This window comes from Acinetobacter sp. YH16031 (assembly GCF_013417335.1).
Taxonomy (GTDB): domain Bacteria; phylum Pseudomonadota; class Gammaproteobacteria; order Pseudomonadales; family Moraxellaceae; genus Acinetobacter.
In genome coordinates, this window is sequence record NZ_VPED01000010.1 from 1 (window position 1) to 105,994 (window position 105,994).

At 44.2% G+C, this 105,994-nt stretch carries 93 protein-coding genes, 4 tRNA genes, 1 pseudogene and 1 riboswitch; of the genes and pseudogenes, 62 read left to right on the forward strand and 36 right to left on the reverse strand.

Features of this window, described 5'->3' with window-relative positions:
• The first annotated feature begins 351 nt into the window (after positions 1-351).
• Positions 352-663: a hypothetical protein gene (locus tag FTV31_RS06465; protein ID WP_180013759.1), complete on the forward strand. Its 312-nt coding sequence runs from the start codon at positions 352-354 to the stop codon at positions 661-663.
• 143 nt (positions 664-806) lie between these two features.
• On the opposite strand, the gene FTV31_RS06470 is transcribed toward FTV31_RS06465, so the two are convergent.
• Positions 807-1,001 carry a DUF3565 domain-containing protein gene (locus FTV31_RS06470; RefSeq protein ID WP_180013761.1) on the reverse strand — a complete coding sequence of 65 codons (195 nt, stop codon included), beginning with the start codon at positions 999-1,001 and terminating at the stop codon, positions 807-809.
• Between the two features lie 130 nt (positions 1,002-1,131).
• Between FTV31_RS06470 and gshB the strand changes: the two genes are divergently transcribed.
• A complete protein-coding gene (gshB, locus tag FTV31_RS06475) occupies positions 1,132-2,079 on the forward strand; it encodes a glutathione synthase (RefSeq protein WP_180013763.1) in 948 nt (315 codons plus the stop codon).
• Positions 2,080-2,119: 40 nt separating this feature from the next.
• On the opposite strand, the gene FTV31_RS06480 is transcribed toward gshB, so the two are convergent.
• The gene (locus FTV31_RS06480; protein WP_180013765.1) at positions 2,120-3,322 is read right to left on the reverse strand and encodes a CynX/NimT family MFS transporter; all 1,203 of its coding nucleotides are present in this window, start codon (positions 3,320-3,322) and stop codon (positions 2,120-2,122) included.
• A gap of 410 nt (positions 3,323-3,732) precedes the next feature.
• On the opposite strand from FTV31_RS06480, the gene murG reads away from it, so the two are divergent.
• From murG to lpxC, 7 genes are all read left to right on the forward strand, one after another.
• A complete protein-coding gene (gene murG / locus FTV31_RS06485) occupies positions 3,733-4,830 on the forward strand; it encodes an undecaprenyldiphospho-muramoylpentapeptide beta-N-acetylglucosaminyltransferase (protein WP_180013767.1) in 1,098 nt (365 codons plus the stop codon).
• 12 nt (positions 4,831-4,842) lie between these two features.
• Positions 4,843-6,291, forward strand: a complete 1,449-nt coding sequence (gene murC / locus FTV31_RS06490; protein ID WP_005232692.1) for a UDP-N-acetylmuramate--L-alanine ligase — start codon at positions 4,843-4,845, stop codon at positions 6,289-6,291.
• A 53-nt stretch (positions 6,292-6,344) separates the two neighbouring features.
• Positions 6,345-7,274, forward strand: coding sequence for a D-alanine--D-alanine ligase (locus FTV31_RS06495; protein ID WP_180013769.1), 930 nt, complete (start codon positions 6,345-6,347; stop codon positions 7,272-7,274).
• 3 nt (positions 7,275-7,277) lie between these two features.
• Positions 7,278-8,132 carry a cell division protein FtsQ/DivIB gene (locus FTV31_RS06500; RefSeq protein WP_159123789.1) on the forward strand — a complete coding sequence of 285 codons (855 nt, stop codon included), beginning with the start codon at positions 7,278-7,280 and terminating at the stop codon, positions 8,130-8,132.
• Positions 8,133-8,203: 71 nt separating this feature from the next.
• Entirely contained in the window at positions 8,204-9,466 is a 1,263-nt protein-coding gene (gene ftsA, locus FTV31_RS06505; RefSeq protein ID WP_180013771.1) for a cell division protein FtsA, read from the forward strand.
• A 159-nt stretch (positions 9,467-9,625) separates the two neighbouring features.
• The gene (ftsZ, locus tag FTV31_RS06510) at positions 9,626-10,813 is read left to right on the forward strand and encodes a cell division protein FtsZ (RefSeq protein ID WP_180013773.1); all 1,188 of its coding nucleotides are present in this window, start codon (positions 9,626-9,628) and stop codon (positions 10,811-10,813) included.
• A gap of 126 nt (positions 10,814-10,939) precedes the next feature.
• On the forward strand, positions 10,940-11,842 hold the full coding sequence (gene lpxC, locus FTV31_RS06515) for a UDP-3-O-acyl-N-acetylglucosamine deacetylase (protein ID WP_180013775.1): 903 nt from the start codon (positions 10,940-10,942) through the stop codon (positions 11,840-11,842).
• Positions 11,843-11,942: 100 nt separating this feature from the next.
• On the opposite strand, the gene FTV31_RS06520 is transcribed toward lpxC, so the two are convergent.
• Positions 11,943-12,383, reverse strand: coding sequence for a DciA family protein (locus tag FTV31_RS06520; RefSeq protein WP_180013777.1), 441 nt, complete (start codon positions 12,381-12,383; stop codon positions 11,943-11,945).
• A 110-nt stretch (positions 12,384-12,493) separates the two neighbouring features.
• Between FTV31_RS06520 and FTV31_RS06525 the strand changes: the two genes are divergently transcribed.
• The 10 genes from FTV31_RS06525 to recJ all read left to right on the forward strand — a co-directional run bounded on the left by FTV31_RS06525 (position 12,494) and on the right by recJ (position 26,152).
• Positions 12,494-13,183, forward strand: a complete 690-nt coding sequence (locus FTV31_RS06525) for a M23 family metallopeptidase (protein WP_034170247.1) — start codon at positions 12,494-12,496, stop codon at positions 13,181-13,183.
• A 350-nt stretch (positions 13,184-13,533) separates the two neighbouring features.
• A complete protein-coding gene (gene aceE / locus FTV31_RS06530; RefSeq protein WP_125279167.1) occupies positions 13,534-16,236 on the forward strand; it encodes a pyruvate dehydrogenase (acetyl-transferring), homodimeric type in 2,703 nt (900 codons plus the stop codon).
• A gap of 2 nt (positions 16,237-16,238) precedes the next feature.
• Positions 16,239-18,266, forward strand: a complete 2,028-nt coding sequence (locus tag FTV31_RS06535) for a 2-oxo acid dehydrogenase subunit E2 (protein WP_180013779.1) — start codon at positions 16,239-16,241, stop codon at positions 18,264-18,266.
• 88 nt (positions 18,267-18,354) lie between these two features.
• A riboswitch (yybP-ykoY riboswitch) is annotated at positions 18,355-18,495 on the forward strand.
• A 72-nt stretch (positions 18,496-18,567) separates the two neighbouring features.
• Positions 18,568-19,143: a TMEM165/GDT1 family protein gene (locus FTV31_RS06540; RefSeq protein WP_159123792.1), complete on the forward strand. Its 576-nt coding sequence runs from the start codon at positions 18,568-18,570 to the stop codon at positions 19,141-19,143.
• A 186-nt stretch (positions 19,144-19,329) separates the two neighbouring features.
• Positions 19,330-20,127 carry an MBL fold metallo-hydrolase gene (locus FTV31_RS06545; RefSeq protein ID WP_159123793.1) on the forward strand — a complete coding sequence of 266 codons (798 nt, stop codon included), beginning with the start codon at positions 19,330-19,332 and terminating at the stop codon, positions 20,125-20,127.
• A gap of 98 nt (positions 20,128-20,225) precedes the next feature.
• Complete coding sequence (locus tag FTV31_RS06550; protein ID WP_082188697.1) at positions 20,226-20,591, forward strand: YkgJ family cysteine cluster protein; 366 nt, start codon at positions 20,226-20,228, stop codon at positions 20,589-20,591.
• Between the two features lie 262 nt (positions 20,592-20,853).
• Positions 20,854-22,320 carry an IMP dehydrogenase gene (guaB, locus tag FTV31_RS06555; RefSeq protein ID WP_034170242.1) on the forward strand — a complete coding sequence of 489 codons (1,467 nt, stop codon included), beginning with the start codon at positions 20,854-20,856 and terminating at the stop codon, positions 22,318-22,320.
• A gap of 122 nt (positions 22,321-22,442) precedes the next feature.
• The gene (glmM, locus tag FTV31_RS06560; RefSeq protein WP_034703592.1) at positions 22,443-23,774 is read left to right on the forward strand and encodes a phosphoglucosamine mutase; all 1,332 of its coding nucleotides are present in this window, start codon (positions 22,443-22,445) and stop codon (positions 23,772-23,774) included.
• A gap of 15 nt (positions 23,775-23,789) precedes the next feature.
• Positions 23,790-24,446, forward strand: coding sequence for a pyridoxamine 5'-phosphate oxidase (pdxH, locus tag FTV31_RS06565; protein WP_180011091.1), 657 nt, complete (start codon positions 23,790-23,792; stop codon positions 24,444-24,446).
• Positions 24,447-24,448: 2 nt separating this feature from the next.
• The gene (gene recJ, locus FTV31_RS06570; RefSeq protein WP_180013781.1) at positions 24,449-26,152 is read left to right on the forward strand and encodes a single-stranded-DNA-specific exonuclease RecJ; all 1,704 of its coding nucleotides are present in this window, start codon (positions 24,449-24,451) and stop codon (positions 26,150-26,152) included.
• A 59-nt stretch (positions 26,153-26,211) separates the two neighbouring features.
• On the opposite strand, the gene FTV31_RS06575 is transcribed toward recJ, so the two are convergent.
• Positions 26,212-27,012, reverse strand: coding sequence for a putative porin (locus FTV31_RS06575; RefSeq protein ID WP_180013783.1), 801 nt, complete (start codon positions 27,010-27,012; stop codon positions 26,212-26,214).
• A gap of 172 nt (positions 27,013-27,184) precedes the next feature.
• Positions 27,185-27,970: a putative porin gene (locus FTV31_RS06580; protein ID WP_180013785.1), complete on the reverse strand. Its 786-nt coding sequence runs from the start codon at positions 27,968-27,970 to the stop codon at positions 27,185-27,187.
• Positions 27,971-28,473: 503 nt separating this feature from the next.
• On the opposite strand from FTV31_RS06580, the gene prfB reads away from it, so the two are divergent.
• The 5 genes from prfB to FTV31_RS06605 all read left to right on the forward strand — a co-directional run bounded on the left by prfB (position 28,474) and on the right by FTV31_RS06605 (position 33,468).
• Positions 28,474-29,569 (forward strand): peptide chain release factor 2 gene (gene prfB, locus FTV31_RS06585; protein WP_104426741.1). Its coding sequence is split into 2 segments (ribosomal slippage): positions 28,474-28,545 and positions 28,547-29,569, totalling 1,095 coding nucleotides; the frame shifts between segments, so codons are not numbered across the junction.
• 146 nt (positions 29,570-29,715) lie between these two features.
• The gene (locus FTV31_RS06590) at positions 29,716-30,015 is read left to right on the forward strand and encodes a helix-turn-helix transcriptional regulator (protein WP_121979733.1); all 300 of its coding nucleotides are present in this window, start codon (positions 29,716-29,718) and stop codon (positions 30,013-30,015) included.
• A 15-nt stretch (positions 30,016-30,030) separates the two neighbouring features.
• Entirely contained in the window at positions 30,031-31,116 is a 1,086-nt protein-coding gene (locus tag FTV31_RS06595; protein WP_180013787.1) for an alkene reductase, read from the forward strand.
• Positions 31,117-31,197: 81 nt separating this feature from the next.
• Positions 31,198-32,478, forward strand: coding sequence for a 3-deoxy-D-manno-octulosonic acid transferase (locus FTV31_RS06600; protein ID WP_180013872.1), 1,281 nt, complete (start codon positions 31,198-31,200; stop codon positions 32,476-32,478).
• A 276-nt stretch (positions 32,479-32,754) separates the two neighbouring features.
• Entirely contained in the window at positions 32,755-33,468 is a 714-nt protein-coding gene (locus FTV31_RS06605; protein ID WP_180013789.1) for a 16S rRNA (uracil(1498)-N(3))-methyltransferase, read from the forward strand.
• Here the strand turns inward: FTV31_RS06605 and FTV31_RS06610 are convergent.
• Entirely contained in the window at positions 33,442-34,422 is a 981-nt protein-coding gene (locus FTV31_RS06610) for a mechanosensitive ion channel family protein (protein ID WP_159123798.1), read from the reverse strand. The two genes, FTV31_RS06605 and FTV31_RS06610, sit on opposite strands and share 27 nt — an antisense overlap.
• Positions 34,423-34,529: 107 nt before the next feature.
• On the reverse strand, positions 34,530-35,105 hold the full coding sequence (locus FTV31_RS06615; protein WP_180013791.1) for a DUF805 domain-containing protein: 576 nt from the start codon (positions 35,103-35,105) through the stop codon (positions 34,530-34,532).
• 261 nt (positions 35,106-35,366) lie between these two features.
• On the opposite strand from FTV31_RS06615, the gene acs reads away from it, so the two are divergent.
• Both acs and FTV31_RS06625 read left to right on the forward strand, forming a co-directional pair.
• On the forward strand, positions 35,367-37,313 hold the full coding sequence (gene acs, locus FTV31_RS06620; protein WP_180013792.1) for an acetate--CoA ligase: 1,947 nt from the start codon (positions 35,367-35,369) through the stop codon (positions 37,311-37,313).
• A 130-nt stretch (positions 37,314-37,443) separates the two neighbouring features.
• The gene (locus tag FTV31_RS06625; protein WP_180013794.1) at positions 37,444-38,625 is read left to right on the forward strand and encodes an acyl-CoA dehydrogenase family protein; all 1,182 of its coding nucleotides are present in this window, start codon (positions 37,444-37,446) and stop codon (positions 38,623-38,625) included.
• Between the two features lie 270 nt (positions 38,626-38,895).
• Here FTV31_RS06625 and FTV31_RS06630 read toward each other — a convergent pair whose 3' ends face one another.
• The 4 genes from FTV31_RS06630 to msuE form a co-directional block, all read right to left on the reverse strand.
• Positions 38,896-40,305 (reverse strand): deoxyribodipyrimidine photo-lyase, encoded by a 1,410-nt coding sequence (locus tag FTV31_RS06630; RefSeq protein ID WP_180013797.1) that lies wholly within the window; start codon positions 40,303-40,305, stop codon positions 38,896-38,898.
• A gap of 126 nt (positions 40,306-40,431) precedes the next feature.
• On the reverse strand, positions 40,432-41,046 hold the full coding sequence (locus tag FTV31_RS06635) for a riboflavin synthase subunit alpha (protein ID WP_180013799.1): 615 nt from the start codon (positions 41,044-41,046) through the stop codon (positions 40,432-40,434).
• Positions 41,047-41,198: 152 nt separating this feature from the next.
• Entirely contained in the window at positions 41,199-42,314 is a 1,116-nt protein-coding gene (gene sfnG / locus FTV31_RS06640; RefSeq protein ID WP_180013801.1) for a dimethylsulfone monooxygenase SfnG, read from the reverse strand.
• A gap of 28 nt (positions 42,315-42,342) precedes the next feature.
• Positions 42,343-43,077 carry an FMN reductase gene (gene msuE / locus FTV31_RS06645; protein WP_180013803.1) on the reverse strand — a complete coding sequence of 245 codons (735 nt, stop codon included), beginning with the start codon at positions 43,075-43,077 and terminating at the stop codon, positions 42,343-42,345.
• Between the two features lie 373 nt (positions 43,078-43,450).
• Here msuE and FTV31_RS06650 point away from each other — a divergent pair, with 373 nt between their 5' ends.
• Positions 43,451-44,101 (forward strand): response regulator transcription factor, encoded by a 651-nt coding sequence (locus tag FTV31_RS06650; protein WP_180013805.1) that lies wholly within the window; start codon positions 43,451-43,453, stop codon positions 44,099-44,101.
• 67 nt (positions 44,102-44,168) lie between these two features.
• Here FTV31_RS06650 and FTV31_RS06655 read toward each other — a convergent pair whose 3' ends face one another.
• Both FTV31_RS06655 and FTV31_RS06660 read right to left on the reverse strand, forming a co-directional pair.
• Positions 44,169-44,936, reverse strand: a complete 768-nt coding sequence (locus tag FTV31_RS06655) for a hypothetical protein (RefSeq protein ID WP_159123806.1) — start codon at positions 44,934-44,936, stop codon at positions 44,169-44,171.
• A gap of 417 nt (positions 44,937-45,353) precedes the next feature.
• Positions 45,354-48,845 carry a PAS domain-containing hybrid sensor histidine kinase/response regulator gene (locus tag FTV31_RS06660; RefSeq protein ID WP_159123807.1) on the reverse strand — a complete coding sequence of 1,164 codons (3,492 nt, stop codon included), beginning with the start codon at positions 48,843-48,845 and terminating at the stop codon, positions 45,354-45,356.
• 182 nt (positions 48,846-49,027) lie between these two features.
• Here FTV31_RS06660 and FTV31_RS06665 point away from each other — a divergent pair, with 182 nt between their 5' ends.
• From FTV31_RS06665 to FTV31_RS06680, 4 genes are all read left to right on the forward strand, one after another.
• Positions 49,028-49,360, forward strand: coding sequence for a DUF485 domain-containing protein (locus FTV31_RS06665; RefSeq protein WP_004781535.1), 333 nt, complete (start codon positions 49,028-49,030; stop codon positions 49,358-49,360).
• 1 nt (position 49,361) lies between these two features.
• Positions 49,362-51,077, forward strand: coding sequence for a cation acetate symporter (locus tag FTV31_RS06670; RefSeq protein ID WP_180013807.1), 1,716 nt, complete (start codon positions 49,362-49,364; stop codon positions 51,075-51,077).
• A gap of 236 nt (positions 51,078-51,313) precedes the next feature.
• Positions 51,314-52,030 carry an ion channel gene (locus FTV31_RS06675; RefSeq protein ID WP_180013809.1) on the forward strand — a complete coding sequence of 239 codons (717 nt, stop codon included), beginning with the start codon at positions 51,314-51,316 and terminating at the stop codon, positions 52,028-52,030.
• A 178-nt stretch (positions 52,031-52,208) separates the two neighbouring features.
• Positions 52,209-54,173 carry a choline BCCT transporter BetT gene (locus tag FTV31_RS06680; RefSeq protein ID WP_180013811.1) on the forward strand — a complete coding sequence of 655 codons (1,965 nt, stop codon included), beginning with the start codon at positions 52,209-52,211 and terminating at the stop codon, positions 54,171-54,173.
• Positions 54,174-54,236: 63 nt separating this feature from the next.
• Here the strand turns inward: FTV31_RS06680 and omp33-36 are convergent, their stop codons facing one another.
• On the reverse strand, positions 54,237-55,133 hold the full coding sequence (omp33-36, locus tag FTV31_RS06685; RefSeq protein ID WP_180013813.1) for a porin Omp33-36: 897 nt from the start codon (positions 55,131-55,133) through the stop codon (positions 54,237-54,239).
• A 1,140-nt stretch (positions 55,134-56,273) separates the two neighbouring features.
• On the opposite strand from omp33-36, the pseudogene FTV31_RS06690 reads away from it, so the two are divergent.
• Positions 56,274-57,983: pseudogene (locus FTV31_RS06690) on the forward strand (GGDEF domain-containing protein).
• A 126-nt stretch (positions 57,984-58,109) separates the two neighbouring features.
• Positions 58,110-58,577, forward strand: a complete 468-nt coding sequence (locus FTV31_RS06695; protein ID WP_180013815.1) for an HIT family protein — start codon at positions 58,110-58,112, stop codon at positions 58,575-58,577.
• 74 nt (positions 58,578-58,651) lie between these two features.
• On the opposite strand, the gene uvrA is transcribed toward FTV31_RS06695, so the two are convergent.
• Together uvrA and tenA are read right to left on the reverse strand one after the other, a co-directional pair.
• A complete protein-coding gene (uvrA, locus tag FTV31_RS06700; protein WP_180013817.1) occupies positions 58,652-61,483 on the reverse strand; it encodes an excinuclease ABC subunit UvrA in 2,832 nt (943 codons plus the stop codon).
• 293 nt (positions 61,484-61,776) lie between these two features.
• Positions 61,777-62,448 (reverse strand): thiaminase II, encoded by a 672-nt coding sequence (gene tenA / locus FTV31_RS06705; RefSeq protein WP_180013819.1) that lies wholly within the window; start codon positions 62,446-62,448, stop codon positions 61,777-61,779.
• 222 nt (positions 62,449-62,670) lie between these two features.
• On the opposite strand from tenA, the gene FTV31_RS06710 reads away from it, so the two are divergent.
• The 3 genes from FTV31_RS06710 (at position 62,671) to ssb (ending at position 65,917) form a co-directional block, all read left to right on the forward strand.
• Entirely contained in the window at positions 62,671-63,762 is a 1,092-nt protein-coding gene (locus tag FTV31_RS06710) for a DUF475 domain-containing protein (RefSeq protein ID WP_180013821.1), read from the forward strand.
• A 154-nt stretch (positions 63,763-63,916) separates the two neighbouring features.
• Complete coding sequence (locus tag FTV31_RS06715) at positions 63,917-65,281, forward strand: MFS transporter (protein WP_034170221.1); 1,365 nt, start codon at positions 63,917-63,919, stop codon at positions 65,279-65,281.
• 51 nt (positions 65,282-65,332) lie between these two features.
• Entirely contained in the window at positions 65,333-65,917 is a 585-nt protein-coding gene (ssb, locus tag FTV31_RS06720) for a single-stranded DNA-binding protein (protein ID WP_004781559.1), read from the forward strand.
• A 70-nt stretch (positions 65,918-65,987) separates the two neighbouring features.
• Here ssb and FTV31_RS06725 read toward each other — a convergent pair whose 3' ends face one another.
• Positions 65,988-66,452: a hotdog fold domain-containing protein gene (locus FTV31_RS06725; protein ID WP_180013823.1), complete on the reverse strand. Its 465-nt coding sequence runs from the start codon at positions 66,450-66,452 to the stop codon at positions 65,988-65,990.
• A 138-nt stretch (positions 66,453-66,590) separates the two neighbouring features.
• On the opposite strand from FTV31_RS06725, the gene FTV31_RS06730 reads away from it, so the two are divergent.
• A complete protein-coding gene (locus FTV31_RS06730; protein WP_180013825.1) occupies positions 66,591-67,235 on the forward strand; it encodes a TetR/AcrR family transcriptional regulator in 645 nt (214 codons plus the stop codon).
• A 151-nt stretch (positions 67,236-67,386) separates the two neighbouring features.
• Complete coding sequence (ahpC, locus tag FTV31_RS06735) at positions 67,387-67,950, forward strand: alkyl hydroperoxide reductase subunit C (protein ID WP_005232609.1); 564 nt, start codon at positions 67,387-67,389, stop codon at positions 67,948-67,950.
• A gap of 83 nt (positions 67,951-68,033) precedes the next feature.
• On the opposite strand, the gene FTV31_RS06740 is transcribed toward ahpC, so the two are convergent.
• Entirely contained in the window at positions 68,034-68,957 is a 924-nt protein-coding gene (locus FTV31_RS06740; RefSeq protein ID WP_180013827.1) for a LysR substrate-binding domain-containing protein, read from the reverse strand.
• A gap of 140 nt (positions 68,958-69,097) precedes the next feature.
• Positions 69,098-69,724, reverse strand: a complete 627-nt coding sequence (ycaC, locus tag FTV31_RS06745; protein WP_180002495.1) for an isochorismate family cysteine hydrolase YcaC — start codon at positions 69,722-69,724, stop codon at positions 69,098-69,100.
• Between the two features lie 299 nt (positions 69,725-70,023).
• Between ycaC and FTV31_RS06750 the strand changes: the two genes are divergently transcribed.
• The 3 genes from FTV31_RS06750 to FTV31_RS06760 all read left to right on the forward strand — a co-directional run bounded on the left by FTV31_RS06750 (position 70,024) and on the right by FTV31_RS06760 (position 73,466).
• Positions 70,024-70,902, forward strand: coding sequence for a pirin family protein (locus FTV31_RS06750; protein WP_180013829.1), 879 nt, complete (start codon positions 70,024-70,026; stop codon positions 70,900-70,902).
• Positions 70,903-71,315: 413 nt separating this feature from the next.
• Positions 71,316-72,623 carry an FAD-dependent oxidoreductase gene (locus tag FTV31_RS06755; protein WP_125279600.1) on the forward strand — a complete coding sequence of 436 codons (1,308 nt, stop codon included), beginning with the start codon at positions 71,316-71,318 and terminating at the stop codon, positions 72,621-72,623.
• 3 nt (positions 72,624-72,626) lie between these two features.
• On the forward strand, positions 72,627-73,466 hold the full coding sequence (locus FTV31_RS06760) for a cyclopropane-fatty-acyl-phospholipid synthase family protein (RefSeq protein WP_180013831.1): 840 nt from the start codon (positions 72,627-72,629) through the stop codon (positions 73,464-73,466).
• An 81-nt stretch (positions 73,467-73,547) separates the two neighbouring features.
• On the opposite strand, the gene FTV31_RS06765 is transcribed toward FTV31_RS06760, so the two are convergent.
• The 4 genes from FTV31_RS06765 to FTV31_RS06780 all read right to left on the reverse strand — a co-directional run bounded on the left by FTV31_RS06765 (position 73,548) and on the right by FTV31_RS06780 (position 74,991).
• A tRNA-Thr gene (locus FTV31_RS06765) sits at positions 73,548-73,623 on the reverse strand.
• 205 nt (positions 73,624-73,828) lie between these two features.
• Complete coding sequence (locus FTV31_RS06770; RefSeq protein WP_004781576.1) at positions 73,829-74,056, reverse strand: hypothetical protein; 228 nt, start codon at positions 74,054-74,056, stop codon at positions 73,829-73,831.
• Positions 74,057-74,494: 438 nt separating this feature from the next.
• Positions 74,495-74,695, reverse strand: a complete 201-nt coding sequence (locus FTV31_RS06775; RefSeq protein WP_004781578.1) for a hypothetical protein — start codon at positions 74,693-74,695, stop codon at positions 74,495-74,497.
• 205 nt (positions 74,696-74,900) lie between these two features.
• Positions 74,901-74,991 (reverse strand) — tRNA-Ser (locus FTV31_RS06780).
• A gap of 121 nt (positions 74,992-75,112) precedes the next feature.
• Here FTV31_RS06780 and FTV31_RS06785 point away from each other — a divergent pair.
• Positions 75,113-76,993: a potassium transporter Kup gene (locus tag FTV31_RS06785; protein WP_180013833.1), complete on the forward strand. Its 1,881-nt coding sequence runs from the start codon at positions 75,113-75,115 to the stop codon at positions 76,991-76,993.
• 67 nt (positions 76,994-77,060) lie between these two features.
• Here the strand turns inward: FTV31_RS06785 and FTV31_RS06790 are convergent, their stop codons facing one another.
• Positions 77,061-77,603, reverse strand: a complete 543-nt coding sequence (locus FTV31_RS06790; protein ID WP_180013835.1) for a hypothetical protein — start codon at positions 77,601-77,603, stop codon at positions 77,061-77,063.
• A 266-nt stretch (positions 77,604-77,869) separates the two neighbouring features.
• On the opposite strand from FTV31_RS06790, the gene FTV31_RS06795 reads away from it, so the two are divergent.
• Positions 77,870-78,967, forward strand: a complete 1,098-nt coding sequence (locus FTV31_RS06795) for a DNA/RNA non-specific endonuclease (protein ID WP_034170211.1) — start codon at positions 77,870-77,872, stop codon at positions 78,965-78,967.
• A gap of 85 nt (positions 78,968-79,052) precedes the next feature.
• A complete protein-coding gene (locus FTV31_RS06800) occupies positions 79,053-79,298 on the forward strand; it encodes a hypothetical protein (RefSeq protein WP_004781584.1) in 246 nt (81 codons plus the stop codon).
• A gap of 74 nt (positions 79,299-79,372) precedes the next feature.
• On the opposite strand, the gene FTV31_RS06805 is transcribed toward FTV31_RS06800, so the two are convergent.
• Entirely contained in the window at positions 79,373-80,443 is a 1,071-nt protein-coding gene (locus FTV31_RS06805; protein ID WP_180013837.1) for an AraC family transcriptional regulator, read from the reverse strand.
• Positions 80,444-80,551: 108 nt separating this feature from the next.
• On the opposite strand from FTV31_RS06805, the gene FTV31_RS06810 reads away from it, so the two are divergent.
• A complete protein-coding gene (locus FTV31_RS06810) occupies positions 80,552-81,145 on the forward strand; it encodes a hypothetical protein (RefSeq protein WP_180013840.1) in 594 nt (197 codons plus the stop codon).
• Positions 81,146-81,483: 338 nt separating this feature from the next.
• On the opposite strand, the gene hisF is transcribed toward FTV31_RS06810, so the two are convergent.
• The gene (gene hisF, locus FTV31_RS06815) at positions 81,484-82,242 is read right to left on the reverse strand and encodes an imidazole glycerol phosphate synthase subunit HisF (protein WP_004781588.1); all 759 of its coding nucleotides are present in this window, start codon (positions 82,240-82,242) and stop codon (positions 81,484-81,486) included.
• A 113-nt stretch (positions 82,243-82,355) separates the two neighbouring features.
• Here hisF and FTV31_RS06820 point away from each other — a divergent pair, with 113 nt between their 5' ends.
• The 3 genes from FTV31_RS06820 to FTV31_RS06830 are packed head-to-tail and all read left to right on the forward strand — an operon-like array spanning position 82,356 to position 84,372.
• Entirely contained in the window at positions 82,356-83,303 is a 948-nt protein-coding gene (locus FTV31_RS06820) for a homoserine kinase (protein ID WP_180013842.1), read from the forward strand.
• 26 nt (positions 83,304-83,329) lie between these two features.
• On the forward strand, positions 83,330-83,956 hold the full coding sequence (locus tag FTV31_RS06825; RefSeq protein WP_180013844.1) for a DUF1294 domain-containing protein: 627 nt from the start codon (positions 83,330-83,332) through the stop codon (positions 83,954-83,956).
• 20 nt (positions 83,957-83,976) lie between these two features.
• Positions 83,977-84,372, forward strand: a complete 396-nt coding sequence (locus FTV31_RS06830) for a hypothetical protein (RefSeq protein ID WP_004781593.1) — start codon at positions 83,977-83,979, stop codon at positions 84,370-84,372.
• Positions 84,373-84,433: 61 nt separating this feature from the next.
• Here the strand turns inward: FTV31_RS06830 and FTV31_RS06835 are convergent, their stop codons facing one another.
• From FTV31_RS06835 to hisB, 5 genes are all read right to left on the reverse strand, one after another.
• The gene (locus FTV31_RS06835) at positions 84,434-85,363 is read right to left on the reverse strand and encodes a DMT family transporter (protein ID WP_180013846.1); all 930 of its coding nucleotides are present in this window, start codon (positions 85,361-85,363) and stop codon (positions 84,434-84,436) included.
• Positions 85,364-85,431: 68 nt separating this feature from the next.
• Complete coding sequence (gene hisA / locus FTV31_RS06840; RefSeq protein WP_005232592.1) at positions 85,432-86,166, reverse strand: 1-(5-phosphoribosyl)-5-[(5-phosphoribosylamino)methylideneamino]imidazole-4-carboxamide isomerase; 735 nt, start codon at positions 86,164-86,166, stop codon at positions 85,432-85,434.
• 222 nt (positions 86,167-86,388) lie between these two features.
• Positions 86,389-87,069, reverse strand: a complete 681-nt coding sequence (locus tag FTV31_RS06845; RefSeq protein ID WP_373686978.1) for a 3'-5' exonuclease — start codon at positions 87,067-87,069, stop codon at positions 86,389-86,391.
• Positions 87,070-87,203: 134 nt separating this feature from the next.
• Positions 87,204-87,821, reverse strand: coding sequence for an imidazole glycerol phosphate synthase subunit HisH (gene hisH, locus FTV31_RS06850; RefSeq protein WP_180013848.1), 618 nt, complete (start codon positions 87,819-87,821; stop codon positions 87,204-87,206).
• The gene (gene hisB, locus FTV31_RS06855) at positions 87,821-88,414 is read right to left on the reverse strand and encodes an imidazoleglycerol-phosphate dehydratase HisB (protein WP_005232589.1); all 594 of its coding nucleotides are present in this window, start codon (positions 88,412-88,414) and stop codon (positions 87,821-87,823) included. The genes hisH and hisB overlap by 1 nt, the downstream gene beginning before the upstream one ends.
• 96 nt (positions 88,415-88,510) lie before the next feature.
• Between hisB and FTV31_RS06860 the strand changes: the two genes are divergently transcribed.
• The 7 genes from FTV31_RS06860 to tehB all read left to right on the forward strand — a co-directional run bounded on the left by FTV31_RS06860 (position 88,511) and on the right by tehB (position 92,870).
• Positions 88,511-88,888 carry a GNAT family N-acetyltransferase gene (locus FTV31_RS06860; RefSeq protein WP_004781604.1) on the forward strand — a complete coding sequence of 126 codons (378 nt, stop codon included), beginning with the start codon at positions 88,511-88,513 and terminating at the stop codon, positions 88,886-88,888.
• A 192-nt stretch (positions 88,889-89,080) separates the two neighbouring features.
• Positions 89,081-89,156: transfer RNA gene (locus FTV31_RS06865), tRNA-Phe, on the forward strand.
• 136 nt (positions 89,157-89,292) lie between these two features.
• Positions 89,293-89,368: transfer RNA gene (locus FTV31_RS06870), tRNA-Phe, on the forward strand.
• 204 nt (positions 89,369-89,572) lie between these two features.
• Positions 89,573-90,094, forward strand: a complete 522-nt coding sequence (locus FTV31_RS06875; RefSeq protein ID WP_180013850.1) for a hypothetical protein — start codon at positions 89,573-89,575, stop codon at positions 90,092-90,094.
• A gap of 228 nt (positions 90,095-90,322) precedes the next feature.
• Positions 90,323-90,823 carry a hypothetical protein gene (locus tag FTV31_RS06880; RefSeq protein ID WP_180013852.1) on the forward strand — a complete coding sequence of 167 codons (501 nt, stop codon included), beginning with the start codon at positions 90,323-90,325 and terminating at the stop codon, positions 90,821-90,823.
• Positions 90,824-91,064: 241 nt separating this feature from the next.
• A complete protein-coding gene (locus tag FTV31_RS06885) occupies positions 91,065-91,814 on the forward strand; it encodes a hypothetical protein (RefSeq protein WP_180013854.1) in 750 nt (249 codons plus the stop codon).
• A 189-nt stretch (positions 91,815-92,003) separates the two neighbouring features.
• Positions 92,004-92,870 (forward strand): SAM-dependent methyltransferase TehB, encoded by an 867-nt coding sequence (gene tehB / locus FTV31_RS06890; RefSeq protein ID WP_180013856.1) that lies wholly within the window; start codon positions 92,004-92,006, stop codon positions 92,868-92,870.
• A gap of 100 nt (positions 92,871-92,970) precedes the next feature.
• Here tehB and FTV31_RS06895 read toward each other — a convergent pair whose 3' ends face one another.
• Positions 92,971-93,477, reverse strand: a complete 507-nt coding sequence (locus tag FTV31_RS06895) for a hypothetical protein (protein ID WP_180013858.1) — start codon at positions 93,475-93,477, stop codon at positions 92,971-92,973.
• A gap of 174 nt (positions 93,478-93,651) precedes the next feature.
• On the opposite strand from FTV31_RS06895, the gene FTV31_RS06900 reads away from it, so the two are divergent.
• Both FTV31_RS06900 and FTV31_RS06905 read left to right on the forward strand, forming a co-directional pair.
• Positions 93,652-94,116: a hypothetical protein gene (locus tag FTV31_RS06900; protein WP_180013860.1), complete on the forward strand. Its 465-nt coding sequence runs from the start codon at positions 93,652-93,654 to the stop codon at positions 94,114-94,116.
• Complete coding sequence (locus FTV31_RS06905; protein WP_180013862.1) at positions 94,107-94,442, forward strand: hypothetical protein; 336 nt, start codon at positions 94,107-94,109, stop codon at positions 94,440-94,442. Before FTV31_RS06900 ends, FTV31_RS06905 begins: the two co-directional genes overlap by 10 nt.
• A gap of 19 nt (positions 94,443-94,461) precedes the next feature.
• Here FTV31_RS06905 and FTV31_RS06910 read toward each other — a convergent pair whose 3' ends face one another.
• From FTV31_RS06910 to fadB, 3 genes are all read right to left on the reverse strand, one after another.
• On the reverse strand, positions 94,462-94,965 hold the full coding sequence (locus FTV31_RS06910; protein WP_180013864.1) for a hypothetical protein: 504 nt from the start codon (positions 94,963-94,965) through the stop codon (positions 94,462-94,464).
• Positions 94,966-95,102: 137 nt separating this feature from the next.
• Positions 95,103-96,275, reverse strand: a complete 1,173-nt coding sequence (gene fadA, locus FTV31_RS06915) for an acetyl-CoA C-acyltransferase FadA (protein WP_180013866.1) — start codon at positions 96,273-96,275, stop codon at positions 95,103-95,105.
• A 12-nt stretch (positions 96,276-96,287) separates the two neighbouring features.
• Positions 96,288-98,438 carry a fatty acid oxidation complex subunit alpha FadB gene (gene fadB / locus FTV31_RS06920; protein WP_159123725.1) on the reverse strand — a complete coding sequence of 717 codons (2,151 nt, stop codon included), beginning with the start codon at positions 98,436-98,438 and terminating at the stop codon, positions 96,288-96,290.
• A 489-nt stretch (positions 98,439-98,927) separates the two neighbouring features.
• Here fadB and lpxO point away from each other — a divergent pair, with 489 nt between their 5' ends.
• On the forward strand, positions 98,928-99,845 hold the full coding sequence (gene lpxO, locus FTV31_RS06925) for a lipid A hydroxylase LpxO (RefSeq protein WP_166136817.1): 918 nt from the start codon (positions 98,928-98,930) through the stop codon (positions 99,843-99,845).
• 108 nt (positions 99,846-99,953) lie between these two features.
• Positions 99,954-100,370, forward strand: coding sequence for a PH domain-containing protein (locus FTV31_RS06930; RefSeq protein WP_180013873.1), 417 nt, complete (start codon positions 99,954-99,956; stop codon positions 100,368-100,370).
• Here the strand turns inward: FTV31_RS06930 and FTV31_RS06935 are convergent.
• Positions 100,367-101,431: an AAA family ATPase gene (locus FTV31_RS06935; RefSeq protein WP_180013868.1), complete on the reverse strand. Its 1,065-nt coding sequence runs from the start codon at positions 101,429-101,431 to the stop codon at positions 100,367-100,369. The two genes, FTV31_RS06930 and FTV31_RS06935, sit on opposite strands and share 4 nt — an antisense overlap.
• Before the next feature lie 224 nt (positions 101,432-101,655).
• On the opposite strand from FTV31_RS06935, the gene uvrC reads away from it, so the two are divergent.
• The 3 genes from uvrC to pgsA all read left to right on the forward strand — a co-directional run bounded on the left by uvrC (position 101,656) and on the right by pgsA (position 105,063).
• A complete protein-coding gene (uvrC, locus tag FTV31_RS06940; RefSeq protein WP_166136811.1) occupies positions 101,656-103,455 on the forward strand; it encodes an excinuclease ABC subunit UvrC in 1,800 nt (599 codons plus the stop codon).
• A gap of 118 nt (positions 103,456-103,573) precedes the next feature.
• Entirely contained in the window at positions 103,574-104,368 is a 795-nt protein-coding gene (locus FTV31_RS06945; RefSeq protein WP_180013870.1) for a thioesterase family protein, read from the forward strand.
• A 107-nt stretch (positions 104,369-104,475) separates the two neighbouring features.
• Positions 104,476-105,063, forward strand: coding sequence for a CDP-diacylglycerol--glycerol-3-phosphate 3-phosphatidyltransferase (gene pgsA, locus FTV31_RS06950; RefSeq protein ID WP_004781631.1), 588 nt, complete (start codon positions 104,476-104,478; stop codon positions 105,061-105,063).
• Positions 105,064-105,994: the final 931 nt, after the last annotated feature.

The window sequence follows — 105,994 nt, forward strand, 5'->3', positions numbered from 1 at the left end:
CGGATGCATATATTGCAGAAATTACTCAACGCTTGAATCATCGTCCAAGAAAAAGACTCGGCTTTAAAAGTCCGAGTCAGGTATTATGGCAACAACATGGTGTTGCACTTCAAATGCTAATCTAAGTATTTAAATCTTGATCAAAATTCTTCTATTAAAAAAGAATAATACTTTTAAAAGAAACTCATCAGAGAATGAATTAAACCCCATAAAGTCCCTTTACAAATAAAATGAATAAGGTAGTTATGGTCATTGTTTACAAATTGTAATCCACCTATATTAAAATAAACATTAAGTAATTAATTATAAGAATTTCATAATTTTAATTAATTTAAAATAAGAGTACTAGGAATGGACTACTGGAACAGTGTTTTATTTGTATCGATTATAATGGTGGTAGGTTTAGCCATTATTGTCATGCTGGTAGGCTGCAAGATGTGGAAAAACCTGGTGGTGACTTTATTGATCTCTACAACAATCGGCTTTCTGATTATATGTACCATTAACTTTATCTTTGGTGAAAATCTACATTTACCTTGGATTCCCGATCAGAGCTGGCATCATAAAATCACCTTGGAAATTGCCCTGATGAGCTTACTGATTGGTGGGGTGAGTACCTTTATTATTATGCTGGGAACCATGATTTCGAAAAATAATCGTTAAATCATAAAATTAGATGCATTTACTTGAAAAAGTATACATTTATAAGCAAGGTATTATTATTTTTTATTCAGGTTTTTAATTAATTTTCTAAACGAGATAAAATACCCAAGGTGAGTATATATACTGATTTGATTTAGAAGATATTAATCCTCGTGTATTTCACATTTTTTGCAGTCCAATAAGACGCCCAGTTTTTCTTTGCGGCCTTGTTCAGTCATGACCCAGGGACGGTTTTGCCAAGGTGGATCATGCCGTACATGCTGACCATGACCACAGGCCAGCTCAGCAACCCAATGATTTTCTTCATCCAGATGGAAGCCGACAATTGCTTGCAGCATAATAAATGCTCGTGTTGATTAAAGTATTTAAGCATTTATACAAAATTAGTCATGCAAAATCACCATAAACAAAAGAAACTGCACAGGCTATACTCCTTGCTAATGTATTTTTAAGAAAGAGCACAGAGACATGCGCGTACTTGTTGTGATGGATCCCATCGAAAATGTAAACCTGAAAAAAGATTCAACCATGGCCATGTTATGGGCAGCTGCACGCCGTGGACATGAACTGGGGTATGCATTACAGCAAGATTTATATATCGATCAAGGGAAGGCTTTTGGTCTGATCTCGCCTTTGCAGGTATTTGAAGACTATAATCATTACTACGAACTGGGCGAAAAGAAAAAAGAATCGATTGCAGCTTATGATGTGGTGCTGATGCGTAAAGATCCGCCATTCGACATGAACTTTGTCTATACCACTTATATTCTGGAACAGGCAGAACGTGAAGGGGCATGGATTATCAACAAACCGCAAAGCCTGCGTGACTGCAATGAAAAGCTGTTTGCTACTCAGTTCCCGTATTTGCAAGTTCCGACTTTGGTAACGTCGCAACAAAGCCTGATCCGTGAATTTTTAAAAGAACATGTCGATGTCATTGTAAAACCATTGGATGGCATGGGCGGCACCGGAATTTTCCGTCTCTATCAGGATGGTATCAATATTGGCTCAACCATTGAAATTCTGACCAACAATGGTAACCAGCCGATTATGGCACAGCGTTATATTCCTGAAATTGTAGAAGGGGATAAGCGTATCCTGATGATCAATGGCGAACCCGTGCCGTATTGTCTGGCCCGTATTCCGCAAAATGGTGAGGTGCGCGGCAATCTGGCAGCGGGTGGTTTAGGCCAAGCGCGTCCATTAACTGAGAATGATAGAGCCATTGCAGCGCAAGTGGGTCCTTATCTCAGAGAAAAAGGCTTGGTATTTGTTGGTCTGGATGTGATTGGCAATTATGTCACTGAAATTAACGTCACCAGTCCAACCTGTATTCGTGAAATTGATACCCAGTTTGGTACCTCCATTGCAGATGATCTGTTTGATGTACTGGAAGCCGGTCTGGATCAAGCCTAAGCTTTCAATAATAAAAAAGAGCCTCATCTGAGGCTCTTTTTTATTGGGCATAACGCCTGAATAAAAGCAGGGTCATTAAGATTCCTAATACGGAGAGGCTGGCGGTAACTGCCGCGATATAAGCCCAATTCTGTGTGGTCGAAACCAGTGCCGCGCTCAAAGGCGGCACAAAAAATTGAGCACAGGCTGAAAGCTGTAAAACCAGACCCACACTGGCTGCTGCGGCATTGGCACGCGGGGCATGCTGCAAAGTAATGGCAAAAACGGTGGTCGGGATGAGTCCGCCAATCAGTGAAAACAGTACAGCACTTATAAACTGCAAGTCGAACATGAGCCATGAGCTAAATGCAAAAGCCAGAAAGCTGCTGCACAGCATGGCTATAAATCCGGTGCTGAATAGCGTCTTAGGTTTCCAGCCACGTTCTAACAACATACCTGCACCAAAAGTGCCGCCTAGATTGGCAAGCACCACGATTGAAACCAGAACGCCTGCAACTTTTAAATCAATACCGTGTTCGACGTACCTGCTGGGCAGGAACCCGGTCACGGTAATCCACTGACTGGTATAACAGGCAAAAATAATAGCTAAACACAGAATGGGTGGATGGGTGAGGGTGACTTTGACAATCTGCCAGAATGAAGTATTTGATGGTGTTGAATGAGTAGTTGTGTTGGGTGTAAATGTGGCTGAATCTATTTGTAGGTACCGTTTAATGATGCCTGCAATGACCAAGCATAGACTGCCAAGAATGGCCCAAATATTTTGCCAGTTCAGGTATTCGAGTAAAACAGGAATACTAAAAACAGCCAGACTGACACCCACGCCCATATAGGAACTCCAAAGTCCCATTTTAAAATTCAGTGTTTCAGGCCGGCTGATCCGTTTTAAAATTGCAGGCGCGCACAAGGAAATAGTTAAAAATCCGATACCTTCGGTAAAGCGGAAGAAATATAAGGCTGTGGCATGCTGAATCCAGAGGCCAGCGATACTGCTCAATCCTAAAATGATTAACGCCAGAATCAGGCAGCGCTTTAAACCCACTTTTTCTGAAAAAGCACCAATACAAAGGGCAAACAGCATCCCGGCCCCTTGCACTAAAGATAGCGAAAACCCGGCTTGCGTAAAACTTAGACCTAAATTCTGTTGCAGAATGGGAATAACAGCAGACAGTTTACCGACATGCATGGCCGCCAGATAACCGGCTAAAATAATCCATAAGTCACGAATTGATATTTTTGACATCTATAATGCTTGAGTCCATTTAAGGAATATGCAGATCAATTTGAAAAAAATTATATAGATATAGGGATAACATAAAATTTTATTCAGATTTATATGATTTAGGCATAAGTTAATAGGATGAATTAAATGGAAAAATAGCCAGTAATTAGTGAAAAATGTATAGATCTGGGGAATGACTATAAAAAGATTAAATGAAAAATATTTAAAAATTATGCTTATATTTCACTTAAGTCTAAGGAAAAATGCAGACCTTATAATAAAACTAGTTTAAACTTCAAATTAGTATGAAAAAAACAATGAAACGCTTGTTGAAATAAGGTAAATAAACTTTCAAGGGCAAGCGTTTGTGATTACAATTGATGACTTAAATTAGACCTCCTGTTTCATTTTTTAAATTGAAGAATTAGACCGTGACCGACGCTCAGCAAAAACAGCCTAAACATGTCATGATGATGGCCGCAGGTACGGGTGGACATGTGTTTCCAGCGTTAGCCGTTGCAAAAGATTTACAACAACAAGGAATTGAAGTGTCCTGGTTGGCAACGCCAGCGGGCATGGAAAACCGATTATTAAAAAACCATAATATTCCAATTTATCAAATCGATATTCAAGGTGTGCGTGGCAATGGTTTTGTGCGTAAAGCCTTGGCACCATTTAAAATTTTAAAAGCTACTCTTAGTGCCATGAAGCATATGAAACAGCTCAAAGTCGAAGCTGTTGCAGGCTTTGGCGGTTATGTGGCAGGACCGGGTGGTCTGGCAGCGCGGATCCTGGGTATTCCTGTGATTATTCACGAACAGAATGCAGTTGCGGGTTTTACCAATACCCAATTGTCACGGGTCGCTAAAACGGTATGTCAGGCTTTTCCTGATACTTTCCCGGCACAAGATAAAGTAGTAACCACCGGTAATCCGGTACGTAAAGAAATTACAGAAATTTTAAATCCGTCCTGGCGTTATCAGGAGCGGGAAAAAGCTGGCCAGCCGCTACGAATTCTGATTGTTGGTGGTTCACTTGGGGCTCAGGCCTTAAATGAACGTGTACCGGAAGCCTTGAAACAGTTGAATGTGCCCTTAAATGTCTATCATCAGTGTGGTCAAAATCATGCTGAAGCAACGCGCGCACGTTATGCAGACAAACCCGCCTCCTTGCAAGTTGAAGTTCAGCCGTTTATTGAAGATATGGCCCAAGCTTATAGCGACGCCGATCTGGTCATTTGCCGTGCCGGTGCACTGACGGTTACTGAAATTGCAACTGCCGGTGTAGCCGCGATTTTTGTACCGCTACCAAGTGCGGTTGATGACCACCAGACTGCGAATGCCAAATTCCTGGCCAATCAGCAGGCAGCCAAAATCTGCCCGCAGGCTACTTTGACGCCAGACAGTTTAAAAACCTTATTAGAGCCGATGCTTGACCGTCAGGTATTGATGGAAATGGCGGTAAAAGCACGCCGTCAGGCTCAACCCGATGCGACCCAGCATGTGGTCCGTTTAATTCAAGAATTGTAATCCGAGTAAATTATGTCTCCAGTAACCCCAGCAGACCAAGCAAAGAAATTAATTAAAGTCCCGGAAATGCGCCGGATCAAGCATATCCATTTTGTGGGGATTGGTGGTGCAGGGATGTGCGGGATTGCTGAAGTACTGAAAAACCAGGGGTATAAAGTTTCTGGTTCAGACATCAAGGCCTCTAAAACTACGGCTCAATTAGAAGAAAATGGTATCAAGGTCTATATCGGCCATGCAGCCAGCAATATTAAAGGTGCCAATGTTATCGTGGTATCTACCGCGATTGATAAAGAAAACCCGGAAATCAAGGCAGCCCTTGAGACCCGTACACCTGTAGTCCGCCGTGCAGAAATGCTGGGAGAGCTGATGCGTTACCGTCATGGGATCGCGGTTGCAGGCACTCATGGTAAAACTACAACTACCAGCCTGATCACCTGTATGCTGGCAGAAGAAAATCTGGATCCAACTTATGTGATCGGCGGTTTGCTGAACCGTACTGGTGTGAATGCCGCTTTGGGTGCGAGCCGTTATATCGTGGCAGAAGCCGATGAATCAGATGCGTCATTCCTGTATCTAGAACCAATGGCTGCCGTGGTGACCAATATTGATGCTGACCATATGGATACCTATGGTGGTAGCTTCGATGTCTTGAAAGACACCTTTATCCAATTCCTGCAAAAACTACCATTCTATGGTTTAGCAGTGGTGTGTGGTGACGATGCCAATATCCGGGAAATCATGCCGCGTATTGGTCGCCCATTACTGACTTATGGTTTTAATGAAGACAATGACATTCGTGCTGTCGATGTTGTACAGGAAGGTATGCGCAGCCACTTTACCGTACTGCGTAAAGATCGTGAGCCGCTACGCGTGACTGTGAATCAGCCGGGTCTGCACAATGTGCTCAACGCCCTGGCTGCGATTGGGATTGCAACGGATGAAGGTGTATCTGATGCGGCTATTTGCCGTGCACTGGAAGGCTTTAGTGGCGTGGGTCGTCGCTTCCAGGTACAAGGTCAATTCGAACTTGAAGGCGGTGATGTGAAACTGGTCGATGACTATGGCCACCATCCAAAAGAAGTAGAAGCCACTATTAAAGCGGCTCGTGCCAGCCATCCAGATCGCCGTCTGGTGATGATGTTCCAGCCGCACCGTTTTAGCCGCACCCGTGACTGTTTTGATGACTTCGTAGAAGTGCTTTCACAAGTCGATCAACTGCTCTTACTTGAAGTGTATCCGGCAGGGGAAAAGCCAATTGTAGGTGCAGATAGTCGCGCATTGGCACGTAGTATCCGTTTACGTGGGGAAGTTGAACCAATCCTAATTGATCCGGTCGAGGGGAACCTGAGCCAGGTGATGAAAAAGGTATTGCAAGCAAATGACTTGTTATTAACCCAAGGCGCAGGTAATGTTGGAGCAATCTCAATCGAACTTGCTCAAAATCATTTATATGTAAAGTAAAATAGTCATGTTATGACTGATTGAACAGATTCAAAAAGTTTAAGGATATAAACGTGTCAAATGCTTCAAAATTCGGAAAAGTTGCCGTATTGCTGGGTGGTAAATCTGCAGAGCGTGAGGTTTCGCTAGATAGTGGAACCGCCGTACTTGAGGCATTAGTGCGTTCTGGGGTCAATGCAGAAGCGTTTGATCCACAAGAGCGTAGTGTTACCGAGCTAGTAAATTATGATCGTGCGTTTGTGGTATTGCATGGTCGTGGCGGTGAAGACGGCCAGATTCAGGGTGCGCTGGAATGGTTGAATATTCCATATACCGGTACAGGCGTACAGGGTTCTGCCATTGGTATGGATAAAGTCAAAACCAAACAGGTTTGGCAGGGTTCAGAATTACCTACTGCGCCATACCGGATTGTGACCAAAAACTCGAATGCGCAAGAAATTGTATCTACTCTAGATTTGCCGCTGATCATTAAGCCTGTACACGAAGGTTCGAGTATTGGCATGAGTAAAGTTGAAAAAGTAGAAGACTTTGCCGATGCGATTGCCAAAGCCACTGAACATGATGCCGTGGTTATGGCAGAGAAATGGATCACAGGCCGTGAATTTACCATTGTAATTCTGAATGGTCAGGCCCTACCTGTCATTCGTCTGCAACCGCCAGAAGATGTGGCTTTCTATGACTATGAAGCTAAATATCAGCGTAATGATGTGGAATATGGCATTCCATGTGGCTTAAGCGAGTCTGAAGAGAAAGAATTGCAAGCCTTGGCTCTACGTGCCTTCCAGGCGGTGGGTGCAAGTGGCTGGGGCCGTATTGATGCAATGCAGGATGAACAGGGTAAGTTCTGGTTACTGGAAGTGAATACTGTTCCAGGTATGACCAGTCATTCTCTGGTACCAAAAGCGGCAGCAGCCGTCGGCTATAGTTTTGATGCGCTCTGTGTAGCGATTCTGGAACAAACATTAAACGGTGCGGCACACTAAGTTATGGCTCAACTCCCAGCAACCATGCGCCGTAAACGTGCTGCGATTACCTCAATTCACGACAAGCCGCCGACACGCAAAGAGAAACTAACCAACCTGGGTGGTTGGGCCTTGTTGTGTGTCGCGCTGGTGGTGCTGGCTTTTGGGATTTTTGGCCTGTATAAGGTGATGACTGATGCTCAGGTAGCAGAGCTGAAAGTGGCAGGAACGCGTACAGCAGCTGAAGAGCGTCAGGTCATGCAGTACGTTTCACCGATTGTGACTGAAAACTATTTCACTTCGGACCTGGAATCGATTCGTGACCGCGCACTGGAATTGTCCTGGGTGGACCGTGTCGTAGTGTCTCGTGCCTGGCCAGACAAGATTCATGTCCGGGTGATGCCGCATCATGCTATTGCACGATGGGGTACAGGACGACTGCTAAGTGATAGTGGCATTATTTTCACTGAAGTCAGTCCTAAAGATTATTCAGCTTTACCGTTGCTGCATGGACCCTCTACTCATGCAAATACCATGATGCGACGTTATAATGAAATCAACCAGTTATTTTTACCACAAGGTATTCGTTTAAAAGAATTATATTTAACTGAACGAATGACGTGGTTTATGCAGTTTGATTCAGGTTTGCGTGTGATTGTCGATAAAGACCAGACCATGAGCAAGTTGCAACGTTTGAGTCATCTGTCCTATAGCGAACTAAAACCGGTATGGTCAAAAATTTCAGCGATTGACCTGCGTTATCGTAATGGATTGGCGATTCAATGGAAAAATTCAATTCCGCCTAAAATTGTAAATGGTCAATTTATTGTAACCATTAATGACACGGGCGTTGAGAATAATGTAACAGTAAAGCCATAATGACCGGCTTTAAAAACTAGAGGCCTTATAAAGCCATAAATCTAACAAACACGTAATGGTAGTAGTTAATAATGAGTGAAGCTGTTCCCTCGGTTGTGGCGATTGACATTGGGACACACAAAGTTTCAGTTTTGATTGGTAAGGTACACGCGCCAGACAATATCCAAGTGATTGGGATGGCGACCGCTCGTAACCGAGGCATGAATAAAGGAAAAATTGTCAGTCTCGATAAAGTCATTACCGCCATTAAAAACGCCGTACAAGAAGCGGAAGATATGGCTGAATGTCGTGTGCATTCTGCGTGGATTTCGATCCCGAGTGCTGAATTAAAAAGCTTTTATGCCTCGGGTCGTACCACCATTGATAATAGTGAACATTCAATTACGACCAGTGAAGTGGTACGGGCACTTGAGCTGGCCAAAGCCAGTCATGTCACCTCAGATCATTATCTGGTCAGTGCGGTACCATTGGGCTTCGAGCTGGATGATGCACCTGAGTGGGTACTCAACCCGATCCGTATGTCGGCACATAGCATGACCGGGCATTATCACTTGATGATGTTACCAATCAGCACCATGCAGAATATTGACCGCGCTTTAAAAGGGGCCAATATCGGTGTGGAGAAAATGGTGGTGTCCTGTCTGGCTACCGCTGAAGCCAGCCTGCTCAAAGATGAAAAAGAATATGGCGTGTGTCTGGTGGATATCGGTGCGGGAACCACCAATGTTGCTGTTTATCTGGATGGACGTTTGGCGTTAACCCATACCATTCAGCGTGGCGGTGAACATGTGACCCGTGATATTGCAGCAGTTTTACAGACCACGACAGAAGAAGCAGAACGTCTGAAATTGCTCTATGGCTGTGTTGACCTAAAAGTGGTTAAACCAGAGCATATGATTCAGTTCCAGGGCATTGATGGACCACAAACCATCAGCCGGATTGAACTGACTGAAATTATCATGGCGCGTTATGAAGAAATCATGGGTCTGGTGCGTGATGAACTGGTAAACCACGGTGCAATGCAAGGCCTGTATCATGGTGTGGTACTAACCGGTGATGCCAGTCAGATTGAAGGTATGGTCAGCTTTGTACGCCGTACCTTGGGTATATCTGCACATCTGGGCAATCCGCCGGTACAGGTCTATGCGGATGAACAGCACCAAGCAGCTTTACGTCGTTCCCAGTACGCAACAGTGGCTGGTTTGCTGATGTTTAGCCAGAGTGATACCCAGGAAACCCTCGTTGAAACTGAAGACGGGGACAAGTTATCAGTGACACAGCGCATTAAACGGGCATGGTCAGGTTTTAACGAAACGTTAAAAGCGATCTTTTAAGCGATTTTTATTGTGAATATTGTTGGGAAGTTGTAGTTAATCGGGCTTGTACTTGACAAGTGCCTGCTTGAGCAGCATTCTTAAAAACAATTTTTATCAAGATTAAGGCAGTATACGGGCTTAGTGACTGCCAATTATGAATTAGGAATTTTATAGGTCATGGCCTCATTTGAATTTTTCGAAGAAGATCATAGCGATAGCAATGGTCAAGCCCGTTTCACTGTATTTGGTGTAGGTGGTGCGGGTGGTAATGCTGTACAGCATATGTTGCAGTCCGATATCCAGGGCGTAAAGTTCGTCTGTGCCAATACAGACAAACAGGCACTGGATCGCATGGAAGCCGAATTTAAAATTCAGCTGGGCGAGCAAAGTACACGTGGTCTGGGTGCTGGAGCAAATCCACAGGTCGGTCAAGCGGCAGCAGAAGAAAGCCGTGAACTGATCCGCCAGCAGCTTGAAGGTACTGATATGGTTTTCGTCACTGCCGGTATGGGTGGTGGTACAGGTACTGGTGCTGCGCCAGTCGTTGCTGAAATTGCCAAAGAAATGGGTATCCTCACTGTTGGTGTCGTAACTACGCCATTCAACTTTGAAGGTAAACGCCGTCTGCAATCTGCTGAGAAGGGGATTGAAGCACTAGAACAGCATGTAGATTCTCTGATCATCATTCCAAACCAGCGTCTATTGAAAGTCTTCCGTGATATTTCAATGAAGGATGCGTATAAAAAAGCGGATGATGTACTGTTGAATGCGGTACGTAGTATCTTTGATCTGGTGGTACGTCCTGGTCACATTAACCTTGACTTCGCCGATCTGAAAACTGCAATGAGTACACGTGGTTATGCCATGATGGGGGTAGGCTTGGGTCGTGGTGAAAACCGTGCACGTCAGGCAGCAGAGCAGGCGATTCGCAGCCCATTATTGGATAACGTCACCATCATGAATGCCAAAGGTATTCTGATTAACGTGACTGGTGGTGATGACGTAACCTTCGGTGAAATTGAAGAAATTACTGATGTTGTAAACCAGATCGTGGATCTGGACGAAGGTCAGGTCTTCTACGGTACAGTATTTGATCCGGATGCACGTGATGAAATCAGCGTAACGGTGATTGCGACTGGTTTGACTCGCCATGCTGCAGATTCGGTTGAGCCAACTAAACGCGCGAATGTACAGGCAGCACGTCCATCATCATCACAGGCAGTAGTTGAAGATGATGATGTTCCAGCAATTCAGCGCCAGCAAAATGAAGCAGGTACAGCAGCTAATCCTGCAGCTTCAGTTTCTAGTCCGCGTCCAACGCCAATGAGCATCCAAGATTATCTTAAAAATCAACAGCGTAAATAATATGTAACAGCATGTGTTTACGATGATTGCACAGAAAAGGTGGCTTTAGAGCCACCTTTTGTTTTTTATCAATGGCCAAATATGCTAACGTATAGCGGTTTTATTGGTGAACAGATGATAAAAAGCATGTTGAAACAACGTACCCTGCAACGTATCGTGAAAGCGAGCGGAATCGGTCTTCATAGTGGGCAGAAGGTTATAATTAACTTTGTGCCACACCACGCCGATGGGGGCATTGTGTTTCGTCGTATTGATCTGGATCCACCTGTCGATATTCCTGCGGATGCCCTATTGATCCAGGAAGCCTTTATGTGTTCGAATCTGGTTCAGTCAAATGCCAAAGTGGGTACGATTGAGCATGTGATGAGCGCCATTGCGGGACTGGGCATTGATAACCTGATTATTGAAGTGTCAGCTTCAGAAGTTCCCATTATGGATGGCAGTGCCGGACCTTTCATTTATCTGCTCATGCAGGGCGGCTTGCAAGAACTAGATGCACCAAAGAAATTTATTAAAATTATTAAACCTGTTGAAGCCCTGATCGATGATAAACGGGCGATTTTCAGCCCACATGACGGCTTTCAGCTAAATTTCACTATTGATTTTGATCACCCTGCCTTTAAAAAAGAACATCAGTCTGCCAGCATCGATTTTTCTACAGAAACCTTCGTTTATGAAGTCAGTGAAGCGCGTACATTCGGCTTTATGAAAGACCTTGACTACTTGAAAGCCAATAATCTGGCTTTGGGTGCAAGCTTGGAAAATGCGATCGGTGTAGATGAAACCGGCGTGGTCAATGAAGAAGGTTTGCGTTTCTCGGATGAGTTTGTACGTCACAAAATTCTGGATGCAGTGGGGGATTTATACCTGCTAGGCCACCAGATTATTGCCAAATTTGATGGCTACAAATCAGGGCATGCTTTGAATAATCAACTATTGCGTAACGTGAAAAGTGACCCAAGCAGCTATGAAATTGTAACATTTGATGACGTAACTCAATGTCCAATTAGTTATGTAACTGTGACATAAGTCCTTGTCTTTGTGTCTTTGTGTTATAACTTAGCCGCATCTAATGTGACACCTGTCACATAAAAAGTAACATTGGAATTTATTACATCTCATTGCAATGTTACTTTTTATTGCTTGCCAAACGTAGTAAAGCTTGGCTAAGCTTAGGGTCGCTTATAAAGTCAGCAGCACCGCGAAGTAATTCCTGTGTTTCTGGACTCAAGGCTTTTTCAGATTTTTCTGGAACCGGTTGAATAGGGGATGGATTCCTTAAGCAAACCTGGATTTTAGTGAGATCTTTTAATTCGTTTATTTGAGAGAGTTGTGAGATGTATTGCTTTTGAAGATAGGCCAATTGAGAAATCATGGCTTGGTTTTCACCAGTAATCGTTAACACACCATTTTGATAGCAGGCAACTTGCCATTGTTCGGGTTGAGGCAATAGCGGTTGTACGAGTTTCGTAAGCTTCTGCCATGCAGAAACTTGTGATGAGAGAAACGAAAAGTTTCCTGTTTTTATCTGTTTTCTTGTTTTTTGAAAGACGTTGACAGGTTCCGACATACATAATTCCTACATGTTTATGTCTTAATCTTATGCGCTTCTTAAAGTGGATATCAAGGAAGAGATCTTCAAGAAACTCGATTAGCAGTTTAGAGAGGTTTTTTATGCATATGCCTATGCGACGTATCCTATTGGCATTTTCTATTTCGGTTTCAGCTGCTTCAGTAGCTTTTGCAGATTTAGTGGATCTGAATCAACAAGATGCTACACCTGACCGTCTTGAGCAGTTAACACGTACTTTATCGCAGGGTTCTTATACCCATCCTGAAGATATTGATATTCCCGCACAAACCAAATTAAATGTTCAGCTACGCGAAAAGCCGGTTGAACTGAATAATCAGACCATTGCCCAAAAATATGGCAATTCTTCATCCAGCAAAGTTGCATCTTCAAATAACCCTTATTCATGGTTAGTAGCTCATCCATTACCAGACATGAAACGTGTCAGCTCAAATTTTGGCGGCCGTACCATGGGTGGCCGTGCTGAAAATCACTCAGGCCTAGATCTGGCTGCTGCAAGCGGTACACCGATCTACGCAACTGGTCCTGGTATCGTAACCAAATCGGGTTGGGGTACAGGTTATGGTCAGTATGTCGAAATTAACCATGGTAATGGATACCTTACTCGTTATGCCCATGCTTCACGCTTGATTGCACGTGTGGGAGATCAGGTGCAAGCCGGTGATCATATTGCGAATGTAGGTTGTACAGGTCGTTGTACTGGTCCTCATCTACACTATGAAGTAGTAAAAGACGGTCAACGTAAAAATCCTTCAACTTATTTAGCAATGTTGCCTTAAGCGTAGCTTTGCTCAAAATAACTGAAATACTTTAATACGTTTGATACTTAATACTCATAAAAAATCAATCAAACCGCTTTTAAGGCAATTAGACTGAACATTTCTTCCAGGGAGTAGAGAAGGAGTTCGATCTAATTGCTTTTAGATATTATATTATCACCGAGAATTATAACTGTCGTATAAAAAATCGCCATTATTGACTTCTTTTTGTTACTTTGTGTAATAAAGTGTCAATGTATATTTAGATAATAAATAGTACTCCAGAACCGCATTCAGCCAAGGCCATACCTGTATAAGCCGTAAATATGATACATATAAGTGATCAATTTGGCTTTCAGGAACTGTAGATTATGGCGTTTTATGGAGATACCGACGCTCAAGAAACCCAAGAATGGCAAGACGCTTTTGACTCCGTTTTGCAACACATGGGAACCGAGCGCGCCGCCTTTTTACTTGAAAAACTTTATCAACGCGCAATTGCCAAACATGTTCCTATTCAGCGTTTAAATACTCCCTACTTAAACACTATTTCTGTAGAAGAACAACCTGCGATGCCGGGCGACCAGGACATGGAGCGCCGTATTCGCGCGCTGATCCGCTGGAATGCTTTGGCAATGGTGCTTCGCGCAAATAAAACCGGTGATGACCTGGGTGGTCACTTGGCCAGCTTTGCTTCATCTGCCACTTTATACGATGTGGGTTTTAACCATTTCTTCCGTGCCAATAACGACAGCTTCGGTGGCGACCTGATTTACTATCAAGGTCACTGTGCCCCGGGGATTTATGCCCGCTCATTTCTAGAAGGCCGCTTAACTGAAGAGCATCTGAATAATTTCCGTCGTGAAGTCGGCGGCAAAGGTCTGCCTTCTTATCCTCATCCTTACTTGATGCCAGACTACTGGCAGTTCCCGACGGTATCGATGGGCCTGGGTCCAATCATGTCGATCTATCAGGCGCATATTCAAAAGTATCTGATGAACCGTGGCCTGATTAAGGAAGAAGACCGTAAAGTCTGGGCCTATCTGGGCGATGGCGAAATGGATGAGCCGGAAAGCTTGGGTGCGATTTCACTGGCGGGTCGTGAGAAGCTGGATAACCTAATCTGGGTGGTGAACTGTAACTTACAGCGTCTGGATGGTCCGGTACGTGGTAATGGCAAGATCATTCAGGAACTTGAGTCATTGTTCCGTGGTGCCGGCTGGCGTGTCATTAAAGTCGTCTGGGGTCGTCATTGGGATCCACTACTGGATAAAGACAAATCTGGTGCACTCAAAGCGATTATGGAAGAAGCAGTAGATGGTGATTATCAGCGTTACCAGGTGAAAGGTGGTGCTTATGCACGTGCACATTTCTTTGGTAAGTATCCAGAAGCAGAAGCTTTGGTCAAAGACCTGAGCGATGAAGATATCGATAATCTGAACCGTGGTGGTCATGACCCGTACAAAGTCTTTGCTGCCTATGCAGAAGCGACCAAGGCCAAAGGTCAGCCAACGGTGATTCTGGCAAAAACCGTAAAAGGTTATGGTCTGTCTGATGAAATTGAAGCGGTGAACAAGACGCACCAAATCAAGAAAATGCAGCTGGAATCATTGAAATATGTACGTAACCGTTTCAACTTGCCATTTACTGATGAACAGCTGGAAGAAATTCCATTCTACCGTCCAAGTGAAAACTCGCCTGAAATTAAATATATGAAGGCACGCCGTGAGGCATTGGGTGGTTACTTACCAGCGCGTCGCAAAGAAAGCGAATCTTTACCGATTCCTGAACTTTCTGTTTTTGATGCTGTGCTTAAAGGTTCAAATGGTAAAGAACAGTCCACCACCATGGTCATGGTCCGCCTCATCTCTGCCTTATTAAAAGAGAAAGCAATCAAGGACCGTGTGGTACCGATTGTGCCAGATGAAGCGCGTACTTTTGGTCTGGAAGGCATGTTCCGTCAATTGGGGATCTATGCAGCGCATGGTCAACAATATACCCCTGAAGATCAGGAACAGTTGATGCATTACCGTGAAGCCAAAGACGGTCACATGCTGCAAGAAGGGATTAACGAGGCTGGTGCAATGAGTGCATGGGCAGCCTTGGCGACCAGTTATTCAACCAATAACCTGCCAATGATCCCGATGTACATGTACTACTCAATGTTCGGCTTCCAGCGTATTGGCGATATTGCCTGGGCAGCAGGTGATGCACAGGCGCAAGGTTTCTTGCTAGGTGCAACCGCTGGCCGTACTACCTTAAATGGTGAGGGCTTGCAGCATCAGGATGGTCATTCGCATATTCTGGCCAACACCATTCCAAACTGTGTCTCTTATGACCCGTGCTTTGGCTATGAGCTTGCCGTGATCGTGCATGATGGTCTGCAACGTATGTATGTGAATCAGGAACGTGTGTTCTATTACCTGACCCTGATGAACGAAAACTATGAACATCCGCCAATGCCGCAAGGTGCAGAAGAAGGTATCAAGCGTGGTATGTATCTGCTGGAAGAAGACGAGAAAGCGACGGTTCAGCTGATGGGTTCAGGTGTGATTCTGCGTGAAGTGATCAAGGCCGCAAAAATCCTGCGTGAGGAATATCAGATTCATGCCAATGTCTGGAGCGTGACCAGCTTTAACGAACTGGCTCGCGATGGTATGGCATGTGAAGAATATAATCGCCTGCATCCTCTGGCTGAAGAAGCGAAAGAGCCATGGGTATCTCAGCAGTTACGTGACAAGGACGGTATTGTGGTATCGGCAACCGATCACATGCGTGCCTATAGCGAACAGATCCGTGCTTATCTTCCAGATAGCCGTCCGTTCGTAGCCTTGGGTACCGATGGTTATGGCCGTTCAGATACCCGTGGCAACCTGCGTAGCTACTTTGGTGTCGATGCTGCACATATTGTCGTGGCAACCTTGAAGAAGCTGGCAGATGAAGGCGAAGTCGATGCACGTTTAGTGAAAGACGCGATCTCTAGCTTTGAGTTAGATACTGATCGTCCGGTGGCTTGGGCACCTCAGGCGACTCCTGAATTGCATCCAGTTGCTGACTACAAAGAGGAGAACTAATCATGCAAATTACGACTCCAGATATTGGTGTAGACAAGGCAACTGTGGCAGAAATCCTAGTGAAGGTGGGTGACACCATCGCTGTAGATGAAAGTATTGTGCTGCTGGAATCGGATAAAGCCTCTGTTGAAGTGCCAAGCACTTCAGCAGGTGTGGTCAAAAACATCCTGATCAATCAGGGTGATGAAGTATCTGAAGGTACTGTCTTGATTGAACTACAGGCTGAAGATGATGCCGGTACGGTAGAAAGTCAGGAAGCTGATGCTGCTGACAAAACTTCGGAAAATACCCCAACTGAATTGCCTGATGAGGAAATCCTGCAGGAAGTGGCGATACATCAGCCTAAAGCCTCTAGCCAAAGTGAACAGTCCTCTCAATCGGCTTCTACATCTACTTTAGAAGTGAAATTGCCGGATATTGGCGTAGAAAAAGCCCTGGTGGGTGAAATTCTGGTTCAGGTTGGCGATGAAGTTGAAGTTGATCAAAGCCTGGTCGTGGTTGAATCGGATAAAGCGACAGTTGAAGTACCAAGTACGGTTGCAGGTACTGTGGAAGCGATTCATATTCAGGAAGGTGATTCAGTCAAAGAAGGAGTGCTGATTCTGACAGTGAAAACTGCAGATTCGGCACCAGCTGCTGAGCAAGCAGCGCCTCAAGCGGCAGAAAAGCCGAAAGCTCAAGCAACACCTGAAGCCAAAACTGAAACAGCGTCACAACAGGCGGCATCCCCTGCAGGCGATATTGAAGTAAAAGTACCAGACTTGGGTGTAGACAAGGCAGCTGTAGCAGAAATTCTGGTACAGGTCGGTGATACGGTGGAAAAAGACCAGAGCATCATCGTGGTCGAATCGGATAAAGCGACAGTAGAAGTGCCAAGCACGACTGCCGGAGTGATTAAGGCGATTCATGTTGAACTGGGTCAGAATGTTTCTGAAGGCGTGGCACTGATTACGATTGAAGCTGAAGGACAAGCATCACCTGCTGCAGCTCCAGCAGAAAAATCAGAAGTACCTGCAGCTAAAGCTACGTCTGCACCCGCCGCAGCTCCAAAAGCTGAATCTGCTGCAACACCTGAAACGCATAGTGCAGACAAGCTGACTAAAGAGCAGAACGCTGCCAATGCCAAAGTTTATGCCGGTCCTGCTGTGCGTAAACTGGCTCGTGAACTGGGTGTGGTATTGGCAGAAGTGAAAGCTTCTGGCCCGCATGAGCGTCTAATGAAAGAAGACCTGTTTGCGTATGTGAAAGATCGTCTGACTGCACCGCAAACAACAGCTGCACCTGCGGCAGCTGCAGCTCCTGCTAGCTTGCCAAAACTGCCTGATTTCAGTGCTTTTGGTGGGGTAGAAGAGAAAGTCTTGACGCGTCTGCAACAGGTTTCAATTCCACAGTTATCATTAAACAACTACATCCCACAAGTGACCCAGTTTGATGCAGCCGATATCACTGAGCTGGAAGCATGGCGTAATGAGCTAAAAGGTAACTTCAAGAAAGAAGGTATTGGCCTGACCATCATGGCTTTCATTATCAAGGCTGTGGCTTATCTGCTCAAAGAAGAGCGCGAATTTGCTGGTCACCTGTCTGATGACGGTAAATCGGTATTGCTACGTAATGAGATCCATATGGGCATTGCGGTTGCGACACCAGATGGTCTGACTGTTCCTGTATTACGTAACCCGGACCAGAAGTCGATCAAGCAGATTGCCATTGAGCTGGGTGAGTTAAGCCAGAAAGCGCGTGACAAGAAATTGTCACCTAAAGATCTGCAAGGTGCGAACTTCACCATCACCAGCTTGGGCTCAATTGGCGGTACAGCATTTACGCCGTTGGTGAACTGGCCGCAAGTGGCGATCTTGGGTATTTCTCCTGCGACCATGCAACCGGTATGGAATGGGGAGGGCTTTGATCCACGTTTGATGCTGCCACTGTCACTGTCTTATGACCATCGCGTAATTAATGGTGCCGATGCTGCACGCTTTACCAATAAGCTGACCAAGCTGTTAAAGGATATTCGTACACTCTTGATCTGATTCATGAATGTATGAAAATAAAAACCCTGCTCCGGCAGGGTTTTTTTATATGACAATTTGTAAATATAAACACGGTTGGCTATAATGGGCGCACTTCATTGGGGAGTAGCCGCCTTTTGCGCAAAGCAGAAGGGTGATGGTCAACATATTTGCTCAACAGGGCATGGTCATCATAGCAAAGAACCAAATGAGCTTCTCGAAGCTTTCTTTTGTTGGCAAGACCTTTGATTTACCACTCTGCAGATATGGCTGGCAGGAGGGGTGAGTCATCGGTAGAAAATGCCAGCCAGAGAAAGACCGCATGTACGAATTCCTGCTTTCCACGGCCATCGTTGCACTTGCCGAAATGGGTGATAAAACCCAGTTACTGGCTTTGCTTCTTGCAGCACGTTTCCGTAAACCGACACCAATTTTAATTGCAATTTTACTGGCAACCCTGATTAACCATGGTCTTTCAGCAGCCCTGGGGCAATGGGTCACTACCGTTATTGGGCCAGAAATTTTGCTGTGGATCGTGTCAGTCGGTTTTATTGGGATGGCAATCTGGATGCTGATTCCGGATGAATTAGGGGATGAAAACGACAGTATCAATAAATGGCAAAAGTACGGCGTGTTTGGTGCGACTTTTGTGCTATTCTTCCTGGCTGAAATTGGCGATAAAACCCAGATTGCGACAGTGGCACTGGCAGCACGTTTTGACAGTGTGCTTTGGGTGATGATGGGAACCACCGTCGGAATGATGATTGCCAATGCACCTGCGGTATTTATCGGTGATAAACTGGCGAATAAACTTCCAATCGGCCTGATTCATAAAATTGGCGCCAGTATTTTCTTGATCATCGGTGTCGGCACCTTGGCACAACATTATTTATTTTAAAAATAAAAATCAATTTCGTATAAATCCTGAGCTAAAAACTCGGGATTTTTTATTGTGAAATTGTGCTCAATTTACTGATAAATAAAGTGATATATCCAGTTTTATTGATTGTAAGTTCATTTAATTCCCTATATGTTATATGCCTATAGAAAAACCATCCTAAACGAAAAAAATTGGGGATTACTGATGGCCTTCGAGCGCACCACATCGCAAGTCTTGTTTGATAATGGGACACATAAATGTATTAGTTTTACCAGTCTCGTTAAAGGTGAAGGTGTCCAGGCAAACCAATTTCTGATTTTAGACAATGAGCGTGCTGCAGTACTTGATCCGGGCGGTGATTTAACTTATGTACCGTTGACCATGGAACTGAACCGCTATACTCGGTTAAGCAATCTGGATTATGTGATGGCATCGCATCAGGATCCGGACATTATTACCTCCATGCCGCGCTGGCTGGTCTATACCGAAGCCAAAGTCGTAGCTTCCAAGCTCTGGGCGCGTTTCTTGCCGCATCTGAATTCAGCCTTTATGAGTGACCGTATGAAAGGTAACTGGCTGGATCGTCTGGTTGAATTGCCGGATCATGGTCAGATCATTCCACTCGGTCAATCCAGCATTATTGCTATTCCAGCGCACTTTTTACATTCAGTCGGTAATTTCCAGTTTTATGACCCGATTGCCAAGATCCTGTTTTCTGGTGATATGGGGGCGTCAATGGTCGAGGATGCTTCAAAACCACTGGAAAATTTTGCAGCGCATATTCCGAAAATGAAAGGATTTCACCAGCGCTACATGTGCAATAACAAGGTAATTCGCTTATGGGTACAGATGGTGCGCACCATGGATGTAGACATGATTGTGCCGCAGCATGGAACCCCATTCGTGGGTAAAGAGCAGATTAACCAGTTCCTGGACTGGATTGAAACACTAGAATGTGGCACTGATTTAATGGATGAAACTGTTTTTACTTGTCCTGAATAGTTCAAGAAAATTTTAAATTTTTTCTTGAGTAGAAAAACAACATTTTTTATATTTTCCGCCTGCAAAAAACTGTTTTTGATGACGAGAATTTATAAGAAATGTTGTCTCAAGTTCCTACACAAGATGCATGTTTAAGTTGTGGCGCATGTTGCGCCTATTTCAGGGTTTCATTTTATTGGGCAGAGGGGATTCCCATGCCTGAGCACTATACTGAACCTGTCACCTCGGTCTATTCATGCATGGCGGGAACCAATCAGAAAAATCCACGCTGTATAGCACTTGAAGGTAGCATTGGTGAACAGGTGAGTTGTGGCATGTACGAACTACGTAGCTCATCCTGTAAAGAAGTTCAGATCGCTGATGCCCAGTGCAATAAAGCACGGATGGCACACAATATGATTCCATTCATCCAGATTGAGCCGGATGAAGCCGAAAATGATGATAATTTCGAACGGGTGAGCTAAATCCAAACTCAAGATTTAAAAAGCAGGGTATGGACTCTGCTTTTTTTATGGGAGAAAAAATTAGTAAGGGATTTTGTAAACCGAATAAATATGATGACTGCTCTGGCATATTTAAATTGTTGATTGAATAGTCAAATTTACAGGTTTAGATATTCGGATTAAATCTAAGTCCAGATTTAGACAAAATAAATTTTGCAATTGCAATGAAATTTAGAGCTAAATTTGTTTATAATAGCGCACGGAAATTACCAGTGAGACTGTTATGTTGACCATCGTTCAAGACGCGTTAACCTTCGATGATGTCCTATTACTCCCTGCCTACTCTACTGTTCTCCCAAAAGATGTCTCTCTAAAGACACGCCTGACTCGCGGCATTAACCTGAATATCCCACTTGTTTCAGCAGCTATGGATACTGTGACTGAGTCACGTATGGCAATTGCGATGGCACAAAATGGTGGTATCGGTATTCTGCACAAGAACATGGATATTGCTGCCCAGGCCGCAGAAGTACGCCGTGTGAAAAAATTTGAAGCCGGTATGGTGAAAGATCCGATCACAGTTACCCCAGAAACTACAGTACGTGAACTGATCGCTGTGACTCAAGCGAATAACATCAGCGGCGTACCCGTGGTTAAAGACGGTAAAGTGGTTGGTATCGTGACAGGCCGTGATACACGCTTTGAAACCAATCTGGAACAGCCGGTCAGCAATATCATGACTGGCCAAGACCGTCTGGTGACTGTGCGTGAAGGCGAATCGAAAGAAAACATTCAGGCCTTATTGCAAAAAAACCGTATTGAAAAAGTTATCGTTGTTGGCGAAAACAACGAATTAAAAGGCTTGATCACGGTAACTGATTTCCGTAAAGCGGAACTTTATCCAAATAGCTGTAAAGATGATCTAGGTCGTCTACGTGTAGGTGCAGCAGTCGGTACTGGTGCTGAAACACCAAGCCGTGTAGAAGCACTGGTTGATGCTGGTGTAGATGTGATCGTTGTGGACACTGCACATGGTCACTCTGCGGGTGTGATTGAGCGTGTACGCTGGGTCAAACAGAACTACCCGCAAGTTCAAGTGATTGGCGGTAACATCGCAACTGGTGATGCTGCGCTTGCATTGCTTGATGCGGGTGCGGACGCAGTGAAAGTGGGTATCGGTCCTGGCTCAATCTGTACAACTCGTATCGTGGCTGGTATTGGTATGCCGCAAATCTCTGCAATTGATTCTGTTGCGCGTGCATTGAAAGAGCAGATTCCATTGATTGCTGATGGTGGTATCCGTTTCTCTGGTGATATGGCAAAAGCGATTGGCGCTGGTGCAAGTACCATCATGGTAGGTTCATTAATGGCGGGTACTGAAGAAGCACCGGGCGAAGTTGAATTCTTCCAGGGCCGTTACTACAAAGCTTACCGTGGTATGGGTTCTTTGGGTGCGATGGCCGGTGCGACTGGTTCTGCTGACCGTTACTTCCAGGATTCTAAAGCCGGTGCTGAAAAACTGGTTCCTGAAGGTATTGAAGGTCGCGTACCGTACAAAGGCCCAATGGGCAATATCGTGCATCAGATGATGGGCGGTCTGCGTTCTTCTATGGGCTATACTGGTTCTGCAACGATTGATGATCTTCGTCAAAATGCCAAGTTTGTGAAAATCACATCTGCCGGTATGTCTGAGTCTCACGTGCATGATGTAACCATCACCAAAGAAGCGCCAAACTACCGTATGGGCTAACTTTCGCTGATTGTTTACTCTAAAAAAGCCGTCATCCTCATGACGGCTTTTTTGTTTTGGTGTACAGTGTTGCACAATGAAAAAGGATGATGTAAATCACCCGTTAAGAAGTGAGATAAAGCATGAGTTATTTTGGTACCGATGGTATTCGTGGAAAATTTGGTGAGTTACCGATTACACCTGAATTTGCCCTGAAATTAGGTTTTGCGGCAGGAAAAGTATTAAAACGAAATAGCAAAAAAAACAAACCATTGGTGGTACTGGGTAAAGATACCCGTTTATCGGGTTATATTCTTGAATCTGCGCTACAGGCAGGACTCAATGCGGCAGGTGTTTATGTGCATCTGCTTGGACCTTTGCCAACCCCGGCCATTGCCCATTTGACCCGTGCTTTGCATGCCAGCCTCGGCATCGTCATTTCTGCATCACACAATCCGTATTTCGATAACGGAATTAAATTTTTCTCGAGTGAAGGCAAAAAACTGCCTGATGCTTTGCAGGATGAGATCAACCAGGAACTGGAAAAAGAACTAGTAATTGAAGATAACGCGAACTTGGGTAAAAGTTTCCGCGTGAAGGATGCCAATGGCCGTTATATCGAATTCTGTAAGTCGACTTTCCCATACCATTTAGACCTGAATGATTTAACCATTGTCGTTGACTGTGCCAATGGTGCAGCCTATAGCGTAGGTCCTGCGGTTTTCCGTGAGCTGGGTGCTAAAGTCATTTCCATCTATGATGAACCGACCGGTCTGAATATCAATGAGAACTGTGGTTCAACTCATCCAGAAAATCTGCAAAAAGCAGTGGTTGAGCATGGTGCTGATTTAGGCATAGCTTTTGATGGTGATGCTGACCGCGTGATTATGGTCGATAAAAACGGTGAGCAAATTACCGGTGATCATATTCTGTATATTCTTGCGACTCAGGCAAAAAACAAGCCGGCGGGTATCGTCGGTACCTTGATGAGTAATATGGCGTTGGAACTGGCCCTCGAAAAAGCTGGGGTAGAGCTGCTACGTGCCAAAGTCGGTGACCGTTATGTACTGCAAGGTCTGGAAGAAAAAGGTTGGTCGATTGGTGGTGAGCCATCAGGCCATATCCTGACTTTAGATAAGAGCACTACAGGCGATGCGATTATTGCTGCGCTGCAAGTCTTAACCGTGATGGTTGAGCAGAAGAAAGCGCTGCATGAGCTAGTTGCTGATTTTAAATTATTGCCGAATGTGTTGGTAAATGTACGCCTGAATACCATGTTTGATCCGTACTCAGTGCCTGCTTTGACTGCAGAATTTAGCAAAGCTGAAGAACAGCTCAAAGGTCGTGGCCGTTTATTGATCCGTAAATCAGGGACTGAACCGGTGATCCGTGTCATGGTGGAAGGCGAGGATCTTGCAGAGGTGACCACACTGGCAAATTCATTGGCTGATGCGGTACGTGCCAACGCCGCTTAAATGGGGGAAGAGTGAATGAGCGATCTGATTAAGGATCTGAGTGAACTGCGTCTGAACTACCAAAAAGGCGAGCTACATGAAGATCAGGTCAATCCCAATCCGCATATGCAGTTTTTGCAGTGGTTTAACCATGCACTTGCTGCACAGCTGCATGAACCTTATGCCATGTCATTGGCAACCGCAAATGCACAAGGTCGTCCGCATGTGCGCACAGTGTTGCTGCGTGGTGCGACTGAAGCAGGGTATGATTTCTATACCAATTATGATAGTCAGAAAGGTCTGGATCTGGCCGAAAACCCGTATGCTGAACTGCTGTTTTACTGGCAGGAACAGGAACGTCAGATCCGGATTAGCGGTAAGGTAATTAAAATTTCGGAAGAAGAATCAACTGACTATTATCATAAACGTCCGCGCGAAAGTCAGATCGCTGCGCATATCAGTACCCCGCAAAGCGGTGTGGTTGCGAGTCGTGAAGAATTACAGCAACGTTTCTGGGATCTGCATCAGCAGGTCGCTAATCAGGAAGAACTGGATAAGCCGGGATTCTGGGGCGGCTATCGTTTGCAGCCGGATTATTATGAATTCTGGCAGGGCCGTCCCAACCGTTTACATGATCGCCTGAGTTATGAAAAAATCGATGGGGCGTGGAAACTACAACGATTGATGCCATAACAATGCCTAAACTTGAAATCAAGCAAAGACCTTTACTGACACGCCCTGAATCTTTTCAGGGCGTGCCTTCATTCGTAGCCGAAATTTTGGCACGCCGTGGCGTGGAATCTGAACAGGAGCTGGAACTTAAACTCAAGCATCTGCTGGCTCCGACCATGAAAGGCTTACCGGAAGCGATCCAGTTGATTGATCAGGCTATAGATACTGGCCAGAAAATCGTAATTGTCGGTGACTATGATGCTGATGGGGCGACCAGTACCACACTAATGGTACTCGCTCTGCGAGATATGGGTGCTCATGTCGAATATCTGGTTCCTGACCGGTTTAAGTATGGTTATGGCCTGACACCTGCGATTGCGGATCTGGCTTTTGCTAATTTTACGCCGGATCTCTTAATCACGGTGGATAATGGGATTTCCAGTCATGAAGGCGTGAAGCAGGCGCAGGATCATGGTATGCAGGTGATTATTACCGATCACCACTTAACCACCAAGCCTACCCCTGCAGCAGAAGCTGTGGTCAATCCCAATCAGCTGGGCTGTGATTTTCCAAGTAAGGCCTTAGCGGGTGTAGGGGTAGCTTTTTATGTTCTGGCAAATCTATCGACTCATCGTAAAAAGCTCGGTAAATCTTCAACGGTTATTACCAATTATCTGGATCTAGTGGCTTTAGGCACTTATGCAGATGTTGCAAGTCTGGACTATAACAACCGTATTCTGGTGGATGCCGGCTTAAAACGGATTCAGCAGCATCTTTGTCGTCCTGGCATCAGTGCCTTGCTGGAAATTGCTGGTCGTGATGCTGCCACGCTCAAAGCGCAGGATCTGGGTTTTGTACTTGGTCCACGTATTAATGCAGCGGGTCGTATGGAAACCATGGATATCGGGATTGAGTGTTTGCTCGCTCCGGATCTGGCAACCGCTTATCCACTCGCAGAACAGCTGAATCAGCTCAATGTCGAACGCCGTCAGGTAGAAGGCAAAATCAAGCAGGAAGCTTTGGCTGAACTGGAAAAAATCCAGCTGGATGAGAATACTTTGCCAGCCGCGCTGATCATGTTTGAACAGCATTGGCATCAGGGCGTGATCGGGATTGTAGCAGGGCGTTTGAAAGAACAGTTTCATCGTCCAAGTATTGTTTTCGCAGCAGATGAAGATGGGATTCATATCAAAGGTTCAGCACGTTCCATTGAAGGGATTCATATCCGGGATAGCATTGAACGGATAGCAGAGCAGTATCCGCATCTGGTTAGCCATTTTGGTGGGCACGCGGCCGCAGCGGGATTAACCATTAAAAAGCAGCATTTTGCTGAATTTAAACAGGTCTTTGAACAGCTGATTGCAGAGATGGATGAAAGCCTATTTACCGCTACGCTGTGGACTGATGGGGAACTACCGGCATCAGCTTTCCAAATTGAAACGGTCGATTTACTGCAAAACTTAAGTCCATGGGGACAAAAGTTTCCTCAACCGATTTTTGAAGGCATCTTTAAGATTCTGGATTACCGCTGGCTCAAGGATGTACATCTGAAATTACGTGTTGCCTTAGAGAATGGACAGGTTGTGGATGCGATTGCTTTTAGTGCCATCGATAAATACAAGTTTGATCCGATGAAGCAGCATGTTCGTCTGGTCTATGAACTGGATAAAAATGTCTTTAATGGCAATGTTAGCCTGCAAATGCGAATTGCTCATCTGGAACAATAAATTATTCAAATAAAAAAACCGCCCAATTGAGCGGTTTTTTTGACTTTTAATCTTAGAGATTAGAAGCGGAATGTACCGTTGATACCAAAAGAATCAATACCGTCAGTTGTAGTGTAATTTAAACCAGCAGCAATCGTTGGCGTAAAGAATTTTTGAGCACGTAAACCAAATATTGTGTCTGCATCATCTTCTGTAGAATCAGCGATTGATACGCCAACACTTAAAGTTGGATCAATATAAAGATCAGCACCTAGGTGATAAGTTGTTTCATCACCAAAATAACTTAAACCTTCAAAATTCGCAAAATGGTTGCCAATTTGAGTCACGTACTTAGCACGTAGAGATAATGCCGTATCATCACCTACAGTAACAGCATTAAAGAAATTAGTCGTAAAACCGTAATTTGCTACCTGAACAGGATCAATACTTTCATTTGCTGCACCTACTGCCAATAATAAACCATTTACTGGAAGATAGCCCACTTCTAATGCATAACCTGTATTATCGTCGCCAGCAAAGTCAGTTTGATTCAGAGTACCACTTACGTAAAATTGGGTGTTTGGAATGTAAAATTCACCACTTACACCAAATACATCGATATCTTCGTCTCCATCACCGCTCGCATTTGCATAACCTAAACCAATATTGCTCGCCTTATTGAGGAAAGCTGCTTCTGCAAGTGGAGAGTTCTTAACTTGAACTGCATTTAAATAGTATTTTCCATTGATGAAAAATGTATCAAGGTCACCAAGATTATCGAAATCTGTATTTTCATAGCCGACATTAACTTCAGCTTGGTAAGCATGTGCAGTTCCTAGGCTAGCAAGAAGTGCTGTAGCAAGAGCAAGTTTCTTAAACATTTAGATTTTCTCTCTTTGTTATAAAATATGGCTGTTTTATTAACAGTTGTAACAAATTGTACAGATAATAATCGCCCCGTCAATGTGCAAAAACTACCTAAATGCTTGTTTAAAGTGCAATAAAAAACCCATCCGAAGATGGGTTTTTTATAATGAAATTTCTTAGTTTGGATTAGAAGCGGTATTTCGCAGCTAGACCAAATTTGTTGTAGTCTTGGTTACCAATTTCACCAAAACCTACACGGCCTTCTAAGCTCACTTGTTCATTAAAGAATTTACGTGCACTTACACCAAATTCATTTGAGTCATATGGGCCATTATCTTTGCTTTGATAATCAGCACCAACACTTAAAGTTTTGTCGATGAAGTAGTCAGCTTTTAAGTTGTACTCATCCAGGTCGCCAAAGGCAGCGCCAGCTTCAAGGTTAATGTCTTTACCATTACTTAAAGTAGTCACATATTTAGCACGTAAAGTTGGATCTACACCGTCATCATAGTCATTGTCATAACCTTTCACACCTGCTGCAATTAACAGGCCTGGTGCAGGTAAATAACCGACTTCGGCACTATAAACGGTTTCGTCAAAATCAGGTACATTGTCGTATTTAGAATCATCACGACCTACGCTACCACTCAAATAAAAATCTGAGTTTGGTACGAAGTATTCAGCACCTACACCATAACGGTGACGTTCTGAAGAGTCGTAATCATCATATTGATATTGAGCTTTCACATTACTTGCACGATCAAGGAAGGCTGCTTCGGCTAATGGTGCATTACGTGTTTCAACTGGATTAAAGTAGTATGTGCCATCAACACCAAAAGAGCCGCTTGAGCTGCCATTATCCGGGTCTGTTAGGCCTGCAGATGCACCCACTTCTACTTGATAAGCATGAGCTGCTGTACCTGTAAGAGCTACGGCTGAAAGTAATGCTGAAGCGATTGCTAGTTTTTTCATGCGGATACTCCCCTCTGAAAATATGGCTAAAATTAATACACTTTTTGTTACAACTTTAAGTCTAGACCAATTCCAATAATCGTCAATCAAAGGAAAGTTACTACATTGTGAGTAAGGTAATATTATGTAATTTTCATTTAATAACTAGTTGAATTTAAAAACTAAAAATGAAATGTTTTGTTTTATTAAAAGTGTGTAGATATTGTGGAATGTATTGAAAATGCTATTTTTTATCTTATTTTGTAGGGGTTTTAGGGTTTTAAAATGAATCAAAAACTGAGTATAAAAATACAGCGAAATATATTTAAGAATAGAATGAGAAAGTATTAAAAATAATATTTAGCTATTTTATCGGGCTGACAAATTTTGTAATTAAAAAATGTGCTAGTGACATTTTCTTGCTTAGCTTTAAAGATGGATTTATCGCTATAAATTGGTGAAATAGACTGTGATATAATATTGACCTAAGAATTTATACCTAATTTTGATTGAGAGTAATTCACGTGGAAATTAATCCGTATCTAAACCAATTAAAAGACTTAAACGAACGTGGTCAAACACTACGGGGGTATCTTTGACTACGATCTGAAAAAAGAGCGTTTAGAAGAAGTCCTGCGTGAATTAGAAGACCCGGCGATCTGGAATGACCAGAGTCGTGCTCAGGCCATGGCCAAAGAAAAAGGCGAGCTTGAAAATGTACTTAATGTACTGGACGGCTTAACCACCCAGCTCGAAGATGCTCAAGCGATGCTCGACCTTGCGGTTGAAGCAGATGAAGAGGCCATGCTGGAAGATGTGCAGGCTGAGCTGAATGCGGCTGAAGAAGAACTGGCGAAGCTTGAGTTCCGTCGTATGTTCAGCAACCCGATGGATCCAAACCCTTGCTATGTGGAAATTCAGGCAGGTTCCGGCGGTACTGAAGCACAGGACTGGGCGTCTATGCTACTACGTATGTACATGCGCTGGATTGAACGTCATGGTTTTAAAGCTGAACTGATGGAAGAATCTGACGGTGATGTCGCCGGGATTAAATCTGCGACGATTCGTGTCGAAGGTGAGTATGCCTATGGCTGGTTGCGTACCGAATCTGGTGTACACCGTTTAGTGCGTAAATCACCATTTGACTCGGGCAACCGTCGTCATACGTCATTCTCTGCCGTGTTTGTCTCACCTGAAGTGGATGACAATATCGAAATTGAAATCAATCCTTCAGATGTCCGTACCGATACTTACCGTGCATCAGGCGCGGGTGGTCAGCACATTAACAAAACTGACTCAGCGGTGCGTTTAACTCACATTCCAACCGGTATTGTGGTGGCATGTCAGAACCAGCGTTCACAACATGCCAACCGTGACCATGCCTGGAAACAGTTGCGTGCCAAGCTGTATGAGCTGGAGATGAATAAACGTAATGAAGCTGCACAGGCATTGGAAGATTCCAAGTCTGATATCGGCTGGGGTAGCCAGATCCGTTCTTATGTCCTGGATGATTCACGTATCAAGGATTTGCGTACAGGGGTGGAAAATTCCAATACTGGCGCAGTTCTGGACGGTGATCTGGACAAATTTATCGAAGCAAGCCTGAAACAGGGCCTGTAAGAAACCGTTTAAAAGCTGGTGTAACAAAGCTTTAACAGACTGTGACTCTTATATCTAAATTATTCGATATATAAATCGAAAAAATACGATATAATGGTCGCAGATGCTGAATGAAGTTTCGTTGCGCCACTGATTGTGATGTGCCTATGGACCTTGATCTAATTTTTAAAGCCTTAGCCAATCCGACCCGTCGACAAATTCTGGAGTGGTTAAAATCTCCAGAGCAATATCTGTCTGCGGAAGAGTGTGGTGGCTTTCAACGTGGGGTCTGCGCAGGTCAAATTGAACGTTTAGGCCAGGTTTCCCAGTCCACCATGTCCAATCACCTGTCGGTGTTACAGCAGGCCGGTCTGATCACTGCGACCAAGCATGGACAGTGGTCATATTTCTCCCGCAATGAAACTTTGATTCAGCAATTTATCGAACACCTACAACAACACCTTTAACAGGTGGGAGTAACGATGGCTGAATTAAATTCTCCTTTAACGCTTGGTGCGTTAGAGCTTAAAAACCGTGTCATCATGGCGCCGCTGACCCGTAGCCGCGCAACGGCTGATCGCGTTCCAACCCCAATGATGGTTGAATACTATGCGCAACGTGCAAGTGCTGGCCTGATCATTTCTGAAGCTACAGTGATTTCTGAAGAAGCCAATGGCTATTTAAATACTCCAGGATTGTTTACCGATGCTCAGGTCGAAGGCTGGAAAAAGGTCACTCAAGCGGTTCATGAGAAGGGCGGTTTAATCGTTGCCCAGCTTTGGCATGTTGGTCGTGTATCGCATCCGGATCTGTTAAATGGTGAAACACCAGTCTCTGCAAGTGCAGTACAACAGGCGGGTCATGTCAGCTTGTTACGTCCAAAGCGTCCATACGTTACGCCACGTCCTTTAGAAGTTTCTGAAATTCACGCGATTACCGAGCAATACAAGCAAGCCGCGATTCGTGCTAAAGAAGCCGGGTTTGATGGTGTTGAATTACATGCTGCCAATGGTTATTTGATTGACCAGTTCTTGCAAAGCAAAACCAATCAGCGTGAAGATGAATACGGCGGTTCAGTCGAAAACCGTACACGTTTCCTGCTAGAGGCAACTGATGCACTGATTGAAGTATGGGGTGCGGATCGTGTAGGGGTGCATTTTGCTCCGCGTGGTGATGACCATGACATGGGTGATAATGATCCACGTGAAACATTTGGCTATGCCATGGAGCAGCTGGGCAAGCGCAAGATTGCCTTCTTCTTTACCCGTGAATATCTGGCTGAAGACAGTATTTCCGAATATATGAAAGAGCGTTCAGGTGGAGTACCTTATATTGCCAATATGCAACTGAGTCGTGAAGATGCGATTGAGCTGTTGGCAGCTGAAAAGGCAGATGCAGTCGCATTTGGTAAAGCCTACATTGCAAATCCTGATCTATACGAACGTCTGCTTGATAATGCACCGCTTAATGAACTGAAAATGGAAAATATGATCGGCAGTCAGGTGGCTGAAGGTTATATTGATTATCCAACTTTGGCAGAAGTTAAAGTATTAAGCACCATAGAATAATTCGAAATAAGAGCCACATCGATTAACATGTCGATGTGGCTCTGTTATATTTTGCCGATTGAATCTGTTTTGGGGCGCAATGTGGCTACTCCATTCTGGTATAACGCAGCCTTGGCGCTAGCGAAACCGCTTTATCAATCCCGTATACGTAAACGTGCAACCAGTCCGGAACAATTAGAACAAGAACTGTTGGAACGTTTTGGTCCTTTCCAGTCCCCTAAAAATCTGCAGACGATCTGGTTTCATGTGGTATCCGTAGGGGAAACCAATGCCGCTCAACCTTTAATTGAACATTATTTAAAACTTGGGCATCCGGTTCTAGTGACCAATACCACCAAGACCGGGCAGGCACGTGCCAAATCTCTCTTCTTAAAAGAACCTTATTTAGACTTATTCCAGGCTGTATATTTGCCAGCTGACCAGAAAACCCTGATTCGTGATTTTTATCAAAAATATCAGCCTAAATTGCTGTTATTGATGGAGACCGAGCTCTGGCCAAATCTGATTGACCAGGCACCTGCTTTTAATGTGCCATGTCTGTTACTGAATGCCCGTCTTTCTGAAAAATCAGCCAAAGGCTATGGTAAAGTCAAAGTCCTAACTCGTGGCATGCTTAAGAATTTAACCGGCCTTTTGGCTCAGGATACAGCAACCCAGCAGCGTTATATTGACCTAGGTATAGCTTTAGAAAAAACTCAGGTCTTAGGCAATATTAAGTTTGATATCACGGCACCGCAGCAATTTATTGATCATGCTGCTCAATTAAAACAGGAATGGTCTCTACAAAGTCGGAAAATTATCACTCTCGCCAGTACACATGCCCCAGAAGAGCAGCAATTGATGGCTGAGCTTAAAGCTGCGTTAGATGCAAATCCAGCATTGGTTTGTATCGTGGTGCCACGCCATCCGGAACGTTTTGATGAGGTGTTCCAAGCTGCACAGTCCTCAGGTTTAAGAACCCAACGCCGTAGTCTGGGACAGCGCATTGAAGTAGATACTCAGGTTTATCTTGCAGATTCCATGGGCGAGATGTGGCTCTGGTATGCCTTGAGCCAAGCCTGTTATGTCGGTGGTTCTCTGAATGAACCGGGTGGTGGACATAATATTCTGGAGCCGATTGCGCTGAATGTCCCGACAATTCTGGGTAAAAATTATTTTAACTTTCAGACGATTGTGGATGAGTTTGCTCAGGCGCATGCGGTAGAAGTCGTGCAGAATGCTAAACAGGCTGCTGAGAATTTGCTAGAAATTCTGAATAATTCAGCTAAAGCTGAAAGCTTGAATACTGCTGCACAAAAGATTATGCAGCAAAATCAGGGTTCACTTGAAAGGCATATTCAGGTGATTGATCAATATCTTTGATTATATTCTGATTTGTGAAGAAGCTGATTTTCATGGATTGATTGTATAAGGTTAAAACTAAGCCTTATCTTTATAGATTTAATGCTAGCGCTCTTCTTTCTTTTACTTTTGTTTCGGCAAAAGTAACAAAACCATTTGTCATCCACAAAAATCGTCATATACCATCTTTTTGCAAAGATATCGCAGAACCTATATCAGGCAAAAAGAGTCCTGCCTCGGACAGTTGTGGATGACGTTTCCGCGTATCCCGTGATGGATTTGTTGAGTTAATTTTTTATGAATATCGTCCTGCTTGATCCCCGCCAAACTGAATCTGAACTGTGGTCAATTACGTCAAAGCGGCAGCTGGAACATTTGCAACAGCACCTGGAGGTTCAGGTTGGCGATACGTTGAAAGTCGGGATTCGGGAAGGGAAACGGTATCTAACTGAAGTTGTCGAAATTTCTGAAAAAGCAGTTTTATTGAAGTCGATTCAAGAAGAAGCAGTTCCTGCAAAACTACCTGTTACCTTGATTGTGGCTTTACCACGCCCTAAAGTTTTGCGCCGTCTGATCATGGATGCTGTGACCATGGGGGTAGAAAAGATCATTTTACTGCATAGCTATCGGGTAGATAAAAGCTATTGGCAGACACCATTTTTGCAGCAGCTGAATCATTATATCGATCTCGGGCTAGAACAGGCAGGAGATACGGTTGCTCCGAAAATTGAGCTATATAAACGCTTTAAACCTTTTGTTGAAGATATCTTGCCGGGACTCATTACAGCAGACTGTCCAGCCTTTGTTGCACATCCTTATGCGGAACAGCCGATGCCATATGCACTTCAGCATCCTTGCACGATTGTCATTGGCCCCGAAGGTGGTTTTATTCCTTACGAAGTTGATTTGCTCATAAAAAACGGCTGCCAGGCAGTGAGCCTTGGCAACCGTATTCTCCGTACTGAAACGGCAATTTCGTATATTTTAGGTCGACTGTTTAGCGCGAGCTGAAGCATCCTCATGGCCATCGCCACGATAGACTTTCACTTCCTGCACCGGATATGGAATCGAAATATTATGTTCAGCAAAGGCTTGAATCACCCGTTCCTGAACTGCACTGATTGAGGTGCCTATGCCTGTTTCAGTGGTATTGACCCACCATAAGGCTTTGAGAGTAATCGAGAAGTCTGCCAGTGCAATCACATTGACGCTAAATGCAGGTTGACTCAGGATGGTCGGATCTTTATCCAGAATTGCAGTAATAATATCCTTGGCTTTCTGGATATCATCTTCATAACCGATCCCGACCGAAAATTCACAGCGGCGACGGGTATAAGCAGTATTCACTGTGACTGCACTGGTATAGACCGTAGCATTTGGAATTACGATACGACGACCATCTGGCGAGCGTAAAAAGGTTGCACGAATCTGGATATCTTCTACGGTACCCTCCAGACCATTCACGATAATGTCATCGCCAATCTTGAAAGGTTCACCCAGCAAAATTAGTACACCTGAGAGCAGGTTCTGGAAAATATCCTTAAATGCGAAACCGATCGCCACCGAACCAATCCCAAGCGCACTCATCAGCTGACCTGGGGTGAAACCTGGAATCGCAATCACCAGCCCGATTAAAACACCGAAGAAAACAATCACGGTACTACCGACACGGTTCAGCACCAGCACCAGATTCTGTCGGGTATAAGTACGGTTTTCTAAAGTCTTACGGACAAAAAACTTAAACAGTTTTGACAGTAACCAGAAAATGACAATGACTGTTAGCGCAATACAGAAATAAGGCACACGCTCCCAGAAACCCTCCATGATCTTGTCAATGGTGCTATAGGCATCATTGTACTTGGAGGTATGTTCGATCACGGTTTGGGCAGTTTTTTCAGTCGCCTGATGCAGGAGCTCAGTCGTCCCTTCAGTTACCTGGCTTAAAGTATTCTCTTGCTCAGCCACAAAAACTCCACAATTTAAATTTCGCTTATTTTGCCTCAACTACAGCAAAAAATTAACAACAGCGAAGTTTATACACAACATATTTATGCAAAACAGACACAATTGTCTTAAAAGAACTCAGTCGTTTTTTGTTTCACTTCACTTGGGATTCTTGAAGGCTCACCTTCACTCATATAAGAGAATAACGCAGTCGTCGCCAACAGGCTCAGTACGGTAAAAATGATTACCAGCCAGGCCACAATTTTTTCCCAGACGGGACTTGTACGTATCGGGCCATACTGATTGCTGCCTCTTGTTCCCGGAAAAAGCAGGATATAAATCCAGACAAACAGATTGATCAAAGGCACGAAGAATAGCAGCATCCACCAGCCACTGCGGTCCAGATCATGTAAACGTCGTACTGTAATCACAATACCCAAATACAGGTAGATCAGCATGATCGCCAAGGCAATCAGACTGGACAGGCCATGCAGAGAAATTTGCCAGTTTGAATCTACCGATAGGCTGGCAATATTCACAATATCAATACTTAAACCTAGCGCAATACTGCTGCATAAGAAAATAAACTGTAAAAATGCAGACCAGGCAATAAAACTCAAACGTCCAAATCGGCCCCTGATCGATAAGGGATGATCTGCTGCAGGAAAAGGAGGAGGGAAATAGGAAGGTTCAGTTGAATTCATGGGCAAGATCCTAAGCCTGTATAAAATACAGCGAGAGTGGGCGACTCATTTTATTTGACGATAGCAATATCTAGCTGACTTTGGCCATAGCTGAGCATTATCCGAAGTTATTCTGATTGAATTTGAATAAATAATCTACGACGAAAGCATGATTGTCGGATTTGAAATATGCAGTACATACTGCCATTATGCATAAAAAACAATCAACAAAATGCCATCAAGCTCTCGTGATGAGATAGAACAAGATCAAGGAAGCGAACAATGAAAGAAATCTATCCAGTACCAGCAGAATTTAAGAAAACCGCACGTACCACTGATACAGAGTATTTTGAGCGTTATCAGCAATCCATTGAACAACCGGATCAGTTCTGGGCTGAACAGGCACAGCGCCTGGACTGGATCAAGCCTTTTACCCAGGTTAAAAATACCAGTTTTGATAAAGATAATTTTAAAATTGAATGGTTTGCAGATGGCCAGCTCAATGTCAGTGCCAACTGTCTGGATCGCCATCTTAAGGAACATCCTTATAAACCGGCGATTATCTGGGAAGGGGATCATCCATCCCGTCACAAGATTATTTCTTTTCATGAGCTTTATGATGAAACCTGCCGTTTCGCCAATGTCCTGAAAAAGAACGGGATTAAAAAAGGCGACCGGGTGGTGCTGTATATGCCAATGGTCTCGGAAGCCGCAATTGCCATGCTGGCTTGTGCCCGGATTGGTGCAGTGCATTGTGTGGTGTTTGGTGGTTTCTCACCTGATTCTCTGACCAGCCGGATTGAAGACAGTCAGGCCAAAATGGTGATTACTGCAGATTCGGGTATGCGTGGTGGCAAAGCCATTCCACTGAAAGCCAATGTCGATGAAGCCCTGAAAATTGCTGGCACCGAATCGGTTGAACATGTCATCGTTGTACATCGCACCGGCAATCCGGTAGAAATGCAACAGGGGCGTGATCTCTGGTATCACATGGAAATCATGACCGTGAATGAGATCTGTCCGCCTGAGCCGATGAATGCAGAAGATCCGCTATTTATTTTATATACCTCGGGTTCAACCGGAAAACCTAAGGGCGTACTGCATACCACAGGCGGTTATCTGACTTATGTGAATTGCACCTTCCGCGAAGTTTTTGACATCAAACAGGATGATGTGTTCTGGTGTACTGCCGATGTCGGCTGGATTACCGGGCATTCCTATGTACTGTATGGCCCACTTTCTAATGGTACCACTACCGTCATGTTTGAGGGAGTACCACAATATCCAAGCTGGGCGCGTACCGGACATATTGTCGACAAGCACAATGTGACCATTCTCTATACGGCACCGACAGCCATTCGTGCCATGATGCGGGAGGGGGATGCCTATGTACGGGAAAGTGATCGCAGCAGCCTGAGAATTTTAGGTTCGGTCGGTGAGCCGATTAACCCGGAAGCCTGGAACTGGTATTACTCTGTGGTCGGAGAAAGTCGCTGTCCAGTGATTGATACCTGGTGGCAAACCGAAACCGGTGGTTTTATGATTACGCCTTTACCGGGCGCGACCGACCTGAAACCAGGTTCTGCAACCCGGCCATTCTTTGGTATACAACCAGCCATTGTCGATGCAGAAGGCAAGGAAATTGAAGGGGTGGCAGAAGGCAATCTGGTAATTAAAGATTCCTGGCCAGGGCAGATGCGCACCATCTGGGGTGACCCGGATCGCTTTATTGAAGCTTATTTCTCGACCTATCCAGGTACCTATTTTACCGGTGATGGTGCACGTCGTGATGAAGATGGCTATTACTGGATTACTGGTCGTGTCGATGATGTACTCAATGTTTCCGGTCATCGTCTGGGTACGGCAGAGATTGAAAGTGCACTGGTGGCCCATGAAGCGGTTGCCGAAGCGGCTGTTGTCGGTATGCCGCATGACATCAAAGGTCAGGGGATTTGTGCCTTTGTTACCTTGCAGGCAGGAACTGAAAGTACTGAACAGTTGCGCGGTGAACTGGTGGCTTGGGTGCGTAAAATTTTAGGACCAGTGGCAACGCCAGATGCCTTGCACTGGGCACCCGCTTTACCTAAAACCCGTTCAGGTAAAATCATGCGCCGGATCTTAAGAAAGATTGCTGCCAATGAACTGGATAATCTGGGTGATACTTCAACCCTGGCAGAACCACAGGTCGTGGATCACTTGATCGCTGAAGTGCAGCGTAATCAGGCATAAGTTTGGGACGTTCAAATACCGGCATTATTTGCCGGTATTTTTGTCTCAGGAATAAGCTCTGCATGCTTTCGAATATAGTGCCAAGCTGTAATCTGCTAAGCTAAAACCATGCTGAACTTAGGTCAAAAGAATGAATGTACGACAACAATATCTAGATCAATCTCCCCTGCAAATTGCCCAGCAACTGGCAGAAACTTTTGCCCAAACAGCCGCAGCTCGTGACAAGCAGAGCGGTAATCCTAAAGCCGAGCGTGATCTGATTCGTCAGAGCGGTTTACTGGGCCTGTCTATTCCAAAACAGTACGGCGGTCAGGAAGCAGACTGGCAGACAATTTTTAAAACCATTCAAATTATTGCCCGAGTCGATAGTTCATTAGCACATGTTTATGGGTTTCATCATTTGCTGATTGCAACGGTTCAATTATTTTCCCAACCAGAACAGTATGGCCCATGGTTTGAACAGACCGCTCGGGAAAACCTGTTCTGGGGCAATACCTTAAATCCACTGGACCGTCGAACTACCGCAACAAAAATTGCTGAAAAAGAATATATTTTTGATGGACATAAAAGCTTCTGTTCGGGCTCCATTGACTCCGATATTTTACTGTGCTCAGGCTATAACGATGCTGGAAAATTACTGATCGGGGTAATTCCAACAGCACGTAAGGGCGTAAGTTTTCTTGGTGACTGGAATAATATGGGTCAACGCCAGACCGATAGCGGCACCAGCCATTTTGAACAGGTTAAAATTCATGAAGATGAATTGCTGTTAAATCCGGGTCCACTGAGTACGCCGTATTCAAGCTTACGTCCTTTAATTGCCCAGCTGATCTTTGTACACATGTTCCTCGGTGTAGCAGAAGGTGCGTTTGAAGTAGCCAAACAAACCGTACAGACTCAAAAAGCCTGGTCTAAATCACTGGTAGAAGAGGCTGTGAATGACCCTTTTACCCAGAAGCATTTTGCCGATTTTTATGTGCAGCTCGAAAGTGTACGTCTGCTGGCTGATAAAGCGATTCAAACCTTACAGGCCGCGTGGGATCTGGGCAATGATCTAACTGCTGAGCAGCGTGGTGAAGTTTCAGTGGCGATTGCCACAGCCAAAATCGCGGCCACCAATACATCTCTCTATATCACCCAGAATATTTTTCAGGTGATGGGCGCGCGTGCGACTATAGCCAAACTGAATCTAGACCGTTTCTGGCGTAATGTTCGCACCCAGACCTTGCATGATCCGGTAGATTATAAATATCAGGAAGTTGGGGAATGGGTACTGACCGGGAAAGTGCCTGATCCAAGTTTTTATTCTTAAGTCTTGGTTTTAAAGAGCAAGGAACACTGCCTCACTTGCCTTGATTAATCAAATAAGCATTGTGCAGGCGGTGCTCTGCTTTTGACGGGCCAAGAGGACTTTCAAAATATATGTTGAGAGTCCGCAAGGCAAAAGCTCTTTGTTTCCCATACATACGTCCTGAGCCAGTTTAAGCACTGCTTTAAACTAGGGCGCAAGGATGGGAAACGGTGGCATCCATGCCACCTTTATTAGCTCAAGATTCTGTTTAATATTTAATTCGAATGTAAATTACAGATTTTTGAATACTTCAATCGCCCGTATACGCGACTGCTTTAAATCGACAATCGGTTTTGGATAATCCAGCTGTAAATCTGGATTTTTGGCATAAGGTTCATGAATGGATTTGGCATCCAGATGCGCCAGTTCAGGCACCCACTCGCGGATATAGTCTCCATTGGGATCAAACTTCAGGGACTGGCTGACCGGATTAAAAATCCGGAAGTAGGGCACAGCATCCATGCCGGTTGATGCGCACCATTGCCAGCCGCCATTATTCGCAGCCAGATCGCCATCAATCAGATGCTGCATAAACCAGCTTTCACCCAGTCGCCAGTCGATCAGCAAGTTCTTACACAGGAACATCGCAGTAATCATCCTGACCCGGTTATGCATCCAGCCAGTTGCCAGCATTTGCCGCATGCCAGCATCGACAATTGGAATTCCGGTCTGGCCTTGCTGCCAGGCAGCTAGATCTTCGGGGGCATTGCGCCACTGGATCTTATGGGTATTTTGCTTAAATGGTTGGTGTTTGGAGACACGTGGAAAATCAAACAGGGTCTGTAGATAGAATTCCCGCCACAAGAGTTCATCTAACCAGGTCTGCTGACCCACATCCTCAATCTGGAAATAGCCATCCCGAAAAAGAGCTTGCATACATTGGCGAACTGAAATAACACCGATATTCAGATAAGGGGAGAGGCGGCTGGTACCATCAACTGCTGGCAGATCACGGTCGGTTTTATAATGAGCCATTTTGTCCTCGATAAAATCATCGAGCAGATCCAAGGCAGTTCGATCCTCCGCAGGCCAAAGTTGGGCAGCATGCTCTACCACATAATCCGCTGAGAATTTTTCAAGATCAACATTGGGGAGCTTAGTTGATAATTGGATTGGATCTTGAGCTTCAATCTCTGGATAGCAGGCGGGTACATCCAGAATTAGCCGCTCATAGCACTTTTTCTTAAAGGCACTATAGACTTGATAGGGTTGATTGGACTGGTTCCGGATACTGCCGAGGGGAAATAGGGTGCGGTCATGATAGAGCTCGACCCTGATTTGCTGCTGTTGCAGCAATTGCTGTACCTGAACATCACGTTCCAGCTCATTGACGCCAACTTCGATATTGGTATGTAGACTTTCAATCTTCAGGTTTTGACACAGATTCAATATTTCTGGCGCCAAATTTTCCCATAAAGGAATGTTCAATATGATCAGCGGGATATTCAGTTGTTGTAGCTGCTGTTTTAAAAATTTAAGCCGGCGCAGATAAAAATCAGTTTTGATCCGGGCATCCTGATGCAGTTGCCATTGCTCGGGAGAGAGGACTGCTAATGCAATGCAAGGTCCTTGTTGAGTAGCATGCCAGAGTGCGGCATGGTCATGTATACGGAGGTCTTGGCGGAACCAGATCAACTGCATGGGAATAACGTTCTGAATCGGAATCAGATTATTTTATTCATTCCACCTGAAAATTCTGTATAGAAACGTAGATATGGGCAGAATGATCAGTTAAAAAACCGCCTATGGTATAAGCGGCTCTTTCATTTAACGCTGGTGAATATTTTCTAAGGTATCCACCAAGGTACGCGTGGTCTGGTCAATTTCATAATTGACTTCATCACCTACTTTGGCATTTTTCCAGGTGGTCAGACGCAAAGTTTCGGGAATCAGATCAATCGAAATTTCACTATTGGCGCGATCGACGCGATTGATGGTCAGGCTGCAGCCGTTCAGACCAATAAACCCTTTCAGGAAAAAGTATTTGATATTGCCATCCGGGATCTGAATATTGATATGGTAGGTTTCACCCCGATGTTCCAGATTTTTAATGATTGCTGTGCCTTCGATGTGTCCATACAGATTATGCCCGCCATTTTCTGCACCGACTTTGGCAGAGCGTTCGACATTCACTTCATCACCTACTTGAAGAGATTTTAAGGTGGTGAGGGCAAGGGTTACATCGGAGATATCGAAGTGAATCTGGTTTAGCTTCTGATCAATAGTCGTTACGGTGAGGCAGACGCCGTTGATCGCAACACTGGCGCCAATAAAGACATCCTGAAAAAACTGATTTTCGTTGCTCACGATAATGGTAATGAAGCCATTGCCCTGGCGAATATCCACGACTTTTTCCAAGCCTTGTACGATACCGGTATACATAATTTAAATTTCTATCTCATCGAGTTTGGCTTCATTCTAGTCAAGAATGAAGCAGGCGGCTATCTCTATGCCGAGAACACTGTGTTGCACAAAAAAAATCCCTCAAGCCGAGCCTTGAGGGAATGAATCGTTATGCTGAGCATTATTATAGTTTAAACGAGCTCAGCTTCTTGTTCTTCTTGTTGCTGTTCAGCTTGCTGCGTTTCGAGTTCACGCACGAGTGGCAAGACTTTTTCACCGAAGTATTCCACTTCTTCAATAAAGTGCAGGAAGCCTGAAAGAACCAGATCAACACCAACTTTTTTCAGTTCAATGATACGTTCCGCAATCTGCTGAGGTGTACCGATCAGGTTGGTACGGAAGCCATCGTTATATTGCACCAGATCTTCAAACGTAGATTTGGCCCAGTTACCTTCACCTTCCTTACTGGCTGCGCCCGCTTCGCGCGTTGCCTCACCGAAAGATTTTACCGCCTGAACATTGGCCTTGGCCACGATTTCTCGCAGTACTGCTTGCGCTTCCTCTTCAGTATCACGTGCAATCACAAATGCATTCACACCAATTTTCACAGAGTGATTATTCGCTTTAGCTTTTTCACGAATATCATCGATCTGTTTTTTCAGCTCTTCCGGTGTATTGCCATTGGTGAAGTACCAGTCAGACACGCGAGATGCCATATCGCGCGCTGCCCGGGAACTTCCCCCCTGGAAGATTTCAATATGCGGTTTCTGTACCGGTTTTGGACTCAAGGTATAGTCTTTGAACTGGTAGTATTTACCATCAAAACTAAAATTGTTTTGAGTCCAGACCCCTTTCAGGCTACGAATAAATTCTTCTGAACGTGCATAACGTTCGTCATGTTCCGGCCATTCTTCACCAATTGCATCAAACTCGCCACGGAACCAGCCACTTACGACGTTAATCGCAATCCGGCCATTGGTCAGATGGTCAATGGTGGCCAGCTGCTTCGCTGCCAGCGCAGGCTTCCATGGACCCGGCAAGATCGCGGCAATCACTTTTAAACGTTCAGTTTTTGCCAGGATGCCGTGACTGAAGCTGACTGATTCATGCTGGTTTTCAGCGTTATAGCCCGCAGTAAAACGGATCTGGGTCAGGGCATAATCAAAACCTGCTTTCTCAGCAGTTTGCGCCAGACGGACATTATAGTCATAGCTCCAGTCCGTACGCTGTTCGATATCGCTGACCACCAGACCGCCACTGACATTTGGAACCCAGTAAGCAAATACAATATTTTTATCTTGTGACATTATTCTTACCCTCTGAATGAAGTGGCCATTAAGCCACTTGAGTCTTTGGCACTTTCTTGCTGTGCAAACGGGATTCTGCGGCATCCAGGCTTGGCACTGCAGCTGAAGGTAAAACTTCTTCCTGTTCGATTTGCTTGTTGATGCCCAGGTTCTGGTTGGCTTGCTGAGATTTTTCTTTAATGACCTCAGCACGCTGCCCCTTTGCTGGCGCCCATTCAAGGATCGGTAGGGCACGAGCCACTGCCAGGGTAATACGGGCACGAAGTAATTCGCTGTGAATAGTATATTCAGGCGTAAAGTCACGATCTGTGGCATATACCCCGATTGGTAAGGTTTGTGCCTGGAAGAAGCTGAATAATGGGCGTAATTGGTGCTCAAGAACCAGCGCATGACGGTCACTACCACCAGAAGCTGCTAAAAGAACCGGTACATCTACCAGCGCCGTTTGTTCTACGAAGTCAAAGAAATGCTTGAACAGGCCCGTAAATGAAGCGCGGTAAACAGGCGTACCAACAATCAGGGCATCTGCTGCTTCAACGGCTGCCAGATCATCCTGCACGCGTTGCGGTAACTGGTTACGGTAAATTGCACCACCTAAAAGCTGGCCGATTTCGCTAAATTTAATGAAATGTACATTGATTAGCGTCGCTTCAACCAGTTCATCCAGAATGGCTTTAACCAGTGCTTCGGTTTTAGATGGGTGATTCAGGCCGCCAGAAACAGCCACGATGTTTAAAGGTTTTTGCTCGGAAAAATGGGACATGTGAAGTACCTAAAAATGGTTAAGCTCGGAATGACCCTATTAATCCCGATTGCCGCAGTAGGTGTAAAATAATGAAATGCTGAAAAGTTATCTGATTTTTCTATATAAGCAGAAAATGTGCTTCTGAAACGGATAGAGCTGGATAAATGGCTGATAACTATATTTATATTGAATAAAGATAAGCTATGCAGAATAGGAATAAATCATATATAAAAAAGTGATGAGAATTAAAGAATTATTGAAATAAGCCAAAATTTAAAAAAATTAAAGAAAAACTCCACATTATTTAAAAAATTGGTGATCTTGCATATCCATAAACTGGCTTGTGTGGTTAGAATAGGAGCTACTGTGCACAAGATCTCTCTCACGTCCTATGAATATTTTAATCGTTGATGATCATCCACTGTTTCGTCATGCTCTGATCCAAGCTGTTCGTTATAGTCTGCCACAAGCGCAGATTCATGAAACTGCAGCAGTCAATGAATTTTATGAACGTCTAGAAAATGGTCCTGAGCCTGATCTTGTCCTTCTGGATTTAAACCTGCCAGGTGCATCGGGCTTTTCTGCTCTGGTCCACGTTCGCGCCCAATATCCTTCGATTCCAATTATTGTCGTTTCTGCTCACGAAGAAGCCAGCATTATCCAGCGTGCGATTGCACATGGTGCAATGGGCTATATTCCAAAATCTGCACATCCAAGCCATATTGGTGAAGCGATTCGTGAAGTCCTCGAAGGTGAAATCTGGTTACCACCCAATCTGTCAGCCAACATGAATTTCGATCCGCGTGCTGCAGACGAAACTGCATTGGCAGAACGGATTCAGTCGCTAACACCACAACAGTTCCGCGTCCTGATGATGGTAGCTGAAGGCCTGCTGAACAAACAGATTGCTTATGAACTGGATGTCTCTGAAGCCACTATTAAAGCGCACGTAACAGCAATCTTCCGTAAGCTGGGTGTACAAAACCGTACCCAGGCGGTGCTTGCTATCAATGCCTTGAATATTGAAGAAAAGAAAATGTAAGGGATTTAACTTACAAAATAGAAAAGACCTCATCTGAGGTCTTTTTTATTGCGAATATATTGCCAGATTAAGCAATATAATCCTGTTTTTGGGTGACATCGGTACAGAACATTGGATTCAATGCGGATTGCAGTTCATCAATCTGTTCTTGAGTGACATAGCCTTTGGAGATTAGGTATTCTGCCACGCGGTCATCACGCAGACTCAGGAAAGTCGCATCATACACACCTAAGTCTACAAACAGGGCAGCAGTTTCCAGACTGTTAAAACGGTCCAGATAAACTTCATCTTCATACATCAGGAATACATGCTCGTCTGTGCTATTCGGATCGACCTGTAGGTGCTCTGCCAGTTCATGCGGGCAGGTTTTGATAAAGAGCAAGTCAGAGAGTTCATCAAACTGGGTGGTATCTAGGCAATCTTCTTCATTTTTCACTTTGCCGAGCCACGCTTTAAAGACCAGTACGGCACCACCACGCAGCAGCATACTCCAGATCTGATGACGGGTTTGTACAGGTAAATCTTCAGCTTCTGCTTCCAGAGATTCAATCAGCTTGTTTTCCTGTTCAGCCAAACGTTCAAATAAACCTAAACCTTGCGGTTTGTAGGCATAAGGTTCAAAGACATCAAAATGCAGTTCATCAAAAACTTGCAGGGCTAAAGGAACCGCATGCTGATACAGGGTTTCAAGTGCCTGAATCTGGGTATCGTCGAGTTTGCTGTATTTAAACATTTGTGCCCAGTCGATGCTGGGTAATAAGGCATTAGCACCATATTGGCGATGGAATTGCTGAGTCTGTGCGGGAAGCTGAGCAATTGATTCATCGAGTTTCATTTTTATAACTCCTATCTAGCAGTGCAAATAGACCAGCTGCCAAAAGGATTTAGGCATTGTCAGATGGAAACTGATCGTTTCTTATATTGTCTATTTTTAGAACTAAGCTTGTTGTATTAAAAATACGACCAAAGTTCTATCTGCTACAAAATAGGATTAAAAATTAATTTAAAACAATTGCTTAAATAATTGTAACTAGGTGTACACATGTATATTAATAGAATTGGTGGCTTTTGCCATAGAGAATGCTGAAATGATAATTTTGAGCAATTTATCAGCAGGAATTATGTGAAATTTGGTGCTTTTAGCACATTGGCCTGATTTTTTTGCCAGTCAGGTAAAGAAAGGTATTTGTTTGGTATAAAAAATGCCCACTTTAAATCATTAAAATGGGCATTAAGATGAAAATAAAAAGTTCTAGCTACCTGAGATTTTCAGACCGGATAACCAGGAACGGAGTGAAGCAGGCTTCAACGGTTTTTTCAGCAGGACAATATTTAAATCCTTCAGGCGCTGTGGCAGTTCCGGATCAGAATCTGCGGTAATCAATGCCACCGGAATATCACTACTACGATGTTCCAGAATAAAGTCCAGACCGATCTTGTCTTGATTTAAATGCTGATCCACCAGCCAGACCTGAATATTTTCCTGCTGAATCATCTCGGCGGCCTGTTCTGGTTCGGTGGCTTTAAAGACCTGATAACCCCATTTGGTCAATAAGGTCGACATGCCTTCCAGAATGGTTTCATCATTGTCCAGACATAGAATCTTAAAGGCCTTGGACTTCAACGGCACAGCCTGAACAGGGGCGGCAACGACTTTCGGTGCTGCGGTCAGTGGCACTTCAATCATGAAGCAGGAACCTTTGCCCAGCTCGGAAGAAACATGAACTGGATAATCCAATAGACCAGTCATACGTTGCACGATGGCGAGCCCAAGCCCCAGACCCTGTTCACCCCAAGGCGAAGTATGGCCACAACGCTCGAATTCCTGGAACAGCTTGATGCGCTGTTCTTCAGCAATACCGGGACCGGTATCCCAAACCCCGATCCGGATATGATTTGGCCGGTTGCTAGAACGCAGTACACCGACCACGACCTTACCTTTGGCGGTATAACGTAGGGCATTGCTGACAAAGTTCTGGATAATCCGGCGGATCCATTGTGGATCGGTGTCAATCCAGAACTGGGCATCATGCACTCGCAGTTTGATGCCACGTTGTGCCGCAATGGATTTGAATTGCAGTTCCAGATCACTTAATAAATCATGCAGTGGATAAGCCTGGCGTTTCGGCTGAATCGTACCGCCTTCCAGTCGGGCAATATCCAGCAGAGCTGAGAGCATGCTTTCTGCCCCATGCAGGGCACGATCCAGTTGCTGCAGGGTCTTGCGATCTTCTTCGCTTTGTACACTTTGCTCCAGCGCCGTACTGAACAGACGTGCAGCATGCATTGGCTGTAACAGGTCATGACTGGCGGCAGCAATAAAGCGGCTCTTGGACATATTGGCTTTGTCGGCTTGTTCACGCGCCAGTTGCTGTTCAGACAGGGCATCAGCGAGCTGCTGGGTACGATCCTGAACCCGGGCTTCCAGTAATGCTTCATTTTCACGGAAGGCAGTAATATCGGCAAAGGTCGTCACGAAACCACCGCCTTCAATTGGGTTACCCCGCATCTGAATCACGCGGCCATCTTTACGGATCCGTTCAAATTCATGCGCACTGCCGACCTGCATCCAGTGAATCCGTTTACGCACATGTTCTTCGACCGAGCCCGGACCACATTCACCGCGTTCAGCGTTATAACGGATTAGGTCAGCGATTGGACAGCCGACATAAACAATATCTTTTGGATAGTCGAACAGTTTCAGGTATTGGTTGTTCCAGGCGACCAGACACATATTTTCATCAACCACACTCACCCCTTGGGTCATATGGTCGATCATGGTCATGATCAGGTTCTGGTTAAAACGCTGCCATTGTGAAGCCTGATCCAGAATATTCGCCACCTGACCGAGGGCCAGGCCATTATTCACCATCGCGGTAGTCAGCAGGGTACGTGCCGAGGCTGCACCAATGGTACCGGCCAGATACTGCTCAGTAAAACGCCACCACATGCCATTGGCACTGCTATTTTCATTCAGTTCCACACTATTTTGAGCACAGAACTGCTGGAAGGCCTGCATGGTTGGACCTTCACCGGTAATGCGCTTGGCCAGCGTAATCAGGTCACCAACTTTTAAACGGGCCACATCCTGATGCGAGTAGCTGACATCAGTAGATGGACTTTGAGAAGGAAGCGGCTTGGTTTCATAGTAGAAGAAACTTTCCGCCTGAATCTGTTCGGCCACACTTGGACGGAACATCCGGGAAACCCAGATATATAGGAATGTGTTCAGACCTAGTGCCCAGACCACACCATGCGTTAAAGGATCAAAAGATTCGAAACCGATCAGAGCTTCAGGACGTAACCAGTTCCAGCCCAAAGGACCCTGTTCCAGAAAACTCTGGCTGAACTGCTGATAGGCTTCTGGCAGGCTGCGCAAAATCGTTGGTAATAGCAGGGTATACGACCATAAAGCGAAACCGGTCAGCAGGCCAGCATATACGCCTTGCTTACTCCCGCCACGCCAATACAGACCACCAATCAGGGCAGGGGCGAATTGTGCCACGGCACTAAAGGCCAGCAGACCAAAGACTGAGAGCTGGTCAATATCATTAAAAAAGTTGAAGAACAGAAAGCCCATCAACATCACGGCTAGGATACAGATCCGGCGGGTAAATTTCAGTACCAGTGGTAAACGCTTGTCATGCCGTGAGATCAGGTTTAACCGCCAGAGCGCTGGCATGATCAGGTCATTACTCAGCATGATCGACAGGGCGACTGAAGACACCAGTAACATACCAGTCGAAGCCGAGAAACCGCCTAAGAAGGCCAATAAGGTCAGCCAGTCCTGATTATAGCTAAGCGGTAAAGACAGTACCGCGACATCTGGAATCGCTAAATATTGGGGGGCCGCATGTAGTGCCCAGCTGGCAATCGGGATAATTGCCAGTGTGGTCAGAATCAGATAAATGGCAAACCAGCGCCGTGCACCACGGATATGTTTTTCATCGCGCAGTTCGACCACTGCTACGTGGAATTGACGTGGCAAGCAGATAATCGCCAGTGCAGCCAACAGGGTCTGTACCCAGAAACTTTCCGGTACGCCAAACAGCTGTACATCATGGAAGGTAGACTGGATATCGCTACTGATCTGAGGCAGATTCTCTGGTGCTTCAAAAATAAAGAAACAGGCTACGGCCAGCAAGGCAAATAACTTAACAAAAGACTCAAAGGCGACAGCCAGCATCAGACCGCCATGCTGTTCGGTGTTAGCAATCTGCCGGGTACCGAAAATCATCGCCAGAATCGCCAGGACGCCAGTCAGGAACAGTACGCTATTGGTGGTACTGGCAATCCCGGCTGAAGGTTCCAGAATGACCGCCGCACTCAAGGCAATTGCACGTAACTGCAAAGCCAGATAGGGAATGATGGCAATCACCGCCAGAATGGTGACCAGCGAAGCCAGAGGCCCACTCTTACCATAACGTGCAGCGACGAAGTCGGCGATAGAGGAAATCGCATGATGCTGGCGTACCCGTCCCAGACGGCGCCAGATATCGTAACCAATCGCGACAAAGAGCAGGGGACCAAGATAGATCGGCAGGAAAATAATTCCTTCACGAACCGCAGCACCGGTCGCGCCATAAAATGTCCAGGAAGAACAGTAGACGCCTAAAGTTAAACTAAACAATAGCATGCGGCCACGAGTACTCAGCCGGCTGGCATGTTTTTCCCCATAGAAAGCGCAAGTAAAGAGTAAAGTGATATAGAGGGCGAGCACCCCTATGATGAGCCAACTGTTCATATAGCCTGATGTGTACTGTGCATGACGCTATGATACCGCATCATGCACTCAGCAGTTTAAATTGATCATTTTTTAACGACCAAAGTCTAAATTACAAGTCATTCTAAATGTTGTTATTTTGCAACAGTGATAATTCGAATTAAAAAATAGTAAGCCCATGGTGGGGCTACAGGAGTGTAACTATGGATGAGGCACAAGTAGAAAGAATTCTACAGAATCCCAAATTCAAAGAAATGGTACGTAGAAAAAGTACGCTGAGCTGGACCTTAACCGGCATCATGCTATTTGTCTATGTCGGTTTCATGTTGCTTGTTGGCTACAACAAAGAATTTCTATTGTCTTCAATTTCTGGCGGTGTAACGACCTGGGGTGTACCTCTAGGTATCGGTATCATTATTTTGTCTTTTATATTGTGCTGGGTGTATTCCTACATTGCCAATAACAAACTTGATCAGCTGAACAGAGAAGCAATTCAGGAAGTGGAAGCGATTACAAAAGAAAAGGGGCAACACTAAGATGAAAGGGATTTCATATCAAGCGCTTGCTGCTGCAGCGCTGACCTTGCTCAGCTCGGCAATGGCATTTGCTGGACCAGATCTGGGTGCTGCGGAGCAGCAAGCGACCAACTGGCACGCGATTATCATGTTTGTGATTTTCGTTGGAGCAACCTTATTTATTACCAAATGGGCTGCCAAACAAACCACAAATACTAATGATTTCTATACTGCCGGCGGCGGGATTTCTGGCTTCCAGAACGGTCTGGCCATTGCTGGTGACTTCATGTCTGCAGCATCTTTCCTCGGTATTTCCGCGATGGTGTTCCTGTCAGGTTTTGACGGGCTGCTGTACTCACTAGGCTTCATGGTGGGCTGGCCAATCGTTTTATTCCTGGTGGCAGAACGTTTGCGTAACCTGGGTAAATTTAACCTGTCTGATGTAGTGTCGTTCCGTCTGGAAGAAAAACCGGTGCGTACTCTGGCTGCATTAAGTTCACTGGTTGTGGTGGCGTTCTACCTGATCGCACAGATGGTGGGTGCAGGTCAGTTGATCAAATTACTTTTCGGTCTGAACTATAATATTGCTGTAGTGATTGTTGGTCTTCTGATGATGGCCTACGTAATGTTTGGTGGCATGCTGGCGACCACTTGGGTACAGATTATTAAAGCAGTAATGCTGTTGTCTGGTGCGACGTTTATGGCTTTCATGGTCATGAAAGGCGTAGGTTTCAGTTTCACCAATATGTTTGAACAATCGATTCAGGTTTTCTCTAAAGTACATGATCTGAGCCTTGCAGATGCAACCAAGATTATGGGTCCGGGTAATCTGGCTTCGAATCCGGTCGATGCGATTTCTCTCGGTCTGGCGCTGATGTTTGGTACAGCAGGTCTGCCACATATCCTGATGCGTTTCTTTACGGTCAAAGATGCTAAAGAAGCACGTAAATCAGTGGTTGTTGCGACAGGTTTTATCGGTTACTTCTACCTGTTAACCTTCATTATCGGTTTCGGTGCGATTCTATATGTAGCGAATAATCCGCAGTTCCTGGATGTTGCGAAAATGGCAATCACAGGCAAGCTAGAGCTGGTGGGTGGTAACAACATGGCTGCGGTTCACCTGGCAGATGCTGTGGGTGGTGACCTGTTCATGGGCTTTATTTCTGCAGTGGCATTCGCAACCATTCTTGCGGTAGTTGCAGGTTTGACCTTGTCAGGTGCTTCAGCAATTTCACATGACTTGTATGCAAACGTATTCAAGAAAGGCCGTACTACACCTGAATCTGAACTGCGCATGTCTAAAATTGCGACTCTTGGTCTTGCTATCTTTGCGATGATCCTGGGAATCCTGTTCGAGAAGCAAAACGTTGCCTTCATGGTGGGTCTGGCATTCTCGGTAGCCGCATGTGCCAACTTCCCGGTACTGGTACTGTCTATGTTCTGGAAAGGCCTGACTACACGTGGTGCTGTCATTGGTGGCGTGGTTGGTCTGGTGACTGCGGTAGTACTGATCGTACTGTCTAAAGCAGTTTGGGTAGATACTTTCGCAATTTCAGATACACCAGTCGTTCCATTTAATGGTCCTGCATTATTTGCAATGCCATTGTCTTTCTTCTGCTGCTGGTTCTTCTCCATTACAGACCGCTCAGTGAAAGCACAGGCAGAACGCAAAGCTTTCGATGCACAGTTTGTTCGTTCACAAACAGGTATTGGGATCTCAGGTGCATCTGATCACTAAGATCTGATGTCCTAAAAAAGCCTCCTGATGGGGGCTTTTTTTATAGCGATAAAATACTTGAGCTATCAAATGGAGAGGAGGACTTTTGGAAAGTCAATCTTAAGTAGAACATTCTCATTTTTAACTGAGATTTCAATGATTTTTATACAATCCTGTTTCTAACCATCAGCCAGATCATGTTATGTTAAGCCAGCGATAACAATAATGATGCTCGACAGGACATCAAGACAAATCTCATGAAGCACTCTCTGCTACGATTCTGGACCCATTTTAAGTATCTGCCTTCTGCCTGGCTGCTATGCCTACAATTACTGATTCTGATCCTGTCGATGCTGAGTTATGACAGCGTGTCTTATCGCGCGGGTACATGGATGCTGGGGGTGGTGGTCTTGCTGGTGATTGCCAAGGTAATTCGTCAGACTCCGATGTTTACCATTCTGGGACTCATCTTTGTTGCAGGGGCTATTTTCTTTTCGTCGTTGATTGTGCTGGGACTACGCTATACCTGGATCATGATCATCGCGCATCTGTTTGAAGCCAGTGCCTATTTCAGTGCAGCGTATGGCCTGTTACGTTATATGTTTCATGACCGCTACCTGACCAAGGATGAGCTGTTTGCAGCGGGAGCGGTCTTTACATTACTGGCTTGGGGCTTTGCTTTTCTCTATAGCATTTGCCAATTATGGGTACCTTACAGTTTTTCAGACCCAGATTTAAAAGCTTATCAGCCGTGGCTGGATCTGCTCTTTCTGAGCTTTAGTGTGCAGTCTGCTACAGGATTGTCTGATGTGATGCCGGTCAGTCCGGTCGCACGGATGCTAGCCATTATCCAGATGTTTGTCGGGGTGATGTATCTGGCCTTAATAGTCTCGCGTCTGATTGCCTTACAGTATATTTCCCATCTTCCTAAACAGACTCATATACAACATAAGCATAGAAAGCCTGAGGAATAGAACGTACAGAGCTGTATAGCTTGGTTACAGTAACTTAACGGCTTTATTTTCCTGAATATTTTAAAATCTTAAGGTCCAAAACGTATCTTTGATCGTAATTCTCTCGATCAGAATGTTTTTACTTATCAATAATGATTCAAGCCTCCCGGCATTCAATCTATTAAAAAATGGGGGATCTATGCCTTCCAAACCTTCATCTTGGTTTGCCAATATCAATCCGAATGTCTTTATTAGTACAGTGGTGATTATCGCCATTTTTTTGGGACTGGTAATACTGGCACCTGATTCATTTGACCTGTTGACCAAGCAAATGAATGCGTGGATTACCACTTCATTTAGCTGGTTTTATGTCCTCTCCGTGGCGATCTTCCTGATTGTTCTGATTTATATTGCCCTGTCCGATATGGGGAAAATTAAACTCGGGCCCGACCATAGTCAGCCAAAATATAGCCAGGCATCCTGGTTTGCCATGCTGTTTACCGCAGGCATGGGGATCGGCCTGATGTTTTTCGGGGTTGCCGAACCGGTTATGCATTATGTTACGCCACCTGCTGGTGACCCGGAAACTGTACTGGCCGCACAGCAGGCTATTCGCGTGACCTTCTTCCACTGGGGCCTGCATGCTTGGGCGATTTACACCATTGTAGGTCTGTCATTGGCCTATTTTGCGTATCGACATAACCTGCCTTTAAAAGTTCGCTCCGCCTTATATCCACTAATCGGCAACCGGATTCATGGCCCGATCGGAGACGGGGTAGATACCTTTGCCACCTTAGGGACGGTGTTCGGCGTTGCGACAACTTTAGGTTTTGGGGTAACCCAAATTAACTCCGGACTGAATTATTTATTTGGAGTTGAGCAGACACCCAGTACTCAGGTTATTTTGATTATCGCAGTCACTGTAATGGCATCAATGTCCGTATTTTTTGGTTTGGATAAGGGCATCAAACGTCTGGCTGAACTGAATCTGCTGCTTGCCTTACTGCTACTCATCTTTGTTTTTGTTACCGGTCCAAGCATCTATCTTCTGCAGACCACCATTCAAAACTCTGGCCAGTATGTTGCAAACCTGTTCAGTATGACCTTTAATCTGTATGCCTATCAGCCTAGTGGCTGGATTGGTGGCTGGACCATTATGTATTGGGCCTGGTGGATTTCCTGGTCGCCATTTGTCGGGATGTTTATTGCCCGAGTATCCGAAGGCCGCAGTATCCGTGAGTTCATTGTTGGGGTTCTACTGATTCCTACCGGATTTACCCTGATCTGGATGGGCTTTATGGGCAATGCTGCATTATTCAGTATCATGCATGAAGCCAATACTAATCTGCTTGAGGCAGTACAACGTGACTCCTCTGTAGCGCTGTTCGAATTTTTAGGTAATCTGCCATTTAATTCAGTCACCAGTATTATTGCTACGGTATTGGTTATCCTGTTCTTTGTCACTTCAGCAGATTCAGGATCATTAGTCACGGATTATCTCACGGCTAAAACCGAGAATTCACCGACTTGGCAGCGTCTGTTCTGGACCGTGTTAATGGCTTTATTGGCCATCATTCTGTTGCTGGCAGGCGGGCTGGAAGCCCTGCAGTCGGCTACGATTATGAGTGCCTTACCGTTCACATTCATTATGCTGCTGATTTGCTGGGGACTGATTAAGGCCCTGCATCTGGATGTAATGAAAATGCATGCGCTACAAGCTGCACGCATTACCCCACGGGCCATTCAGAACCCGCGCAGCTGGCAACAGCGACTCGGTTTAATTATGCATTATCCGCATACGCATGATGAAGTACGTGATTATATTGATACGATGGTCAGCAAAGCCTTTAACAGTTTTCAGGCTGAACTGAAACGTCGTCACATCCAGGTGAAAATCTTTAAACTGGAAGATGGGATCGAGTTACGTGTCGATCATCAGAATGAAATGAACTTTATTTATCAGGTCATTGCTACCCAGACTTTAGCACCGAGCTTTATGCCGGATGCAGATTCTCCGCAATCTTATCAGGCAGAAGTCTTTTTAAGGGAAGGGGGGCAAAATTATGATGTGATGGAATGGACTCAGGAAGATTTAATCCAGGACATCATTGACCAATATGAACGCCATTTGCATTTTTTAAGTTTGGTCCGTTCTCCAGAATAAATATTTGATCCAATAAAAAAGGACGCTGATGCGTCCTTTTTTATTCAGTAACTAATTCAGAAATTAGAAACGGAATTTAGCATTTAAGCCTACAGTTTGTGTATCACGAACTACAACAGCATTTTGAGCGAGGTTTGCTTCGTAGTTTGAGTTCACATAGCTAGCACCTACAGCAACTGCTGGAGTGATGAAGTAGTTTACGTTTGCGCCCCAAGCTTTGTCTGGAGAGTTAGCGTAGCTAGATTCCATATAAGATGCACCAACGCTTAATTTAGGGTTGATGTACAAAGTAGTACCTAAGTTGTAAGCAGTATCTTCACCGTAAACCAAGCCGCTTTCGAAGCCAAGTGACATGTTAGTGCCGTCAATTGCGCCTACATATTTAGTACGAGCAGTGATTGCATCTTGGTCGTCAGCGATTGTTTGAGACTCAATAGCAGCTTTAGCAACGCCGTTGTTGAACATGTTGAAAGCGTCATAAGAAGTTTGGTCTGCAACGCTTGTGTAACCTACAGCTACCAGGAAGTTAGGAATAGGAAGTACACCTACTTCTAATGCATAACGGTCGCCATTGTCATCTGGGTTACCAGCTTTGCTATCAGTGATAGTATGGCTATAAGAAGCGCTTGCATAAGTAGGAACAACTTTAGTTGGGATGTAAGCTTCACCTTTTGCACCAAAAGTATGGTGTACAGTACGATTGCCAGATTCTTGTCCGTTTTCGCCGTATGTATAAGCAGCAGAAACATTAGATGCCTGGTTGATGAAAGCAGCTTCAGCTAAAGGACCTTTAGAAGCGTCTACATCTTTGAAGTAGTAAGTACCTTGAACAGCGCCAGTGAAGTCTTTGTCATTCGCAGTGTTGTCGATGTACTCTGACTGACCTTGAACTTCAAATTGATATGCTTGAGCACCGGTCATGGCTAATAATAAAGCAGTGGCTAAACCGAGTTTTTTCATGATATTTACCATTTTGTTACAAAAGATGTACAACAGAAACGTATTGTATTGTAACAATTTATTAAGTCAATCTGATTTAAAATTGCTATTTTTTTGTGCAAAATCATTGTATTGATTTTGTTTAATAGTCTTTTAATTAGAAAATTTAGTTATTTTAGAAAAAAGCTTAAATAACAATGTTGTATACAAAATAAATTGTTAGATCTAATCAGGAAAATGAATTAATAAAGGATTTTTTGATTGTTTAATTAAGTTGAATAGTGGATTTTAATTCAAAAAACCAATTTAGTTATCATGGTAATAATCACATTTATCACACTGGATTTAAGAAAGGAGTAAAAACTGTAATATAAAACAAATTTATGAAAGAATTGATCGGTTTAGCGACAAAATCAGGGTTATAATGTGATGTATTTCACTGTTTTGTCTATAAATTGTGATATGTCATAAATCCTAGTAAATTAATGGGCTTTACATTGTTACCAAATTGACTGATAATAAAAAAATCAGGTTAGAGTTCATGTTTTTACATGATAATTTGACTGATTCTCCACATATTTTTGTTTTTATCGGCCCAGCTTTCCCCAAGGTTGGGCTTTTTTTTGCCTGAATTTTTTAGAAGCATCAGTTTACGAATTACTTCATAAAAGAAGATTAAAAAAACAAGTATAGAAAGCCGTCAAAGATGATTCTTAAATGCACATTAATGGTGCATTAATTCAATTTAAAACTAGCCTTATTTTATAAAATTGAAAAAAAAACCTCAATTTCTATAAAGAATTGAGGTTTTTTCGCCAAAATTTGCGGGTAAATCAAAAAATCTGCTGAGGAATAATTTAACTCGCCCTAATGCGGTGCATTATGCACCTAATTGTTGCACGTGTAAATAGTTCAGAAAGCGAGTTTTTTAATTTTCTTATATTTTAAATTATGAAATTTTCATTCCTATTTATGTTTTAGTGATAATAGATGGAAAATCCTGAAAATATAAAGAGCTAAAACCTTTAAGAACATAAGAAAAACCTTCTGAAAATCAAAGTAATTGGGAAGAAATATTGATGATGAGTAGACGTTTATTTGTATAATCTATCTACTATTAAATGGGGAGTTCTTGATCCATGTGAAGGACTAAAAATCAAGATGAATACTTTGCGCTCTGAGAAAATCAGCAAACATCTGTACTGGTCGATGTCGATCATTATTTTATGTTTATTGTGTATTTGTATTCCCTTGATTATTGATAGTACTCAACATTATTTAAAATCAAAACAAACCTATCAGCAGCTTGATGCCTTACAACAGGTCACCGATCTCTCCAATAAAATCTCCCGGGAACGGGCACCCGCCAACAAAGTAATGTCCAGCTCGGTTGAGGAATTTGTCAAACATCAGCAGGAGTTAAGCGATTACCGTCAGGAAGTCGATCAACAGATGCAGATTACAGCTCAGGCACTCGATTAGGTCGGTTTTAATCACCTAAGCCAGCAACTTTTATCTGAGTTAAAGCCTAGTCTGCAATATGGGCGTAAGCAGGTCGATCTCTATACTCAGATACCTCGCCCGGAACGTACTGCACAGGAAATGGATCAGGTCATTCTTGCCATGTTTAGTACCTGGGATAGCAGTCGTAAAATTCTGAAAGGGGTAGTGATTGCCTCTGCTACGCCATCTGCCCGTTTGGATAATTACATGAGTGAAATCCTGTTTTTATCTGATCTCAGGGATCAATCGGGTCGGGTAGCGTCAAATGTCATGGCTCATGTGACATTTGGAACCCAGATTCCAGAGCAAAACATTACCCGTTCCTTGCAGGTCCAGCATCAGGTACGCTACCTCTGGGATATTATTGATACTCTACAGCCTGTTCAGGACAAAACCGATGAATTTATTCGTTTACATCAGCGGGTCGGAACTGAATTTATCTAGCAAGGTTTACCGATTGTGGAGCGACTGATTGAAGATAGCCGCCAGCAGCGTCCTTATTATTTAACTGGAACCCAGCTGACTGAAGCTATTGTAGATAAATTTACAACAGTGATTGATTTGCAGAACTATTTACTGCAATACACCAAAGATGTGGCTATTAAGGAAATGCGCCACAGTCTGAATCATTTGATCTGGACGGTGGCCTTATCTGGAATTTCCCTGATTACGGCAATTTTGACCATGATTTTTGCGCGTAAACGCATCTTTATTCCTTTAATTCGCGCACGTAAAATTTTATTTGATTTGTCCACTGGGTCTGAACGGAAGCAAACACAATCAAAACTAAAAATAGACCGGCCTACTGAATCCTTATTTACAGCAATTCAAAAACTGCAGCACATGCTGCAAGAGCGTGAAGCATTAGAGTTTCGACTGAAAAATATTGCCCATTCCGATTCCCTGACCGGACTGGCTAACCGTTTTGCGCTCGATGAATATATCCGTTTTATGGAAGCGCATCCGACCCAGTTTAAGCGAACCTGCCTGATGATTATCGATATTGATCATTTCAAACAGGTCAATGATCAATATGGGCATATTATTGGTGATCAGGTTATTCAACTGGTTGCAGAGAGCTTAAAAGCCAATGTTCGAGCTTCGGATCTGCTGGTTCGTTATGGCGGTGATGAGTTTCTGGTCCTGATTGAAAATATCGAGATGCAGCACGCTTTTATGCTGGCGAATAAAATCCGGACCGAAGTCGCTGAACATTCTATTCTGACCGCAGCTGATGAAGATATTCATGTATCGGTGAGTATTGGGGTGGCGATTGGTGCAGAGTCATGGATCGCTTTGCTGGAACAGGCTGATGACGCGCTATTTAAGGCTAAAGCGAAAGGACGCAATGTCGTGGCTGAGGTTTAAACCACTTAACTGAATTTTTTAAGCTAAACATTCTGAAGAGTCATAATTTTATAATTTATATTGTTAAAAAATAAAGTAAATTTCATTGAAGTTTTTAAAAAATATAAAAATTTAGGGGATCTTAAAATGAGTAAAAATTGTATTTTCTGTCAAATGGTAAAAGGGGAATTGCCATGTCATTTAATCGATGAAAATGATGATTTTATGGCATTTCTTACTATATTTCCCAATACATTGGGCGCAAGCGTGGTGATTCCAAAACAGCATTATTCCAGCTATGCCTTTGAACTGAGTGACCAGGTGCTGACAAATCTGGTTTTATATACCAAGCAGGTAGCTCTAAAATTGGATCGTTATTTTGATGACGTTGGCCGAACAGCAATGGTGTTTGAGGGATTTGGCGTCGATCATGTGCATGCCAAGCTATTTCCAATGCATCAGACTAAAAATACCCATGAAAACTGGCAGCCAATTAATTCTTCGATCGATAAGTATTTTGATGCTTATGAGGGATATATTTCATTACATGATGCTCGAAGGGCGGATGATCAAACGCTGGCACAATTGGCTGAAAATATTCGCTCAATCGCATAGTCAAAAATAAAAGCCCCTCTTCTAAAAAAAGGGGCACTCCCTCCTTTGAAAAAGGAGGGTTGGAGAGAATAAAATTACTTCAATAACGGCTTTAAGAATTTCCCTGTATGTGAAGCCTTAACTTTCACAACATCTTCCGGAGTACCTTCCGCGATAATCATACCGCCACCCGCACCACCTTCAGGCCCAAGATCTACCACCCAGTCCGCAGTCTTGATCACATCCAGGTTATGTTCAATCACTACAATGGTATTCCCTTTATTGCGTAGCTCATGCAGGATGTCCAGCAGCTTGGCAATATCATGGAAATGCAGACCAGTCGTTGGTTCATCCAGTACATACAGGGTTTTGCCGGTATCCCGTTTGGCCAGCTCACGTGCCAGTTTCACGCGCTGCGCTTCACCACCAGAAAGGGTCGTCGCTGACTGACCCAGACGGATATAACCCAGACCGACCTGATGCAAGGTTTCCAGACGACGATGAATCACTGGAATCGCATCAAAGAAATGCATGGCATCTTCAACGGTCATCTGTAATACATCGGAAATATTCTTACCTTTGTAGTTCACTTCCAGCGTTTCACGATTATAACGTTTGCCATGACAGGCATCACACGGCACATACATATCAGGCAGGAAGTGCATTGCCACCTTGATCATGCCATCACCTTCACAGGCTTCACAACGTCCGCCTTTCACGTTAAACGAGAAACGGCCAGCGGTATAACCACGTGCTTTGGCTTCCTGAGTCTGTGAAAACAGTTCACGAATCGGAGTGAACAAACCAGTATAAGTTGCTGGGTTCGAACGTGGTGTACGGCCAATCGGGCTCTGGTCAATATCAACCACTTTATCCAGAAATTGCAGACCATCAATCGAATCAAACTTCTCGGCAGTCAGCGTGGTTGCACCATTCAGCTGGGTCGCTGCCAGTGGCAACAGAGTCCGGTTAATTAATGTAGATTTACCAGAACCTGAAACGCCAGTGACACAAGTCATAATTCCCAATGGAATGGTCAGATCGACTTTCTTCAAGTTATGCCCGGCAGCACCCATTAGCTTGATCTGTTCTTCCGGTTTTGGTGGCTGAACCCGTTTTTTCGGTACTTCAATTTTTAGTTTGCCAGACAGATATTTACCGGTCAGGGAATCTTTGTTTTCAGCAAGTTCCTGATAGGTACCTTCTGCAATCACATGACCGCCATGCACACCGGCACCCGGACCAATATCAATAATATGGTCTGCGGCACGAATGGCATCTTCATCATGTTCGACCACTAAAACAGTATTACCGAGGTCACGCAGACGAATCAGGGTTTGTAACAGACGATCATTATCACGCTGATGCAGACCAATTGAAGGTTCATCCAGCACATACATCACACCCATGAGGCCAGCACCAATTTGTGAGGCCAGACGGATACGCTGTGCTTCACCACCAGACAAGGTTTCGGCAGAACGGGACAGACTCAAATAGTTCAGACCGACAGATACCAGGAAGTGCAGACGTTCACGGATTTCCTTGAAAATCTTGTCCGCAATTTCACCACGCGCACCTTCCAGATTAATCCCCTGATAATAGCTCTCGGCATCGCCAATCGACATGCGGGTAACGTCGGCAATGGTCTTGTCCAGAATTTTCACATTACGCGAGATTTCATTCAGACGTGAACCATCACAAGCATCACAGGCAGCATTAGAGAGATACTGCGCCAGATCATCACGGACATAATTACTTTCGGTTTCGCGGTAACGGCGTTCCAGATGCGGCAAGATACCTTCAAATGGCATCACCCGGTTATGACGGCGACCACGTTCATCAATATAGCTCAGGTCAATTTTTTCTTTGCCGGTACCGTAAAGGAATTTCTTCTTGGTATTGGCATCCAGTTCATTCCAAGGCGTTTCCAGAGAAAAACCAAAATGCTCGGCTACTTTTTGCAGCATGCCATAATAATATGGACGCTGACGATCCCAGCCACGAATCGCACCCTGGCTGATGCTGACTTCCTGATTGGGAATCAGTTTGTCCGCACTGAAATGGCTACGGGTGCCCAGACCATCACAGACCGGGCAGGCCCCGAAGGGATTGTTAAATGAAAACAGGCGTGGCTCCAGTTCAGCCACAGCGCGGTCACATTCCGGACAGGAGTGTTTGGCAGAAAACACGCGATCATCATTTTCACCTTTCATCCAGGACAGGATCGCAATATCACCACCGAGACGCAATGCAGTTTCAAAACTTTCCGCAATCCGGTTACCGAGATCATCACGTACCTTAAAGCGGTCAACTACCACTTCAATAGTATGTTTTTTCTTTTTGTCCAGCTCGGGTGGCGGATCAATTTCCATGATCTCGCCATCGACACGTGCACGCACAAAGCCCTGGCTTTGCAGTTGTTCAAATAGCGCTGTGTACTCACCCTTACGTTCACGAACGACAGGCGCTAACAATAACAGCGCAGTGCCTTCTTCCAGTTCTTTAACCGCATCGACCATTTCAGTTACGGTCTGTGCCACCATAGGCAGATCGTGTTCCGGACAGTAAGGTGTGCCTACACGTGCATAGAGCAGACGTAAATAGTCATAGATTTCGGTAATGGTACCTACAGTCGAACGCGGGTTATGACTGGTCGACTTCTGTTCGATAGCAATGGCCGGGCTTAAGCCCTCAATCGAATCAACTTCCGGCTTTTCCATTTGCGAAAGGAATTGACGCGCATAGGCAGACAAAGATTCTACATAACGGCGTTGACCTTCCGCATACAACGTATCGAATGCCAATGAGGACTTACCTGAACCAGACAGTCCCGTAATCACCACAAACTTGTCGCGTGGAATATCAAGGTTCACATTTTTCAGGTTATGGGTACGTGCACCTCGAATACGGATGTGACTTTGGCTCATGCAATGATCCTAGAAAATTCATCAAAAACCTTTATATGATACCGAATGAAAAATGTTCAAGTGCAAATAAAAGTATTTTAAACGTCAAGTTGTGTCGGATATTGGTCAAAAGATCAGTACTAAAGCAACTGGGGGAAAACGTAGATTAGATTTGCTCTTTTCCAAACATCTAATAGATAAAATTTCATGATGCATAACGACATCAAAATTAGCTTCACTTTCCATCATTTAGGATTTGGTTTAAAAATAAAAAAGCCCTGCATTGGACAGGGCTTAGTCAATAGAAACTAAAATTAATCATCCAGACCTGGCCATTGGCGCTGTTCATAGGCACTGTCCCAGAACAGCCATTCCAGACGTGCTGCATGGGTATAGGCCTGATGCATTTTTTCCAGAGTATCAGCATCGACCCGCGCTGCCACCCGATCTACAGTAGCAATTACATTGCGTACCGCTGTATGAAAATCTTCCCCGGCATAGGTATCAATCCAGGCCTGATACGGGTTATTCGGCGCTACCTTATCGACAATATCCTTACCCACTTCCGCATAGATCCAGAAACATGGCAAAAGGGCAGCCAGAACCACCGGATAACTTTCTGCCCAAGCCGTTGCCTGTAAATAAGAGGTGTAATGATGGCAGGCCAGAGTCAAAGGTGTGTTTTCGAATTGGGTTTTGCTGATGCCAAAATCCTGCATAAAGCCATCATGCAGGCTACGTTCGACCACAATGGCAGTTTTAGCTGCTTCACTAAACTGGATTACGTCATCTGCTTCAAAAGCTTTGGCTGCACACACCGCCAGCGCACGGCCATAGGCCAGCAGATAATGTGCATCCTGAATTACATAATGACTAAAAGCTTCACGATTTAATGTTCCCTGCGCCAGTTGCTGGTTAAAAGGCAGCGCCAATGTCTTTTGATAAAGTCCGAGATTACGTTGCCATACGTCTTGAGAGAAACTCATACTGAAATCCTTAGCAGTTGAAGTCAAAACCTCCAGCACTATAGCAAAGATAAATCTGTTTAAAAGATCAGCAAATCTGAAAAGCAGAAAATACCTAAAAATGGTTCAGGAAGTGCTTTGGTTTATGCGGCAAAAGTTTCATAATTGGGACAACTTTGAGTTTTAGTATTTCTCTACATTTAAAGAAATGCATTTAATGAAATTTATCTAAGGTCGATATATATGTTGAAACACTTTGGTTTCTCAATCGTATTTTCGATCGTGTGCCTTGGTTTGTCTGCTTATTGGGGATTTACCCATGGTCCGGAAGCGGGCCTGCAAACCATGTTCACAGCACTGACCATCACCGCTATTCTGGCGATTATGGAAGTGTCGTTGTCGTTTGATAACGCGGTTGTCAATGCATCCGTCCTGCGCGGTTGGGATCATTTCTGGAAAATGATTTTCCTGACGGTCGGGATTCTGGTTGCAGTTTTCGGGATGCGCCTGATTTTCCCGGTGGTCATTGTGGCCGTAACTGCGGATATGGGCTTTATGGAAGTGGTGCAGCTCGCCTTAAATGCACCAAAAGAATATTCGGCCAAACTGATGGCACATCATGCCGAGATTTCTGCCTTTGGTGGTGCCTTCCTGATGCTGGTATTTCTGAACTTCTTCCTGGATGAAGAAAAAGACACCCACTGGTTCCGCATGCTGGAACGCCGTCTGGCGCATCTGGCGAATGTTCCGGCGATGTCAGTCTTTATTACCCTGATTGCCTTGTTAATCATGGATTTTCAGGTCGAAGAAGCAAAACGTCTGGATGTTATTCTGGCCGGGATCTGGGGGATCGTGATTTATATCGGGGTACAGGTCCTAAGCCATATGCTGGGCGGGGAACCGGAAGTAGACAAAGAGGGTAATGCCGTTCGTCACGATGCTGAAGGTGTACCGACTGGTGTGGTGAAAGCCGGTTTTGGTGGTTTTCTTTATCTGGAAGTACTCGATGCATCTTTCAGTTTTGACGGTGTAATCGGTGCCTTTGCGATTACGTCTGACGTGGTAATCATCATGTTAGGCTTGGCCATCGGTGCGATGTTTGTGCGTTCGATGACCATTTACCTGGTCGATAAAGGCACGCTGGATGCCTATATCTATTTGGAACATGGCGCGCACTATGCGATTGGTGCTCTGGCATTTATCATGCTGGCAAGCAGTACCGGTGTACATATTCCTGAAGTAGTGACCGGTCTGATCGGTGTGGCTTTCATTATCTGGGCAGTCATTGCTTCGATTCAATATACCAAGCGTCAGTTATTAAAAGCAGGCAAATAGTCCTGTGATCACTGAACAGAAGCGTGGCTCCGGCTACGCTTTTTTATTTTTCAGATAGTCCTCATCTTTATTTCAAATAAAATTCATGCATTCCTTTGAGTGGAATGGCCTATAATCTGCGCATCAAGATTAACTAACTCGATCGCCAGACTTTATGATGAATGCCTTAGAACGTCGCTCGACCTTTGCCCTGAGCAGTATTTTCGCACTGCGCATGCTGGGGTTGTTTATGATCATCCCTGTATTCTCTGTAGCAGGGCAGTCATATGAATATGCTACGCCGGCACTGATTGGTCTGGCGGTGGGTATTTATGGCCTGACACAAGCTATTTTACAGATTCCGTTTAGCCTGATTGCAGACCGCTATAGCCGTAAGCCACTGGTGGTTTTAGGCTTGTTGCTATTCGCTCTAGGTGGCGCGATTGCTGCAATGTCTGACACCATTTATGGCGTGATCATTGGTCGTGCGATTGCGGGTGGTGGAGCAGTTTCAGCAGTGGTAATGGCCTTACTGGCCGATGTGACCCGTGAAGAAAACCGCATGAAAGCCATGGCGGTGATGGGCATGAGTATCGGCCTGTCCTTTGTGGTGGCCTTTACCATGGGGCCATGGGTGACAGGATTGGTCGGCATTTCCGGTCTGTTCTGGGTGACCACAGTGATGGGACTGGCTGCGATTGCGATGCTATTGATGGTTCCTAAAGTTACCCGTCATCATAAAAATTTTCAGCAAGGTTATCTGGAGCAGCTGAAACAGGTCTTGAAAATGGGGGATCTGAACCGTCTGCATATTTCAGTATTTACCCTGCATTTGCTGCTTACAGCGATGTTTATTTATGTGCCATCGCAACTGATTGAAGTTGCTGAACTGCCATTATCGAGCCATGGTTGGGTTTATCTGCCGCTGCTGGTCGTCAGTCTATTCTTTGCTTTTCCGAGCATTGTACTGGCAGAAAAATACCGCAAGATGCGCAGCATTTTCCTGACAGCGATTGGCGGTATTATCCTGGGTCTGCTGATCATGATTTTTGGCTTTGAATCCAAGTATGTGCTGATCGGTGGATTGGGGCTGTTCTTCATTGCCTTTAACGTTATGGAAGCCTTACTGCCCTCCTGGCTATCCAAAGCAGCGCCGATTCAATCCAAAGCCACTGCGATGGGCGTGAATGCCAGTAGTCAGTTTCTGGGCGCGTTTTTTGGCGGGATTATCGGTGGACAATTGTTGTTACTCAACAACACTTCGCTCGGTTGGAGTATTTTATCGGCAATTGCTATAATTTGGCTGCTCATGAGTTTTGGGTTGGCTCAACCACGCTATCTTTCATCGCTCGTGCTTCGTCTGCCAGAGAGTAAACAAACAGATGAATGGACTTCTCAACTTTTGGCGATTCGTGGTATTGAAGAGGTTGTGGTCATGTCTGAACAGCAAGTCGCCTTTGTCAAGGTCGATAAACAGCAGGTTGATGATGTTTCGCGACAACAATTAACGCACTTGTTAGGTAAAGAGGTAGCCATTTAAACATAACTCTTATAAAGTAAAATATAGAAATAAATAGGAAGTGTACGTCTGATGCGTGGTGTTAATAAGGTCATTTTAGTTGGTACTTTAGGTCGAGATCCTGAGACCAAAACTTTCCCAAATGGTGGTTCTCTCACTCAATTCTCTATCGCAACCAGCGATTCATGGACTGATAAAAATACGGGCGAACGTAAAGAGCAAACCGAATGGCACCGTATTGTGCTGCATAACCGTTTAGGTGAAATTGCACAGCAATATCTGCGCAAAGGTTCTAAAGTTTATATCGAAGGTTCATTACGTACCCGTCAATGGACAGATCAAAGCGGTCAAGAACGCTATACAACGGAAATCCGTGGTGAGCAAATGCAAATGCTGGATTCTGGTCGTCCACAAGGCGAGCAAGGCGATAACGGTTTTAACCAGCCACGTTTTAATAATAATAACCAGGGTGGCGGTTATGGCAATAATCCACAAGGTGGTTATGGCTCAGCGCCTCAGCAAGGCGGTTTTAACAATAATCAGGGCGGTGGTTATGGCAACAATAACCAAAATAACCAGGGTGGTTATGCGCCGAAGTCTGCACCTGCTCCAGTAGCAGCACCTGCAGCCGATCTGGATGATGATCTTCCGTTCTAATCCCGACATTAGAAAGGTAAATCATCATCAAAACCCGCCATTTGGCGGGTTTCTTCATCTATAGAACTTTTTATTTTTTCACCGAGACCCACATGGTGATCACCGCCCGAAACACAACTTCTTCTGTAGTATCTTTAATTTCTACATTGACCAGATAATCGCTGCCTTCCTTCCATATAAAGTTAGGCTCGGCGGGTGTCGCAATCGCAACTAGGTCAGTAGTAGCTTTTTTGACATATTCGACCTGCATACCCTTGGGAATCCAGCGATGAGTTTTCGGAACGGTTGCATCGGTCATGGTGCCGCCTGCCAGTTCAGCCATATTGCACATGGCAATCGCGTGTACAGTGCCTAAATGATTCAGCACGGCACGATGTTTCTTGATGCTCACTGCACAATAACCAGGCTTTAAATCTTCAAATAGTGGAGAAATACTGCCGAAATAGGGGGCTTTTAGACAAAGTAATTTAGAAAAAAGATATTTACCGGCTGGCTTATTTTCTAGGCTTTTCCAGATTTTTAGGGCTTGGCTCATCTATAACTTCCTGTATATTATTTTTAATCAGAATAATATTCTCATACAGAATATTATTCTGTATTGGCGCATCTGACAAAAACCAGACATCAGGCTGCCAGCCTGCTTTTAAAAATAGAGAGGATTTAAATATTAAAGATGCAAAACATGGAATTGCTGGAAAAGATTTTTAAAGGAAGACGAGCTTTATTAAAACGTCAGATTCTGGAATGCTCATTGACAGAATTTCTGCGTACAGGCATTGCTGCGACTACGATTGAAATGATTCGTGATCAGGCCGATACCAGCATAGGAGCGATCTACCATCATTTTAAAAATAAGGAGGGGATCATTGCGGCACTGTATATTGCAGCGCTCACAGATCAGTCGGAGCAGCGTTTGCAGGCTTTGTCACAAGTTCAGGGTATTGAACAAGGCATACAGGCGGTGATTCAGAGTTATATCGATTGGGTCGTAGCGTATCCTGATTTTGCCCGCTTTCTTTATGCCGCGCATCATACAGTTCAAAATAGTGACTTCAAAGAGGAATTGCAGCAGTCGAATCAGCAGCGCAATCAAGACTTAAAACAATGGCTGGCTCAGCAGGCAGATATCAGTCAATTACAAGCTGTTCCCTTAGAATTGCTTATATCACTAATCATTGGATCCACTGAAAGTTATTGCCGGAGCTGGTTATCTGGTCGAGTCCAAACCTTTCCTAAACACTATACAGCAGCCTTGGCAAAATCGGCTTGGCAATCTATACAGCATTTTCAAGAAAGTGAATCCGCCAAAATCGATTAAACAAATCAGAAAGATAAAAATAAAAGGAATTATAAATCTAAAAAACCGATAGTTTTTATGAAAAGTTACGGTTTTACCTATTAGTGGTTTTTGCGTATTCTTAACTACATCAAATGAACACACACTTTCACGAATAGATAGGAATAGACTTATGAGTTTAATCAATACTGAAGTTAAGCCATTCAACGCAACTGCTTACCATAATGGCCAATTTATTGAAGTATCTGAGCAGGACATGAAAGGCAAATGGTCTGTAGTATTCTTCTATCCTGCTGACTTCACATTTGTTTGTCCAACAGAATTAGGCGATCTTGCTGATCAGTATGCTGAATTCCAGAAACTGGGCGTAGAAATCTACTCAGTATCTACCGACACACACTTCACGCACAAAGCTTGGCATGACACGTCTGACGTGATTGGTAAAATCCAGTATCCAATGATTGGCGATCCAACCTGGACTTTGGCGAAAAACTTTGAAGTGCTGATTGAAGCTGATGGTTTGGCGGATCGTGGTACTTTCGTGATCGATCCAGACGGTAAAATCCAGATCGTTGAAATCAACGCGGGTGGTATCGGTCGTGACGCGCAAGAACTGCTTCGTAAAGTAAAAGCGGCTCAATATGTACACGCTCACCCAGGTGAAGTATGTCCGGCAAAATGGAAAGAAGGTGAAGCGACTCTTGCTCCTTCAATCGACCTGGTCGGTAAAATCTAATTCGATAACACGTTATCGAAGTTGAAAAAACTCAGCCCTCAGCGCTGGGTTTTTTATTGTCTACCGGAACTGAAATAATAAACTTAAATGGTATAACCTCTGTGACCTTCTGCCGCAGCACGCAAGCCTTCAACCAGATGTTCAATCAGTTTTTCCATGACCAGACGCTGGCCTTTGCGTGAGACATAGACCAGTTGGACAGTACCCATATTGGAACACCATTCTGGCAGGACGTGAATAAGGCGACCTACTTTCAGATCTTCTTCCACGGTTAAATAAGGCAGATCGGCAATGCCCAAGCCATCCAGTGCAGAATAATACACACCAGCCAGATCATTACTTTTGATCCGTGGTTCCAGTGGAATATCCATTTGTTCCTTGTTAGTCGTGTGATGTAGATGCCACTGATAATGCTGTTTTTGAGTGCCGAGAACGATAGTAGGAAAATTATTAATTTCAGTTGGATATTGTAGCTGTTGACCCTTGAGTAGTTCCGGGCTGGCGACCAGACAATGCGTTGTTTTAATCACATCCCGAACCACGATGCTGGAATCTTCATTGGCCTCGAAGTTGGTGCGGATGGCAAGATCAATATCATCATGCAGTACATCGACACGGCGGCTGGTGATTTCCATTTCGACTTGTACCTGCGGATAGGTTTTCAGGAATTCATTCAGTAACTGGCGAATCTGGAAACGCATCATCACTGAAGGGCAGCTGAGCTTGACCAAACCTTGCGGTTCGCTTTTCTGCTTGAGCAGGACACTATGGGCACATTCCACCTGCTGAATCAGCTTTTCACATTCCTGATAAAACTCCTGACCGAGTGGTGTCACTTTAAAATGCCGGGTCGAACGTTGGATCAGGGTGACATTAAAACGTGCTTCCAGTTCCAGAATACGACGACTGAGTTTGGACTTGGTGATGCCAGACGCGTCACTGGCTGCACTAAAACCACCATGCTTTACCACTAGGTAGAAATAATAATAGTCATCAAAAGAATGCACGTTTCACCTCAATCGCCCTGTGCTTATGCCATATCCATCATAGGGGAAATCTTTCTTGATCTATATATTTTCTAGCCAAATCTCATTTGATTTTTATAATAAAAAGCGACCCATGGGCCGCTGTTTTAAGTTGTAGCAGATTATTTCTGTGTTGTGTTCTGGTTATAGCTATTGATCAGGTTACGGTAATCTGGGATATGGTTGCTGAATAAAGTACCCAGACCTTCAATATCATTACGCCAGTCACGGTGCAGTTCACAAGCCATGCCAAACCAGGTCATCAGCTGCGCACCCGCCTGAGACATACGATTCCATGCCGAGTCACGGGTCAGATGGTTAAAGGTACCGGAAGCATCAGTCACCACGAATACGTCAAATTCTTCTTCCAGTGCAGACAGAGCAGGAAAGGCCACACAGACTTCAGTCACGACACCAGCAATAATCAGCTGTTTCTTACCTGTAGCTTTTACTGCTTTGACAAAGTCTTCATTATCCCAGGCATTGATCTGGCCAGGACGGGCAATGTACGGTGCATCCGGGAACATGTCTTTCAATTCAGGTACTAGGGGACCATTTGGACCCTGTTCAAAACTGGTCGTCAGAATCGTTGGCAGATTGAAATATTTTGCCGCTGCAGCCAGTGCCAGCACATTGTTCTTGAATTTGTCCGGGTCAATATCACGTACCAGCGATAGCAGGCCAGTTTGATGATCGACCAGCAATACAGCTGCATTGTCCTTGTCTAAACGCACATAGGGTTTTGCCATTTTTATTTTCCTCTAATGAAATCAGGTGAGCAGATCAGCCACTGATGGCGACATGCGGTGATTGCATGTTAGAGATAAAAATAGGACAAATTAAGTCTAAGTTCCGGGACAGTTAATCTCAAAAATAGAATAATGGGAAAATTAAAATAAAATTCAGTATTTATTGGTGACAATTTTCATGATTTAAACCTACTATTGTCTTATATTTGGGATACTGCATTTCAGTATCCTAGTATCGAGTACTGCCTGTAAAGCATACAATGGCTGCATGTTCATCCTATTGTATATAGGAGTAAAAGATGAAAAAAGTCATTGGTGTCTACCGTAATCAAAACATGCACTGGGTCGGTGACGGCTTCCCGGTGAAAAACCTGTTTTCTTATGATCGTCTGGGGCAGGCCATTAGTCCATTTCTACTGCTGGACTATGCAGCGCCGTATCATTTTGCATCGACTACTGAGCAGCATGGTGTAGGTTCGCATCCGCATCGTGGTTTTGAAACTGTAACCTTGGCTTATCAGGGTGCAGTGACCCACCAGGACTCCAGTGGCGGTGGCGGTACGATACAGACCGGTGATGTACAGTGGATGACCGCAGGCGCAGGTGTAGTGCATGAAGAATTTCATTCTCCAGATTTTGCTCAAAAGGGTGGCCTGTTTGAAATGGTTCAACTCTGGGTCAATTTGCCAGCTAAAGACAAAATGACCGCGCCACGTTATCAGGCCATTACTGCAGCTGAGATTCCACGGATTGAAATGGATGAGGGCGCAGGACATATTCGGGTGATTGCCGGAGAGTTCGGAGGCCATCATGGGCCAGCACATACCTTTAGTCCGGTAAATGTCTGGGACGGCGAGCTAAAAGCGGAGTATGAAACTACGTTGCATGTGCCTACCGGACATAATGCTTTGCTGGTTGTACTGGCGGGTGAGCAGATGGTAAATGGCAGTCAAAAAGTCCTGGATAGCTCTATTGTCATGTTTGCGCGCGATGATGATCCTGAAATTCAGCTACAGGCCTATCAGGACACTAAATTTCTGCTCTTGACCGGTGAGCCGCTGAATGAACCTATTCAAGGCTATGGCCCATTTGTGATGAATACCAAGGAAGAAATTATTCAGGCATTTCAAGATTTTAATCAGGGTAAATTTGGTGAAATCGCGGTACAGGCCGAATAATACAGTCAGTCTTAAAACAAAGAAGCCTCTGCACAAGCAGAGGCTTTTTTTCTAATGCGCTGGAATTTCTTGTCGTTTTTACGAGTTTCTGGGATAAATTCATTTTGTTTATCTCTATGAATTTATCTCTTTCTTGTGCTGCATATTATAGAGTGTTTTGCGGTCTTTGTAAACCGATGATTAAAAAATCGGTTAATTAAATCATTTGTTTTTTAAAGATTTATTTTTAAATATTTAAATATAATGGCGGTTTAAGTCACTCTATATAAAGACGTTTTTTGCTATTCAAAAAATGTAATTTATTTGTAAAGTTGCGTTAACCTAGACTTACGAAAAAAAAGTATTCTGGAAGATTTTAATAACCTATTTGCTGAAAGCATGGTTCATAATTTCTTTTAGTTTTTCAATGACGGATGATCAGATTGGATATCGCAGTAATTGGTAGTGGCATGGCTGGACTGGCTACTGCCAGAATTCTTCAGGACGCAGGACATCGCATTACTATTTTTGAAGCGCTTCAAGGTCGCGGCATGGACAGTCATAGTCTCGAATTTGAAGGAGGCCTCATTGACGCACCTTTACGTGTGATGAATCCTTATCTGTGGAAAAATACCTTAAGTCTGGCGACTCATCTGGGCATTAAAACTTACCCGGTACGTACTTATATGGCCTGTAGCTGGCTGTTTGAAGACCGGGTAGAAACCTGGCTAACCACGTCACGTAGCCGGATCGGTAATATTCCGATTATCAATAACCGCAAAGGCATCCAGCAATATGGCTGGCGTCTGGTTAAAGGTTTGCTGCAACTCAAAACAGCCTTGGCAAAATTCTTTAAATCCAAAAATCAGGACATCAGCCTGGCAGAATTTATCAATCGCAATGAGATTGAAGAAGTGTTCTGGCATGGTGCGGTGATGCCGGTGCTGTATACCATCTGTACCTGTAACCCGAAAACTATTGGTGAATGGCCAGCCAAACCGCTATTGATTTTCCTGCGTCAGCTAACGGATGGTGATGCCTTGTTACGTATGCAGGGCGGTACTCCGGCTTTGGTAGACAAACTGATTGAAGGCATTCACATTGAAAGTGGTGCACCAATTGTCTCAGTGAAAGAGCAGGGCGACAAAGTACTGGTAGAAAATGCAGCGGGTCTGTCGAAAACCTTTGATCGCGTCGTGGTGGCGACACCAACCAATCATATTGATGAATTCCTGGATCATGAGCAGTTTGGCCGCGATATCGAGCTGTTAAAGAAATTCAAATTTGAACAGGGCGAATTGGTCATTCACCGTGATAGCAGCGTGATGCCACCGAAGCGTAAGGACTGGGCTGTACTCAGCTATATGATGGATCGCAAGTTTACCCGTCAGCAATTTACGGTTTGGCTGAATGCGGTTGAACCGAGTCTGGTGGGTAAATCTCCGGTATTCCAGACCTGGCGTCCTGTGACTGAGATTGATCCGAAAAAAGTGATTTCATCAGTGACCTTGACCCGTGCGGTAGTGGATGCCAATACCATCGCTCTCAATAAGGAATTACAGCATCGTCATCTGGAAATGAACCGTAAAGTGTTCTACTGCGGCTCATGGTCATCGGACGGTTTACCAATCTTGGAATCTGCAGTGACTTCTGCCATGAAAATTGCTGCAATTATGGGGGCACCGTTGCCATTTGAAGGACTTAAACCTAAGATCGAGGTAGCACCCCAACTCGGTTATTGATTGATGCAATGGTTTCAGGCACTTCGTCAGCGTCTTCCTCAACATAAATATGCAATTGATGCGTCGTTGCTGGGAGACCAGTCGCAGTTGCCCTGGAGCAATCTGGGTTATTGGCAGACAGGGCAGCAGGATTATGTAGCTGCCTGTCGAACTTTGGCCGATCGCTTGGCAGAAACGGTCGGTTTAAATTCAAAAGATAAATTGCTGGATCTGGGCTGTGGCCAGGGTGCCAGCCTGCTGCACTGGCAGCAACGCTATCAGGTGCAATATCTGGCCGGTGTTGAACTTCAGCCAGCTTGCGTGGCGAATATTCAGCAGCATTTACCTGATCTCAATGCCATCTATCCGGCTTCTTTCCTGCGTTTAAAAGACATACATTTTTCCCAGCGCTTTGATGTGGTGCTATGTCTGGATGCTGCCTATCATAGTTCCGTTCCCGAACTTATCGACCAGATATGCAGTGTTTTGAACACCAATGCACGGATTGGCTTTCATCATCTGATCTTGTCTGAAAAATGGAACAGCTTGAATGCGCTGCAAAAGCGTAAATATCAGTTTCTGCTGAAATCCGCCGATGTCAATTTAAAAAACCTGATGTTGAAAAATGAGCTTTATCATTGTTTGGAAAATTTTGAATTTAAGAATATTCAGATTGAAGATCTGTCCGAAGCGGTATTTTCAGGTTTTGCTGATTATGTAAATCAGAATTTAAATTCAAAGAAATTGAAACAAAAAGGCAAAAGACTGGATCAGTTTAAAATCCAGATGACGGCAAAGCTTTGTCAGAAGTTATATCAGGATGGGATTGTAAGATATGTGCAGGTGACGGCACAGGCGATCTGAGTATTCAAGGCAAAAAACAGCTATATAAAAATGCCAAACCCAGAAACATCAAAGCCTCACTAAAAAGCGAGGCTAAGAAAATGGTGCCGGCACACGGATTCGAACTGTGGACCTACTGATTACAAGTCAGTTGCTCTACCAACTGAGCTATGCCGGCGTTGTGGAGTGCATTTTACAGATTTTTCTTAAGGGCGCAAGCCAAAAAATAACCGTTCAATCTTATAACCATTTTTTTATTACTGATCATTGAAGCATCTTCACTCAGGCATCTACATTTAAATCATGAAATTGCCCATATCAGTGATATGGGCAAGGATAAGGGGTTGATATTTAAAATCTATTATGAGTGAGTTAAAAGGGAATTATCTGCTTTTGAGTATCCGATCCAGGTCTTGTGCGCATTCCTCTAAAGTAAAGGCCATATCAAACTGCATTTGAGGTTTGAGTTCTTGAGCGAGACTTCTCCACTGTTCAATTAATTTTAGGGCTTTTTGAATCTTATGTTTGTTGACGTCTTTGGCAATGGTCGGGGTATAACCACCGCGTTTGGCATTTTTTATCTGTTTCATGTAGTTTGCGCTGTTATTCATGTCCACTCTCCGAATAGCAGTGTTTCCACTTTTTTCTAACCCAAATAAGGAAGACTCAAGCAATAACGTTTTCTATCTTTAGGTTTTTATTCTCCTTTTATCCTGTTTTGATTCCACCATAACATAGCGATGATGACAATTAAATTAAGCTATTTTTATGCCAGTTTTTGTTTCCCTCATATAAATAAACTAAAAGAAGAACATAAAGTTAAGAAATTAATAAAAATGGATATATCATGGTTTTATCCAGAGAATTTATTTCAATATATCTCAACCTATATCCTTACATCTTTAAATCTATCAAAAGAAAAGGCAAGCAATATTCATCTCAAAAATAACCAGTAAAATGAATTATCCTTTTTCAATTCATCTGTCCAAGATGCTCACTTTTAAGGTTTTAGACTATAAAAAAAGCCCAATATAAAATTGGGCTAGGGCTTAAGGCTCGACTTCTAGCGGATCACCATCTTCAGGACGAAGATGACGTGTGCCATCATCCGCAGGATCTACACTTGATCCATCTTTGGTGATCGGATTGTACATTTCATCCTCTTTTTTATCGTCAGTGAACTCCTCATCTTCGAAATCCAGAGGCTCATTATCATCATCAAAATTTAGGGGCTTTTCATCATCTTTCATAGCGATCCATCATTTTTTACCAAGATAAGATCATGCTCGAATATTGCTAAGTGTTATTCAACAGCCATCCGGCATCATTTATGTAACTTGTATTGTTATTCTTTTATTTTTAACGCATCACCTCATAATTTAGGCAACAAAAAAGGCTTAAACCCTTAAGATTTAAGCCTTTTGAGACATCATATGGCGACATGATAATGATATTTGGCGGTGAGAGAGGGATTCGAACCCTCGATACGCTATAAACGTATACACACTTTCCAGGCGTGCTCCTTCAGCCACTCGGACACCTCACCATGGCCGTGGATGATATAGAAAAAAAGCCAGTCTGCCAAGCTTGAAACAATTGATTTGCGGAAAAACTTTGAACGCAGTGCTATGATTCGCAAAAATGCTTGTTAAAAACGAAGACGATATATGCAAAGCACTGCACAGAAAGCAGCTCTCCCGGTAATTACGCTGGCTGCGCTTGGGGTTGTTTTTGGAGATATTGGAACCAGTCCATTGTATGCACTACGCCAATGTTTCTTGACGTCGCACCTTGCCATTAGTGAAGCTTCGGTGTTGGGCATTTTGTCCTTGATCTTCTGGTGCATCATGCTGACGGTGAGCTTCAAATACGTCACCATTATCATGCGTGCCGATAACAACGGTGAGGGCGGGATCATGTCCTTGCTGGCTCTCAACTTGCGAACCACACGTATTTCTGATGACAAGAAAATTTACCTGATTGCGCTCGGCTTTATTGGGGCATCGCTGTTTTTTGGTGACGGAATTATTACCCCGGCGATTTCCGTATTATCTGCGATTGAAGGGTTGAGTATTGCCACACCTGTGTTTAATCAATGGTTAGAGCCTTTATCGATCGGGATTATTGCGGGACTCTTTCTGGTACAACGTCATGGTACCGGAACCATGGGCAAATTTTTTGGTCCACTGACTTTACTCTGGTTTCTGTCAATTGGTGGTTTTGGTTTGTGGAGCATTATCCAGACTCCGACAGTACTGGCCATGGTGAATCCATACTGGGCCTATCATTTTGTGGTCGATCAGCCTTTTGTAGCCTTTTTGACCATGGGCGCCGTGATTCTGACCATGACCGGAGGTGAAGCCATTTATGCCGATATGGGGCATTTTGGTCGTCTGCCGATTCGTCTGGCCTGGTTTATTATTGTATTGCCATGTCTGTTACTGAATTATGCCGGACAGGGGGCACTGTTGCTGCGCCGTCCTGAAGCACTGGAAAATCCTTTCTATATGCTGCTTCCGGAATGGGGCTTATATCCAATGATTGGTCTGGCGACAGCAGCTGCTGTGATCGCCTCACAGGCCGTCATTACCGGAGTATTCTCTATGGTGAATCAGGCCATTCAACTGCGTTATTTGCCACGCCTGAGCGTAAAGCACACATCAGCCGAAGAGCGTGGCCAGATTTATCTGCCATTCATTAACTGGATGCTATTTATTTCCGTGGTGATTCTGATTTTACTCTTTGAAAATAGCGCCCGCTTAGCAAGTGCTTATGGGGTCGCAGTCACTATGACCATGCTCTGTGGCACCATTTTAATCAGCATACTGGCTTATGGTTTCTGGCGCTGGCCAATCTGGAAAGTGGTGTTATTTGCCACGCCATTCCTGATACTGGATCTGGTTTTTGTAGCCTCAACGTCTTTAAAAATTGCCTCAGGTGGCTGGGTGCCGATCCTGCTCGGGGCGGCATTATTTACGATTCTGATGACCTGGAAAGATGGTCGTGCACTGGTCCTGAACCGTCTGGAAAAAGATGCACTACCAATTGACCTGTTTATTAAGAGTATCTCAATTGGGGGAGGCACCAAGTTTGTGCCGGGTGAAGCGATTTTCCTGACCGGAACCCCGACCATTGTGCCGCATGCGATGTTGCACAATATCAAGCACAACAAGGTGCTACATGAGCGCAATATTCTAGTGACGGTTATTACCCGAGATATTCCTTTTGTAGGCGATGAAGAACGGATTAAACTGGAAAAACTCAGTGAGCATTTTTATCGAGTGACAATGTATTACGGGTTTAAGGATCAGCCCAATATTCCGGAAGCATTGCAGCATGCGTATGCAGAATGGGGCTTTGAATATGACCTGATGCAGATTAGTTTCTTTATCTCCCGGGAACGGATTATGCATACGGTGGGAGAGGGAATGGCACCTTGGCGGGAAAAACTGTTTGTTTCCATGCAGCGTAATACCAGTCCGGTCAGCGACTTCTACCAGATTCCGACCAACCGGGTGGTTGAACTGGGTAGCCAGATCGAGATGTAAAAATAAAAAAACCAGAGCTAGGCTCTGGTTTTTTTAGGGGAGAGAATTTAGAAAGCTTTATAACAAATTATTGTTCTGTTGCTTCTGTCTCAACCGGCATTTCAGGGGCTGCGTTTAAAGGTGCATCTACCGCAGGATCAGCTTCAGCTTCTACTGCAATTTCAGTTTGCTCAGTCATCGCAGCCGCTTCAGGTGCAGCAGCTTGCTGTTCTTCAAGAGCTGGTTGCTCTACAGCTTCACCCATAGTCATTTCCTGTTCTGTAGCAGGGGCTGCTGGTTCAGACTCAAGATTGGCTGGAGCTGGATTGGTATCCGGCATTTCTAGTTGTGCAACAGGTGCATCAGGCATGCCTGGTGTTGGCATTGATTGTTGTGGCTGCTGGCCTGGCTGAGCAGGTGCAGACATTGGCTGGTTTACCAGACGGATCTGTCCAGAGTTCACCAGGCTTTCCAGTGAGGCTTGCTGACCATTTACAGTGGTACTAATTTTAGCTTTAGATAAGCTTTCAAGTGTTTCACCCGCTTGTACAGGAGGCTCAGCGAATGCGCCGGCACTGATCACACTTGTAAATATTCCGAGACCTAATAACTTAGATAGTTTGGAATTCATAAATTAACTCCATTGCTAATAATTGTACGTAATTTGAGTAGTCAAATAGCTTTGCACACTCAAGACGAGGTCACAATCAAAGCTACTTAAAGGTTAAAAAACCGCGCTGAAAGCTCACTAAAAAAACGACAATTTGTTACAAGATTTAAGAATATAGGGGTGGATTGTGTAATTATTAGGCAAATAAAGAGGGTAAGATATACTTCATATACATGGCTTGTTAAGCTCGCAAAACCCCCGATTTTGATCTTAAAAGCACGTGTAGCATGGCAAAGAAGCAGCGTAAGTCGAAGAATTCAGTTTTTCAGTTTTTTAATGAAAATAGCGTGAAAGTGATCCTGGCAATGGTTGCTTCCGGGAGTTTTGCGATTGCGTTTGGCCAAGAAAAAATCAGTCAGTGGATTTCTCTGCCGTCTACATCGAATTCGAGCTGTCTGGAACAGTTTTACCGGGACATCCCGCCTTACTTAATGAAAGACAGCCTGAAAAAAGACAGTTATTCACTGTGTTTTAATGGCTTTAATGTGGGGTATTCCGGTGTATCCAAAACGCCACTGTGGGTGGCGGAGGCATTAACCCCGAAGCGTCTGAGCCAGAAAATTCCACGTGAAGACAACTTCCATGAAGAAACACGACTAAATGCTGCTCATCGTGCGACTTTGGCTGACTACCGGGGTTCAGGCTATGACCGAGGCCATATGGCGCCAAATGCGGATATGCCAAATAAAGCTGCACAGTCTGACAGTTTCTCGCTGGCCAATATGGTCCCGCAGGCACCAAAGAACAATCAGCAGGTCTGGCGCGAGCTGGAAGAAGCGACCCGAGCAATTGTGACCAAGCAGAAGCAGGACGTGTATGTAGTGACCGGGCCAGTCTTTGCTGCCAAAAAGCTGAAAACTATTGGCAAGGGTGTAATTGTACCAACTGCCGTGTATAAAGCGATCTACATGCCGAAAACTGGTGCCATTGGTGCCTACTATGCACCTAATGATAATTCGCTCAAGGTTCGCATTGTCAGTGTCTGCTATCTGGAAGAGCAGCTTGGCATTAACCTGTTTCCTCAGTTAACTGAAGAACAGAAACGCAATACCTATCATCTGCCGTTGACTGCAAATGCTGTGAAGGCCAACCAGAAAATTGCCTATTCGAATTGGGATGCAGAAAGCCAGTGTGCTGAAGATGTGCCGAAAGAAGATCTAGAAAAACTGCAGCGTGAGTTCAAACCGTCGGCTTCAAGTTCGGCCAGTACAAGCAATACCAGCTCATCAGTTAATAAGAACGGGATCGATCATGATACTCAGGATACGATTGTTAAACAGCTGATTGAGGCCTTGTTGCAATACATCCTGCAGCTGCTGAAATAGTGAAAAGGAGCTTGCTGTAAAAAGCAGGCTTCAGGTAGCATGCTGAAGACAGGTGAGTAAAAATAATAAAACAGAGTAGAAATTAATGTTTAAAGCATTTGAAAATGGAACCGAATCGCATGCGATTCATGATCTGACAGTTGAGAATGATCTGGACTGTGTCAGTCTGTATGGCAATCTGCAAATTACCAAAGACCAGGCTGGTCTCAAGGCAGCCAAAGTCTTGCAGGCACTGTTAAATGATATTGTGCAGCAGCTCGAGGAAACACCGGATTTGCCAGAAAAAATTGAACGCAATGATGCAGATGAAATTGAAAATCCATTTTTATAGAAATTTCTTAAAATCACTATTCCGGCTAGAAAAAAGCTTCTTTAATGAGGAGCTTTTTTATTTTATTCAAACTTTTAAATTTGATATGGGGTATTAATCTCTGCGATAGCGGGATAGTCCAGAAATTTTTCCTGCACCTGGGTTTTTATATATTCTGAGCGCCATTGCTGTGGGGTCTGAGCCGTCCACTGCTTGAAGGCACGCTGAAATGCGCTCTGCTCAGAATAGCCGAGCAACATACTGATTTCCTGCAGACTCAGATGAGGATCTTTCAGATATTGCATGGCCATCATGCAGCGGATTTCCTGCATACGCTGTTGATAGGTCTGACCCTGTTTTTGCAGGTAGCGTTGTAGCTGACGTACAGAAAAATTCATCTGTTTGGCGATATGCTCAATCTGGAACATGTTTTTCTGTAGACCGACCAGAATCGCCTGTTGCAAGCGCTGATCAATCTGGGTGGAGTTCGGAAGTTTTTCCAGCACCGCTTCTGCCTGTTGCATCAGTAATTTCTGTAAGGTCTGATCACCTTTCTTTAAAGGCGTAGACATTTCACTCACAGGAATCAATACCTGATTTTTGGCCTGTCCAAAACGGACCTTGCAGCGGAAATACTGTTCATAGACCGCAATATTTTTATTGACCGGATGCTGAAAATGGACTTCATGCAGATGCAGTTGATGCTGGTCAAGAATGCTTGAGCGAATAAATTCAGTCATGAGCGCGATAGCAATCTCATCTGTGAGTTGCGTACTCACTTTAAACGGAATCTCGCTCCAGGAAATGGACAGGTAATCTCGATCCAGACTGACCTGTAAAGGACTGCCATCATAGATCAGGCGATGATAGTCATGATAACGCATAAAGGCTTCGCCCAGCGTTTCACTGGATAATGCCAGATAGCCAATAATACCCAGATGTTTGGCCTGCACCAGTTGCGCGATTTCCAGGCCGAGTGCCGGCCGTTGCAACTCTTGGTCCAGCTCGCTGAGCAGATCGCGCCAGAGAATATAATCAAAACGCTCCAGATTCTGGATCGCAAACAATTTCTTGGGGATGTCCAGTTGTTTGAGCTGGTAATAGTCCAAAAGCAAATGTCCTAAACCACCATATACCGAACCGACATAATCTTGAGGAACGTGCATTTTTTAATTCTTTTGTTCTGTCGTTTTTTGTCAATGATATTGAAATTATCGGTCAATATCTAGCCCTTTGTTTGACCTATAGTGTAAACAAACAGGGAGGAAAAGATCATGTGGAAAGGCTTTCTAGCAGGACTGGTCGTAGCCAATGGCTTTGAATGGTTTGCGCATAAATATGTGCTGCATGGTACGCATCGGGCAGGGCAGACACTTTATAGCCCAGTGCCGGGCAGCATGCGTTCACATTGGGAACATCATCGTGAAGTTCGCAAGACCAGATTTTCTGATTATGCCTATGTGGAAGGTTTGAAAAACTGGCGAATCCGCAATGAAATCGGTTCACTGGCCGTCGCAGCAAGCGTATTCGGGCTGGCTTTTTATCCCTTGTCCAAGGGCATGTTTCTGGCCACGCTATATAGTGCAGGCAATTATTTTTATATGCATCGGCGGGCACATCTGGAGCCAGAATGGGCCAGAAAAAAAATTCCCTGGCATTATGATCACCATATGAATAGTAACCAAGACGCCAACTGGTGTGTAACCAAGCCCTGGTTTGATTATTTAATGGGAACCCGGGTGATTTCCTCAGCAGATTTACAGGAAAAAAATCCCCTTGGTATTGTCTTGCCGGAACAGATCTCTATGCGCTTAACCCACTTAACCCAGCGTTATTTCCCGGCTAAATGGGCTAAAGATCGTGATTAAATAACTTAAAATTCGAGTAATCTGCCACATAAAATGTTAACCATTTCTCACTTTGGTTAACCCTGTCGTGATTTGTCAATAAATTCTGCATATATTGTCAATATTGTGCTCAGGATTTCACCTATATTTGCGTCTGTTGATGATTGAAAGTCTTATCAACCTGCATACAGATTGAGTTATATTGTAAATGTCAAAGATACCAAGTGCTGTAGTTCTTCTTGGTTTTTATAGGGAGTCGCAAGACTCCTTTTTTTTGTCCAGAATTTAAATGATTTCTAAGAATAATCCATAAAAAAAGAGCGTGATATTCACGCTCTTTTTCATTTGAAGGCTGTCGTTTAAAGACGCATTTCAATACCTTGAGCAGCTAGATAAGCCTTGGCCTCAGGAATGGTATGCTGGCCAAAGTGGAAAATAGAGGCGGCAAGTACTGCATCGGCACCACCATGGATAATCCCGTCAGCCAGATGCTGCAAGTTGCCTACGCCACCAGAGGCAATCGTCGGTACAGTGACGCGGTCATTGATGGCACGCATGAGCGGAATGTCATAACCTGCTTTAGTGCCATCGGCATCCATAGAAGTAATTAACAGTTCGCCTGCGCCATAGCTGGCCATTTTCTCTGCCCATTCCAGGGCATCAATGCCGGTCGGTTTGCGTCCGCCGTGGGTAAAGATTTCCCATTTATTCTCGCCAGTTTTTTTGGCATCAATCGCCACCACGATACATTGCGCGCCAAAACGCTGTGAGGCTTCCTGTACAAACTCAGGATTGAAGACTGCTGCCGAGTTAATACTGACTTTATCCGCACCTGCATTTAACAGTAGACGAATATCTTCCACTTTACGCACGCCACCGCCTACGGTAAGCGGTACGAATACAGATTCAGCCATACGCTCAACGGTACGGTAAGTGGTGTCGCGTCCATGATGTGTAGCGGTAATATCAAGGAAAGTAATTTCATCGGCACCTTGTTCATTATAACGTCGTGCCACTTCTACCGGGTCACCCGCATCACGAATATCAAGGAACTGAACACCCTTGACTACGCGACCGTTGTCGACGTCCAGACAAGGAATAATACGTTTAGCTAGCATAAATTTTTCCAATTATTACAGCCGATTATGAAACTCACCCACGCAAGCGCTACACCTTGGTAGATGGAAACGGTATTCTAGCAAAAATATGTAAGTTTTTTCGCAGGTTTTCTATGTCGGTTTATACCACTTTGACTTTAAAGGAAGTTCAGGATTTCGCAGCACCTTATGGACTTGAGGTGATTGATCTGATTCCCATTCAAGGAGGTATCCAGAATACGAACTATTTTCTGGTCTGCGAAAACCAGCAATATGTGCTGACCGTTTTTGAAGATATGGATGAACAGGCTGCTGGAGAACTAGTGCCGGTCTTGCAGCATCTGGGTCAGGCAGGTCTGGCCGTACCGGTGCCTTTATCCCATTCAGGCAAAGCCATTCATACGCTAAAAAATAAGCCGGCACAAATTGCACCACGCATGATGGGCGAGCATCCGATACCATCTACCGTTGCGCAGGCGGAAGCGATTGCCATTGCTCAGGCCAAAATGCATGTCGCACTGAAAGATTTTAAACTTGAGCGCGCCTTTGTCCGTGACCATGCCTACTGGTATAACGTAGCACAGGAAATTAAACCGAGTCTGAACGCAGCAGATAAAGTCTTACTGGGTAAACTTCTGGGCCTGTATGAAGCTTTAACCGCAGTATATCCGGATCGTCCACGTGGCTTTATCCATTCGGATCTGTTCCGTGACAATACCCTGTTTGAGGGTGACCAACTGAAAGGTATTCTGGACTTTTACGAGCTGAATAAAGATGAATTCCTGTTTGATATTGCAATTACTTTAAATGACTTCTGTACCAATTATCCGGAAGTTACTTTAAATGAAGAAAAGGCCAATGCCTTTTTAAAAGCCTATGAAACTGTTCGTCCTTTAACGGAAGATGAAAAATCATGTCTGGAGCTTTACCTGGCGATGGCTGCGGGCCGTTTCTGGATGATGCGTTTACAAGTGGCACAGAAAAATGCGGCTGAAGGTCGTACCGGTGAAGATATTCTGCAAAAAAATCCGGAAGAGATGCGTAACATGCTGATTGAACGTTTAAAATTCGTGACAGCTTAAATTTAGAATAAACAGGAACAGGCAAAATGCGCGATCAGGGACGTTTGGTAGAATGGTTTGATGACAAAGGCTATGGCTTTATTCAGCCCAATGATCCGGCCAAAGATCGCGTGTTTTTGCATATCAAAGATTTTGCCCGTCCCGGTCCACGGCCAATTGTTGGTTGTGCGCTAGATTATCTGGTGATTCTGGATGAGCAGGGACGTTATCGTGCCCAGCAGGTTATATACCTTAAAGCATCGCAAACCAAAACGGCAAAAACAAAAACTAAAACATCAGGCCGAAGCCAGCAAGAAAAACTACAGCCGATGCAGGTTGCTTCTGTGGCCTATATTCTGGTATTAGCGGGACTAAGTTTAGCCGGCTTGTTGAGTGGAATGATCCTGTTGCTGGTGAGCCTGATGAATATTCTCAGTTACTGGCTATATGCCCAGGATAAGGAAGCGGCACAATTGGGCAATCGCCGTATTCCAGAAAATACCCTGCATCTGGTGGCATTTCTAGGAGGGTGGCCGGCAGCTTGGCTGGCACAGCAAAAATTACGGCATAAAACACAAAAACAACCCTTCCGGCAAATTTATTTTTGTACTATAGCTTTTAATATCATTTTGATTATATGGCTGATTTCTCCCTTTAACAGCCTGAATATCTAGAAACAACCATAGGAGCGTAGATGAACTATTCAATTGATAAAGACTCAAATCGTACGCTAACCCTGATTCTTTATATCTTATATATCGTAGCCATTTTTAGTGGTGGCTTGCTGGCAGTGATTGCACTGATTATTAACTATGTGAAGCGTTCGGATGTACGAGGCTCGATTTTTGAAAGTCACTTTACCTGGCAAATCCGCAGTTTCTGGTGGTATCTGTTCTGGAATATTGTAGCCTTTGTGCCGTTCCTATTCCTGTTCTTTACCCATGAAGATCCGGACCTGTTTGCAGGCGTCGCTTTTGGTGCATCTACTTTCTGTCTGGTTGTGGTCTTTGTTTCCTGGATCTGGATTGTCTATCGCGCGATTCGCGGCATTATGCGTCTGAATGACAATCGACCGATGTATACCAAATAAGATTAGCTATATTTCTCTAGATAAAAAACTCCCCCTTTTCTAAGAGGGGGAGCTCATAAGCTTAGGAAAGATCTTCCTTCAACTCTTCTATTTTTTCTTTTCTGAAAAACTTCGGCTTCCACTCACTGGCAATCACCCCAAGTACCACCATCAATCCGCCTAGAAGTGCCAGCGCAGGCAAACTTTCTCCCGCCATACGTCCAAATAAACTTGCCCAGATCGGTTCACCGGCATAAATGATCGCAGCTTGAGAAGGATCTACCATTTCCTGCGCCCAGTTCATCACTAGCTGAATACAGGCACTGGCAATACCGAGACCGACCAAAATACCTGCCAGATGCCAATGGAAGTCAGGTAACTGTGATTCACCCAGCATCGGTGCCATCAGAAAACAAAATAGCGAGGCAAAAATGAGTTGTAGCACGGTGACACGCCGGGTATTCACCTTCGGAGCAAAATGACTGATAAAAATAATCTCAAGCGCAATGGCAATCGAGCCGAGCAAAGTCAAAACCTGACCAAAATTCAGCTGGATGGCACCAAAGCCATTACCGGTTAAAAAGACCAAGCCAAGAAAGGCAAACAGGGCACCGACCCAGGTCATAAAATGTGGTTTCTTACGAAATAGCAGCCACAGCATTAGCGGCACTAAGGGAACATACAGCGCAGTCAAAAAGGCCGATTCACTGCTACTAATCGTTTGCAAGCCCACCGTTTGTGTTCCATAACCGATCGCAATCACAGCCCCAATGATGGCACCCGCTGCCACTTCTTTAAGCGTCATGCCTTTCAAGTGCTTCAGGGACAGCAGAGTTACGGCAATTGCCGCCGCTGCAAAGCGTAATCCGACAAAGATCACCGGACTACTGAAATTCAGGCCATATTGTACAGTGATAAAACTGCCACCCCAGATGATGGTAATCAGGATCAGAGCAAGTTGAGGAACTTTAGTTCTCCAGATAGAGGGAGTTTGGGAAACGGATGTTGACATGGGAGAGAGGATCAAAAAATTGAACAATAAAAAAAGAGGTCCACAGACCTCTTTTTCAGCAGATGCTATTATAGCGCTTCTTGTTCATCCAGCAATAATTGTGCTTCACGCAGATTTAAAGTGCCTTCATAGATCGCACGACCAGTAATCGCACCTAAAATACCAGGCTGATCTTTCAGGTTACGCACGTCATCCATATTGGTTACGCCACCTGAAGCAATCACAGGCAGACCTGAATATTGTGCCAGATGTACAGTTTGCTCGATATTGACACCCTGCATCATGCCGTCACGGGCAATATCCGTATAAACAATACTAGATACGCCTGCATCCGCAAAACGTTTTGCCAGATCAGTCGCTTTTACATCAGTCACATTCGCCCAGCCATCCGTTGCCACCATGCCGTTCATGGCATCGATACCCACAATAATATGGCCTGCAAATTTTTTGCATGCTTCTTCTACAAATTCAGGATTTTGCACTGCTTTTGTACCAATAATCACAAAAGATACGCCTGCTTCCAGATAATGCTCAATGGTTTCCAGTGAGCGGATCCCGCCACCAATCTGGATAGGCAATTCTGGCTGTGATTTGGCAATGGCTTCTACCACTGGCTTATGAATCGGTGTACCTGCGAAAGCACCATTTAAATCTACTAAATGCAAGCGGCGAGCGCCTTCATTTACCCAATGCTGTGCTGTTGCCACTGGATCGTCAGAAAATACGGTATCGTCTTCCATACGACCTTGTTTTAAACGGACACATTTGCCATCTTTCAGGTCAATTGCAGGGATGATCAGCATGCTTTCGCTCCTTGCTTAATCTTTAGAATGAATTTCAGTGAGTTCATCTTAGCAAATAAAGTCGAAATTTCTAACTCTTAAACGGTATGAAAAAAGAAAACCTGTCTGAAGATATGCTGGAGTGACAGGATTTTATTCTTCAATTTTTTTATTCTTTACAATACTCCTGATGGAGTCTGATATCAAAATGATATTTCGCTAGAAAACTGATCTTCTGTTTGTTCAGATTTTTGAATGCGGGCGAATTTTCAATTTTAGTGAAGTATTGGGAACTTCCTTGGGTCCCAAGCCACGGTGCAGCAATTCTTCAAAGACCAGTAAAGGTGCATAGGCATCTGCAGCCGCATATTCAATCTGTGCCTGACTAAGATGTTTTTTCGCCCAGTTCGATGTCGTAACCCGTTTCGATTTAGGAAAATTCACCTGAAATAGCAAAGCCATCGCATTTTTTAATCCAAGAGGATTTTTAATGCCGAATGCACCAAAGCACTTTGACAATTCAATCACACTGTTCAGCTCAATGCCTCTTTTACGGAAAAGATGCGCATCATTTTTCAGGCCAAAACCAACTTTAATCTGGTCTCGATTGGCAAAAATCGGTTTCAGAAAATCCCAAATGGCAGCATTCATCTGAAACAGGTAGGCCTTTTCCAGAGTGGCCAGCTGAATCAGATGCGGACCAGTAGAAACTTCACCAACCTTGAAGGTCGGTTTGGACTCAGTGTCCAGACCAAAGACCGCGATCTGCTCAAGTTCTTCGCGTAGAGCTTCACATTGCTGAATGCTGTTAATCACCACAATATTTTCAGGCGCGATATTTTGAAAAGGTGGAAAAGTCGCTATTGCCTCTTTACTCGGCAGAATATCGTTAAGCTGGGTATCCATGATTAAAGCATCTTCCATTGATGAATATTCAGGTTGAATAGAGCATACCTTAGAGAAGGAAGCTTGGATGTGAATTATTTTTCAAAAATAAAATTTTAAGCTGTAGCCCATAAAAAAAGCCCGCATGATGCGAGCTTTTTGAATGTATTGGATTAGATATTCCAATCCACAAAGTTTTTTAGCAATTGAAGGCCTGCAGTATGGCTCTTTTCCGGATGGAACTGAGTTGCAAACAGATTGTCTTGATGCAGGGCAGTACAGAAATCAATACCGTAATTACAGGTTGCTGCCACGATGCTCGGATCTTGCGGTTCCACATAGTAACTGTGCACGAAATAGAAACGTGCATCCTGAACAATGTCTTTCCACATCGGATGGCTTGGATCGGCCTGATGTACCTGGTTCCAGCCCATATGCGGCACTTTTAAACCCGCCATTTCCGGGAAGTGTTTGACTTCACCGGCAAAAATGCCCAGTGCATCCGCACCGCCATTTTCTTCGGAACGTTGCATCAGAGCCTGCATGCCGACACAGATCGCCAATACCGGTTTGTTGAACACGGCATTACGTACAACTTCATCAATTCCGGCTTCATGCATGCCTTGCATACAGTCACGCATTGCACCTACACCCGGAAAAACGATTTTGTTGGCTTGGGCGATCAGTTTTGGATCATTGGTTACATCTACCGTTGCACCGACGTGTTCAAGTGCTTTGGCTGCTGAGTGTAGGTTTCCCATGCCATAGTCAAGAAGGGCAATACGGGTCATTACAAGGTACCTTTGGTTGAAGCAACAGTATTCGCAGCACGTGGATCAACTTCACATGCCATACGCAGTGCACGGGCAAATGCCTTAAATACACTTTCGATCTGGTGGTGACTGTTTTTACCTTTCAGGTTGTCAATGTGTACAGTCATCAGCGAGTGGTTGACAAAGCCCTGGAAGAACTCAGAAAACAGGTCTACATCAAAACGGCCAATCATGGCACGGGTAAATGGAATGTCCATAAACAGACCCGGACGGCCAGACAGATCCACCACGACACGGCTTAAAGATTCATCAAGCGGCGCATAGAAGTGTCCATAACGGCGTAGGCCCTTTTTATCACCCAAAGCCTGAGCGAAGGCTTGACCTAAGGTAATACCACAGTCTTCTACGGTATGATGGTCATCAATTTCCAGATCTCCATCACAATGAATATCAATATCAAACAGACCATGTCGCTTGATTTGATCAATCATATGATCTAAAAATGGAATACCAGTGTTTAAAGTGCCTTGACCAGTACCATCGAGGTTCAAACGAACTCGAATTTTGGTTTCGTTGGTATTTCTTACCACTTCACTGATACGATCTGTCATAGACACGTTCCTCAAATACGTCAAAATGATTGATGTAGAAAATATTTTCGCCGTGACGACGTCACCGCATATTAGATTGCTCAGGAGGGTTTATCAATGCCTATTACCGTACATGCTTATACTTCTCTAGAAAACGACGAAGTGCGCAGCCAGCTTGAGCGACTGTATGACACTAGCCCTGAATTTAGTGATGGGGCAGATGCCATTGAACATCTAGAGCAAAACCTTGCACAGTATACCTTACTTTATACCGCAGAATTTAACACCAAAATCATCGGCGCCATCTGGTGCACGGGACAAGGCGAAAGCCGAACCCTGGAAAACATTGTGGTGCATCCGGCCAACCGTGGACGCGGGGTTGCAGAAAGGCTGGTGAGTGAGGCATGCCGCATGGAAGAGGAAAAAGGAGTAAAAGCATTTGTACCGGGATGCGGAGCCATTCACCGTTGTCTGGCAAATCTTGAAAAAATTTAGATACAGATAATTTCAAGCAGCCTTCGGGCTGCTTTTTTTGTAAATACCAGATTCAATTTGTTTTATTAGTCAGGTATTTGCTGAAAATATTGCTGTATAAATACGCAAATCGATGGAAAAGTAAACATTTGATGATTTTTATACGTTATGTACTTGACGATTAAGAGCTGAAACTGTTTAATACGCGACATCGGCGTGATAGCTCAGTTGGTAGAGCAACGGATTGAAAATCCGTGTGTCCCCAGTTCGATCCTGGGTCTCGCCACCATATTCAAAACGATTTTAAAGTTTTCAATCCCTGATCCCATCAGGGATTTTTTTTAGGCCAAAATTCAGACACTCAGTCTTTTTTTTCATAATTTCGATTGACTAATGTGTCCAGATACGGCTTAATACACCGCATCGGCGTGATAGCTCAGTTGGTAGAGCAACGGATTGAAAATCCGTGTGTCCCCAGTTCGATCCTGGGTCTCGCCACCATATTCGAAAAAACCTCAAACAATGTTTGAGGTTTTTTTTTGCCTGTAATTTTTGATTCAGCCCAAGAATTAACTTGTTTTGCCATTCATCTGAGCAGGAATGAGTTCTCAAAATAATCAAGGTAATCTAATAGATAATTAAATACAGACTTTAGCAACCGATAAAGGCACTCAGGTTGTGAAATTTGAAGTAGGGGGAAAGCCCATGAACAGTCTAAAAACATCTTTATTTGGGATTCTGTTAGGTACATTGAGCATAGCAGTACATGCAGAAGAACAGAAACCGGTGCTTACCTTACCGACGATGACCATTATGGCTGAACCTGAAATGAGTAATGAGACTGGCTATGTCCCGTTTATTGAGAATGAAGCCAATCGTCTTGCCTTGCAGCATCAGGTAATCCGGGGAACTAAGGATGCAGAAAATTTTATGGTCAATCCAAATGTGCTGGCAAACCTCGATATTAAGCCGACCCAAGCTCCAGATTTGAGTTTGCTGTCACCTGCACTGCAACAGTATGTGATGACCATTGCCCAAGGCTTACAATCCAGTGATCCAACCCAAGGGCTGTATACACTGCTGGAGAATGTCGGGATCGATCGTAGCAGCAGCTTGCAACCAGGACGCGGTCTTCAACTACAGATTAATCTGGACAAGGTGAATCTGGGCTTATTAGAAAACTACAACAATCCATCTCCTGTAGCGCAATTTCCAAGATCTCCTTAAAGGATGAGCCAGTAATGCAAATCAATCCCCATATTGGGGATTTTTGCTTTTTTAAATCTAACTTCTGAATAATTCATATTTTTTAGGAGTTTTGCTCCTGATTTGCTGGTTGGCTTTATGAGGGTGTAATGGATTCGATTGACCGTTTATCAAACTTAACAATAAGAAGCTGTATTACTTGTAAGATTTAATCTGACGCTTTCCCTTTTCCAACCGAGGGGTAATAAGATGAATCTCCTAAAATCCATTCAAAGCTTGGGCCTGATGCTGACCTGTACTGCTTTTACTCTCCCTGTACTGAGTCATGCAGCTCCTGCTCATTCTGAAGCAACGGTACTTCCCACCTTAACTGTCATGGCAGAGCCTGAAATGCGTGCTGTGACGGAAATAACGCCTTATCAGGAAGGTGCCAGCCAGCGTAAGGCTTTGCAGATGCGCCTGATGAAAATTGAACGCGATATCCAGGCTTATAATGTCGATGGTGATGTCGTTGCAAATATTGACGTGGGAGCGGCAGCGCCTAATCCAGATCTGGACAGTCTGCCTACTGTGTTCCGAGAATATGTACTGGCAGTAGCACAAGGCTTGCAGTCCTCAGATCCAAGAAACGGAATCTATGTGATTCTGCAGCCTTTTGGTATTGACCGGAATGCCACCAATGTCCAGATCGTCAGGGAGCAGTTTGATCCGAATCGGCTTGAGCTCAGTCTGCCTTTTGGTTCGCGCTAGCACACAATCCGATGGGTCAGGCTGATCAGGTCAGTCAGTTTCGGTATAGCCAGATCACGTCATGAAGAAAGGAAGTCTGAAAACTTATTTCCTTTCTTCAGGCTTTTTACTGGATTCATTTTTTCAGTATTGAGGAAGCACGTTCACAAATGTGAAAAGCTCTATGTCTTGAATTATGCTGGAAAAATAAGCATAGTGTAAAAAATCAACAAGATCTGGATGACAGACCTGGAGCGTGTAGATGCCCCGTGTTTTTATGATTATCGCTGGAGTGGTACTGGCAATTTTGATCTGGTTATTTTATCAAAATTCTGTAGAGCAGGAACAGCAGGCCGATTTGCAAGAATATGAAACGGTACTGGAAGAAAAAACTGGATCTATTTTGCAACAGGCACAGGATTGGTCTAAACCGATTCAGATTGATCTGGAAGATGATCGTCTGGATGGGGATTATGCCGTGATGGCCCAATTTATTCTGGGTCAGATGCGTGATCGTGCCGAGGCTCGCAATCAGTATTTACGTGACCTCAAAGCAGCGGACTGGGATCGTTTTCTGGACATTGACCGTTTAGCCAAAGATCAAGCCCAAGACTATAAAGAAACCGAAGCCATGCTGAAGCGTGTGCATGAAATTGTCGATGGTTATGAACAGACAATTCAACAGCGGGCAACCCAGCAGTTAGAGCAGGTGAAACAGCTGGACATAAAAAACCGCTATCGTCAGCAACTGGCAGATAATCTGAAAGCCAATCAGCAGCAGGATAATGCCCATGCAATTTTTGAAATTGAAAAACAGAGTCTGGCCAAAGCAGACCAGTTATTTCTGGTGCTGAAAAACAATAAATGGGAAAAGAAAAATCAGACCTTTATGTTCTATGAAGATGCACCCTTAAAGCAATTCAATAAGCTGTATCAGGAAATAGTGCAGCTCAACCAGCAAATGACTCAAGTGGATCAGCAGGCACTTAAAGAGGCAGAGAACAAACTCTAAGTATAAGGATCTTATGATTTTTTATCTCTAAATGACATGATGTTTTTCTGTCAGAATTAGTCTTGTTGCATTGCTTACATCAAAGATGTGCCAGTTCTCATTGGTAATAGAACCAGCTATGCTTAAGAAAAATGAATATCCAGAAGCATGCTTGCAGACGGAAAGCGAGAATAGGGAGCACAATCTTTTATGCAACAATTGAAATGTTATAAAGAATTTCCGGTCTGGATGCAGCAAGCTATCCCACAAGGATTCAAGCAGCCACACAATACCAAAGCGGGCACTTGGGCAAAGCTGACTGTGCTCAAAGGTGAGCTGCATTTTGCCATGCTGGATCCGTCAGGTCATATACAGTCTGAACATGTATTTACGCCAGAGCAGCAACCACCGTTCATTGAGCCACAGGCATGGCATAAGATTATTTCTGCCAGTGAAGATGCAGAATGTCAGCTGCGTTTTTACTGCAAACCTGAGGATTACTTCACTAAGAAATATCAGCTAAGCCCGACCCATTCGGAAATTCTGGCAGCTATGCCGTATTTAAAGGGTGGTCGTGTGCTGGATGTCGGTTGTGGTTCAGGCCGCAATTCGTTGTATTTGAGTCAGAACAGTTTTGAAGTCGACGCCTGGGATGTGAATGAAAATAGTCTACAGACCTTAAGACAGATCATTCAGAATGAAGAAATCGGGAATATTCAGGTTCAGCAACGGGATTTAAATCTTGACCCCAGTATTCAGGGTCAATATGACTTCATTTGCTGTACAGTGGTGATGATGTTCCTGCAGGCCGATACCATTCCACCACTTATTGCACAGATGCAGCAGGCGACAGTGCCGGGCGGTTGTAACCTGATTGTCTGTGCGATGGATACCGATGATATTCCGGTACAGCCAGACTTTCCGTTTAGTTTTAAGCCGGGACAGCTTAGTGCCTATTATGAAGGCTGGAATCTGGTGAAATATAATGAAAATGTCGGTGAATTACACCGAGTAGATGAGCAGGGCAACCGGATCAAGCAGCATTTTGCGACTATGCTAGCCCAAAAAGTCGAATAAGAGATTTATACAGTTTTTAGATTTTTGGCTTTAAATCTGAAAGAGCTAAAAATAAAAAAAGATGTCACTTGGACATCTTTTTTTATGGATTTAAAATATCTTAAGTAGATTTTTTAAACCAAGAGAACCAGCCTTTTTTCTCGGCTTTTACAGCTGCTTCAGCAGGTGCTGCTTTTACTGCTTCTACTGGTTGAGCTGCAGCAGCTTTTACTTCTTCAGCTTTGGCTACAGTGGCTTCTTTTACTTCAGCAGTTTTTACAGCTGCATCAGTTTTGACAGCTTCTACTTTAGTATCCGCTACAGTTTTTGTTGCTACCACTTTAGCGTTCGCTGCTTCTTTAGTTTGAGCAGCTTGTTGTTGAGCTGCTTCTACTTTAGCGACAGCTGCTTGTTTTTCAACAGCAGCTTTAGCAGCAGTATCTTGTGCTTTAACAGTCGCAGTCGCTACCTTTGCTTGTGCAGGCGCAGTTGCTTGTTGAGCAGTTTGAGCTGCAACAGTTTTTGCTTGTTCTTTCATTGCAGCAACAGGAGAAACTGTTGTAGAAGCCATAGCAGAAGCTGAAGTTGCAACGATAGCAGTTGCTAGAAGTATTTTAAGCATTTTCATGCGTAACCCCATAAATAAAGGAGAGAAATGTGAGGCTATGATACGCTTGTCAAATATAAGTGGCTGATGAATAAGTTTTTATTGGTTTAATATTCAACTAAATTTACAAAGGGATAACACTTTGGTTGTTAAATAACTATAATCGTGAAAAATATATAATTAATAGAGGGTTAGGTGAGCGGGCTAGAAACAAATGGTTATATTACATGTGCTTCTTGTAATACAATAAATAAGCTTCATGAGATTGGTGAACAAGGTCTTTATCATTGTGGTACTTGCCAAAATCCATTAATTTTCATTAATAAAGAAGAACCTAAATCAGGTTTTATGAAAATTCTTGTTATTGCTGGATTGATTGGGGTTGCTGGTGGTGTAGGCATAGATCAAATAAAAGACGCTCTCAAACCCACTGAAATTAATTATTCGAGAATACAAACTAATTGGACTGATAAGCAGGTTAGGCAGTTTGATCTTAATTGTAAGGCAAATTTGGCTATGCAAAAGAAAAGATGGGATGCTGAACGTATTGATAAGACATGCACATGTTTTACGACGTACATAGTTGAAAATACTAATTATCCACTCTGGGGTGAGTTAGATCCTAAAGTGGTTGATGCAGGTACAAATGAATGCATTTAGAAAATAATGAAAAAGATCAATTAAATTTAAACCCTAATTTGGAAAAGTTTTTAAACTTAATTGAAGAAGTTTATACAGGTAATTTAAAGGCTTTTAGCGATGCATTTTCCGATGAAGATGCTTCTTTTTATGAGCGCTTAAAAAAAGATATTCAGAGGGCAAAACAAGGGTCATTAACCATTAAGAAAGAAGATGCATTGAAGAAATATATATTTTTTCTTGAATATAAGCAGTGGGAAAAGAATACAGACAATAAATTTTCTAAGAAATTAGATTTACAAATAGATACAGCAATTGAAGCCTTATGTAAGGCAACTGGGCAGTGATACTGCCCAGTATAAAAAGCTATTTACATGCACCAGGTACACGACATGCACAGCTTGAAGGAGCGTGACAGGCGTGATCATCACCACAGCGTGCTTCAATTGTGAAATCAGGGTATGGGCCAAACCAAACTTCATAAAGTTCTTTAGTTCGCTGGAAAGTATTTTTCAAATTTTGTTGGTCGACTTCATCATGGATTCCAAAATATGGATAGTGGTGCAGATAAGCTCCAAAAATTTTCAAGCAATCCATGTGGTAATTTCGAGTATCTAAAATGTGAGCATGCCAAAACTCATCAACAAGTTTATTAGGTACTAGCGTTTCTTTTGGATAGAAATATTTTAACGCTAGAAAACGTTTATATTCTTGCTCTGCAAATTCGCAAACTTTTTTTGACATGGTTGCTTCTTTACCTGATGTTAATTTAAATTTTAATTTATTGAAATTTAAACTCTCAACCGAAGTCGGCATGTTTGAGCTTGCTAGAGTAGCTTTATGGTTAAAGTCTATTGCTAAATTTCCCATTTCTTTTTCCTTAGTAGGTTTATAGCGTTGTTGCTATGTAGGAAATATTGCCATGTAGCTTTATTTGGATTGGGGAATTTTAAGGGACAAAAAAAACCCGCAAAAGCGGGTTTTTTTTTGATCTTGGTATTTAAGAATTAAACACGTTCGATAATCGTTGCGATACCTTGACCCAGACCGATACACATCGTTGCAAGACCGATTTGAGTATCTTGTTGTTCCATCACGTTCAACAATGTTGTTGTGATACGCGCACCAGAACAACCCAATGGGTGACCCAATGCAATCGCGCCACCGTTATGGTTCACGATGTCTTGCTTGTCATAAATGCCTAAGCCTTTAAGAACAGACAGACCTTGTGCAGCAAAGGCTTCGTTTAACTCAACAGTTTGCATGTCTTCGATGGTCAGACCAGCACGTTTCAATGCTTTTTGTGTTGCTGGAACAGGGCCATAACCCATGATTGCAGCATCACAACCTGCAACTGCCATAGAGCGGATCACAGCACGTGGTTTCAAACCAAGCGCTTGAGCACGTTCAGCAGACATTAACAGCATTGCAGATGCACCGTCAGACAATGCTGAAGATGTTGCAGCAGTCACTGTACCGCCTTTAGGGTCAAATACTGGACGTAAAGCACGGAAAGTTTCGATGTTGGCATCCGGACGGATCACTTCATCGATATCACACAGAACTTTATAACCGTCAGCATTATGACCTTCAATACCTACGATCTCGTTCTGGAACAGACCATTTTCAGTCGCAGCCCAGGCACGGCGGTGAGATTCCACACCAAACGCATCCTGTTCTTCACGAGTAATGCCGTTCATGCGACCTAGCATTTCAGCAGTCAGGCCCATCATATTTGATGCTTTTGCGTAGTGCTTAGATGCAGCAGGGTTCAGGTCGATGCCGTGCATCATACCTACGTGGCCCATATGCTCTACACCACCGATGATGAAGATATCACCCTGGTTAGTCGCAATCTGTGCAGCCGCAGTGTGGATTGCCTGCATAGAAGAACCACACAGACGGTTAACCGTTTGACCTGCAACAGTCTTAGGAAGGTCAGCTAACAATGCGATGTTACGCGCAATGTTCATACCTTGTTCCAGAGTCTGGTTCACACAGCCCCAGATCACATCTTCGACTTCATTCGGATCGAATTCATTACGAACCATCAACGCACGGATAAGTTCAGCTGACATGCTGTCGGCACGTACATTGCGGAACATACCGTTTTTCGATTTGCCCATGGCAGTACGTACGCCATCAACAATCACAACGTCACGTGGATTTAAAGTAGCCATTCACGTCACTCCTTAACCGTAGAATTTTTTGTTGTTAGCAGCCATGTCGCGCAATGATTGCGGCGCTTCATAAGCCTTACCTAAGTGCGCGTATTTGTCGCAAAGTGCAACATACTCAGCTACACCAGTCTGGTCGATATAACGGCATGGACCACCACGGAATGGAGGGAAGCCTACACCCATGATCATCGCCATATCTGCTTCAGCCGGAGTTGCAACAATGTTGTCTTCCAGGCAACGAACAGTTTCGTTACAGAAAGCCAGCATCATACGGTCAATGATCTCTTGAGGATCAAATTCACGTTTTTCAGCAGTTGCAACAGATGCCACAAGTTCGTATGCGGTTGGATCAACCACTTTGGCTTTTTTGCCTTTACGGTCAAGTTCGTATTTGTAGAAACCAACGTCATTCTTTTGACCCAGACGGTTGTTTTCGTACATCACTTGGATCGAACCTTTGAAATCAGGTTTCATACGATCCGGGAAGCCTTCAGCCATCACTTCTGCACCGTGAACGCCAGTATCGATACCAACCACGTCCATCAGGTAAGCAGGACCCATAGGCCAGCCGAATTTTTCCATCACTTTATCGATTTGCTGGAAGTCAGCACCATCTTTCAGTAACAGGTCAAATGCACCGAAGTAAGGGAACAGTACGCGGTTTACCAGGAAGCCCGGGCAGTCATTCACTACGATTGGTGTTTTACCCATTTTCTGAGCAAGAACAACAGTCGTTGCAATCGCTTCAGCAGAAGTCTTCTCACCACGAATCACTTCTACCAGTGGCATCATGTGTACCGGGTTAAAGAAGTGCATACCGACGAAGTTTTCAGGACGTTCCAGATTTTCAGCCAGACGCGTGATTGAAATCGTAGACGTGTTCGACGCAATAATTGTGTTTTCACGTACTTTAGATTCAGTTTCTTTCAGTACGATGCCTTTCACTTTCGGGTTTTCAGTTACTGCTTCGATCACGATGTCGACTTCTTTAAACTCGTCATAGCTTAAAGTAGGACGGATGCGAGCAAGGGTTTCACCCATTTGCGCCGGCTTCATCTTCTTGCGTTCAACCTGCTTGGTCAGCAGTTTGTTTGCTTCAGACATACCCAGTGCAAGTTGCTGGTTACCGATGTCTTTCATGATGATTGGAGTGCCTTTGCTTGCCGCCTGGTAAGCAATACCACCACCCATGATCCCTGCGCCTAGAACGGCAGCCTGGTTCACTGGATGTGCACCTTGTTCATATTTCTTAGAAGTTTTCTTCACCACCTGGTCGTTCAGGAACAGACCGATTAACGCACCTGCTTGTGGAGTTACCGCAGCTTTCGCAAAGCCTTGAGCTTCAACTTTTAACGCTTCATCGCGGTGTAAGCTTGCACCTGCCTGAAGAGAATCAAGCAATAGTTTTGGCGCTGGGTATTGAGCAGGGTTTGCTTTTGCAAGAACCGCACCTTTCGCCGTATTGAACGCCATCATTTGCTCAAGCATGTTCAGCTTGATTGGATCCAGTTTTTCCTGGCGTTTTGTTTGCCAGTCTAAACGACCGTGAATTGCCTGTTTCAACAGGTCAATCGCAGCATCTTTCAGTTTGTCTGCAGCCACAACCGCATCAACAGCACCATCTTTCAGTGCAGCAGCCGGTTTTTTCGGAGTAGCCATGGCCATCCATTCAACTGCATTGTCGATACCGATCAGACGGCTTAAACGAACCGTACCACCGAAACCAGGGAAGATACCAAGTTTGATTTCAGGCAGGCCGACTTGCGCCTGTTCTGACATCACACGGTAGTCACAGACTAAGCACATCTCGAAACCGCCACCTAGTGCCATACCGTTAATCGCGGCAACTTTAGGAATGTCCAGGTCTTCGAAGCTGTTAAAAATTTCATGAACTGGTAGTGCCCAGTCAACAATTGCCTGTTCGCCTTGAGCAAAGTTATCGCCGAACTCAGTAATGTCAGCACCTACAATAAATGTAGACTTGCCTGAAGTCACGATTAAACCCTGAATGTCAGCAGCGGAAACTGCGTCGATCGCAGCCTTGAAATCTTCAATCGTTGCACGGTTGAATTTGTTAACCGACTCACCTTGTAAGTCAAAGCGGAATTCTGCAATTCCGTCCTCAAGCATTTGGACGGTAATGGCATTGCCAGCGTGGATCATGCCCTGATCTCCTTTATTTTGGAGGACTTCTAAGTTGATGTTGTGAAGCAAGCGCGCATTTCCCGCGCACTTTTTTACTTCGCTAATCTTACGATAACTATATCCAAAAAGAACAACACAAGTTGTATCAAGCCGTGACGCAAGGGTCATCAATTTTCATCGCTCAATCAAGGCGTTGTCATGTCCGGAATACAGTGAACCGTTATCGTAGTGTAATGAAGTTATTGTTTCAATTTCACTTTTTTATTGCTGTCGCGCTGTTTTTATAACGTAAATTGACCAGATAGGGAATGTTTGCTGTGTGGTGTTTTGGTCAAAATAGTCAATTGAGATTCAAATTATTCGATACGGATGTAAGAAAATGTATGCAACGCTGTGTTCTACAAGCGGGTAGGGAGAGCAAAAGCAGCTTTGTTATAATGCGGCCCAGATGTGACTTTTTTATTTTTCCCCGTTCTTTTTTAGGGCTAGGATTTTTTGGGTATTGATATGCTTAAGTGGATTATTTTGGCCATCTTTGTCATCTCAGCGTTATATATTCAGCGACGTGGCACAGTTCGGCATTCTTTTTATCGCCAGTTTTTTGACCATTCGACCCTGTTTGCACCGATCAATTTTCTGATGTACGCCTTTTCACGCGTACCGAATCAGCCTTATATCGATACGCAGCATTTTAAAGACCTAAAAGTGCTGGATGAAAACTGGGAAATGATTCGTGACGAAGCACAGGCACTCTATCAGAAAGGCGGGATCAAGGCTTCGAGCAAATATGATGACCTGGGGTTTAACTCATTTTTTAAGACTGGCTGGAAACGCTTCTATTTAAAATGGTATGACTCGGCGCATCCCTCTGCAGCAGAACTCTGCCCAAAAACTACCGCCTTGCTCAAAACTTTGCCTACCATTAAAGCGGCCATGTTTACCGAGCTGGCACCCGATAGCCGTTTGGTCCGTCATCGTGACCCTTATGCCGGTTCATTGCGTTATCACTTGGGCTTAATGACCCCGAATGATGACCGCTGCTTTATCGATGTCGATGGTCAGCGTTATTCCTGGCGCGACGGCGAGAGCGTGGTATTTGATGAAACCTATATTCATTATGCCGAAAACAAGACTGACCAGAACCGGATCATTTTCTTTGCTGATGTCGAGCGACCTTTAAAAACCCGCTGGATGGAACGCTTCAATCACTGGTTTGGTAAAAAAGTGATGACAGCAGCCAGTTCACCGAATGAGGTTGGGGATCAGACTGGTGGCTTAAACAAAGTCTTTGGTTATGTCTATCAACTCCGGGTAAAAGCCAAAGCTTTAAAAGCACAGAACCGCCAGCTGTACTATTTCCTGAAATGGTTCCTGATGCTGGGTATTTTCTTCCTGATCTTTATTCGTCCTTATCTGTTTGCCTAAGCTGCAACATAAAAAATAAAGCGCCCACATGGGCGTTTTTTATTACTTGCAGAGATTCACCACATCATTCTGATTTTGTGTAAGATAAAACAAAATAGGGGGAAGATGATGCGTGTATTTCGTTCCAAAAAAGACTGGTGGTTGCTGGCATTTTTAATCTGTATGAGTGGTTTGTTATTGCAATTACTACTGACCATGCAGGCCAAAGGGACGATGGCTCAATATCCGGTGCATACCGCAGTCTATATACTCACAATCCTCTTGGTGTGGTGGCCGGTCTGGAGTACCCGTTATATCGTGCAGGATGGGCAGTTGATTATCAAAAGCTTGTGGCTGAGCTGGCAAATTCCGCTTAATTCAATTCAGAATATCCAGCCTACAGATCACTCAGAAATTGCACCTGCTTTGTCTTTCAAGCGTTTAAAAATTAGCTATACGTTGGCAGATCGACAAAAATATGTCCTGATTTCACCTAAAGACCCGGATGCATTGATTCAGGCGATTCAAGCGCATCAAACAGTTTAATTGGAATCGGATGCTTGAGGCTGAATTATCAATTGACCATTAATGCAGTCCAGATGGAGTTGTAGCTGTTCTGGATGGTTTAAAAAATAAATCGCTAAGACTGGTTCCAGTTCAGTCCGTATTTTCCGGCCCAGATGACGGGCGCCATAACGGATGTCATGGCCTTGATAAAAATGAGCCTTGGCTGCATCAGTGAGGTGAATCTGTCGTTTCTGGTGTTGCAGACGTTGATTTAATTTATCCAGCTCAATCTCAACCAGTCGTGGCAGGGCATCATTTTGGACGGCCTGATAGTGCAAGGTACGGTCAATCCGGTTTAAAAATTCGGGATCGAACTTGCGCTGCATGACTTTTTCAATGATCTGCTGGGTCGGTACTTTTTTCAGACATAATTGTTGCATTTTTTGCGGCAGATAGCTGAGTTTTTCCAGATATTGTTGCGCGGCCTGTGCACCGACATTACTGGTCATAAAAATCATGCAGTTACGAAAATCGATGGTTTTGGTACCAGCAGTCAACGTCAGTCGACCAGTATCCAGTACATTCATCAGACCACGAATCACTTCAGTACTGGCTTTTTCCAGTTCATCAAACAGCGTGATGCCGGGACGGGTATGGCTTCCGGCAATAGCGGTTTCATCAAACAGGCTATGGCCTTCTTTAGAGCCCACATAACCCGGAGGCGCGCCAGTCAGGGCAGCTGCATAATGTTCCTGCGCCAAAGTATTCATATCAATCCGGCAGAAAGCATCAGGACGACCATAAATTGCTTCGGCAATCAGACGCACGGTCTCGGTTTTGCCGACACCGGTCGGGCCAAGCATTAAGGTAACCGAAAGCGGACGTTCAGGACTGGAAAAGTCAGCCTTGACCACATGCAGCATTTTTTCAATTTCATTTAAGGCGGCATCCTGACCGATGATCCGTTCCCGTAGCAACTGCATCACAGCCAGAGGTTCAAAATGAAAACGCGGTTTCCCAATTAAACGGTCACGCTCAGACTGGCTATGGCTAGAAGTGGCAGGTTGCACAACATGAATACCGGATTGGGAACTTGTCATCTTGGATCATCTCGAGATTGAACCTGTCGAGCATAGCAAAGTTAGTTCAGGCGACTTATAGCTTTTAGCAATCAGACCATATTGGGTTGCTTATAAATACGGCGGTCTGGGCATAACCTGTTTCACTTTCGATGACAGTTCGGGTGAATTTTGTGTCATCGCTTGAAAATGACACATTAAACATCACATATATCTGCATATTGCAGGTGAAAAATAGGTTTTAGGTGAACGAGAACGCACGCCCTCATATTGAAAAAATCTTGGCCAATATGACCACCTTACCCGGGGTCTACCGGATGTATGGCAAAGATGGCGAACTCTTATATGTGGGAAAAGCCAAAAACCTGAAAAATCGGGTGTCCAGTTATTTTGTCAAAACCCTTGATCATCCCAAGACTCAAGCTTTGGTGGCACGGATTTATGACATTCAGACCTTGGTGGTGCGTTCAGAAACTGAAGCCTTACTCTTAGAACAAAACCTGATCAAGCTGCATCGTCCACCATATAACATCATGCTGCGTGATGACAAATCCTATGTCTATATTTTTGTCTCTGCAGACAAGCCCTATCCGCGGATTGCCAGCGGTCGTGGCAAGGGCAAACATCAGGTCGGCAAGTTCTTTGGACCTTATCCGAGTGCTTACAATGCCCGCGATACTTTGGTTATTCTGCAAAAATTATTCAATGTACGTTCTTGTGAGAATGGTTTCTTTGCCAATCGTACTCGACCTTGTTTGCAATATCAGATCAAGCGCTGTTCCGGCCCTTGTGTCGGCCTGATTTCACCTGAGGATTATCAGGAAGATGTCAATAATTCGATTCGCTTCCTGCAAGGCGATACCAAAGAGTTGAATCAGGAATTGATTGCCAAGATGGAAGCAGCCGCAGAAAATCTGGAATTTGAAAAGGCGGTATTTTATCGTGACCGGATGGCATTACTGCGTGATGTACAGGCCCAGCAGGCGATTTATAAAGTCAAAGGTGAGGCAGATATTCTGGCGATTGCCTACCAGGCAGGAGTAACTTGTGTGCAGATCATGCATGTGCGTAATGGCAAGATGCTCGGCGGTAAAGGCTATTTTCCGGATATGCTGAGTGACGATCTGGGACAAATGCTCTCGGATTTTATTGCCAACTTCTACTTCCAGGTTGCCGATGAAATTCCTTCTGAACTGATCGTAAATATTGAAATGCCAGATCGGAAGGAGCTGGAAGCCGCACTTTCTCAACATTTTGACAAGAAAATTCAGATCAAATCCAAAGTTCGGGAAACCCGTGCCGAATGGCTGGAACTTGCACAGATGAATGTGCAACATGCCATTCAGGGCAAGCTGGCCAATCACTTTGAGCTGAATGAACGTTTCCATCAGTTAGAGGAGGTCGTAGGACGGCCGGTAGATCGGATTGAGTGTTTCGATATCTCGCATACCATGGGTGAAGATACGGTTGCTTCTTGCGTAGTCTTTGATAGTGGAGGCGCGCGCAAACGCGATTATCGCCAGTTTTCTATCAATGATATTCAGGCGGGTGATGACTATGCCGCGATGCGTCAGGCCTTAACCCGTCGTTATAAAAAAGCCATGCTGCCAGATTTGCTGCTGATTGACGGTGGTAAAGGACAATTGCATATGGCGATGGAAGTCATGCAGGAACTTGGGCTGGATGCCTTTATGGTCGGTGTGTCTAAAGGCGAAGGACGTAAGCCGGGTCTGGAAACTCTGCATTTTACCGATGGCAGCAAGATTCAGCTTCCAGAAGATCATAAGGCCTTGCATCTGATCCAGCAGGTACGTGATGAAGCCCACCGTTTTGCCATTACCCGGCATCGGGCCAAACGTGATAAAAAGCGGGGGTCATCGGTACTGGAGGTAATTCCGGGACTAGGGCCAAAGCGCCGTCGTGATTTATTAACCCATTTTGGTGGGATTCAGGGTGTGCTTAAAGCTTCAGAAAAAGACCTGCAACTGGTACCGGGTCTGGGTTCGGTCATGGCCCGGATGATTTATAAAGTTCTGCATGAGTAATCGTTTTATATCAATTACAAGTGCAAAAATGCACATTGACCTTCGAGTCAAAGGTCATTTCTATTCATAGATTTTTCCAGCAATATATCGGTTCATCAGACAAAGTTGAAGGATCGATATGTCTTTGCAAACACTGTACGCACAAATTGCGCAGCAAGAATGGATTGAAATGCCGCCAGGCTGGGGACAAGGAAGAACCATCTACGGTGGACTTGCAGCTGCAGTCATGATGCAAAAAGCCGTGGTAATAATCAATGATCCTACTAAACGTTTGCTGAGTACCAGGGTGACTTTTGTTGGCCCGGTACAGGAAGGCAAAGCACGCCTAACTGCGGAAATTCTGCGTGAAGGCAAATCGGTCACTACCATCGAAGTGCGTCTATGGCAGGATGAGGCTGTTCAGAGCATTCTGATTGCCAGTTTCGGCGTAGCGCGCGATTCTAGCATTCAGGTACATCAGGAAATCCAGGCTCCGGATTATGCTCCTCCTGAAACCCTGTTCCAGATTCCTGCACAGTTCAAGCTACCAGAGTGTTTTGATCATTTCGAACTCAAATGGGCAGACCTGAATCTGCCTTGCAGTTCAAGTGTACGTCCTGATTTCGAAGGCTGGTGCCGCTTCCATCCCGATCTACATTCTGACCGTGAATTTCAGTTAGCTGACCTGATGGCCATTTTTGACATCTGGCCACCTGGGGTGTTACCGATGTTTCAGACACTGGCCCCAGCGAGCAGCCTGACCTGGACTGTAACCTATGTGCATCCAGTGCAGCATCAGCTACATGATTGGTTTAAATATAAAGTGATTACCGACCATGCGGCTGACGGTTATTCAACAGAACATGCCTATCTGTGGGATGTAGAAAATCGGCTGATTGCGATGGCCAGACAGACAGTGACGGTGTTTGCCTAGTGACACTTCAAGTCAATTCGTATAAAGTGAAGCGTATTAATGATGGATTAAACCTCGAAAAAAGTGTGCATTTTCATCGTACATGAGGGGAACAATTGGCGGTGTCTATGACTACAGGTCGTATCCTGAATATTCCAAATATCTTGACCTTGGCTCGTATTATCCTGATTCCGGTTTTTTTATTGGTCGCATATTGGCCACCGGCAATGGGATTTAATGAAACCAGTCCTGATGTGACGCGGCATATTATCTTAACGACAATTTTTGTAGTGGCTGCAGTCACTGACTGGTTTGATGGTTATCTGGCGCGTACTCTGAATCAGACGTCTGCTTTTGGTCGTTTTTTGGATCCAGTTGCAGACAAGTTGATGGTCGCTGCTGCGCTTATTGTCTTAGTGCAATGGCAACCTTCGATCTCGATGGCTTTTGCAGCGATTGTGATTATTTCACGGGAAATTACAGTTTCAGCTTTACGTGAATGGATGGCTGAACTCGGTGCGCGTACCAGTGTGGCGGTGTCGACAGTGGGTAAATACAAAACCGCGTTCCAGATGATCGCAATTACGGTTTTCCTGCTGAACTGGCCACCGCTAGAAATGCTGGCTTATGCTTTGCTATATACAGCTGTGGTACTGACCTTATGGTCAATGTTTATTTATCTAAAAGCAGCCTGGCCATATCTGAAACAGCCTTAATCAATAAAAGCTCCTTAAAGGGGCTTTTTTTTATAGCTGAAATAGGAAATATAAAAATAGCAGGCAAAAAAATACCCAGCCTTTGGGGGAAGAACTGGGATGAAATCGGGGGTATTTCTCAGTTATTATTATAGTTATTCAAAGATATCTCATCTTCTTGCTGGTCATTATAGGGAGCACCTTCCACAAAATCATGTGGTTTCTTGTAGCTGAATGTTGTGTTTTGTGAGAGCAATGTATACAGAATTTACAATTGATTATTTTGATACAAATCTGATTGCTTTTCAGTAAGATAATGGCTGCTTAAATTTAAAAAACACGGTAGGAAAATGACAGGTTTTGAGCCTGTTTTTTAGGTCAATAATTTTCGATTTCATGAAAGTTAAAATAGTTTTTAGAGTGCTTTTAAGAGAAATAGAGTATCTATAGAAAAAGAATATCCGAGGAGTCTCTTGTCAGGTATTTAACTCATGATCTGATGAAGAAGTAATTTTCAAATTAAAAAGGGAATTCTTTTTATAGGTTACTTTTTTATAGCATTCGAAGTGATACCTTTCGCTTAATTTACGTAAGAGAAAAGCTTGAGCTTAGATAAAAAAATTTCCATGTAAGGAGTTTTTTTATTCTATGAACTTATAGCTGCTTGTCTTGTGTAAAAAACAAAAAGAGTAGGGCTTTAAACTAAAAGGGGAATCTTTCATAGATTTCCTTTTTGACAAGTAAAATTATGCGCTTATCTTGCTTAGTTAAAACGCAGTTTAGCTCTTGCAGTATTCATAAAAAAAAAGAGCCTTGTCAGGCCACTGCTGTCCCATAGTTTGCTTTAAATAAAAAAACCTGAGTCCTAACAGTTAAAATATGAGTGCAAACAAACACTTTAACGACCAGGATTCAGGTTTTGTCACATCAGAATACCGTATTTCATGAGCTA

Coding starts and splice junctions, on each gene's coding strand:
- FTV31_RS06750 (WP_180013829.1), top strand. CDS start 70,024: ATGAAAAAAGTCATTGGTGTCTACCGTAATCAAAACATGCACTGGGTC.
- FTV31_RS06825 (WP_180013844.1), top strand. CDS start 83,330: ATGCGCGATCAGGGACGTTTGGTAGAATGGTTTGATGACAAAGGCTAT.
- FTV31_RS06715 (WP_034170221.1), top strand. CDS start 63,917: ATGATGAATGCCTTAGAACGTCGCTCGACCTTTGCCCTGAGCAGTATT.
- FTV31_RS06755 (WP_125279600.1), top strand. CDS start 71,316: ATGATCAGATTGGATATCGCAGTAATTGGTAGTGGCATGGCTGGACTG.
- FTV31_RS06905 (WP_180013862.1), top strand. CDS start 94,107: ATGCATTTAGAAAATAATGAAAAAGATCAATTAAATTTAAACCCTAAT.
- FTV31_RS06695 (WP_180013815.1), top strand. CDS start 58,110: ATGAGTAAAAATTGTATTTTCTGTCAAATGGTAAAAGGGGAATTGCCA.
- FTV31_RS06875 (WP_180013850.1), top strand. CDS start 89,573: ATGAACAGTCTAAAAACATCTTTATTTGGGATTCTGTTAGGTACATTG.
- FTV31_RS06770 (WP_004781576.1), bottom strand. CDS start 74,056: ATGAATAACAGCGCAAACTACATGAAACAGATAAAAAATGCCAAACGC.
- FTV31_RS06605 (WP_180013789.1), top strand. CDS start 32,755: ATGAATATCGTCCTGCTTGATCCCCGCCAAACTGAATCTGAACTGTGG.
- hisB (WP_005232589.1), bottom strand. CDS start 88,414: ATGACAGATCGTATCAGTGAAGTGGTAAGAAATACCAACGAAACCAAA.
- FTV31_RS06885 (WP_180013854.1), top strand. CDS start 91,065: ATGCCCCGTGTTTTTATGATTATCGCTGGAGTGGTACTGGCAATTTTG.
- FTV31_RS06535 (WP_180013779.1), top strand. CDS start 16,239: ATGCAAATTACGACTCCAGATATTGGTGTAGACAAGGCAACTGTGGCA.
- FTV31_RS06775 (WP_004781578.1), bottom strand. CDS start 74,695: ATGAAAGATGATGAAAAGCCCCTAAATTTTGATGATGATAATGAGCCT.
- FTV31_RS06795 (WP_034170211.1), top strand. CDS start 77,870: ATGGCAAAGAAGCAGCGTAAGTCGAAGAATTCAGTTTTTCAGTTTTTT.
- FTV31_RS06540 (WP_159123792.1), top strand. CDS start 18,568: ATGTACGAATTCCTGCTTTCCACGGCCATCGTTGCACTTGCCGAAATG.
- fadB (WP_159123725.1), bottom strand. CDS start 98,438: ATGATCCACGCTGGCAATGCCATTACCGTCCAAATGCTTGAGGACGGA.
- omp33-36 (WP_180013813.1), bottom strand. CDS start 55,133: ATGAAAAAACTCGGTTTAGCCACTGCTTTATTATTAGCCATGACCGGT.
- FTV31_RS06860 (WP_004781604.1), top strand. CDS start 88,511: ATGCCTATTACCGTACATGCTTATACTTCTCTAGAAAACGACGAAGTG.
- guaB (WP_034170242.1), top strand. CDS start 20,854: ATGTTGACCATCGTTCAAGACGCGTTAACCTTCGATGATGTCCTATTA.
- FTV31_RS06480 (WP_180013765.1), bottom strand. CDS start 3,322: ATGTCAAAAATATCAATTCGTGACTTATGGATTATTTTAGCCGGTTAT.
- ahpC (WP_005232609.1), top strand. CDS start 67,387: ATGAGTTTAATCAATACTGAAGTTAAGCCATTCAACGCAACTGCTTAC.
- FTV31_RS06810 (WP_180013840.1), top strand. CDS start 80,552: ATGTGGAAAGGCTTTCTAGCAGGACTGGTCGTAGCCAATGGCTTTGAA.
- FTV31_RS06590 (WP_121979733.1), top strand. CDS start 29,716: ATGGACCTTGATCTAATTTTTAAAGCCTTAGCCAATCCGACCCGTCGA.
- msuE (WP_180013803.1), bottom strand. CDS start 43,077: ATGTCCCATTTTTCCGAGCAAAAACCTTTAAACATCGTGGCTGTTTCT.
- FTV31_RS06930 (WP_180013873.1), top strand. CDS start 99,954: ATGCGTGTATTTCGTTCCAAAAAAGACTGGTGGTTGCTGGCATTTTTA.
- FTV31_RS06520 (WP_180013777.1), bottom strand. CDS start 12,383: ATGTCGGAACCTGTCAACGTCTTTCAAAAAACAAGAAAACAGATAAAA.
- FTV31_RS06550 (WP_082188697.1), top strand. CDS start 20,226: ATGTTGTCTCAAGTTCCTACACAAGATGCATGTTTAAGTTGTGGCGCA.
- glmM (WP_034703592.1), top strand. CDS start 22,443: ATGAGTTATTTTGGTACCGATGGTATTCGTGGAAAATTTGGTGAGTTA.
- FTV31_RS06945 (WP_180013870.1), top strand. CDS start 103,574: ATGTCTTTGCAAACACTGTACGCACAAATTGCGCAGCAAGAATGGATT.
- FTV31_RS06500 (WP_159123789.1), top strand. CDS start 7,278: ATGGCTCAACTCCCAGCAACCATGCGCCGTAAACGTGCTGCGATTACC.
- FTV31_RS06650 (WP_180013805.1), top strand. CDS start 43,451: ATGAATATTTTAATCGTTGATGATCATCCACTGTTTCGTCATGCTCTG.
- FTV31_RS06675 (WP_180013809.1), top strand. CDS start 51,314: ATGAAGCACTCTCTGCTACGATTCTGGACCCATTTTAAGTATCTGCCT.
- FTV31_RS06665 (WP_004781535.1), top strand. CDS start 49,028: ATGGATGAGGCACAAGTAGAAAGAATTCTACAGAATCCCAAATTCAAA.
- ftsZ (WP_180013773.1), top strand. CDS start 9,626: ATGGCCTCATTTGAATTTTTCGAAGAAGATCATAGCGATAGCAATGGT.
- murC (WP_005232692.1), top strand. CDS start 4,843: ATGTCTCCAGTAACCCCAGCAGACCAAGCAAAGAAATTAATTAAAGTC.
- FTV31_RS06880 (WP_180013852.1), top strand. CDS start 90,323: ATGAATCTCCTAAAATCCATTCAAAGCTTGGGCCTGATGCTGACCTGT.
- sfnG (WP_180013801.1), bottom strand. CDS start 42,314: ATGTCACAAGATAAAAATATTGTATTTGCTTACTGGGTTCCAAATGTC.
- FTV31_RS06635 (WP_180013799.1), bottom strand. CDS start 41,046: ATGTATACCGGTATCGTACAAGGCTTGGAAAAAGTCGTGGATATTCGC.
- FTV31_RS06725 (WP_180013823.1), bottom strand. CDS start 66,452: ATGAGCCAAGCCCTAAAAATCTGGAAAAGCCTAGAAAATAAGCCAGCC.
- hisF (WP_004781588.1), bottom strand. CDS start 82,242: ATGCTAGCTAAACGTATTATTCCTTGTCTGGACGTCGACAACGGTCGC.
- lpxC (WP_180013775.1), top strand. CDS start 10,940: ATGTTGAAACAACGTACCCTGCAACGTATCGTGAAAGCGAGCGGAATC.
- FTV31_RS06615 (WP_180013791.1), bottom strand. CDS start 35,105: ATGAATTCAACTGAACCTTCCTATTTCCCTCCTCCTTTTCCTGCAGCA.
- FTV31_RS06655 (WP_159123806.1), bottom strand. CDS start 44,936: ATGAAACTCGATGAATCAATTGCTCAGCTTCCCGCACAGACTCAGCAA.
- FTV31_RS06800 (WP_004781584.1), top strand. CDS start 79,053: ATGTTTAAAGCATTTGAAAATGGAACCGAATCGCATGCGATTCATGAT.
- FTV31_RS06785 (WP_180013833.1), top strand. CDS start 75,113: ATGCAAAGCACTGCACAGAAAGCAGCTCTCCCGGTAATTACGCTGGCT.
- hisH (WP_180013848.1), bottom strand. CDS start 87,821: ATGACCCGTATTGCCCTTCTTGACTATGGCATGGGAAACCTACACTCA.
- FTV31_RS06835 (WP_180013846.1), bottom strand. CDS start 85,363: ATGTCAACATCCGTTTCCCAAACTCCCTCTATCTGGAGAACTAAAGTT.
- lpxO (WP_166136817.1), top strand. CDS start 98,928: ATGCTTAAGTGGATTATTTTGGCCATCTTTGTCATCTCAGCGTTATAT.
- tehB (WP_180013856.1), top strand. CDS start 92,004: ATGCAACAATTGAAATGTTATAAAGAATTTCCGGTCTGGATGCAGCAA.
- tenA (WP_180013819.1), bottom strand. CDS start 62,448: ATGAGTTTCTCTCAAGACGTATGGCAACGTAATCTCGGACTTTATCAA.
- FTV31_RS06820 (WP_180013842.1), top strand. CDS start 82,356: ATGTCGGTTTATACCACTTTGACTTTAAAGGAAGTTCAGGATTTCGCA.
- FTV31_RS06625 (WP_180013794.1), top strand. CDS start 37,444: ATGAATGTACGACAACAATATCTAGATCAATCTCCCCTGCAAATTGCC.
- FTV31_RS06790 (WP_180013835.1), bottom strand. CDS start 77,603: ATGAATTCCAAACTATCTAAGTTATTAGGTCTCGGAATATTTACAAGT.
- FTV31_RS06710 (WP_180013821.1), top strand. CDS start 62,671: ATGTTGAAACACTTTGGTTTCTCAATCGTATTTTCGATCGTGTGCCTT.
- FTV31_RS06910 (WP_180013864.1), bottom strand. CDS start 94,965: ATGGGAAATTTAGCAATAGACTTTAACCATAAAGCTACTCTAGCAAGC.
- FTV31_RS06830 (WP_004781593.1), top strand. CDS start 83,977: ATGAACTATTCAATTGATAAAGACTCAAATCGTACGCTAACCCTGATT.
- aceE (WP_125279167.1), top strand. CDS start 13,534: ATGGCGTTTTATGGAGATACCGACGCTCAAGAAACCCAAGAATGGCAA.
- FTV31_RS06730 (WP_180013825.1), top strand. CDS start 66,591: ATGCAAAACATGGAATTGCTGGAAAAGATTTTTAAAGGAAGACGAGCT.
- hisA (WP_005232592.1), bottom strand. CDS start 86,166: ATGCTGATCATCCCTGCAATTGACCTGAAAGATGGCAAATGTGTCCGT.
- FTV31_RS06630 (WP_180013797.1), bottom strand. CDS start 40,305: ATGCAGTTGATCTGGTTCCGCCAAGACCTCCGTATACATGACCATGCC.
- FTV31_RS06580 (WP_180013785.1), bottom strand. CDS start 27,970: ATGAAAAAACTAGCAATCGCTTCAGCATTACTTTCAGCCGTAGCTCTT.
- FTV31_RS06680 (WP_180013811.1), top strand. CDS start 52,209: ATGCCTTCCAAACCTTCATCTTGGTTTGCCAATATCAATCCGAATGTC.
- FTV31_RS06595 (WP_180013787.1), top strand. CDS start 30,031: ATGGCTGAATTAAATTCTCCTTTAACGCTTGGTGCGTTAGAGCTTAAA.
- FTV31_RS06760 (WP_180013831.1), top strand. CDS start 72,627: ATGCAATGGTTTCAGGCACTTCGTCAGCGTCTTCCTCAACATAAATAT.
- FTV31_RS06545 (WP_159123793.1), top strand. CDS start 19,330: ATGGCCTTCGAGCGCACCACATCGCAAGTCTTGTTTGATAATGGGACA.
- FTV31_RS06465 (WP_180013759.1), top strand. CDS start 352: ATGGACTACTGGAACAGTGTTTTATTTGTATCGATTATAATGGTGGTA.
- pgsA (WP_004781631.1), top strand. CDS start 104,476: ATGACTACAGGTCGTATCCTGAATATTCCAAATATCTTGACCTTGGCT.
- FTV31_RS06845 (WP_373686978.1), bottom strand. CDS start 87,069: ATGGAAGATGCTTTAATCATGGATACCCAGCTTAACGATATTCTGCCG.
- ycaC (WP_180002495.1), bottom strand. CDS start 69,724: ATGGCAAAACCCTATGTGCGTTTAGACAAGGACAATGCAGCTGTATTG.
- pdxH (WP_180011091.1), top strand. CDS start 23,790: ATGAGCGATCTGATTAAGGATCTGAGTGAACTGCGTCTGAACTACCAA.
- FTV31_RS06470 (WP_180013761.1), bottom strand. CDS start 1,001: ATGCTGCAAGCAATTGTCGGCTTCCATCTGGATGAAGAAAATCATTGG.
- FTV31_RS06935 (WP_180013868.1), bottom strand. CDS start 101,431: ATGACAAGTTCCCAATCCGGTATTCATGTTGTGCAACCTGCCACTTCT.
- FTV31_RS06895 (WP_180013858.1), bottom strand. CDS start 93,477: ATGAAAATGCTTAAAATACTTCTAGCAACTGCTATCGTTGCAACTTCA.
- FTV31_RS06575 (WP_180013783.1), bottom strand. CDS start 27,012: ATGTTTAAGAAACTTGCTCTTGCTACAGCACTTCTTGCTAGCCTAGGA.
- FTV31_RS06670 (WP_180013807.1), top strand. CDS start 49,362: ATGAAAGGGATTTCATATCAAGCGCTTGCTGCTGCAGCGCTGACCTTG.
- ftsA (WP_180013771.1), top strand. CDS start 8,204: ATGAGTGAAGCTGTTCCCTCGGTTGTGGCGATTGACATTGGGACACAC.
- uvrA (WP_180013817.1), bottom strand. CDS start 61,483: ATGAGCCAAAGTCACATCCGTATTCGAGGTGCACGTACCCATAACCTG.
- recJ (WP_180013781.1), top strand. CDS start 24,449: ATGCCTAAACTTGAAATCAAGCAAAGACCTTTACTGACACGCCCTGAA.
- FTV31_RS06660 (WP_159123807.1), bottom strand. CDS start 48,845: ATGAACAGTTGGCTCATCATAGGGGTGCTCGCCCTCTATATCACTTTA.
- fadA (WP_180013866.1), bottom strand. CDS start 96,275: ATGGCTACTTTAAATCCACGTGACGTTGTGATTGTTGATGGCGTACGT.
- FTV31_RS06805 (WP_180013837.1), bottom strand. CDS start 80,443: ATGCACGTTCCTCAAGATTATGTCGGTTCGGTATATGGTGGTTTAGGA.
- gshB (WP_180013763.1), top strand. CDS start 1,132: ATGCGCGTACTTGTTGTGATGGATCCCATCGAAAATGTAAACCTGAAA.
- FTV31_RS06525 (WP_034170247.1), top strand. CDS start 12,494: ATGCCTATGCGACGTATCCTATTGGCATTTTCTATTTCGGTTTCAGCT.
- acs (WP_180013792.1), top strand. CDS start 35,367: ATGAAAGAAATCTATCCAGTACCAGCAGAATTTAAGAAAACCGCACGT.
- ssb (WP_004781559.1), top strand. CDS start 65,333: ATGCGTGGTGTTAATAAGGTCATTTTAGTTGGTACTTTAGGTCGAGAT.